The sequence below is a fragment of the Streptomyces sp. NPDC033216 genome, from assembly GCF_055577115.1.
In genome coordinates, this window is the sequence record NZ_JBVIQK010000001.1 from 1 (window position 1) to 101,666 (window position 101,666).

Consider the following 101,666-nt stretch of genomic DNA (forward strand, 5'->3'; position numbering starts at 1 on the left):
CTGCCGGAGGACGAGGTCGTCGAGGCCCAGCTGGCCTCCAACGGCTACACCTCGGCCTCCCTGGACGCGGCGATCAACGGCAGCGAGGACGGCGAGGCCGCGCTGGCGGACTTCATCGGCGACGAGGACGCCGCCCTCGGCCTGATCGAGGACTTCCACGCCCTCGCGCCGATGATCGCCGCACTCGACGAACGAGACCGCAAGATCATCCACTGGCGGTTCGTGGAGGAACTCACCCAGGCCCAGATCGGCGAACGCCTCGGCGTCTCCCAGATGCACGTCTCCCGGCTGATCTCCCGTCTCCTGGCCCACCTGCGCGAAGGCATGCTCAGCACCGCCTGACGGCCCCCACCCGCCCACCGGAGGGCAGCTCGGCGCCCAACGGGGCGGGGAGACGTAGGGCCTGGTCAGCGACATCTGCTTGACGGTCGTGCGTAGTTGCGTAGCGAGGCGCTTCGGTGCTCGGGCTGCTGTTCTCGGGCTGGGCGAAGGACCACATCGACAGGAAGCCGACCGAGGGCGGCCCGTGGTTGCCGCGGCAGGGACAGGGTGCCTTCCGCGTGGCGTGAGGGATGGGACGGAGCCGTCACTCACATCCAGTACGTCGAGCATCCGCGACCTCAACCGACCCCGCCCTGGAGCAAGCGACACCGATCGCGCACGTCAACCTCCGCCGCACCGCAGTGCCCTTGCTGATGTCGATGGGCTGCGGGGCGGTGATCCAGTCGCTGCCGTCCGTGTGACACGGCACCGTGCGTGGCGTTGGCTCCGGACGGCGCCGCACGGCACGGCGTAGGTGGTGGAGTGGTACTGCCTTTCCGCTGGAGGATGTCCACTCCGTGTCCGACGAGAGTGCCGGGCCGGAAGCCGGGGGCGGGCCGGCGCCGGGTGGCGGTCTCAGGGCCGTCTGACGGCGAAACACTTCGGTCTCCTGCCGCGGATCGTCGTAGGGGTGGATCTCGCAGGGGGTCCGGGACCGTGTCCGGGAAGGGGGCGGTGCGCAGCGTTGCACAGCCAGGTAGTGGCTGTTCGACCGGACGGTGGCCGGGTGGCCGCAGGGGCCGTCGACGCAGGTTCCCGCAATGGTCGCGAACCCGAGGCTACGAATGCCCAGCATCGCGGGCGGGGGTGCTTCCCGGCCCGATGCCGGGCTCTGCCCGTGCGGCGTCTTCGGCATGATGATCCCCTGCCGGTCGCGGCGGGCAGCGGTTCCGACCTGTTGTCGGAACCAGAGACTCGGCTCACGCCTTCCGCGCGCAGGTGTCACCACTCGCCCGGCACCTGAGGTCCGCCCGCGTGGGTGAGGGCCGCCGGGAGAGGGCGGCCTACAGAAAGCGCCGGATGGGGAGGACCGCGGCCTCCTTGGCGCGTTGCACCACTGCCCGTCGTCTCCATCGAGTCACGTCGATGTCCACGCTGTTGCGCAGGTCCGCCTCGTAGTCGCGGTCGAGCGAGGCGGTGAACTCCTCGTCCAGGACCGCGAGCATCACCTCTTCGTCGTGGTCCATGGACCGACGGTTGAAGTTGGTGGACCCGATGAGGGAGGCGACCGAGTCCACGGTGATGATCTTGGCGTGCATCATGGTCGGCTGGTACTGGCGGATGTGCACGCCGGCCTGCAACAGGCGCGTGTAGTGATGCTGGCCGGCGAGCTGGCAGGCGCGCTGATCGGTGTGGGGGCCGGGCAGCAGGATCTCGACCCGCACACCGCGACGTGCGGTCTGGCACAGCAGGTCGATGAAGTAGGTGTCAGGGGCGAAGTAGGCGGTGGCCAGCCGGAAGCGTTCCTCCGCGGAGCTGAGCATGACCCGGATGAGGGTCTGCATGTCCTGCCAGCCGATGCTCGCGGAGCCGCGCACGACCTGCACCACGGACGAGCCGGCCTGCGGGTGTTCCGTGAAGCGGTCGCGGTCGTCGAAGAGTTCGTCGTGGCATTCGGCCCAGTTCTGCGCGAACGCGGCGGCGATGCCGTCCACGGCCGGGCCGCGCACCTGGACGTGCGTGTCACGCCACTCGCCAGGGTTGCGGGCGTCGCCACTCCATTCCTCGGCGATGCCGACGCCGCCGGTGAAGGCGGTGTCTTCGTCGACGATGAGGGCCTTGCGATGACAACGGTGGTTCTGCTTGAACGGCGACAGACGCCCGGGCCTGCGGAACCAGGCCACCTGCACGCCCGCGGAGCTCATGAGGTCCAGCAGCCGCCGCTCGATCCTCTTGGCGCCGAAGCCGTCGAGGAGCAGGCGCACGCGCACCCCCGCGCGAGCGCGGTCGGCCAGCGTGGCCGCGAAGTCGTGGGCGATCTGACCCCGCCAGTACACGAACGTCATCATGTCGATGGTGTGCCGAGCCGAACGGATCGCCCCGAGCATCGCTGGGAAGATCTCATCACCGTTGCGCAGGGGCACCAGGTCGTTGCCTTCGGTGGCGGCCACGCCGATCAGTCGCTCCAGGCGACGGCGCAGGCGCTGCTTGCGCGCTGCCACTGCGTCAGGCGCGGTGTCGCCAGGCAGCGGTGCCGCTATGTCGTCGAGTATCACGCCGAATCTCCCACTGAGCCATGATGGCGAACGTCACGGGCTGCTGTGCGAGCCCGAACAACCACCTTCCCGGACGGCACGGCGGCACTCCCGCCATCTGCCCGGACCGGGCCGCCGTACGCGTTCGCCGCCGGAGGGACGCGGCCGCGACCTCGCCGTCATCCGAGAACCCCTGACCGCACGCTCGGCGGCTGGAGCAGCGGACACGAAACGGCGAGCGGGGCGCGCTGGATTGACCCCGGGCCTGGGGGGCACGCGCACCTCACAGGGACGGCCCTGCCGTCCAGGCGAGGTCGGGCGGCAGGGGAAAGGCGAGTTCAGGATGGCTGAGCGACCGACGGGATCTGAACAAGGACCGAAGGGCCGCGGTGACGTCCGGAGGCCGCCGCTGCGGCCCGGAGGCTACGATCCGGCTGACTACGCGGCGTATGTGACGCGCTGTGCCACGGAGGTCGGCGTGTCACCCGTGCTCGTGATGACGGTGCTCCACAACGAGGCGTACAAGCCGCACCATCCGCTGCTGGAGCGGCTGTGGCAGTGGTGGAAGCCCGGGGCGTCCTTCGGAGTGGCCAACATGCACCGAGCGGCGTTCGAGCGGGTGCGACGGACGCACGGCCTGTCGAAGGACTGGAGCGACCTGCGCGACGACCCGGCCTTCGCCATCCATGTGGCGGCCTTGCATCTGAAGGACCTCGACCGGACTCTTCCCGGGCGACACGTGCGCCGTTACACCCGCGACGAACTCCTCGCCCTGGGCTACAACACGGGCGAGCGCAACATGCGCGCCTTCGCCCGGGGGGTCCCGCCCGGCCCCATGGCACGGTCGTACCTGCGCCGTTTCCGCGCCTACCGCAGCCGGGCCACCGCGGTTCTGGCGGACCACGGCAGGCGGCGCGACGCCGCCTCCGGCTGAGCGGCCCGGTCGTCGCCGGTTCGGCCTGACCACGCCTGCGCCGGGAGGCGGTCGATCGGGGCGGAGCACGCACGCTGTGCGCTTCGCCGCGGCGCGTCTGGAAGAACGGGGTGGATCCCCCTGAGGTGCCCGTCCGGTGCCCGCCGCTGACGGTGCATCAGCCGTGAGCCTGATGACAAGCGTCCGACTGCCGTCGATGACGCCCTTCGCGACAGGGACGAGACCACGACGACACCAGAGGGCGCAGGGCCGATCCCGCCCGGGCGGGAGGACGTGCTTCGGCTCAGGTGCCGGCCAGCGACAGTTTGAGGGCGAACCCGAGGAAGAGTGCCCCCGCGGCCGACGTCGCACCCGCCGCCAGCCGCTTGCGCCGCCGGAACGCCGCCGCCAGCCGCGTCCCGCCGAAGATCAACGCGCTGAGGTACAGGACACTCGCCAGCTGCGCGAACAGGCCCAGGACGACGAAGGACAGTGCCGGGTAGGCGTAGCCGGGGTCGACGAACTGCACGAAGAAGGCGACGAAGAAGAGGATCGCCTTGGGGTTGAAGAGGCTGATGACCAAGGCCCGACGGAAGGGCCGCTCGTCGCCGGCGGTGCCGGACCGGAGGCTGGACGTGTCCCGCTCCCGTCGGCTGCGCCACAGCCCCCACGCCGCCCGGAGCATCCCGACGGCCAACCAGGTCAGGTAGCCGGCGCCCGCGTATTTCACGATGCCGAAGAGCACGGCGTTGCCCTGCAACAGCGAGGCGACACCGGCTGCGGAGAGCGTCATCAGCACGGTGTCCCCGCACCACACGCCGGCTGCGGCGGTGTAGCCGGCCCGCACCCCGCGCCGGGCGGCCACGGAGAGGACGTACAACGAGTTGGGGCCGGGCAGCAGGACGATCAGGGCGAGGCCTGCCAGGTAGGTGGGGAGGTCGTTGACACCGAACATGGCAGGAAGTGTCGCACGTCGTAACGATCCTCCCAGGGGCGTTTCGCGAAGCCCCCTTGAACGGGCGGGGAGACGTTCAGGACCCGGAGAAGGCGGGCGTCCAACTGATCGTTCCAGGATGAGTTGAGCGGCAGGACCTGGGTCCGCTGATCTTCGTGGGCAGGGTGTCCGGGTGCGTGCCGATCTTGTTCCGGATGACGCGTGGGAGCACTTTCGCCCGTTCGGCCTGATCGCGTCCGTTTCCGGTTCGCCACCGGAACGCGAGGACTGGCAGCACTGGCCCGATTTCCGCACCGGCCGCTGAATGGGCATGCCTGCCCCGAGGACGCGGAGGCCTTCCGGGAATCGGGGAGCACCTCCCGAACGGGCATTACCGGAGTGACGACGACGCGGACCCGGCCGGGCCGCGCGTCGGCTCATTCCCTACCGCTCCCCTGGACCGAGCTGGACCTTCGCCCCCACCTGGCGCCGACCGGGGTTGACTCTCGTGGCTATGGGTATTAGCTTTTAGCTAGTCGCATTAGCTTATAGCTATTGCGCTTAACGAGAGCAGGGAGATGTCATGGCTGAGTTCGTCTCCGTCCCGGGCGGCACCATCGCCTACGAGGCCGCTGGAGAGGGGCCGCTGGTCGTCCTGGCCCACGGCATGGGGGACAGCCGCACGGCGTACAGGTTCGTCCTGCCGCGCCTGGTGGCGGCGGGGTATCGAGTGGCCGCGGTCGACCTGCGGGGCTGTGGCGAATCGAGCGCGCAATGGCCTTCCTACTCGCGCACCGCCATCGCGGGCGACCTGCTCGCGGTGATCCGCCACCTCGACAGCGGCCCGGCCGTCCTGGTCGGCCACTCGATCTCCGGCGGTGCCGCCACCATCGCGGCCGCCCAGGAGCCCGGCCTGGTCAGGGGCATCGTCGAGCTGGGCCCCTTCACGCGCGCGCAGTCGATCAAACTCGGCGACTTCCGCTCGAAGAGCTACCGCAAGGGTGCCTTCCGGCTGCTCGGCGCCAGCCTGTTCGGCAGCGTGGGACTGTGGTCCCGCTATCTCGACCACGCCTACCCGGGCCGCAAGCCGGCCGACTGGACGGAGCGGCTGGCCCGCATCGAGACCATGCTGGGCGAGCCGGGCCGGATGCGGGCGTTGCAGAAGATGGGGCAGTCGGCCCCGACCGACGCCGGCGCCCAGTTGGGCAACGTACGGTGCCCTGCCCTGATCGTCCAGGGCTCGCTCGACCCCGACTGGGTCGATCCGCACGCCGAGGGCGAGGCGATCGTGGCCGCGATGCCGACCGGTGTCGGACAGCTCGCGGTGGTCGAGGGAGCCGGCCACTACCCGCACGACCAGTACCCCGAGGAGACGGTGTCCCTCATCCTGGCCTTCCTGGAAGCACACGTCCGTGCCTAGGGCGGGCCTCGACACGAGCGCCGTCGTCGCGGCGGGAGCGGCGCTCGCCGACGAGGTCGGATTGGCGGGCCTGACCATGGGTCTGCTGGCCGACAGGCTCGGCGTACGGCCGCCGTCCCTGTACAAGCACGTCGGCTCCCTGCACGAACTGCGGCACGGCATCTCCGTCCAGGCCAAGCGCGAATTCGCCCATCAGCTGGCCCGGGAGTCCGTCGGCCGTTCCGGCCCGGACGCGGTCCGGGCGTTCGCCGACAGCTACCGCCACTGGGCCCTGAAGCATCCCGGCCGCTACGCCGCCACCGTCCCCGCTCCGGCGGCCGGTGACGAGGAGGACCGCCGCGTCAGCGAAGAGGCGTTGCAGGTCCTGCTGGACGTCCTCGCCGGTTTCGGCCTGCCCGACGCGCGCGTGGTCGACTCCGCACGGGCACTGCGATCAGCACTTCACGGGTTCGTCACCCTTGAGGGCGCCAGCGGCTTCCAGATGCCCCGCGAGGTCACGCGGAGTTTCCACTTCCTCATCGACACCCTGATCGCCGGCTTTCAGGCCGATCGCCCTGATCACGCCTCCGAAGAGTGACACGGCCGCCACCGATCCCTCCCCCTCCACCTCACAGACCCCGGTGAACGGGAAGACTCCGGCTGAGCCGTTGCCCGAGGCGCCCTCTGCCGATCGCGGTCAGGAGGCCGCCATAAGCACCGTGAGGACGAAGACGGGCCGGGGGACGACCATGACCGAGGCGGCATGCGCTTCGCCGGCGAGGTGACGCTTGGGTGTGCACCCCTGGGCCCTGTGGTCGCACCCCTTTCGCCGGCGATCGGCGCCGTCCTGCTGCTGATCGGGCTGCCTGCCGTCTTCAGCACCCCGGGCGACCGGCCCGGCGGAGACGCGCCCGTTGCGGTGCCGGAGCCGGACCAAGAGCAGCACGCACACGGACACCCGGCCCACGAAGATCACCGGACGCGAGTCCTGCCACTCACCTCGTCCTGAAACGGTCAGTCAGGGCGTGGAGCGGACCGCGCGGCCTTCTCAGGCGCACGGACCCACCAGTGCGCAAAGGGGATCTCCGCCCTCAGCGGCGCGCCATCACCCTGTTCGGGCCGCCTCTTCGTCGTCGACGGGGATGCCCAGTCGGCCGGTCACGGTGGTGAGGGCCGTGCCGAGCGGGAGCGCGACCCGCGCGGTGGCGTGCCGGTCGCCCCGGGTGGGGGCGAGGTTCACGATGAGCACGGGTTTTCCGGCATGAGCCGCCTGGCGGACGAACCGGAGCCCGGACATCACCGTCAGCGAGGATCCCAGGACGAGCAGTGAGGTCGCTTCACGCACCAGTTCGCGGCAGTGTTCGACGCGCGAAGGTGGAACGGCTTCGCCGAAGAACACCACGTCCGGTTTGAGGATGCCGCCGCAGTCCGCGCAGGGCACCACGCGAAAGTCTCCGACCTGGTCGTCGGTCAGATCGGCGTCGCCGTCCGGATTGATCCCGGATGCCACCGGCGCGTAGCCCGCGTTGGCCTCCTCCAGCCGCCGGGCGAGCTCACGGCGTGGGGTGAGGGCGCCGCAGGACAGGCACACCACCCGCGCCAGGCTTCCGTGGAGTTCGACGACGTCCTCACTGCCGGCGGCCTGGTGCAGGCCGTCGACGTTCTGAGTGATCACGCCCGAGAGCAGTCCGTGTCGGCCGAACGCGGCCACCGCCCGGTGCCCGGCGTTGGGGCGGGCGCGCCCGAAGGTGCGCCAGCCGAGGTGGCTGCGTGCCCAGTAGCGCCGTCGCGCCTGGGCGCCGGCGGTGAAGTCCTGGTAGGTCATCGGGGTGTGCCGGCTCAGGCTTCCGTCCTCGCCCCGGTAGTCGGGGATTCCCGACTCCGTGGAGATGCCCGCGCCGCTGAGGACCAGCACACGGCCGGTGCCGAGCGCGTCGACGACCGGCTCCAGATCCGTGGTGCCCGGCGGCAGGTCCTCGGTGGGGGTCCAGCTCAGAGTGGGACGCATGCGCATGCAGCCAGGGTACGGAACCGGCTGCCGCCACCCCCTTCCGCCCGTGCTCTCCGGCTGGAGCGGGGGAGGAGAGGAAGGGGGTGGCGGGGCAGGCGGCGCGCACAGGGTCGGGAAACGGGGCGCCCTCAGCCGGTTGCGCCGAGGCCGGGGCCGCCCGCCCTGCCGCCGTCGGTTCTGGAGGGCGCGAACGTGCCTTCCCGTCGGGAGACGGTGTCACCGCCGGGACGACGGGGTCTGTCGAAGGCTTCGGCGGCACCGGTCGGAAGAGCTTGCTGCGTGGCTACCACCTCGCTGCCCGGGTCGCGTCTGTACCGGCGCTCACGAGGGCTCGGCCACGTCGGGAGCCACCGGCTGTTCGGTCCGGCCGTGGCGCCCGCCGGCGAGGGGCGACGCGTCTCGCATTCGGCGCCGGACGTGCCTGTCAGCGTCTCCCTCGCTCCCCGGCCTCCCTGCTCGGCCTCGCTCCCCGGCCTCCGTTCCCGGCCTCGCTCCCCGGCCTCCGTTCCCCGCGGCCCTCCTCGGCCGCCCGGCCTGCCGGCGGCCGTCGACTCCGTGCCGTCGACTCCGTGCCGTCGACTCCGTGCCGTCGACTGCCCGGCTGCCGCCTGCCCCGGTTCTGAGATCGCGACGCCCCCTGCTCGCAAGCCACCGCGACCGGCACGCCTGTCAGTGGAAGGCCCGCGGCTCGGGGCGTGCGGCTGCGGGGTCTCGAGAGGGCGGACGCCAACGAGACCCCGGTGCTCGCGGCACGTCACGACGACTCGCGCACCACCAACTCGGTCGCCAGCGTCAACTGCTGTCGGCCCGCGCCGTGTCGCGTGATGTCGGTCAGGATCCGGGCCATCGTCCGGCCCAGTTCCTCGACGGGTTGACGCACCGTGGTCAGCGGCGGGGCGGTGTGGCGGGCGAGGACGGAGTCCTCGAATCCGACGACGGCGACATCGCCCGGTACCTGCCGCTTGTGGCGGCGCAGTTCGGTGAGGGCGCCGACAGCCATGAGGTCCGAGGCGGCGAACACGGCGTCCAGATCCGGCGCTCGTTCAAGAAGGGAACGCATGGCTCGACGGCCCCCCTCTTCGGTGAAGTCGCCTGCCTCCACCAGGCGTTCGTCACCGCACACCCCTGCGTCGCGGTGGGCGTCGCGCCAGCCGGCGAGCCGGCTCCGGCCGACGTCCATGTCGAGTGCCCCGGTGATGGTGGCGATGCGGCGGCGACCCCTGTCCAGCAGATGCCGGACGGCCGCGGCGGCACCCCCGGCGTTGTCGGAGTCGACGTAGCTGAGTCGCTCCCGTTCGTCCCGACGGCCGGCCAGCACGGTGGGGAGCCCCATCTCCTCCAGGATGCCGGGCAGCCGGTCGTTCGCGTGGACCGACACCAGCAGTACGCCGTCGACCCGGCGGGTCGCCACCGACGCGGTCAGCTGGTCCCGCTCGAGCTGGTCGCGGACGAGCGTCAACTGCAACTGGGTGCCGGTGTCGGCGAGCGCCGCGCTCACGCCGCGGATCAGGGCGGCGAAGAACGGCTCCGATCCGAGTCGGCTCTCGGATTCCGGGATCACCAGGGCCACCGAGTCGGTGCGGCTGGTCACCAGGCCACGGGCCACCGAGTTGGGGATGTAGTTCAGCTCCTTGATCGCCGCCAGGACCCGCTCGCGGGCGTCTGTGCTGACGAGGTCCGAGCCGTTGATGACGCGGGACACCGTGGTCCGCCCTACCCCGGCGCGGGCGGCGACGGTTTTGATCGTGGGCTGGCGGTTCCCTGTCATGTGCTCCTCCGGGCGGCTACCGCGGCGGCAGCGCCGCGGACGTGACCAGCGGCAATTGTGGCAGACGCCACCACGGCGGCAGCAGCCTCATGAGGTCATGAAGCGAACGACGGACGCCCGGTTCGGCAACGAATCGTTTTCAAGTCATTGACATAAGCGTTCACGGCCACGAGTCTTCCAACCGCTGGTGGGCACGTTCCCACCCATGGTGGGAACGTGCCCACCAGCTCCGCCGCCCGTCGTCCCGCCGCAACCACCCTCACCCACATCGCCACTCCGGTGCGTCAGCGCCGTCGCTTGGAGGAAGAACATGAGCACTGTCCACACGTCATCGCGCACCAGAGCGGCCGCGGTCGTCGCGGCAGCCGGTGCGCTTGCGCTCGTCGTCGGCTGCGGTGGCAGCGACGACTCCGCCACGGGCGGCGGCAAGAAGGACGGCAAGGTCACCATCACCATGGGCATGTACGGCGTCATGGGCTTCAAGGAGACGGGCCTCCTGGAGCAGTACGAGAAGGAGAACCCGGACGTCGACATCAAGGCCGAGGTGGCCGGTGACGAGCAGACGTACTACACCGCCCTACAGACGCGGTTGGCCGCGGGCAAGGGGTTGAAGGACATCCAGGGCATCGAGATCGGCCGGGCCAAGGAGATCGTCGACACCCAGTCCGGCAAGTTCGCCGACTTCTCCGACGTGACCGGCACCGACCACTTCCTGCCGTGGAAGCAGTCCCAGATCACCACCGAGGACGGCAAGGTCCTCGGTCTGGGCACCGACATCGGCCCGATGGCCGTCTGTTACCGCAAGGACTACTTCGAGAAGGCCGGACTGCCCACCGACCGCGAGAAGGTCGCCGCGCTCTGGGAGGGCGACTGGAAGAAGTACGTGGAGGTCGGGCGCACCTTCAAGAAGGACTTCAAGGGTGACGGAGTGGCGTACATGGACGCGGCCAGCGGCCTGTTCAACGCCATGGTCTACGGCTACCCCGAGCAGTACTACGACGCCAAGGGCGACCTGATCTACGACACCAACCCGGCCGTCAAGGAGGCCTGGAACCTCGCCGCCGACGCCGCCGAGGCCGATCTGACCGCCAAGCTGCGCCAGTTCCAGCCGGGTTGGGATCCCGGTCTGGCCAACGGCACGTTCGCCACGGCCGTATGCCCGGCCTGGATGCTCGGTCACATCGGGGAGAAGGCCGGTGCGGCGAACAAGGGCAAGTGGGACGTCGCCAAGGCGCCCAAGGGTGCCAACTGGGGTGGTTCCTTCCTCGGCGTGGTCGAGCAGAGCCCGGTCAAGGAGGAGGCCAAGAAGCTCGTCGCCTGGCTGACCGCGCCCGAACAGCAGGCCCACATCTTCCAGAAGCAGGGGAGCGTCCCCTCCTCGCAGCAGGCGCTGGAATCCCCCCAGGTACAGGACGTCACCTCCGAGTACTTCAACAACGCCCCGATCGGCCGGATCTTCGGCGCGGCCGCCCGCGAGATCCCGGACAAGCAGGTCCTCGGCCGCAAGGACGGCACGATCAAGGACACCTTCTCCCAGGGCCTGACCCTGATCGAGCAGCAGGGTGCCTCACGCGACAAGGCCTGGAAGACCACCGCGGAGCGCATCGAGAAGGCGGTCGGCTGACCCGTCGCCTCCGGCCGCCCCGGGCCCGCCCGCACGTCACCGGCGGGCCCGGGGGACCGGCTCACACCTCTGCTCACAGGAAGGAACTCCGGTGGCCACCTCCACCAGCAACGCCTCGTCCGGCACGGGGCGTCCACGACCGTCCCCCGAGCCGGACGGCGACGGCCCGGGCCGACGGCTCGGCGCGCTGCTGCACCGGCTGGACGTCAAGGGCGCACCGTACGCGTTCGTCGCACCGTTCTTCGTCGTGTTCGCCGCGTTCAGCTTCTACCCCCTCATCTACACCTCCTGGATCTCCCTGCACCGGGTGGAACTGGCCACCCTCGACGTCATGGAGTGGGTGGGCTTCGACAACTACGTCGAACTCTGGAACGACGCCCGCTTCTGGAACGCCACGGCGAACACCATCACCATCGGTGTCATCTCCACGGTGCCGCAGCTGCTGATGGCGCTCGGCCTGGCCCACCTGCTCAACTACAGGATGCGCGGCTCGCTCTTCTTCCGCATCGCCTCGCTCGTTCCCTACGCCACCTCGGTCGGAGCCGCCGCCCTGGTCTTCACCATGCTGTTCGAACGTGACTTCGGGATGATCAACTGGACGCTCGGTCTGGTCGGTGCGGACCCGGTCGACTGGGAGGCGGACAAGTGGCCGGCCCAGGTCGCGATCTCCACCATCGTCATCTGGCGCTGGACCGGGTACAACGCGCTGCTGTACCTGGCGGCCATGCAGGCCATCCCCGCCGACCGCTACGAGGCCGCCGCCATCGACGGCGCCTCCCGCTGGAAGCAGTTCACGAACGTCACCGTGCCAGGGATCCGCTCCACCATCGTCTTCACCATCGTCCTCTCCACCATCGGCGCGACGCAGCTGTTCGGCGAGCCCCTCATCTTCGGCCAGGGGCCCAACGGCGTGACCGGAGGCGCTGACAACCAGTACCAGACGCTGGGTCTGCTGCTGTACGAGGAGGGCTGGAAGAACTACCAGATGGGCCGCTCGGCGACCGTCGCCTGGGCGATGTTCCTGCTGCTCGTCCTCGTCTTCGCGGCGCAGCGCCTGATCAAGCGCCTGCGCTCCCGCACGCCCTGACCAGGAGTCGTCATGACCACTGAAAGCCTCCCGGTCCGGAGGGACGCCCCGGCCCGGACCGCCCCGAAGGAACCCGCCGTCCGCGGCGGCCGCCGGCTGCTCGGCCCCCGCGCCGGCCGCCAGCACCACGCGGGCCCGCTCGCCTACGCCCTGTTGGCGGTCACGGCCATCCTGTCGATCTTCCCGCTGTACTGGACGATGGTGGCGGCCTCGACCGACAACACCCGCGTCAGCCAGACGCCGCCGCCGTTCCTGCCCGGTCCGAACCTGTTCAGCAACCTCGCCCGCGCCTGGGACGAGGCGGCGATGGGCAAAGCCATGATCAACAGCCTGATCGTGGCCGGTGTCATCGCCCTGTCCACGGTCATGTTCGCGACGCTGGCCGGCTTCGCCTTCGCCAAGCTGCGGTTCACGGGCCGCAACGTGCTGCTCATGCTGGTGATCGGCACCATGATGGTGCCGCCGCAGCTCGGTGTCGTGCCGCTGTTCATGATGATGTCCGAGCTGGGCTGGTCGCAGGAACTGCCCGCCGTCATCTTCCCCACCCTGGTGAGCGCGGTCGGCGTCTTCTTCATGCGGCAGTACCTGTCGGAGGCGCTGCCGGACGAGCTGATCGAGGCAGCGCGCGTGGACGGCGCGCACTCGCTGCGGATCTTCTGGAGCATCGTGCTGCCCGTGGCGCGCCCCGCGATGGCCGTCCTCTTCATGATCACCTTCGTGCACGCCTGGAACGACTTCTTCTGGCCGTTCGTGGTGCTCGACATGACCAACCCGACGGTCCCCGTGGCCCTCACGCAGCTCAGCGCCGGCTACGTCCGGGACCAGTCCCTCATCATGGCGGGCGCGCTCCTCGGCACGCTGCCGCTGCTGGCCATGTTCGTCGTGTTCGGCCGCCAGATCGTCAGCGGCATCATGGCGGGCGCCGTCAAGGGCTGAGCAGCCGCACCGGCCCCGCGGACAGTCACCGGCCCCGTCCGCACCCGGCCCGCACGCACCGCCGGTCACCGAAGAACCCCACTCGAAAGGACTTTCGTGGTCACCGCAGCACAGCAGCAGACCGACTCCGCCCCGGACGCCCCCCGCACCTTCCCGAAGGGCTTCCTCTGGGGCTCCGCGACCGCCTCGTACCAGATCGAGGGGGCCGCCGCGGAGGACGGCCGCACGCCGTCCATCTGGGACACCTACGCGCGCACCCCCGGCAGGGTCCGCAACGGCGACACCGGTGACATCGCCACCGATCACTACCACCGCTGGCGCGAGGACGTCGCCCTCATGGCCGACCTCGGCATCGGCGCCTACCGCTTCTCCCTCGCCTGGCCGCGGATCCAGCCCACGGGCCGCGGCCCCGCCGTGCAGAAAGGCCTCGACTTCTACCGGCGCCTCGTCGACGAACTGCTGGAGAAGGGCATCCAGCCCGTCGCCACCCTCTACCACTGGGACCTGCCGCAGGAACTGGAGGACGCCGGCGGCTGGCCGGAGCGAGCCACCGCCGCGCGGTTCGCCGAGTACGCCGCCCTGGCCGCCGACGCCCTGGGCGACCGGGTCACGACCTGGACCACCCTCAACGAGCCCTGGTGCAGCGCCTTCCTCGGCTACGCCTCCGGCGTGCACGCCCCCGGCCGCACCGACCCGGTCGCGGCCCTGCGCGCCGCCCACCACCTCAACCTCGGCCACGGCCTGGCCGTCCAGGCACTGCGCGACCGCCTCCCCGCCCTGGCGCAGTGCTCGGTCACCCTCAACATCCACCATGTCCGCCCGCTGACCGGCAGCGACGCCGACGCCGACGCGGTCCGCCGCATCGACGCGCTGGCCAACCGGGTCTTCACCGGACCGATGCTGGCGGGCGCCTACCCGGAGGACCTGTTCAAGGACACCGCGGCGCTGACCGACTGGTCGTTCGTCCACGACGGCGACCTCCAGCAGATCCGTCAGCCGCTGGACTTCCTCGGCGTCAACTACTACACGCCCACCCTCGTCTCCCGCGCCGACGGCAGCGGCACCCACACCTCTGACGGGCACGGCAGGAGCGCCCACAGCCCCTGGCCGGCCGCCGACGAGGTCGCCTTCCACCAGCCCCCCGGCGACACCACCGCCATGGGCTGGGCCGTGGACCCCAGCGGACTGTACGACCTGCTGCGCCGCCTGGCGTCCGACTTCCCCGAGCTGCCCCTGGTCATCACCGAGAACGGGGCCGCGTTCGACGACTACGCCGACCCCGACGGCAACGTCAACGACCCCGCCCGCATCGCCTACGTGCGCGGCCACCTGGCCGCGGTCCACCGGGCCATCGCGGACGGCACGGACGTGCGCGGCTACTTCCTGTGGTCGCTGCTGGACAACTTCGAGTGGGCGCACGGCTACAGCAAGCGCTTCGGCGCCGTCTACGTCGACTACCCGACCGGTACCCGCATCCCCAAGGCCAGCGCCCGCTGGTACGCCGAGGTGGCCCGCACCGGCATCCTGCCCGGCGCCTGACCGAGAGCCGGTACGGCACCCCCGTCGCCGCCCCGCACGGTGCCGCACCACCAGCCCGCCCCCGCGTCCCGGTCCACCGGGGGCGGAGGCGGGCTCGTCCCGCTCGCCGCTCACTCGCCGGGGTAGCGCACGCCGATCCGTGCGCGGACCCCGTCCAGGGTGTCCATGACCGCGAGGGTGCCGGTCAGCGGCACCAGCGGTGACTCGGTCAGGCCCGAGCGCAGGCACCGCATCACCTCCCGCGCCTGGTGGCCATAGCCGTTCCCCCGCTGCGACGGCGCCGCGAACGTCTGCGGCTCGTGGCCGTCCCGGTGCAGTACGAAGGAGGACGGGTTGTAGAAGTCGGCCGCTATCTCGACGCGTCCCGCCGTGCCGTACACCGCCGCCCGCCGCTCGTCGCCGGCGAGCAGGGAGCACGACAGTACGGCCATGGCTCCGCCGGAGTGTCCGAGCAGGATGCCGGTCTGCTCGTCTACGCCCTGCGGCGAAAGCCGGGCGTGCGCCGTCACGGCCTCGGGGGCGCCGAGGAGCAGGTGCGCGAAGGAGACCGGGTAGGTGCCGAGATCCAGCAGGGCACCACCGCCGGCCGAGGGGTCCCAGAGCCGGTGCTCCGGCGGAGCCGTCACCCGCCCGCCGAAGTGGGCGTGCAGCGCGCGGATCTCGCCGATGGCGCCGTCGGCCACCAGTTCCGCGACGCGGCGTATCAGTGGATTGACGTACGTCCACATCGCTTCCATGAGGAACAGGTCCTGCTTGGCGGCGAGTTCGGTCATGACGCGGGCCTGGCGGCCGCTCAGTGCGAACGGCTTCTCGCACAGCACCGGCTTGCCCGCTTCCAGACAGGCGGTCGTGGCCGCCATGTGGTGGGCGTGCGGCGTGGCGACGTAGACGACGTCGACCTCCGGGTCCTCCGCGAGATCCTGCCAGCTGCCGTGTGCGCGGGGTATGTCGAACCGCTGCGCGAACCGCCGCGCGCCGGCCTCCGACCGGGATCCGACGGCGGTCACCTGGGCCTCCGGCTCATTCAGCAGGTCTTCGGTGAAGGCGGCGGCCATGCCGCCGGTGGCCAGGATTCCCCAGCGGATGGTCTGCTCGCTCACGTACGGCTCCTGTTCGGCACGAGGACGGACTGCCTCGTACTCTATGGGCACGTTCCCACCCCTGGTGCGGCAGTCCGCCTGGCGGGACCCGGGACCTTCGGCCACCGCTTCGGCGTCAGCGCGACGGCGCTCCGCCTCGGGGGCGTTCAGTGGCGTCGCCGGGTGTTGTCACGTGACGGCCTCTGGCGAACGCGCGTAGACCTCGGGCACTATCGCACTGCACCACCTGCACCACCGCCCCACAGGAAGCACGGTCGTCCGCAGGAAGGGGTTCCCCATGAAGTTCCGCTCCGCACTGACCGCCCTCGCGCTCGTGGTCGCTCCCGGTGTCGCCGTCGTCGGCACCGCCACCGACGCCTTCGCCGTCACCAAGATCAGCCACGCGACGGCGACCTCGATGTTCCGCGAGGTCGGTATCACCTGGTCCTCGTCCGGCAACTGCTCCGACCGCAACAACTCCACCTGTACGTCCTTCGAGCAGCTGAACCTCGCCACCGCCCAGGGCGCGCAGACACTGAAACGGGCCACCGGCTGCGCGCTCAACATCACCGGCGGCACGGAGACCGGCCACGCCGGCGGCACCTACTCGCACTGGAACGGCTACAAGCTCGACTACGGCAAGAGCACCTGCGTCACCAACTACATCAAGAACACCTTCACCTACATCGGCCTGCGCGGCGACGGCGCCCCGCAGTACCGCTCGGGCTCCGGCAACATCTACGCGGACGAGGGCAACCACTGGGACGTCCTGTACTACAACTGCGGCGGCTGCTGACCGCCGCGCCGAAGGATCGCGCGCCGCCCGCCGAACGGGCGGTTCCCGGTGCCTTCGAGGGCGCTGTCGAAATGGCGCTCCGGATGTCCCCACCCGAGCGGACCCGCACGCGCTTCCCCCTCCAGCGGCCCCAGCGTGGACGTGGCGGAGTGCGTGCGGGCGACATTCGGTTCCCCTGTCCGCCGGTTGGGCGCGGCGGGGGAGAGGCCCGAGGAGCGGGTAGCGGCCGCCGGCCGATCGGCGCGGTCGCTGCCTCCCGGGCTGCCCCGCCCTCCGGAGGACACGGACGTCGGGGGCCCACTTCCCGACCGGCGGCGGTTCGAACCTGGGCTGTGCGTCCTGTGAACCATGCGATACCTCCCCCACAGGGCGGGCAGGTGGTCCGGCGGGCGGGGCCGGTGCGCTGCATCCGTTGAACAGCCGGACGCTCCCCGGATCGAGATCAGTCGGTGGAAAGCCGGCCACGGTGGCACCGATCTCACTCTTTTCCCCTCTGTTCAGTTGGCCGAACTCACCTCGCACCGTGAGCCCTTGGCCGTACATCGACCGACTCAGGGGGAAGAGGACCATGACCACTCCACATCACATACCGAGACGCTTCGGGCGCCTCACGGCCGTCGGAGCCGCCCTGACGGCGCTCATGGCCGCCGTCGCGGGGACGACGGCCCAGGCGTCGGCCTCGCCGAAGACTCCTGAGAAGCCGACCGTGCCGTTGCTCGCCTGGGCCGACTGCCAGGGCGGCTTCGAGTGCGCGAACGCCGACGTCCCGCTCGACTACCGCGAGCCGCAGGGCAGGACCATCACCCTCGCGGTGGTCCGGAAGAAGGCCGCCGACCAGACGAAGCGCAAAGGCACGCTCTTCATGCAGCCGGGCGGCCCCGGCAACTCCGGTGTGGACTTCGTGCGGAACAACTACGCGGACCTGCCGGCCGCACTGCGCGACTCGTTCGACGTCTTCGGCTACGACGTCCGCGGCGTCGGCCGCAGTTCGCCGCTGACCTGCTTCGACGACGCGCGGTACACGCGGGCCGTCACGGAGGCGAAGGGCGTGCCCGGGCCGGACGCCTTCGAGCCGGCGCTGCGTGAGGCCGCCGAGTTCAACCAGGCCTGCGTGGACAACGCGGGTGACCTGCTGCCCTACATCGGTACCGAATACGTCGCCCGGGACGTCGACCTGCTGCGGGAGGCGCTCGGGGAGCGACAACTCACGTACTACGGACGGTCGTTCGGTTCGTACATCGGGACCGTGTACGCCGCCATGTTCCCCAAGCGGGTGCGGGCCCTGGCCCTCGACGGCGCGTACGACCCGGTGCACTACGCCAACCGTCCCTACGCCTATGACCGCCCGCAGTACCTGGCACTGGACGGCGCGATGAGCCGCTTCCTGGACTGGTGCGCCGCCGATCAGGCCACCTGCGGCTTCGGCGACGGCGACCCACGGGCGGCGTTCGAGAAGCTGAAGGCCGACCTGGACGCCGACCCCGTTCCGACCGCGAACGGCGGCCGGGCCAACGGCTACACCCTGGCCTACCGGTTGATGTTCAACATCAACCAGGGGAAGGTCATCTGGCCCTCGTTCGGTGCGGCACTGCGCAAGGCCCAGCTGCGGGACAACACCTCCTTCCTGCTGCGGCCGCCGTCCCCGGCCAGCTTCGACTTCCTGGGACCGAACGTGGCCGTCGAGTGCGTCGACCGGGACTACCCGCGCGACCTGCGCCTGCTGAAGCGGAATGTCACGGCCAACGCGAAGGCGGCGCCACTGCTCGGTCCGGCGATGGCGTACGGCCCTCCCACGTACGACCACCAGCACGCCACCGCCTGTGCCCAGTGGCCCGGCGAACACGTCAGCCGCTACGACGGCTCCTACCGGGCGAAGGGCTCGGCGCCGATCCTCGTCCTCGGCACCACCGGTGACCCGGACACCCCGTACCGGGACGCTGTGGCGCTGTCCCGGAGGCTCGACAACGCCTCGCTGCTCACCTTCCAGGCCGAGGGCCACACGGCGTTCGGCCGCAGCGTCTGCGCGACGGACGCGGTCGTCGGCTACCTGCTGGACCTCGAGGTACCGGCCTCGGGCACCACGTGCGCGGACGAGACGCAGCCGCCTTCCTCCACACCGAAGACGGCCCCGCCGGGCACGACGCTCAGCGAACTCCGTAACGGTGTCGACGAGCGCGCCGAGCGGTTGGGCGCCGTGAGCTGACTTCCCGTACCGCCCCGGAGGCGCCGGCCTGTCCCGGCCGGCGTCTCCGGCTTCGCCGTGTTGCCGACCACCCGGTCCCGTAACCTCGTGCGTGGAGGCTTCGGTTGCCGTGTGCGGGTGAGGGGGCGACGGTGTTCGGAAGGGGCACGCCGTTGCTCGTGGGCGCCCTGGCCGTGGCCTGCGTGGTGCTCGTCGGCCCCAGCGTGCCGACCGATGCCCCCTTCGTGAGGTCACGGCCCGCCGATCCCGTCAGGGAGGTCGTACCGAACCGGGTCATGACGTGGAACCTCTGCAACCCCTGCGAGACGAGCGACGTCGACCGGGCAGCGGAGATCGCCGCGTACGCGCCCCAGGTCGTCGGCCTGCAAGAAGCGTGCGTACGTGACGTCGAGAGGATCCGGGATCACCTGGAGAGCCGCCACGGGCTCGTCTACCACGTCGCGTACGGGACGGTCCTGCGGAACTGGGGCCGCTGTGGGGGAGCGCCGTGGAGTCCGGGAGCCTACGGTCAGGCGGTGCTCTCGGCGGCACCGATGACCGGCCGCGTCAGCGTGGAGTATCCCGACGGCGGATCCGAGGACCGTGGGTACATGGCGGTCACGACGATGGTGGGCGGCCGGCCCGTCCGGGTCTTCAACACCCACCTCGCCGAGCGACGTCAAGAAGCGGTCCGGGCGGAGCAGACCGGCATACTCGCCGCAGCGGTCGCCCGGCACGACCGCGCGATCGTTCTCGGCGACTTCAACGCGGTTCCGGACGCTCCCGAACTCACCCACATGTGGGCACTGGCCGCCGATGCGGACCCCCAGTGCCGTCCTTCGCCCGCGGCCGCCTGCGAGCCGACCACCGACTGGCACAGCAAGTTCGACTACGTCTTCTTGCGAGGCATCACCCCGCTCGAGCACCACGTGCGACCCACCCCGTACTCGGACCACCATCCGCTGCACGCCGACCTGGACCCGGCTTGAGGCGCGCTGACGACCCCGCTGCCCTCCCTCGTCGGAAGCGGCGACCTCGCGGGCGCGCACTCGAACAGCCGGGCGGCTCGGCGTCAGGCGGAGGTCGTCAAAGGGGCTGGAGTCGGGTGTGCAGGAGGCAGAACTCGTTGCCTTCCGGGTCGGCCAGGACGTGCCAGTTCTCGGTCCCGGTCTGGCCGACGTCGGCGGGCCTGGCCCCGAGAGCGAGCAGCCGCTCGAGCTCGGCGTCCTGGTCGCGGTCGGTGGCGTTGACGTCGATGTGCAGTCGGAGCTTCGCGGGCCGTGGGTCGCTGCTGGGACTGAGGATGAGGGTGGGCTGCGGACCGCCGAAGCCGGTGTCGGGCGGTCCGATCTCGATGCTCCCGTCGTCCTCCCGGCCGAGTTCGACGTAGCCGAGGACCTCGCTCCAGAATGCGGCCAGCCGGTCGGGGTCGGCGGCGTCCAGGACCAGCTCACTGATGCGGCATGCCATGCGGCCAGTGTACGTGGACGACCCGAGTGTCGGGCACAGACAGTCACTGCCGCGTGCGGTGCGGGTGACGGCGCTGGGATGCGGCGCTTCGGGGAGGCGAACGGTTTGCCGTCCTGCCGTGGCCGGCTTCGACTCCGACCCGGAACTGGTCGTAGAGGCACGGAGCGTCGTGGCTTCGGTGCTGGACGCGGAAGGTCTCCGGGCGGAGTCCAGGGACAAGGTCAGCTCCGCTTCGCGATCCACGGCCTGGGGCCGCAGCGGAAGTATCGTGAGTGCCGTTCCGCGGTCCGGTCCTCGAGCGAGGCGGTTCACAGACCCGCGCGGGTGAACGTCACATGTGTCACGCCGCTGGGCAGGAGGCGGCTTCGACCTCGTAGTTCCTCTCGAGGTTCTCCAGTCCGTCCCAGAGGCGTACGCCCCGGCCGAGAAGGACGGGGACCACCACGATGTGCAGGTGGTCGATGAGCCCGGCGGCGAGGAAGTGGCGGATCGTGGTGGGTCCTCCGCCGATGCGCACGTCCCGGCCACCGGCGGCCTCACGGGCCGTCTCGAGCGCCTCCGAGGGCGAAGCGTCGAGGAAGTGGAACGTCGTGCCGCCCTCCATCAGCAGTGCTACAGCAACTCCAAGCGGGTCAGACCCGCGGGAAGCACGCCCTCGATCCCTGGCGCCAGGAATGTTCGTGACCCACCGCGCGATGCTCCGCTGTCACCCGAGGGACGGTTGCGTCTCGTCCAGCGGTGCCGGAACCGCCTGATCCCCCACATGGCGGCCCACATGGGCATTTCCCGAGCGTGCGCGTCGACATGGGTCAACCGCCGGTCATCCCGGCATGCGACGGTGGGCGGGCCGCCTCGGTGTCCGTCTCCCCGCCTGGGAGGGGAGACGGACACCAGCGTTTCAGGGTCGTCAGGCCGGAGTGATGTTCTCCGCCTGCGGGCCCTTCTGCCCCTGGGTGACGTTGAACGTCACCTTCTGGCCCTCCTGAAGCTCACGGAACCCGTGACCTTCGATGTTGGAGTAGTGGGCGAAGACGTCCGGGCCTCCACCGTCCTGCTCGATGAAGCCGAAGCCCTTCTCGGCGTTGAACCACTTCACGGTTCCACTGGCCATGCGTGTCCTCCACGGGGACTCGTAAGGGGCTCCCGCACGGCGCGGGAGCCAGAGGTGATCGACGGGTCCTCAGCGGCGCTACACAGCAAAACCGCCCGTGCATTGGCTCACGGGCGGAAGGTACTTCGGAACCACGACAGCTGACTGCGACGCTACACGCCTTGCGCGGCCACCACCAGCAGAACTACTCCTTCGGCCGATCCGCAGGCCTGTTCGTGCCCGGCGCGCCGGCGGTCAGCACGAGTTCAGTGGCTCGGGTGCCGACGGAATCGCCAGTTCGGGCCGCCGAGTCGGGCTCCTTGGGCTTCCGGCCCGCAGGATGGCGGGCTCGTGTGCCGAGGCCGCCAGTTCAGCCTTCGAGCCCGCGTCCTGATTACCGATGTGACTGCCGACGGCTGTTCTGCGCGCGGGTGATGTCCGTGTGGGGAGTGGGCCGTCGTCCTGACCTGGTGACTTCCGACAGGGATTGTCTCGTCGGCGGCGACCACCGGCCGTTCACGTGACAGACGTGGAGTCGTCGCCGTCACGCCGCTGACGTTCGCCGGCTCACCCCGGCAACGGGTCCGGCGTCCGGGCAGGCCGCGGCCGCGAACCAGTGCTTGGGAACGCCGACCGCTGATCCCGTGCCGGGACGGTGCCGCCGACCGGTCCGGCGGGATCGGGAACGCGGACCTCGCACGATCCGGCGTAGCCGTTCGCCGCAACCCGACCTGACCGAGGAGCCGCGCGGGACCGCTGTCGGTGGGGACTGCCAAGATGACCGGTATGACGATGAGGGAAGTGACCCGTCACGCGGTCACGGAGCAGCGGATCGAGCAGGCCGTGGAGGACATGTGGGGGCGGGCCCACAGTCAGTGGCACGGAATGCGCTACGGCGACGTGCCGTTGCGCCGTGGGCTCACGGACCTCGGCGCGGAGTTGGCCGACCACGTGGCCGCACGCAGCGTGGCGGACCCCGCCCTGGGTACGCCGGACTCGCGCACCGCTCTGCTCACGGCGGCGGAGTGCGCCCTGGGGGTGCTGGGCCTCGCGTGTTTCCCCGACGGCGACTTCGAGATCCGTCTGCCTCTCGTGAGGGCGGTCCTCAGCAGCGAGGAGCTCCACTACGAGGAGAGGCGGGAGCCGCTCCATCCGACGACCACGGCACGAACCTGGACCGATGCGTTCGCGTGGGCCGTGATCAGCGGCCTGATATGGGATCAGAAGCGAGTCATCGGACCCCTGCTGAGCCAGGACTACGCGCCCGCCATCCGTGACGGCGTGCCGTACTCGGAGCGGGAATCGGTGTCCAGCCCCGCGGACCTCGCCGAGATGGACGCACTGTGCGCCTACCTGACCATCGTGCAGGGACCCTACCCCGGCGCGCTGCCCGGTCCGGTGCCGCTGGCCAAACCGGACGCCGCCGAGCGGGCGCGCACGGCCGGACAGCTCGATGAGGCCGCGCCGCTGACGCCCGATCAGCGGTTGTTGCGCGTCCTGCTCGACGACGACCAGGCGGCGTTCGAGCAGGCCCTTCACGAACGACTCGTCGCGCACCGCGAGAGCGTCGGCCCCGACCCGGCCGCCAGGACCCTGCTGCCCGTGGGAACCGTCACGCTGGCCGCCCTCGCCCGTCTCGCGCACGGCTGGCAACCGGGCGTTCGGTCCGCCTACCTGCCCGGAGCGTCGGTGAGCGCCCCGCAGGGGTGACCGGCCGCCGACCGCACCGATCCCTACCTGGCGCCGGGCACTCAGGAGCGAGACGACCGTGCCGGTCGCCGGGCGACGAGGGGGACTGTGACCAGCGGCCGGGCCGTCCCTCACCGATCCCGGCTGCCGATCAGCATCGCCCGAGCGCTCCGGGATCCGGTGGATCCCAGCCCGTCGGGATCACGGCGATCTTGCACGACCTCGGCGATGTCGACGAGGGCGCCCACCACCTCAGGCCGGTCCGTCCACCGGCAGACGGACGGCGGGCCGCTGCCTGATGGCCGCGGAGTGCTCAGCAGCGGTGCTGGTCGGCTTCAGGCCGGACAGGACCTCCATCGAGGTGTCCCGCAGGCCCCCGTGATGTGGTGTTGTGTCCGGCGGGGCCGTACCGCCACTCGGCTGCGGGGCACGGGTACGCGCCACCGGAGGTGAGCCGCCGCACGTCGCGCAGCCAGAGGTGCCTCGGTACCGGAGCGGGGAACGGCCTTCCCGTGAGCCGTCAGGGCCATGGCACACCACGCGGTACGCCTGTGTGGACGGGCTCAGGCGCGCGCCGGACCCAGGGCCGGTCCAGGCGGTCGGCCACGCCGGCGGCCGTGAAGGCGGCTTCCAGCTCGTCGCGGCCTTCCGTGCCGGGGCCCTGGGGGTAGTGCAGGTGGAGGCTGCCCCGGCGCGGGGTGAGAGGACGCGGTGGTCGGGGCCGAAGTCGCCCGACCACGCGGCCCAGGGACGTCGGTCGGCCGACGGCGGACGCCACGGCCGCCGTTTCCCACTGCGCGGGCAACGGGAAATTTGACCGGTTCCGCCGCCTGACCCTCCACCTCCACCGCTCCGGCACTCGGGCCCAAGGGCCCGCGGTACCGGACGGAGCGGTGTCACGAACCGGACATCGCGCCTCGCACACCGGACGATCGGCCGTCATCATGTGACCTTCGTCACTTTCTGCTGTACCGACACGGCCTGTCCCTGCCCCGTGTTTACCATCCCTCAGATGCACGGTCGCCGACCTGACCAGTCGGCGCCAGAAGACGGCGCTCCGCGCGCCGTGCCTCGGGGGCACACCACTCATGGACCACAGGGACGACGGGTCGGAGCCCACGTCGGGCGCCGCCCGACGGCGGCCACAGCATTCGACTTTCGGCTCGGCGCTTCGCGAGCTGCGCCTGGCGCGCGGCCTGTCGCTGGCCGACATGGCACGGACCACGCACTACAGCAAGGGTTATCTGAGCAAGATCGAGACGGGCAGGAAGCCGGTCAACGGTGACGTCGCACGCCTGTGCGACGAAGCCCTGGAGGCCGGCGGAGCCCTGCTCGCCCTGCTGCCGCCGACCGCGGGGGAGCGACCGTCGGCGCGGGGCGACGACGCGGACTGTCCCTATCCCGGTCTGTCCGCTTTCGGTCCGCATGACGCAGGGCGGTTCTTCGGCCGGGAGCGGGCGGTCGACATGCTCGTCAGGCGCCTCGCCCAGCGGATGGGCACGGGGCCGGTGGCCGTCGTCGCGCTCTCCGGAGCGGGGAAGTCCTCGTTGCTGGGGGCAGGCCTCGTCCCCGCCCTGTCCCACGGCGTCCTCCCTGCCGGTGAGGACGCCGGGCACCACGCCGGCCCCGGCAGCGCCCTCACGATGGACTCCGACGGCACGATCGCCATGTGCACCCCCACGGCCAGGCCGCTGTCCGCTCTCCGGCAGGCGCTGCGTACCGCACTGCCCGCCGGCCTGCTGGACCACCTGCACGACGACGGCCCGCCAGGCGAACGAGCGCAACAGCTGGTGGCGGTCCTGCGTACCTGGGCCGGCACCCGCGACTCCCTGATCCGCGCGGCCCCCACCGCGCGGCCGCGCCCCGGCTGCGTCCTCATCGTCGACCAGTTCGAGGAGGTCTTCACCCTCTGCGACGACGAGGCGGAACGCCGGTCCTACATCGAGGCGCTCACCACGCTGGCCGGCGGCGACGACGAACCGGAGGCGGTTGGGCAGGCGTTCGCCGTGGTGCTGGGGGTGCGTGCCGACGTCACAGGACGCTGCTTGGAGTACCCGCCCCTGGTGCCGGTAGTCAGTGACGGGCTGTTCGCCCTGGGCGCGATGACCACCGACGAGCTGCGAGAGTGCATAGTCCGTCCGGCCTTGGCGGCGGGGACCGCCCTGGAACCGGGGTTGGTCGAGTTGCTGCTGCGTGATCTGGGAGCTGCCGACATCCCCGCCCCCGGCGGGAGCGGCCCCGACACAGCGGTCCCGGGCGGTCGGCCCGGCGTGCTTCCCCTGCTCGGACACGCCCTCCGGGAGACCTGGCAGCGACGCACCGACTCCACCATGACCGTGGCGGGTTACCTGGCGACGGGTGGGATCCACGGCTCGGTAGCCACCGCGGCCGAGAGTCTGTTCGCCGTGCTGTCTCCCACCCGGCAGGACGCTGCCCGCAGACTGCTGCTGCGACTGGTGCGCGTCGGTGAGGACAACGAGGCCTCCCGGCGCCCGCGCACCAGATCCGAACTGCTCGACGGGCTGCCGGATCCGGCGGCCGCGCAGGCCACTCTCGACGCACTGGTGACGGTCCGTCTGCTGACGGTGGACTCCGACCGCGTCGAGATCGTGCACGAGGCGCTGCTGCGGGCGTGGCCAAGGCTGCGCACCTGGATCCGGACGACGCGCGCCGACCTGCTCCTGCACCAGCAGCTGGGGGCCGCCGCCCGGGAATGGGTCCGCGAGAACCGCGACCCGAGTCTGCTCTACCGGGGGGCCAGGCTGACGGCCGTCCGGGAATGGGCGGCCGGTCCCAGCGGCCGGGACAGCGCGCTGGCGCCCGTGGAGGCCGACTTCCTGCGCGCCTCGGAGCGCGAGGAGGACCTGCGGCGGCGCCTCGCGCGGCGCCGGGTGCGCCAGCAGCGCACCGGAGTCGTCGTCCTCACCGTGTTGCTCGCCCTGGCGCTCCTCGCCGGCGGGACCATCCTCCAACAGCGCAACGCCGCCGACGAACAGCGCAGGACGGCTCTCTCGCAGGCCATGGCGGCACGCTCCGCCCAGCTGGCGTCCGGCCAGCCGGAGGCCTCCATGCTCCTGGCGGAGTCCGCCTACCGCACCGCGCCCACCCTCGAGGCGCGCAGCGCGTTGCTCAGCACGCAGGCCAACGCCTTCGCCGGCCGTCTCACCGGACACCGCGGACCGGTGAACGGCGTGGTCTTCGGCCCCGGCCGACGGTTGCTGGCCTCGGCGAGCTCCGATGGCACCGTACGGCTGTGGGACGTCGCCACCCACCGCGGCGCGGGGGAGCTCGCCGGACACCGGGGGCCCGTGCGGTCCGTGGCCTTCTCTCCTGACGGGCGTGCCCTGGCCTCGGCGGGCTCGGATGCGACGATCCGGCTGTGGTCGGTGTCCGGCCGGCGCCAGACCGCCGTCCTGACGGGGCATCGGGGGCCGGTCCGTGCCGTGGCCTTCTCGTCCGACGGACGTACCCTGGCCTCCGCCGGGCGGGACGGCACCGTGCGCCTCTGGGACACGCGGACGCGGCGTCAGACGGCACAGTTGGAAGGGCATTCCGGCGACGTCCTCGCCCTGGCGTACACCCCTGACGGCTCCTCGCTGGCCAGCGCGGGCGTCGATCGCACCGTACGGCTGTGGAACCCGCGGACCCGCCGGAGCACCGCCGTCCTGGGCGGCCACAGAGGCGATGTCCTCGCCGTGGCCTTCAGCCCCGACGGCCGGGTGCTCGCCACCGGCGGCGCGGACCGCGCGGTACGGCTGTGGGACCCGGCGGCCCGCCGTCAGACGGCCGTTCTCGCGGGCCACGACGACGACGTGAACGGGCTGGCCTTCGGACCCGGCGGCCACATGGTGGTCTCCGCGGGCGGCGACGGCACGATCGTCCGCTGGGACGTCCGGACCCGCCGCGCGGTTGACTCCCTCTCCGGTCACACCGACTACGTGATGGCCGTCGCCGTCGCGGCCCACGGCGACGTGCTGGCCACCGCGGGCTTCGACGGGACCGTGGCCCTGTGGGACCTCACCGGTCACACGCTCGGCGCCTACCCGGTCAGCGAGCTGTGGAAGGCCGCCTTCAGTCCTGACGGGCGATTGCTCGCCTCAGCGGCGACGGACGGCGCCGTCCAGCTCTGGGAGGTGGCCCGCCGCACCCGCATCCGCTTGCTGACCGGTCACAGCGGCGCCGCCTACGCCGTGGTGTTCAGTCCGGACGGCCGGTGGCTCGCCTCGGCCGGCGCCGACCGCACGGTACGGCTGTGGCCCGTCGCGGCACGAGAGGGCCGACCCGTCGTGCTCACCGGACATACCGGTGCCGTTTTCGCCGTGGTGTTCAGTCCGGACGGCCGGTGGCTCGCCTCCGCCGGCGCCGACCGCACCGTGCGACTGTGGAGGGTGTCGTCCGCGGGCCGTCCGGCAGCGGCACCCGCCCGGGTGCTCACCGGTCACACCGACTTCGTGAACTGCCTGGCCTTCAGCGCCGACAGCGCCACTGTCGTCAGCGGCAGCGACGACCTCACCCTCCGGCTGTGGAACGTGTCGCTCGGCCGTCCCGCCGCCGTCCTCAACGCGAAAGGCGGCTCGGTACGCGCCGTGGCCTTCGCTCCCGACGGACACACCCTCGCCAGCTCGGGCAACGACGGCGTCGTCCGGATGTGGGACGCGGCGCGGTCCCGTATGACGGGGCTGCTGGGGCAGCACGCCGGGTCGGTGCGGGGCCTGGCCTTCAGTCCGGACGGCCGCTCCCTCGCCAGCAGCGGCAACGACCGCGCCGTACGGTTGTGGGATCCCCTGCGGCGACGGCTTGTCGCCACCCTGACCGGGCACACCCGCGCGGTGTGGAGTGTCACCTACAGCCCGGACGGCAGAACGGTCGCCAGCGCCGGCAACGACGGCACCGTCCGACTGTGGGATCTCGGTATCCCCGACCGCGTCACCGCCCTGTGCCGAGTGGTGGGTCCCGTGGACCGCGCACGGTGGCAACGGCTGTTGCCCGGGTACGACTACACGGATACGTGCGCGGTCTGACCACGGCTGGAGCACCGGCCGCTGCGGGCTCAGCCCCGCGCCCGGCCGGGGGAGCGTCGGCCCGGGCCGTGGGAACCGCCGACACCTCGTTCGGCTGGTGGGCCGGCCGGGCGGCCGGTGGGCCGGTCCGGCTCCTCGTGCCTCGGGGAGCGCGGGACTCCCGGACGCCGAAACATCGGCATCGGCCACCCGCACCCGCTCTTCTGAAGCTGGACCAGGTCCTCCGTGCGCCCGCCCGCACCCGGCCGGCAGGACGCCCCGGCACGCCGCAAGATCACACAGAGGCGGTGGCCCCTCGCCGACCAGGGACGGCGGAGAGCCCGAGGGGCTGACTGCGCGACCCTTCCGCTGCCCATTCCCGCGTCCGCGCTCACATCTGCGCCCGTCCAGGCCGATGACCGCGTCGCGGCGGGAGGTACGAGAGGCCCGGTCGACCCGCCGGCGCTGTCGAGACGTGGGGGTCAGGGCCCGCTCAGGGCCCGCTCAGGGCCTGCTCGAGGGTGGCGTGGCAGGGAATGATCCCGTCGAGTCCGACGAGGCGCAGGACGTGCAGGACGGAGGCCTGCGCGCCGGCGATGCGCAGCCATCCCCCGGTGTCACCGACGGCCCGGCGGGCGGCGACGAGGACGTTGATGCCGCTGGAGTCCATGAAGGTCACGCCGCTGAAGTCCACGACGATCCGCAGCGGTGGCGCCGTCGCGTCGTCCTCGGACAACAGTGCTTCGCTGAGCACGTTCTTGACGTCGTGGTCGATCTCACCGCGTACGGCCACGACACGGATGCCGTCGACCACACGTTGCTCGATGGAGAGCCCGGTCGGCCGGTCTGCTTTCGGAATGTCGGCCACGGTCCCCTCGACTGCGCTCACGCATGCCCCGGATCAGGACTGTGCGCACACGATTCTGCCCCACATCCCCGGTCGCATGCGCCGGAACGGCTGTGCGGAACAGATCCCGTGACCCGTGGCACAGACGGTGGCACGGCGGGACACCCAGGACTGCGAAGGGTGGATGAAAGCCCAGCCGCGACGTGGCCGCGCCCAGCCTGCCCTGACGGCCGGGCGTGACGCTGGCGCCGACCGGGGCCCGGCGGGCAGGTGCCTCGACAGGGCCTCTCCCCGCCGTCTCCTCGACAGGGCTCTCCCCGCCATCTCGGGGTGAGGCCCTGTGAGGAGAGGCCCTGTTCCGTGCCCCGCCTGCGCGGGCGGCACCGTGACGAGGCGGGGACGAACGCGCCAGGCTCGGACCGGCACGAGGGTGGAGGGTGGAGCCGTCCGGTGGGGGGAGGCGCAGGTTCCGCTGCTCCACCAGGCACCGGAGTGGGGCCGGGGACCCGAGCAGGCTGATGGTGACACCGTTTGCCCGAAGACGCGTTCTGGTACGGGAAATGCCGGTGGGCCCCGGGAGGTTCCCGGGGCCCACAGTGGACTGCTGTTCAGCGGGTCACCAGCGGTACCAGCGGCCCTTGCGACCGCCTGTGTCCGCGGAACGCATGACGAAGCCCAGCAGCCAGACGACCAGCACGATGATCGCGATCCACCACAGTGCCTTCAGCGCGAAACCCGCGCCGAAGAGGATCAGAGCCAGCAGGAGAACAAGAAGCAGGGGAACCATAGTTATCAACCTCCGTGACTCCTGATGCCCGGTGAACGACGGAACACACAGCCGATGTACGCGGTTTCTTCACGGCTCTCGGGGGCATCGGAAGCCGTTCGTCCTCCGGCGGTGACCCCACGGGCGAGCCGGGTCATCGGTGCGGAACCGCTGGTCCTGATGCAGCAGTTGTGGTGGACAGGTGGGGCGCGGGGACCCACTGGTGGATCCCGGGGACCCTTTGCCGTGCCGTTGCCGCCCGGTCAGGAGGTCGTGCCCGTCACCGAGCTTCCCGACTTGTTCACCTTGTACGTCACGGTGGCGCCGCTCCAGAAGTGGAAGGTGAGTGTCACCGGCGCGCCGTCCCTGAGCGCATTGAGGAACGCGGGAGCGAGGGTGATGGTGCTGCCGCCGTAGTTCGGCGTGAACGCGGTGTCGAACTGCTGGTAGGAGGTCCAGTCGGCGGGACCGGCGTTGGCGCCGTCGGCGTACTTGGCCTCCATGGTCGCCAGCGTGTCACCCCGGAACCGGGTGGGGAGGGCGAAGAAGCCGGTAGTTCCGGTCGCGTTCGACAGCACCGGCGTGCCGTAGGTGATCACGTCGATCTGCCAGGGGACCCCGGTGGAGAACCTGGCCTGGAGCGTCGCGTTGACCCCGTAGGCGCGGTTGCCGGTCAGCCGGGTGAGTGCGGTCGCCGTCAGTGTGAGCCGAGTGCCCGAGACCGTGTAGTCGCGGCCGGCGACGAGCCGCGTGTCGCCCTGCCACAGCCCCTGGAAGCTGGTGCCGTTCAGGTTGAGCGTGAGGGTCTTGGCCGTGATCGCACCGGCCTTCGGCACGAAGACCCGGTCCGAGGAGGCCGTCCCCGAGCGAGTGGTCCAGCTCGACTTGACCTGGGCGGACAGGGCGGGGTAGCGCCACTGCAACGTGTTGCGGTTCAGGAACGACCCGGCGTCCCACAGGGCGGTGGTGACCCCGTTGACCCGCGCCGCGTATCCGAGCGCCTCGAAGTACTTGAGTGCCTCACCCCGCTCGACGATGTCGGTGGGCTTGGTGTAGTCGGGATAGGCGAGCAGACCGTACTCGCCGAGGTAGACGGGGACGCCCTTGGCCGTGAACGTGTCGTGCATCCGGGCGAAGGTGTCCGTCAGGTACCTCTGCACCTCCGCGTTGAACGTGGTGTAACCGGCGATGTTCACGCTGAACGGCCAAAAGCCGTAGTAGTGCACGGTGGCGACCAGGTTGGGGTCGCGCAACGAGCTGATCGTGGCGGCCAGTTCGTCCATGACCTGCTGGGTGTCCGGTGACGAGCCCTGCGTCGGCAGGACGAGGAGGCGGGTGGCGTTCTGGCCGCCCGTCTGGCGCACGATCCTGTGGAACGAGGTGTTCAACTCGCCCAGCAGCTGTACCTTCTGGGCGTCGGTGGCATGGTCGAAGACCGGTTCGTTGACGCTCTCGAACAGAAGCTTGCGGGGCTCGTCCCGGAACACGGTGGCGATCTGGTCCCAGGTCGCGTTGTAGCGGGCCAGCACCTGGTCGTGGTCCGTGGCCATCCTGTCGATCCACTGCCACGAGTCGTGATGGACGTTGAGCACGACGTGGAGATCGTCGGCCAGCGCCCAGTCGACCACCTGCTTGACCCGGCTCATGAACGCCGGGTCGATGGTGTAAGGCGCCGTCGTGGACTGGTGGTTGCCCCAGGTGACGGGAATGCGGACGCTGCGGAAGCCCTGCGCCTTGACGGTGTCGAACATCGCCTTGCTGGTGGCCGGGTTGCCCCAGGACGTCTCGTCGGGGATGGCGTCGAGGGCGTTGCCCACATTCCAGCCGGGCTGCATCGCGGCCACGGTGGCCATGGCGTTCTCGGGGACCGCGGCTGCCGCGGCCGGGGACGCGCTCTGCGAGCGGGGTGCCGCGATCGCGGTGCCGGCGGTGAGGCCGACCGCGGCGAGGAGGGCGAGCAGGAGGCTCGCGACTCGCCCCGGTCCACGTCCCCGGACCGGTGCGGCAGGCCGTAGGTATGTCATGTCCCGTTTCCTTCCGTCGATCGAATCGGTACTCCGTGAGTCACTGGTCGAGCGGTTCGTAGTCGAACCAGTCGAAGTGGACGGTGCCGGACGCGGCGTACATGCCGATGACCCGGCCGGTGAAGCCGCCGGCCACTTCGGTGGACAGGTACCGGCCGTCGAGGTCGGTGAGCACGGTGAACGTGCCGTCCGGTTCCTCGATGCCGAAGGAAAGGGTGTCGGGACCGGAGCGCGCGTCGCGGGGCGTGCGCGTGGGGGTCACGTCGACGCCGAGGACCACGGGTCCGACGGGCACCGACCGGGCCACCACCACGGAGCGCAGCGGGCCGATACGGGCGATGACCCGCACCTCGGCGGAGCCCACCTCGATCTCGTAGTGGTGCTCCTCGTCGAGCCGGACCGCCAGACCGCCGCGTCCCTCCGCGGGGTCGACCAGCGCGCGCGCCCGGCACGACAGGTGCTGTTGGCGCCGGCCGACGAGAACGATGTCGAGGTCGTCCGGAGAGCTTCCGCGGGCGTGCAGGGTCAGGCACCCCGCGCGCTCCTTCGTCGTGCAGTGCTCGGTGGAGCGATCGCGCGGTGAGATCCACCCCGGCCGTAGATCGTCGAGATCGAAGTCGTCCCGGTGCGGTACGTCAGGGCCCGGGTGGAGCGGCCAGGGCGGCGCGGCCATGGCGGGTGACAGGTCGCCGACCACGGGCCAGTCGTCCACCCACGTCACCGGGGCCAGGAAGGTCTCCCGGCCCAGCACGTGCCAGCCGGGGGTGCCGCCCCCCGGTCGGACGCCGAGCAGCACCATCCACCACGAACCGTCGGGTGCCTGCACCAGGTCGGCGTGGCCGGTGTTCTGGACGGGGTGATCGAGACCGCGGTGTGTCAGGATCGGGTTGGCCGGGCACGGCTCGAAGGGGCCGGCGGGGGTACGGCCGCGGGCGACCGAGACGCCGTGGCCGCGCTCGGTGCCCCCTTCGGCGATGAGCAGGTACCAGTAGTCGCCGATCCGGTACAGGTGCGGTGCCTCCGGGGCTTTGGCGCCGGGTGTACCGGACCAGATCCGGTGAGGCGGGCCGAACGTCTTCCCGGTGTGCGGGTCGATGCGGACCTGCTGGACGCCGGCGACCGTGCACCAGCAGGTGCCTTCCTCGTCCCAGGCGAGATCGGGATCGATGCCGGGGACGCCGGCCAGCCGGACCGGGTCGGACCAGGGCCCGGCCGGGTCGGTGGCGGTGAACAGCTGGTTGCCGCCGCCGTCACTGACGTTGGTGACGATCAGCCAGAACCGGCCGTCGTGGTGGCGCAACGTCGGCGCGTAGATCCCGGCGGACGACGGCGTGTCGGCGGGGAGGCTCAGTTGGCTCGGCCGTTGTAGGGCATTGCCGATCTGCGTCCAGTGCACCAGGTCGCGACTGTGGAAGAGCGGAATGCCGGGGAAGTACTCGAAGCTGGAGCACGCCAGGTAGTAGTCGTCGCCCACGCGGCAGACGCTCGGATCCGGGTGGAAGCCGGGGATGACGGGGTTGGCGACGGTCCTGCCCGCCGGATGTCGGCCTGACATGCATCCATTCCTTTCGTCGGGGACGGACTTCGGCCGGATGGCCGCGGCGGGTCCGGGCCGCGGTGACTGGCCGCCTCGCCGCGGTCGATCGCGGAAGCCACCCTCCCAGGTGCGTCGCAGCCGAGGCGCCGACACCGGCACCACGGTCGCACCCGTTGTCGAAGCGCTTCGACAGCTGTTTGCGGAGACTAATGACGGGTTGTCGGTACGGCAAGAGTCCGGACCGCGGAAATCTCGGCTGCGCGGGGGTCTGGCATCACTCCATCAGGTCACGACAGCTGTTGATGCGCTTCGACGGAAAGTTGTTCTGAGTGGTCGTCAGGCCCTGCGGCGACCGGTCCTCTCGCGTTCCCGTCAGACGCCCTGTGCGCGGCGGGAGCGGTGTCGTCCTGGCGCTGGGGGTCGTTTTCCATGGACGGGCCGATGCTGTCGGGGGCTCGGCGCGTGAAGAGAGGCAAGTCGCGCGGCGAACCCACTCGGTGGGACGCCTCGTGGCCGGGTCGGCGGCTCGTTGACGCGTCATCCAACAGAGAGGACGGTGGATGACATGTCGACCACGTGTGGTCACCGTACGGTGGCGCATCGCGAGTCGGAAGGCCGGGTCGGGCACCGGTGGGCTCTGCTCTCCCCTTCCGTGCGCTGATCGTCGGGGCCGCGAGGGTGGAATGGAACTGCGCCGAAGGGCGCATGGCGACCAGTAGTTGGCGCATCAACCAATGAAGGGCTGAGGGCGGTGCGGTTCGGCATCTTCACCGTCGGCGACGTGGCCACCGACCCGCCCATGGGTCGCACCCCGACCGAGCACGACCGGATGAGGGCGACGGAGAGCGTGCCGACGCCGACCGTGCCGTGGTAGGGAGAGCGTGCCCTCGGCTCAGAGAGAGAACTCAGGACGCGTACCGGGGTGTCCACTGCGCCCCCGTGATCGCGGCACGCAGGTCGGCCTCGGTGGCCTCGGGGGCGACGCCGTCCTCGACCGCGGTCCTGGCCACGGCCAGCGCGATCTCACGGGCCGCGTCCCGCATACCCGCCAGTGGCGGCAGCAGCGGGGTCGCCTCCTCGGAGCCTGCCCGCACCGCGCACTCCCCGACGGCCCGCGCCGCAGCCACCATCATGCGGTCGGTCACCCGCGAGGCCCGGCAGGCGGCCACGGCCAGCCCGACGGCGGGGAAGACGTAGACGTTGTTGGCCTGCGCGACCGGCACCTCGCGCCCGTCCAGCTTCAGCGGCGGGAAGGGCGAACCGGCGGCGATCAGCGCCCTGCCGTCGGTCCAGCGGGCGAGGTCGGCGGGGTCGGCCTCGGCATGCGAGGTGGGGTTGGACAGGGGGAGGATCACCGGCCGGTCACAGGCGCCGGCCATCGTCCGCACGATCTCCTCGGTGAACGCGCCGTGCGCCGTCGACAAACCGATCAGCACCGTCGGCTTCACCTCGCCCACGACCCGCGCCAGACCCGGCGCACCCGCGCCCCACTCCCGTACCTCCGCGTCGTCGCGCGCGTAGACCCGCTGCTCCGATGTGAGGTCGGTGCGGGAGCGCACCAGCAGACCGTCGACGTCGACGAACCAGAAGCGGTCGGCCGCCTGCTGCTCGGAAAGACCCTCGTCGACGAGTGCGGTGCGGATCATGTCGGCGACGCCGATTGCCGCCGATCCCGCGCCGAGAACCACGATGCGGTGGTCGGTCAGCGGGGATCCGGCGACCTTCGTGGCGGTGCTCAGTGCGCCGAGCGCCACCGCCGCGGTGCCCTGGATGTCGTCGTTGAAGGTCAGCAGGCGGTCCTGGTAGCGGCTGAGGATCGGCCGGGCGTGGGCGGTGGCGAAGTCCTCCCACTGCAAGAGGGTCCCGGGCAGTTCGGCCTCCACCGCGGAGACGAACGCCTCCACCGTTTCGTCGTACGCGGCACCGGTGATGCGGTGCTGCCTGCGGCCGAGGTAGTGCTTGCTGGCCAGCAGGTCCTCGTTGTCGGTACCCACGTCGAGCAGGATCGGGAGGGTGCGCGCGGGGTGGATGCCGCCGATGGCGGTGTAAAGGCTGAGCTTGCCGATCGGGATGCCCATGCCGCCCACGCCCTGGTCGCCCAGACCCAGGATGCGCTGACCGTCGGTGACGACGATGACGTCGATCTCGCGGCCCGGGCGGTTGCGCAGGATCTCGCGGAAGCGATGCCGGTCCTCGTACGTCAGGAAGAGGCCGCGCGGCCTGCGGTAGAGCGCGCTGAAACGGCGGCAGGCGTCGCCGACCGTCGGCGTGTAGACGATGGGCAGCATCTCCTCCAGGTGCCGGGTGAGCAGGTGGTAGAAGAGGACCTCGTTGGTGTCCTGGAGCTGCCGCAGGTAGATGTGCCGGTTGAGTGGCTTGTCGTACGCGAGGAACGCCTCGTACGCACGGTCCGCCTGGTCCTCGAGCGTCTCCGTCACCGGCGGCAACAACCCGTCCAGACCGAGTTCGGCCCGCTCCTGCGGACTGAAGGCGGTCCCCTTGTTGAGCAGGGGATCGGCGAGCAGGGCCGTTCCTCGGGCACGGGCTGGGCTGGTCGATGTCACGGCACTCCTTGGATAGATGTGGTGAACGGGGGTGACGGGTATCAGGGGCGCGGGACGCGACGCAGGTGGGCGCGGCAAGGTCGAGCATGTTGTCGACGCCTCCATCGAGCGCGGTCCGACCCGCCGCGAACGCGAACCCCTTCACCTGGCCGGCTGAGATGGCCGGCGGAATCGACAGCGCGTGGGGGCGGTCACCAGATCGACCAGGACCGGTCCGCCGTGGGCGCGAGAGCCTGCTCGAGGCCTTCCGCGGCGCCCTCGGGCAGTGCGACGCGTATCGTCTCCATGCCCGTGCCGCGGGCCACCCCGCGCGTAGTCCACTCGGCGTGCTGGCACGCCCAGGCTGGGAACCTCTGGTGCGGGCGGGCACCCGGCGGAGCAGTCAGATCGGCGGGCTCACTGACTTGCCGGAGGGGCAAACTCGTCGGCTGGTAACCGCAGCACCCACGAGCACACCGACGGTCATGGTCGCCGTTCGGAGGGTCTTCATGCTGACTCCCTTCCCGAGCAGACTCTGGCAGATGCCTTTGTGGTCATAAGTTCAACTGCGCGGCCTGGACGGTGCCGGCCTCGCCGCCGGGTCGTGATGCCGTGAGTGACCCGTGTGCCGTACCCGGTAGAACGCACCGGGGAGAACACGGCCTCAGCTCCGGGACGGTGCGCCGGTGCCGGGGCAGGAGCTGTGGGCGCCGAGTGCGGTCAGCGCCTGCCAGGAAGCGGCGGTCGAGGTGGTGCGACGGCACAGCGACGACGGCTTCGGCGGCGGGAATCGCATCGAGGGGCGGCATCCGCACGCGGGGGCCGAGGGCCACGGCGTCGGCATCGCGGGTGTCGAGGCGGCGTGCGACGCCGCCAGTTGTTGCGGGCCGGGACGTCCGGCCGGCGGCGAGGTCGCCGTACGATTCCGGGCTGATCGCGGATCGCGTTGCGGACCTCGAAGCCTTCGCCTCGATGTGGCCGGCCGCCGGCGCGGTGAGCGGCTTGGGGCAGCGGGTCACGAGCGGGACCTGGCGGGCACCGACGTGAGTTCGCGTGCTGGGTACGGCGCCGGTCGGGCACCGCAGGGATACGAGCGATCAGTGGGGTGATCCGCCTGGGGCGGTGGACGGTGTGGGCACATGGCCGACCGCTTGCTCGAAGGCGTGGCAGTCGACGATCGGCTCATGATCGCAGACGGCCGCGTGCCGAAGGCTGTCGTGGAGGGGTTGAGACGGCCGAACTGCTCATCGAGGTCGCGGGCCTTGGCAGGCATGCGGACGCGCAGGTCCGCGTCGGACGACCGCGCCATGAGGATCTTGCCGACCCGTGCGGTCGTGGTCGCAGCCGCTCGTAGCCGTCCCAGGGGCGATGGACGATGCGGCCCGGTCAGGCCGTGCGCCCCCTAGGTCTCGAGACGATGCCCCTGCACCGGTCCGACCACCGCTGGCTTTCGTGCCCTCTGGCTCCGACGCCTCTGCCGGCGTCAATGAGCCAGCAGGAGGACCGCGCGCACCGTCTTGCCGTCCGGGCGCGTCTCCACGCGTACGGCTTTCGACAGTCGCTGCACGAGCGGCCATCCGAACCCTCCCGGCTCCCAGGGGCGGGAGTGGCGCGTGCGCGGCTGTTCGCGACTCGTGTCGTCGACACAGATCGTCAGGGTCTTCGCGGCTGCCCTCAGTCGAAAGGCGGTGACCCCGCCGGCGTGCTGGATGGCGTTGGTCACCAACTCCGAAACGACGATCAGCGCGGCATCCACCTCGGCGGAATCCTGGGGAGCGATCCCGGACAGAAAGTCGCGTGTCATCTGTCGTGCACGTTCCGCTGATGTCGGCTTGTCTCCACGCACGCTGTGTTCCGCCTCAATGGCACGCACAGTGGTTACCTCCCGTACTGTTCGGTGCCTGTATTTCTCCGCTTGCCCGATTTGTCTCCGATCACACAGTCACCAGCGGTGACCGGTGGTCGGACGGCGCCCATCGCCCGTCGGCGCCCCGGTCCGGGCTCGGACGTCCGGTCCGTTGCGGGCCGCCGATGCGCGCCGTTCCGGCAGGACGTACGCTTCGCCCGGCACCGGCGACCGGCACCGGCACCCGGACGGCTGATGTCCTCCTGATCGCCAGCACGCTGCCGGGGCGAATGACGGTCGAACGCACGCTGCTGCCGTCGCTTGCACTGAGGGCGTGGCGACCGGTTCCGTACGAGGAGGACCGGCACCGAAGCGGCCGTTCCACCTCCTGCACCCGCCCGCCCGGTCTCCGGGTGCCCACCCGCCCCCTCGGTAACCGCACCTGTGGCGCAGGCCGGTCCACGGCCTGCCGTCGGCGGTTGCCCAGCGGTACGCGGGCTAGCGGGATGTGGGGTATCCGGGTTTCGAAGTGGGCCCGCCATGGCAACAGTTGCCCGTGGACAACTATGACGAGGAAGCAAGAAAGGGGAGGTGGCACGTGCATGGGGAGGTATCTGGTGTTCCGGTGGGCGGAGGCCGCCCCCTTCGCTGATCGCGGGCGCCGACCGGGGGCGGCGGATCCGGGGTCGCGGCGGGCCGCCGAGGTGGCCTGGTTGCCGGAGTCCTGTGCGGCGTCGCGCACCCGCGCTGCCACCGTGTCACAGCACGCCTCGAGCCCTTGCCGAAGGGCGGTCCGCTGTGCGAGCGGCATCCGGTCGAGCAGGGCCCGGAGCGCCTTCTCTCCACGCGTCCAGAATGTGGCGGCCGAGTCGCTGCCCGACCCCCTGCCGTACGACTCGGATGGCGCCGGCGGCGCCTGCCCGCTGCCTGCCCCACCATCCCCGAGCTGCCCACGAGCCCGGCACAGGACGTCCAGGCCGGCGTGCCGTACTCGTGCCCATCCCCCCGGAGGGAATGGGCGAATGCGTCCGTCGTTCGTGCCGCGGGTCCAGGAAGCGGATCCCAAGGATGACGTGAAGGCGACAAGGAGAGAGAGTGGGGGCCGTGAACACTTCTGAACCGGTGCCGTCCGCCGAAGGCGAACTTCGCGCCACCGCGCCCCACGAGCTGGTCGCCACCGCCCGCCGCCTCCTGGCCGACCGCGTCGGTGCCGAGGAGGTGACCTTGTTTCTGGCCGACTATGGGCTGAGCGTGCTTCAGCCGGTCACCGACCTGCCGCACACCGGCGACCCGGTACCCGCCCACGACGGACCCGCCGGACAGGCCTTCGTCAGCCAGACTCCGGTCGTCGAAGTCACCGACGGCGCCACACCCGCCAACCTCGTTCACCTGCCCATCACCGTCCGCGGCGACCGGCTGGGCGTACTGTCCGTCCGTCTGCCCGGCAGCGCGACCGACCCCGCCGCCGTGCTCCGGCTCACCGACTTCGCCACCGCCCTGGGCCACGAGGTCACCACCGCCGATCGCGACACCGACCTGTACCTTCAGGCCCGCCGCACCCGGCGCCTCACCCTCGCCGCCGAGATGCAGTGGCAGCTTCTGCCCGGCCGTGGCTGCGCCCGCCAGGAGTACGTCATCGGCGCCCACCTGGAGCCCGCCTACGCGATCGGCGGAGACAACTTCGACTGGTCGACCAACGCCGACCACCTCACCCTCACCGTCACCGACGGTATGGGCCAGGGGGTAGACGCTTCCCTGCTCACCAGCCTCGCCGTCAGCGCCCTTCGCAACGCACGCCGCGCCGGTATCGGGCTCGCCGACCAGGCCTGCCTCGCCGACCAGGCCGTCTTCGCCCAGTACGGCGGCAAGGCGTACGCCTCGACCCTGCTGCTGAGGTTCGACCTGGACTCCGGCGTCGTGCGGGCCGTCGACGCCGGCTCACCCCACCTCTACCGCCAGCGCGGCGACACGATCGAGCAGATCGAACTCGAAGCACAGTTCCCGCTGGGCATGTTCGAGGAAACCCTTTACGAGGAGCAGACGTTCCAGGTCGAACCGGGCGACCGGCTGATCGCGGTCAGCAGCGGCGTGCACAGCGCACGTGCCGCCGACGGTGGATCCTTCGGGGAGCGAGCCCTGCGGCAAACGCTCAGCGCCACACGACTGGAGCCCCCGCACGAGGCGGCACGGGCCATGGTCTCCGGTCTGATGGAGCACTTCGGCAGCAGGGAACTCGCCGCCGACGCCGCCGTTGTCTGTCTGGACTGGAAAGGCCGCAGTGTCGAGACGGCACGGTCCTCGGCACCGGCGCGCTGACCTCCGTCACGGCACTCCGGATCCTCGGACCGTGACAGAGGGGCATTCGGCTCGGTGCGAAAGCCCGCAGCCCGCAGCCCACGGCCCAGGGAGCCCGACCGTCTCGGTCGGTTCCGCCGTCCTCGACGCGCAAGCCGTCCGTGCGCTCGACGCCCGGCCGCCTCCCTGACCGCCTGCCGGCCAGGCGAGGTCTGGCTCAGCCGCGCCTCGCGACGAACAGGCGACCGCTGTGGTGTGTTCGACGCCGCCCGTCCCCACCTGCGCCCAGTTCCGGTGCCGGGGGCCGGGTGCCGGTTGCCGCGCCGGCATCCCCGGGAGCGCTCGTCCGATGCTGACCCAGGGCGGAGCGGCGGGAGCTGCGGCCTACCGCCGGACGCTCAGGCCCCTGCGGAGCCGGGTGAGGGTGCGTGTCAGGATGCGGGAGACGTGCATCTGGGAAAGCCCGAGTTCCTCACCGATGGCGCTCTGGGTCATGTCGGCGGTGTAGCGGAGGGCGAGGATCTCGCGCTCGCGGTCCGGCAGGGCGGCGATGAGGGGCTTGAGCGCCTGTAGGTCCTCGACCATCGCCAGATCCGCGTCCGCGTAGCCGACATGGTCGGCGAGGGTGTCCTCGGGGCTCTCGGTGCCGCTCGGAAAGTCCAGGGAGGACGTGGTGTAGCCGCCGGCGGCGACCAGTCCCTCGACGACCTCGTCCTCGTCCAGGTCCAGGTGCCTGGCGAGTTCGGGCACGGTCGGGGAGCGGCCGTAACTCTGTTCGAGGTGCGCTGTGGCCTTGGTCAGGTCGATGCGCAGTTCCTTCAGCCGGCGCGGGACGTGTACCGCCCACGTGGCGTCACGGAAGTACCGCTTGATCTCGCCGATGACGGTCGGCATGGCGAAGGCGGGGAACTCGACACCGCGGTGTGGGTCGAACCGGTTGATCGCCTTGATCAGCCCGATGGTGCCGACCTGGACGACGTCGTCGTACGACTCGCTGCGCACTCCCGTACGGCCCGCCGCGTGACGCACCAGGGCGAGATTGAGCTCCACCAGGGAGTTGCGCACGTACGAGTGCTCCGGTGTGCCCTCTTCCAGCATCTCGAGCCGCGCGAACAGCGCCTTGGACAGTGCCCGCGCCTCAAACGGGTCCACGTGGCCGGGCTCGGGCAGGGACGGCGGCAGGTCCTCCACACCCGTCACGACCCCACGCGCGGTGCCCGGGCGGGTGGTATGTCGCTCGGCGTGCGAGCTCATGTGGACGGGATTCCTGCTGGTCACGGCCGCCATCGTCGCTCCCGGAACAATAGGGCGCCCCGACGTGGCGCCTGGTGCCCTGGCTGATACCCGCCCGGCGACCGCGACAATCCCACGATTTCACTCTCAGTGAGCAGACCGGCCCATTCTGCTCACCCTGTGTTATTGTGGTCGGTCGCGGGTCCCGTGCTGCGCGCCAGCGCCAGGCCGCCGACGACGCGAGTGGTGCCTTGCGTCAGATGGCCAGGACCGCGCGCACCCTCTTGCCGCCCCCGCTGACGGGGGTGACGTCGAATCGGTCCGCCAGGCACCGCACCATGGCCAGGCCTCGCCCGCTCTCGCCGTCGGGCGTCAACGCCCGTACGAGGGGCCGGTTCGGACAGGCGTCGTAGACCTCCACGGTCACCCGTCCGTCCGACACCTGAAGACGCAGACGGCAGGCGCTGCGGCCGTGCCGGGTGGCATTGGTGACCAGCTCGGACACGATGAGCGTCGCGTCGTCGATGCGCCCGGCGTCCACCTGTGCCGTTCGGTGGCGGGACCGGGCGAGGAACACGGTGGTCAGCCTCCGTGCCCTCCCCGCCGACGCGGCCTCGTCGGGCAGCAGGTACTCCACGCGTACGGAACGCCGATGGGTACGCCGATGCGCACGCATGGCGGATCACATCCCCTCCTGGGACAACCGGCATCCTCGAGGTCTGGCCGGGCCGCGGCACGTCTTGCGCGGCTGGTCCTACCCGGTCGTGATGCCCCGCGCCGGTGATCGCCAACCGCGCAGGCCATCGGGGTGACTTGACGTCGCCCAAGCGCTTCGGCACTGCAACCTCCCTGACCTGGCTTTGTGATGCAAACGGGTCATCAAGGGCATTGCTCACGGATGGATCGGGTAGCGGGAGGCGAACCCACTCCAGGGAGGAGGCGTATCTCATGACACCGCCCCAGGACGTCGTCGGGCTGATCCTCGAGGACCACCGGACGCTGGAAGATCTGCTCCGCCTGATGCGCAGCGTCGAAGCCGACCGGCAGGCCGCGCTGCGGGACTTCGCGCACCTGATGATCGCGCATGGCGAGGCCGAGGAGTCCTCGGTGCACCCGGTGCTCGCTTCCTTCGAGAACACCGACACCGTCGAACACGTGGAGGCAGCACATCGGGAGGCCGTCAAGGTTCTCCTCGCGCTGCTCCAGGTGCGCGAGATCGGCTCCGTCGAATGGGACTGGCGGCTGAAGCAGTTGGCCACGGCCGTCGCCCGTCACACCGACGAAGAAGAACGCACCCTCGTCAACCGGGTGTGCGAAAGCCTCAGCAACCACTGCCGGGCGGAACTCGGAGCCGGGTTCGCGCGGATGCGGGCCGACCTGTTGGAGGCGCGGTGCGGCAGCGTCACCAACGTTCACCGCATGGTTCACGTCGGCGCACCCGCATGAGGGCCGCCGTCGCCGCGCGACACCATGGCGGACAGCCGAACGCGGGCCACACCAGGAACGGACACACGACGGGAGACGTCATGGAAAGGAATCTGGACACCTTCCTTGCCCAGGTGGCGGAACGCGCGGGTTACGCCGGGCCGCAACAGGCGGCCAGGGCCGTCCAGAACGTGCTGGAGGTCCTCGGCGCCCACCTGGTGGGCGCCGACCGCACCGATCTGGCCGGGCTGCTGCCCCATCAGTGCGGACCGCTGCTGACCATGACGGAGCCGGCCACCGAACCACTGACGCCCACGTCATTCGTAGAAGCGGTGGCCGACCGCGGCAACGACGACCTCGCCGAGGCGAAGCAGGCGGTGGGCGCCGTACTCCCCACGCTCGCAGAGATGGCAGACGACGCGCTGTTGCGTCGCATCCTGATCCAACTGCCCCCGGGACACGCGGGCCTGTTCGGTTGCACGGATCCGGGCTGAACGCGCGACCGCCTCGGCTCACGTCGTCGGCCCTCGACGGCCGACCGGCCTGCACCGCCGGTCGGCCGGCGGGCGGCCGGTGCTCGTCGAGAGCTTCCGGGACCGCTCCACCGCGGCGTCGCGCACAGGACCGGCCGGCCCGCGGGTGTGGCAAACGACGGCGGTGATGGCGGCCCTGAGCTGCGTGCGGCGCTGGGCCGCCGTCGCGACGGCGAGGCCGCGAGCCGGGACCGGGGGTGTGGGCTTCGTCGTCCGACGCGATCTCGTCGTCGGGGCTGTGAAACAGGTCGCGGTCGGCGATGACCCGGAGACCCCCCTCCGTCAGGGGTGTCCCGAAGCGGGCGCCCTCCTGACCTATGTGCTCGCACGGCTCATGACGGCCGTGCGAGAGGGGTGACGCGGCACTTTGTTCCCGGGCCGGGCCGGGTGGCGGGCGGGCGGACGCGGGCGACGCGGTGCGGTGCGATGTCGCCAACGCGGTTAGGCCATTTCAGGCAGCAGCTCTGCACATGTCCGAGGCACGGGTCGACGCCCCCTCGCGCGAAGAGAGCCGACGGAGTGCTGTGCTTCCCTGGCCCGCCGGCCAGGGGAGCCAGGAGGAAGCCCGGTGATCCCCACCGCCCCGAGTCCCCCGCTCCGGAGGGCACTTCAGCCGTCGACGGCCTGGAGGATGTCCTGCGGGTCCAGACCGGTGAGTTGCGCGATGCGCGGCGCGGGAATCCCGGAGGTGAGGGCCCGGTGGACCAGGGACTGCCAATCCTGGGTGGTGTCCCGAAAGCTGAGCAGCTCGGACTCGATGTCGGTCACGGACCGGGGCGCACACGCGTGCTCCACCCGCACCATCTCCTCCTCACTCAGGGGGACCGGTAGACGCTCCGCGTCCTGGGGGATGAGCACCTCGGACCCGGACGGGACGATTCTGACGCATTCGGACGAAGCGGGGACTCCGTGCGCGTGCAGCCAGCCCAGGACCGCGGGAGTCTCGGCGCACTCCAACTCGCCGACCGCGGCCAGGGCGGCGCCCAGACGCGGGCAGCGCTCGGGGAGGACGAACAGGAAGGCGTCGTCGGCCATGGTCAGGCACCACTCTCTCGGAAAACGTGAACGCGAACGTGATGCCCATACCCCCGGAGGGCACACCGACCCCACCGGAATCACCAACTCACCCGAGTGGACGGCCACCTCGACCGCTTGTACGCACGCCTCGCGGAAGAGCCCGGCTCAGGTGTTCGTCCCGCCTTCGGTGATCCCGGCGGTGCTTGCTGCGGTGCGGATGCCGCGGTGGTGCCGCTGGCTCCGGTGACCTTCGCCACCGCCACGCGCCCGGGGTACGGCGCAAGCCGCAGGTGCACGCGTAGGCGCACCTGTCGGTCACGGCCGACTGCTGGCGGTGTCCCCACCTGACCACCCTGTCGGCGTTCGCGGTCGGCGGGCTGTCGAAGGCACGTGGCCCGCCTGTGCGGACGCCGCGCCCATCCACGCGCCCGAAGGCGCGGAGATCGTCCTGCCGCTCGTCATCCCGACCGACACCCCCGGCGTCGCGCACGGCACGTTCGCCTGGCTGCCGACCGTGGCCGGCCGGAAGCGATTCCGCCACCCGCCTGGAACAGCTGGCTGTCACCTCCGCCGAACAGCCGCTGTCCGGCGCGGCCGGAGAACGGGACGCCCCCGTGCCCGACCGGAGGGCACCGGCCGCATCGACCCAGGGAGCCGCGTGACCCGGGAGCCGTGAAAACCACGAAGGCGCCGATCTGATCGTCCTGACCCGCGACGGCGACCGCAGCCACCTCGGACCCCGCGGTCGTGGCCCTCGCCGGCCGGTCCGTCGTTCGGCGCGAAGGCGGTGTCGAACTGCCGTCGGCCAGGCCCCCTTCCTGTCCTGCTCGTCCGGCCCGGGATCGCATCCAGCACAGCGACGATCCCGCCCGCGTCGCCCCGACCGCCGCATCACCCGTGGCGCGGCCGACAGGGAACCAGGTAAGTGGCCGTGCTCATCCCGACATAACATCGGACCAGTGGCGGTAACTGTTCGTTCCGCCGATCTGCGAGGCCTGTGGTGATGTTTCAGGGGAAGGTGGGCTGGGAAGCTGGCGCCGGCGATGAGGCGGACTGTATGAACCTGGTCGGGCAGGACGGGGGTCAGCAGCCGCTTGTGGCACATCCGATATCGGTTTCCGCGGCGTTCGAGGGCAGCGAGGAGATCGCCGCTGCCCGTGACATGGCCCGGGACTTCCTCACGTCGTTGCGGACTGGGCACGGTCTGCCCGTGTCGGTGGAGCTGACGGGCATGGTTCAGCTCGTGGTGAGCGAGCTGGTGACCAACGCCCGCAAGTACGCTCCGGGCCCGTGCCTGCTGACGCTGGAGGCCAGGGGGAGGGCCCTCGAGGTGACCGTGTGGGACAGCAACACGACACTGCCGGTGACACCGGCGCCGGATCCTGGACGGGTCGGTCAGCACGGTCTGGAGATTGTCATGGCGGTGTGCCACAGCTTCGAAGTCCACCGCGAACCGGTCGGCAAACGCATCAGCACGGCAATCCTTCTGGCCGACGAGACGGACGCCGATGCGGCCGTACCCCAGGGGATGTGATCAGGCGGCAGAGAGCCGTTCGGTCCGGTGGGGGAGGCCGCCGCGGGTCGCGTAGTGCCGCCGGGACCGGTTCAGGGTGCAAGCCGAAGATGTGACGCCGACCCAGGGCGATGGCGTCGGACTGCGCAGAGTTCCTCGTTGGACCGGCCTTGGAAGACGGCCGGGCCGTGTCCGTCGACCGCCGAACCCGTAGCGACCCGGCTCGACGGTCCGAGGGCCGCCGTGGCCCGAGGACCGCTGCGATACCGAGTTGCGGCTCGGACGCTACGCGCAGGTACTGGCCGACCTGGAAGCGGACGGTGCAGAGGGCGAAATGACGACGACGCGCACGGTGGCTCCGCCGGTCCCGCTGATCAGGTTTCCTGCGTGGCCTCGATCTCGGCGATCAGGGTCTGGATGCGGGTCTTGATCTCGTCGCGGATGGGGCGTACGGACTCGACGTCCTTGCCGGCCGGGTCCTCGAGGGCCCAGTCGAGGTATCTCTTGCCGGGGAAGACGGGGCAGGCGTCGCCGCAGCCCATGGTGATGACGTAGTCGGATGCCTGGACGGCCTCGATGGTGAGGCTCTTCGGCCTGGCGTCGGCGATGTCGATGCCGACTTCCTTCATGGCCGCGACGGCGGCCGGGTTGACCTGGTCGCCGGGGACGGATCCGGCGGAGCGGACCTCGACCCGGTCGCCCGCGAGGTGGTGGAGGAAGCCGGCGGCCATCTGCGAGCGGCCGGCGTTGTGGACGCAGACGAAGAGCACGGAGGCGAGCGGGGCGGTGGACATGGGTTCTTCCTTCAGGGGCATCGGGTGGTTCAGGTGGGCTTGGAGGACAGCGGCCCGGTGATGCGGGCGTTGATCGCGACGCGGATGCCGCGAACGGTGGCCGGCCGCGCCGTCGGCGCCGGGCCGGTCCAGGTGGCGGCGGCCGGGACGACCGGGCGCCGCGTCGCCGCAGCCCGTGGTGACGGAGGTGTCGGCGGCCCTGGGTGACCTGGTCGGTAGGGCCGTGGTGACAAGCGCCGGCGCGGAACCGCGTCGATCTGGGGCGACGAGCTGAGCGTACCCGGCTCGTGGTGGGCGGGAGCGGTGGACGACTCGCCAGTGGCAACCACTCTGCCCACGTCGTCACGGGCAGGCGGGTGGCCGCTCTTTCGAACCGACGTCAGACCTGGTCCAGGCCGGGACGAATGCGGTGCTCCGGCTTGTGAACCGGCCTTCGCATGCGTGCCGTTCCGGGAGAAGCCTCCTGCGGCGGTGTCGGCCGCCACGACTCGCGGTACGAAGACAGGCGGTCGCGGGTTCGGCGGGCGCCCCGCCACCAGGCGCGACGCGCGGAGCCGTCGCATGCCGCTCCCACGTCGAGCACGACCGGAACGTCCGGCGAGACCCGTCGCAGGTGACGGCGCTGCGCCGTGGCGGATCACGGCACCGCAGGAGGTGACCCGCGCCGTCACTCCGGTGTGGCAGGGGGCGTGCGTAGCGCGATCATGGCGACGTCATCGTCGTTGTCGCCGGGGCGGACCTGGTCCAGCAGAGAATCGCAGAAGGAGTCGACGGGGCGGTGGGCGAGCGAGGCCGCGTGTCGGCGTAGCCGGTCCAGCCCGTGGTCGATGGATCTGTGCGGGGATTCGACGAGTCCGTCGGTGTAGAGCAGGAGTGTGGCCTGCGGTGGCAGGACGCTGACGGCGTCGGGGCGAGGTCTGGTGACCCCCGTCCCGAGCAGTATGCCGTGTGCTTCGTCGAGGTAGCGGGCCCGACCGTCGTGGGTGACCAGGAGGGGCGGGGGGTGTCCGGCGTTCGTCCAGCGCAGGCGCCACAGTCCGTCGTCGCCGAGCGTGAGCCTGGCGAGGATCATGGTCGCCATGGGTACCTCGGCGATGTGCATCACGGCCTCGTCCAGCCGTGCGACGACGGCGCTGGGAGCGGCATCGGGTTGGGACCAGGCGAACGCACGCAGCATGTTGCGGAGCTGCGCCATGCCGGCGGCCGCGTCGAGATCGTGCCCGACGACATCACCGATGACCAGTGCGTGGGCCTGAGCGGCCAGAGCGAAGGCGTCATACCAGTCACCGCCCACGGACGAGGCGTCCGGAGCGGGCACGTACCGCGCGGTCATCTCCAGACCTGGCAGGGCGGGGAGCTGTGGCAACAGGTGGCGTTGCATGGTCTCGGCGACTTTGCGCTGGCGCTGGTACAGCCGCGCATTGTCCAGTGCCAGGCCTGCCCGGCGGGTGATGTCCTCCAGCAGCGGCAGGTCGGCGGGGGTAAAGGCGTCATGACGCTGTGCGCGGCCCAGGGTCAGGGCACCGAGTACGTCGCGCAGGCCTCTGATGGGCGCGATGACGGCGGAGTGCATGCCCGTCTCGGTGAACAAGCGCTGCTGCTCGACCGCGATGCCCGAATCGGGCAGACCCTGATAGGTGGCGGGGCCGGCAAGGGAGGAGGAGGCGCCACGCAGGGCCCGCGACAGGGGCATGGGGGACTCTTCCGGTACCGGGGGCATCGGGCCTTGCAGGTCTCCCCGCTCGACCAGAACGCCGTCCTTGTGCTCCATCACCAGCACACGTCGCACTTCGTCGCGCTCGGTGAGGAGGTCGAACACGGCCCAGTCCGCCAGCCGGGGCACGGTCAGGGCCGCCAGTCGGTGCAATGCCTCATCCACGTCGAGGGTGGACGTGAGCCGCGTGGTCGTCTCCGCCAGCAGGGCCAGGCGATCCAGTTCCGTCAGCGGCGCACAGTAGCCGTCATCACTTCGCTGCGACTCCTCCTGTCTCGACGTGTGCAGCAGTACCAGCGCTCCCGTCACTCCCGGCGCCACTGTGTAAGGCGTGACCAGCCAGGACAACTGGATGACGGCACCGTCCCCGCGAACGAACCACTCGGCGTCGCCATGCCTGGTGTCCCTGGTGAGGAGCGCCCTCCTCATCTGGCAACGGCTGCGGGGCATGAGATGCCCGTGGTTGTCCCGGTGCAACAGGTCATGAGAGTCCTGACCGATGAGTTCCGCGTCGTCTCTGCCCAGCAAGCTCCGGGCTGCGCCGTTGGCCGCGACGATCAGGCCATCGTCATCCACCACGAGGGCGGACTCCGCCATGTTCTCCAGAACTTCGGACAGCAGGTTTCCGGAGAGCGCCAACTGCCCAAGCATGGGTATGTCTCCTGCGCCGGGAGCGGCCACGCCGTCCATGTCCCTCCTCTATGTGGACGCGAATCCAGCCGGGTACCCCGGCACGACCACGGCAACCACCTGACCGTGGCCGCCACCGGCCGACATCGTCGACGACACCCGCGCCGACGTCGGCTCCGCCGTGACTGGTTACGCGCAGCTACGCCGTATGAGCCTGGCGCTACGGCCCCGACCGCCACCCGTCGCGACCGGAGGCCGCCCGCCTCGACGGCATGCTCCGGTTGCCGCGGACCGGCGCACGGGAGGGGCTGCCGGGCACAGCCGAGGCGGACGGCTCGTCGGAGCCGAGGTGGACGGCTCGTCGAAGGAGATCCCGTACGCATCAGCGTCGGGCAACTTACCCCGCCTCGCCTCCACGAAGGCGCCGGTTCGTGCGCCCCGACAGGGACCGCGGTCCGACCTTCCTGCTGGGTGGGGCGCCAACCGGTGTACGGAGGGTGAGTAGGGCTTCGGGTCTTCTCCGGATGGCGTGCGCGATGCCGCGTCGGCGCGGAGGACCCGGTCGCTCGGGCCATGTCGGCGATGACCCGGGCCCACTCGGGCCCACCCAGGCCCACCCGGGCCCACCCGGGTTCGTCCTGGCTGGTTCGCTGGAGGCGGAGGCGTTCGAGTGGAGGCTGAGCGCAGATGCTGACGTCGGCCGGGCAGCGGGACCCCGAGGGGTGGGCGAGGGCCGTCGCAGGCGGGGCGGGCCTCAGGCGGGGGCGGGCTTTCCTGGTCGGCCGCCTCGGGGTCGGCCGACGGCGATGATCGTCCGGTTCGTCCAGCCGGTTTGCCCCGTTTCGGCCGACCTCCGCGGCGCGCTGGCGGGCGCGGACGACCGCGCTGTGGATCTGTGTCACCCAAGGTGATCGGCGAGTTCGTCTCCTGGGGATCCGGCCTGCGACCTCGCCGCCGCTTGGACACTGCTGCCGGACGGCGCAGTCGACCGCTTCTCCAACGCCTGTCAGCCCGTCCCGGACCCGGTGACCCTTCGCCGCGCCCGCGGCTGGGCGGTGTGGAAGGCCCTCGCCTGTATCTTTATCGCAGACGCGGGCGTCCAGGGCCGTTCCGGTGGTAAGCGCACCTGGGGTCCACCCGCCCACGCCGCGCTGCGCCGCCTCACCGCGACCCATCACCGGCGCAGTTCTGCCGCGCCACAGAAATGATCTGAGTCATGCAGGCGTCGATCACACCGCTCGTCCTTCGCCGACCCCAGCACAGCCGCCTCGTGACACCGAGTTCGAGCGGCATGCGTGGTGGTGACCAGGAGCGGCGGCTTGGCACTGCCTGCTGTCGTCGGTCGGCGGCACCGCACGCGCCTTCCGCGAGCGGTTGTGGTCGCGGGCCCGGCCGCCTCGAGGCTGCCGGGCCGAGTGCTTCCGCTGCCACGGAAAGCGCCCGCGCTGCGGAGGCCGCCCGGGGCGGGCCGCAGGGAGCCCACCGGACGACCTCCGGAGCGCGGGCCTCCGCCTCACACCGGACGTGCTTCCGGAACGGCCGTCCAGGGGCGGCCGTAGAGGTGTCAGGCGGCTGTGCCGGTGCCGGGGTCATTGGGGTGGGATTGCAGCGGGGTGATGGCCGCGGTCATCCAGGGCCACAGCGGCAGGGTGCCGAGCACCTTCTCCCGTAGCTCGGCTTCGTCGTCGGCGCGCCACAGGCCGATGCTGCGGAGTTCGCCGACCGGGCGCCACAGGCGTACGAGGTGCCCGCCTGCCGCGAGTTCCCTGGCGCGTACGGATTCCGCGGCGCGGATCCGGTCGACCTCGGCCGGGTCGGTGCCTTCGGGGACGGTCGTAGTGAGCTCGACGAGATATTCACGCATGGTCATTCTCCGATTGAGCCAAGGCGGCATGGACGCCGACGATCGAGGGGAGTGCGGCCGGTGGGGGCGTCAGTCCTGGGTGCCGATCCGGGAGACGTGGTACTGGCGGATCTTCCACGCGTCGTCGGCGTGCGCGCGGTGCAGGACGAGGGACATGTGGACCTTGGCCTCCCAACCGTCGGCATCGCTGAAGGTGACGTCGGCGAAGCCGCCGGCGACATGGTCGCCGAGGGTGTAGGTGTGCAGGACCGTCACATCGGCCCGCCGACCGGCGTCGACTGCCTCGTAGTACGCGCGGACCGCGTCCCGGCCGGCCACGACCGTCGGTCCGAAGCCCTGGAAGAGCGCGTCCGTGGTGTACAACTCCGCGATCACGTCCGGCTGGTGGTTGTCGAAGGCCGACTTCCACCGGTCGAGCACGTCGTCCATCGGGTGACTCATGGTCCTGCTCCTCTTGCGTGTTCGGAACGGCTCTCGTTGTCCATGGTCTGCTGCCGGCTCGGGCCCGCATGGCCGGGCGCGCGCATCTGTCGGCGGCCTGCTGCGCGTCGGGCCGGTCGGGCGGTGCAGCGGGGAGCAGCCGAGAGGTGCCGAGGCGCGGTGGGTGTCGGTGACGAGGTTGCGCAGGGCCGGCCCCGCACCGGACGGCCCCTGAAGGCCTGGGTGACCACGGTGGCGCGGTCCGCCGCGTCGGCCCTGGCCGGAGGGGGAGCACGGCTTCGGCTCGTCCGCGTGTGGCGGGAACCGCGCCGCCACGGCGCTCGCGGCGCCGGCCTTCCGCCATCCGGGCGACCTGCGGGGCGTCGTCGGCCCGCTCGCGGCGATGACGGGCAGGGACACCGTCTGCCGCACTTCCCCGAGGCGTCGGGGAGGGCACCTCGGCCGGAGTCCGCCGCGGGTGAACGGAGCGGAATGGTCCCCGGCCGCCGAGGCCCGGACGGTCAGCACGTGGCGTGGTCAGTGCCCGGCGGTCTGGCCGCCGTCGACGGGCAGGATCACACCGGTGACGAAGGGGGCGTTCTCCAGGTAGACCACCGCGTCGGTGATGTCGCTGATCTCGCCCATGCGGCCCACGGGGTGCAGCTCGGCGAGCGCGGCGTGGTACTGCTCCGGGTGCATGGGGGTCTTGATCGTGCCCAGGGCGACCGCGTTCGAGCGGATTCCACGGGAGGCGTACTCGATGGCCAGGGCCTTGGTGGCGGCCTGGAGCCCGCCCTTGGACAGGGAGGCGAGCACGGAGGGCACGCCGGAGTTGGGGTGCTCGACGAGGCTCGTCGTGATCTGCACGATGTGTCCGCCGCCCTGCTTGAGCATCTGCTCGATCGCGAGCTGGCTGATGCGGAAGAAGCCGTTGACATTCACTCCCATCACCGCGGCGTAGTCGTCCTCGGTGAACTCGGTGAACGGCTTGGAGATGAAGATCCCGGCGTTGTTGACGAGCGTGTCGATGCGGCCGAACCGCTCCAGGCCCGCCGCGATGACGCGCTCGGCGGTTGCGCGATCGCCGATGTCCCCCTGGACGGTGACGACATCGGCGTCCCTCGACCCCTCGATGCCGCGCGAGGTGGCGACGACGGCGTAGCCCAGCTTGCGGTAAGCGGCGACGAGCCCGGCGCCGATGCCCTGCGACGCGCCGGTGATGACGGCGACCTTCTGGTCCTGAGTGTTCATGACGACCTCTCGTGGATGACTGAAGCGGTACTAGCCGACCGGTCACCTAAAAGTAGAGGACCGGTCGGCGACCGTCAACGGTGCGCGGTTGTCAATTGGTGTGTCGTGAGGGATGCGTGGGACGCTCCTGCTGTTTATGGACCGGTCGTCTACCTTAGGGCGCTAGACCGGTCGGCTACCTTCCGGCCACTTCCGCTCACCTCTAGAATGGAGACCGCGACCGTGACCACTCCCGTGAACGTCGCCATCGTCTACTACTCCTCCACCGGAACCATCACCGAGATCGCCAAGGAACTGCGCGATGCCGCGGTGAAGGCCGGCGCCGAAGTCCGCCTGGTCAGGCAGCGGAACTCGCTCCCTGGGAGGCCATCCAGTCGAACCCGGCGTGGGCCGCCAACCACGCCGCCACGGCCGACATCCCCGAGGCGTCCGCGGAGGACATCGAGTGGGCCGACGCGGTTCTGTTCGGTACCGCGACGCGTTTCGGTCACCCCTCCGCCCAGCTCAAGCAGTTCATGGACACGCTCGGAGGTCTCTGGGCGCAGGGCAAGCTGGCTGACAAGGTCTACAGCGGCTTCACGTCGTCCGCCACCGCCCACGCGGGGCAGGAGACGACGCTCCAGGCGCTGTACACCTCGGACCACTTCGGCGGCATCGTCGTCGCTCCCGGCTTCACCGACCCGCTCAAGTTCGCGGACGGCAACCCTTACGGCACCTCGCACGTGGACGGACAGGGCACCCTGCCCGTCGACGACACCACGCGCGCTGCCGCACGTCACCAGGCGGAGCGGGTCGTGAAGATCACCGCGAAGCTGAAGGCCGCCGCGTAGCGGGAAGAGTTCTCCGGACAAGCAGGTCGGGGGGGGGGGGGGGGGGGGGGGGGGAGGGGGGGGGGTGGTGTGGGGGGGGGGGGGGGGGGGGGGGGGGGGGGGGGGGGGGGGGGGGGGGGGGGGGTTGGTTTTCGTCGGGTTCTGCTATTTTTTTTTCCTTCCTTCTCCCCTCCCCCCCCCCCCCCCCCCCCCCCCCCCCCCCACGTCCGCCCGCCCGCATGCCCACCCGCCCCGCGCTCGGCCGCGCTCGCGCCGAGGCACCCCGCTCCCGACTCGGCGGGCCGAGAAGGCCGACCGCGCGCCCGCCCTACCCCAGCGCCGCCACGCGGTCCCGGTACACCCTGGCCGGGGCCGCGTCGCGGTACGGCTCCAGGCGGCGTTCGAAGTCGCGGACGTACTCCACCGCCCGCACCGACCGCATCTCCGCCGCCTGCCCCGCTGCCTCCGCGGCGATCTGGCAGGCCTGGTCGAGTTCGCCGAGGCCGAGGCGGGCGGTGGCGAGGACGATCCGGCAGAACAGGCGGCTGCGCGCATACGCGGCGGACCGCAGTTGCAGGGAGCGTTCGGCGTGCTGCGCGGCGGCGCGGAACTGCTGGAGATCGCGATGGCAGTGCCCGAACTCGTCGGCCAGCTGCGCCTCGTCGAAGAACCGCGCCCAGAACGGCACCTCGTCCCCCGGTTTGGCCGCCTCCAGCGCCCGTTCGGCCCGGACGAGGGACGCGGTGCAGGCCCGTACCTCCCCGAGCACCCCGTGCCCGCGCGCCTCGGCCGCGTGCAGCAGCGCCTGCACGACGGGCGGCGAGCCGGTGCCGACGCCCTGCTGTGCCACCCGCGCGAGCTGCACGGCCTCCCGTCCGTGCCCGAGGTACACGGCCTGGCGGCTCATGGTGACCAGGACGTAGGAGCCGTACGCCCGGTCCGCGGCCGCCTGGGAGAGGCGCAGGGCCTGGACGAAGTACCGCTGGGCGAGGCCGTGCGCGGCGATGTCGAAGGAGGTCCAGCCCGCGAGGTGGGTGAGGTCGGCGGCGGCGCCGAACAGCCGGCGGCCGGTCTGCTCGCCGTAGGTGCCGCGCAGCATGGGCTCGCACTCGTGCTCCAGGTAGCGCACGAGGGCCTGACGGGCGTGGCCGCCGCCGTACATGTTGTCCAGGGTCCGGAAGAGTTCGCCGACCGAGCGGAGCGCGGAGATGTCCCCGCCGGTGACCCGCTGGCCGGGGCCGCGCTCGGCCGTGCCGCGCTGCCGGGGCACCACGGGCGGGCCTCCGGGCGGACCCGCCGCGGGTCCGGTCCTGGGCAGGGCGGGCCTCGGCTGGACCGGCCGGGTGGACTGCGGCCTGCCCTGAACCGGTACGCGGGCGGGCGGATCACCGTGGCTCACCTTCTCGTCGGCCCGGCCGATCAGCCAGTCCCGGCTGGGCACGACCAGCCCGGCGGCGGTGAAGGCGATCTTGCGCAGTTCGGCGTGGCTGCCCGAGTCCTTGCGCCAGAGCCCACTGACGATCTCGACCGCCTCCTCGGGTGTGCCGGCGAACTCCAGGCCGGCGTACACGGGGGCGCAGGCGTCCAGGCCGAGGTCCTGGGCGGTCAGTCTGCGGCCGAGGCGGCGGGTGAAGACCTCGGCGATGAGGGCGGGGGTGGTGCCGCGGGGCTGCTGGCCGCGCAGCCATCGGGTGACGGACGTCTTGTCGTATCTGAGGTCCAGGCCGTGCTCGAGGCCGAGCTGATCGACGCGTCGGGCCAGACCCGCGTTGGAGAAGCCCGCTTCTGCGATGAGCGCGGCGAGCTGACGGTTGGGAGTGCGCTGCGCGGGTCGTTCCGTCATCGGCGGTGCGGTCTCCTGCCTTCCGGGCCTGTGACGTGCCCGGACCAAGTGCCCTGATGGCTGTGAGCAGGCCTGATGGCCTCGTGAACGGCGCGAATGTAGCGGAGCGTGAGCAAGCCATCGCACAGCTCGAGGTTCATTCATCCGATCGTGTGAGGATTGTCCGCGGGGCTGACGCGCGACGGGCGGACGTACAGTGGCGTGGGGCGCGGTAGGGCCTGACAGGCAGGCCCGGATGGCCGACGTCGCGCCGGCGACCGCCGGAGCAGCGTCGGCGCGACCGGCGCCGCGACGCTGTAGCGCTTTATCGCCGTATCGCCTAGGGAGGCGCTTGCCGTGAGTGAGTTGCGGTTCGTTCGCATGGGCTTCGGAGCGGACGCCGTGGAGTACCAGGAGGCGTGGGACGAGCAGCGCCGGGTGCACGCGGCGCGGTTCGCGGACGAGGTTCCCGACACCGTGCTGCTGCTGGAACACCCGCCGGTGTACACGGCGGGCCGGCGCACGGTCGACAGCGAGCGCCCCCTGGACGGCACCCCGGTGGTGGACGTGGACCGGGGCGGCAAGATCACCTGGCACGGCCCCGGCCAGTTGGTGGGCTACCCCATCCAGAAGCTCCCGCGCCCGGTGGACGTGGTGGCGCACGTGCGGCGACTGGAGGAGGCCCTGATCCGCGTGTGCACGGAGTTCGGCGTAGAGACCTCGCGGGTCGAGGGCCGCAGCGGGGTGTGGGTGCTGGGCGACCCGGTCGAGCAGCGCCCCACGCTCGGCGGTCTCTCCCTGGACTTCGACCCCCGGCTGCACGACGAGGAGTTCGACCCGCGGCTGAACGGCCCGGAGTACGCGCCCTCCAACGCCGGCCAGCGCCGTGAGGACCGCAAGATCGCGGCGATCGGCATCCGGGTCGCCAAGGGCGTCACGATGCACGGCTTCGCGCTGAACGTGAACCCGGACAACGCCTGGTTCGACCGCATCATCCCGTGCGGGATCCGCGACGCGGGCGTCACGTCCCTGGCCAACGAGCTGGGCCGGGACGTCACGATCGACGAGGTGCTGCCGGTCGTCGAACGGCACCTGCGGGACGTACTGGAGAACGCGGAGCTGAGGCCGCGGGAGATCGAGAAGGCGACCGCCTAGTCAGGCGGTTTCCGGCCACGGCGGGAATGGTCCCCCCGGTCTCCGGGTTGGCCTCACCGGTAGGGCTCAACAAACACGGGCGTACCCTGGTGTACGCCGAAGAATCGAAGCTACAGGGAGCCGGTCGTGTCCGCAGTCGCACCCGACGGACGCAAGATGCTGCGCCTGGAGGTCCGCAACAGCCAGACCCCCATCGAGCGCAAGCCCGAGTGGATCAAGACCCGGGCGAAAATGGGTCCCGAGTACACGAAGATGCAGAACCTCGTCAAGAGCGAGGGCCTGCACACGGTCTGCCAGGAAGCCGGTTGTCCGAACATCTACGAGTGCTGGGAGGACCGCGAGGCGACCTTCCTCATCGGCGGTGACCAGTGCACGCGGCGTTGTGACTTCTGCCAGATCGACACCGGCAAGCCCGAGGCGCTGGACCGCGACGAGCCCCGCCGGGTGGGCGAGTCCGTGGTCACCATGGACCTGAACTACGCCACCATCACCGGCGTCGCCCGCGACGACCTGGAGGACGGCGGCGCCTGGCTGTACGCCGAGACGGTCCGCCAGATCCACGCCCAGACCGCGAACCGAGAGGCCGGCCGCACCAAGGTCGAACTCCTCGCCCCCGACTTCAACGCCGAGCCGGACCAGCTGGCCGAGGTCTTCTCCTCGCGTCCCGAGGTCTTCGCGCACAACGTCGAGACGGTTCCGCGGATCTTCAAGCGCATTCGTCCTGGCTTCCGTTACGAGCGCTCACTGAAGGTCATCACCGAGGCCCGCGACTTCGGCCTGGTCACCAAGTCCAACCTGATCCTCGGCATGGGCGAGACGCGCGAGGAGGTCAGCGAGGCGCTCCAGCAGCTGCACGAGGCGGGCTGCGAGCTGGTCACCATCACGCAGTACCTGCGCCCGTCGGTGCGCCACCACCCGGTGGAGCGCTGGGTGAAGCCGCACGAGTTCGTGGAGCTGAAGGAGGAGGCCGAGCAGATCGGCTTCTCGGGCGTGATGTCCGGTCCGCTGGTACGGTCCTCCTACCGCGCCGGCCGCCTGTACCAGATGGCCGTCGAGAAGCGCGGCTCCTTCGTGGCCGTCCAGGCCGTCTGACACTCCGTCAAGCATCCCTGGCCCCCTGCGGCAGCGCTGCGTGTGAATTCGCGCACAAGGGATTACCTGCCAGTAACGGCCGATACGACGCGGTCCTGGCCGTCCTCGCAGATGAGGACGTACGCCAGGGCCGCGTCAGCCTTTCGGCCCCCCGCATCAAGGTTTCATCGGTGTTTGACCGGCCGGTCACGCCCTGGTAACACCAATCAGTGACGCTGGTGTCACACCATGTAGATCCCTGCCGAGCCGCTCCCTGAGGGGGACCCCCGTCATGCAGGCCGCGCCCGTTCGCGCCACCGCGATCCCGTCCTTCACCCATGCCCTGCGCGCCGTCGAGTCCCTGCTCATGAGCAGTGGCCAGCGCACCGCCCGGCGCAACGCCTGGACCTCCGTCCTGGAGGACCGCCGTCGTGCCAAGGACCGGTTCGAGGCGCAGCGCGTCCTCGAAGAGGTCACCTCCGCCCGTCTCTGACCGCCGCCCCGACCTTCTCTCGGGGCATGTCCGGGCCGTCCCCCGGGCCGCTTCCAGGACACTGCCGTCGTCGTCGCTCCCCGGGCCACGTAGACTGCGTGGCATGGCGAGGAAGGACACGGCGGCGGACGCCGCTAACACCGGGCGACTGAAGCAGATCGCCCTGACCTACAAGATGACCCGCAAGGCCGACAAGAAGATCGGTCTTGTACTCGCGGCTGTCGGAATCGTCACCTTCGGTGTCTTCCTCGCGATCGGTTTCCTGATCGGTCACCCCATCTATCTCGGCATCCTGGGCTTCCTGCTCGCCTTCCTCGCGACGGCGATCGTGTTCGGGCGCCGGGCCGAGCGGGCGGCCTTCGGGCAGATGGAGGGCCAGCCGGGCGCTGCCGCGGCCGTGCTCGACAACATCGGCCGAGGCTGGACGACGACCCCCGCGGTGGCGATGAACCGCAGCCAGGACGTGGTGCACCGCGCGGTCGGCAAGGCCGGCATCGTGCTGGTGGCCGAGGGGAACCCGAACCGGGTCAAGGGCCTCCTGGCCGCGGAGAAGAAGAAGATGAACCGCATCGTCGCCGACGTCCCGGTGCACGACCTGCTCGTCGGCACGGGCGAGGGCCAGGTCCAGCTGAAGAAGCTGCGGACCACCATGCTGAAGCTGCCGCGGGTGCTGACCGGCCCCCAGGTGACCACCACCAACGACCGGCTGCGCGCCATGGGCGACCTGATGAGCAACATGCCGCTGCCGAAGGGGCCGATGCCCAAGGGCATGCGCGTGCCGAAGGGCGGACAGCGGCCCCGCTGATCCCTGTCACACGACGAAGGGGGCGCCCGGATCATCCGGGCGCCCCCTTCGTCGTGTCGTCACACGCTTCGTGATGCCGTCACGCGTTCGTCGCGTCGCACGGCCCGCCGGGTCGTCACGCGTTCGTCGCGCCACATGCGCCGGTCGGCGCCCCGCGCCTCGTCGTAGCCTCTCTCGCGCTCGCCGTGCCGTCCGGCGTGCCTCAGATCCGGACCTCGACCGTGCGGGCCACCCGGTCGTGGAGGCCGCGGCCGTCGCGGTCCCAGACCAGGGCGGGGACCGCGAGGCAGAGCAGCACCGTGCGGACGGCCGAGCGCAGGGGGTCGACCGTGCCGGTGCCGAGAGCCACCACACGCAGACGGAAGAGGCGCTTACCGGGGGTGAAGCCCAGCGTGCCGACCGTGAGGAGGCTCATCACGAGGAAGATCAGCAGGGCCCAGTTGCCGGTAGCCGGGCCGTAGCCGCGCGTGATCAGGCTGTATGCGATCAGGACACACAGTCCCCAGTCCACGGCCAGCGCTCCCAGCCGGCGACCCGGTCGGGCGATCGAGCCCGGCCCCTCCTCCGGCAGGCCCAGCTGCTCGCCCCGGTACCCGAAGTCGGCACCGGCGTCCTCCATGGCCGCGCGGGGCCCGGACAGCCACGATCCGATTGCTTGCCTGTTGTCCACCCGTCCACGGTACTGCGCACCCTTTTGCCCGAGGGACGGTGGGGTACGTCAGAGTTACGGTGGAACCGGGCTGGTTAACTTCTGCGAAACAAACGAGTCACGCCCGAGAAACCACCCGTCCCTAGGGTCGACGACAGCGTGTGCCACCGCACTGGCCGCACGAACGAACTACCACCCCGGCTCGACGGTCGGGAGCAGGAGGAGCTGGATGTTCCAGAACGCCGACGAGGCCAAGAAGTTCATCGCGGACAAGGACGTCAAGTTCGTCGACGTCCGCTTCTGCGACCTGCCGGGCGTCATGCAGCACTTCACGCTGCCCGTCGAGGCGTTCGACCCGGACGAGGAGCTGGCGTTCGACGGTTCGTCGATCCGCGGCTTCCAGGCCATCCACGAGTCCGACATGGCGCTGCGCGCAGACCTGTCGACGGCGCGCGTGGACCCGTTCCGCCGCGACAAGACGCTGAACATCAACTTCTTCATCCACGACCCGATCACGGGCGAGCAGTACTCCCGTGACCCGCGGAACGTCGCGAAGAAGGCCGAGGCGTACCTGGCGTCGACCGGTATCGCCGACACCGCCTACTTCGGCCCCGAGGCCGAGTTCTACGTCTTCGACTCCGTGCGCTTCAAGACGTCGGAGAACGAGTCCTTCTACCACATCGACTCCGAGGCAGGCGCCTGGAACACCGGTGCGGTGGAGGACAACCGCGGTTACAAGGTCCGTTACAAGGGCGGCTACTTCCCGACCCCGCCGGTCGACCACTTCGCCGACCTGCGTGCGGAGATCTCCCTGGAGCTGGCCGCGTCCGGCCTCCAGGTCGAACGCCAGCACCACGAGGTGGGCACCGCCGGCCAGGCCGAGATCAACTACAAGTTCAACACGCTGCTCGCCGCGGCCGACGACCTTCAGCTGTTCAAGTACATCGTGAAGAACGTCGCCTGGCGCAACGGCAAGACCGCGACCTTCATGCCGAAGCCGATCTTCGGTGACAACGGCTCCGGCATGCACGTCCACCAGTCGCTGTGGAGCGGCGGCTCCCCGCTGTTCTACGACGAGGCCGGCTACGCGGGTCTGTCGGACATGGCCCGCTACTACATCGGCGGCATCCTCAAGCACGCCCCGTCGCTGCTGGCCTTCACCAACCCGACGGTGAACTCGTACCACCGTCTGGTCCCCGGCTTCGAGGCCCCGGTCAACCTGGTCTACTCGCAGCGCAACCGCTCCGCCGCGATGCGTATCCCGATCACGGGTTCCAACCCGAAGGCCAAGCGCGTCGAGTTCCGCGCGCCCGACTCCTCCGGCAACCCGTACCTGGCCTTCTCCGCCCTCCTCATGGCCGGCCTGGACGGCATCAAGAACAAGATCGAGCCGGCCGAGCCGATCGACAAGGACCTCTACGAACTGGCTCCCGAGGAGCACGCGGGTGTCGCGCAGGTCCCGACCTCGCTGCCGGCCGTCCTGGACCGTCTCGAGTCCGACCACGAGTTCCTGCTCGCCGGCGACGTCTTCACGTCCGACCTGATCGAGACGTGGATCGACTACAAGCGCACGAACGAGATCGCGCCGCTCCAGCTGCGTCCGCACCCGCACGAGTTCGAGCTGTACTTCGACGTGTGATCGACCCGCACAGGCCGTCGGCCTGTCGGACTTCGCCCCCGTCCTGGTTTCTCAGGGCGGGGGCGCCGTCGTATGGTTTCCGGCACTGCTGTTCGACAAGGGTGACGGGGAGAGACGGAGATGTCCCAACAGGACGATGCCGAGTGGGAGTTCGACATCAAGTGGGCTGACAGCGCGGAGCACAAGGAGCCCTCGGCTCGGGCCCGCATGCTGGCCGCCCGCTGGAAGGAGAACCCGCCCGAGCCACAGCCCTTCCGTGCCGACCCCGGCCCGCGAACCCCCCGCCGGTCGTCCTGGACGTCGACGGCGATCGTCCTGGGCTGCGTGGCCGCGGTGATCCTGCTGCTGGGGTACACGCGGTTCCAGGCGCCGTACTAGGGGAGCGCGCGTGCACGTGGACCACGGCCGGGGGCCATGACGGCCCGCCGGCTGGCGGAGGGCGCGGCGCTGTGGGAGGTCGTCGACGCCGACGACGCGGATGCCTGGATCGAGCTGGACGCCGGAGTGCGGTGGGACCAGTGGTTCGACCCGTCCTACGGCTGGGCCGCCTGGGAAGAGGGCGACGGCGGGCGGGCGTTGTCCGCGGCCGTGCGGTCCGGCGACCTGCTCACCGAGGCGCAGCTCGCCCTCGCCCTGTGCCACCGGGACGGCCGGATCCGCGAGGCCGTGCTGGCGCGGGTCGCGGACCACCCCGCGCTGCTGCCGCTCCTGGTCCTGCGGTGTGCCGACTGGGCGGAGCCGGTACGAGTGACGGCGCGCCGCCGGCTGGCCGATTCGCTCGACGCCGGACGGGCCGTGAAACTGCTTCCGCTGATCCTGCGTGTCGATCGCCGGCGGCACGGGGGCTTCGCGGTCGAGCTGGCCGACGGGCTGCTGCGCGGGGCCCCTGGTGAGCTGCTCGACCCGCTGTACACCACCGCCGACCGTCTCACCCGCCGGTACGCGTACCGGCGGGCCGCCGAAGGAGGGCTCCTCTCCCCCGCGGAGCTGGCGCGCGTCGCCGCCCGGGACGCCGACGCGGTCGTGCAGAGCCTGTGCGCCGACGCCGCCCTGGCCGCCGTACGGGAGAGCGGCGCCTACGCCGACGTGCTCGGGCCCCTGCTCGCGGCGCGCGGTCCGCGAGTCCGCTCCACCGGGGTCACGGCGCTGCGGCCGGCCGGGCGGCCGGGGCAGGCCATGGAATTCCTGGCCGACCGGTCGGGGCTGGTGCGGGCCTGTGCACGGTACGTGGTGCGGCAGGGCGGTATCGATCCGCTGGCCTGGTACCGGGACCGGTGTGCGGATCCGGGCCACCCCGCGCTGCGGCCGGGCGCCGCGGTCGGGCTGGCGGAGTGCGGGGAGCGGGTGGACGCCGCACTGTTGTGGCCGTTGCTGGGGCATCCCCTCGCGGCGGTCCGGGCGCAGGCGGTGGCCGGGTTGCGGGTGCTGGACGCGGCCGACGTACGGCGGTTGTGGCCGATGCTGGACGATCCGGCGGCGTGCGTGGTGCGTGAGGTGACCCTCGCGGTGCTGCCGTCGGCGGGGCTGCTGCCCGAGGAGTGGCTGGTGGAGCGGCTCGGCACCGGACGGCGGGCGCATGTGCGGCGGGCCGCGTTCCGGCTGGCGCTGGAGCGCGGCGGTGACGTACGGCGGCGCGCGCTGGTCGCGGTGCGGGACGACGCGGACCAGCGGCTGAGGGAGCGGGCGGCGCGGCTCGCCGCCCCGTCGGTCCCGCGCTGACGGGGCTGCCGGCGCTCCCGCGGGCCACCGGTGTCTTCTCCCCCGACGGGACTTCCGCTCCTGGCCACCGATCCGCGCAGGCGGTGAAGCGCTGGCGAGGGTCAACGGTTTCGGCCCGCAGTCGCTGTGCTCGCTCGCGGGGTTCGAGGACGGGGGCGGGCGCGGCCGGCGCCGGTGTATCCGGACAAGCGGGTTCCTTCCACGCCGTCGCGCCGCTGCCCGGTGCGGGGCAGCGGCGTGACGGCTCGCTGGAACTCCAGGTGAAGGCGGGCCTCGCGGACGACCCGCGGACCGATCAGGACCTCGGCCGGCGGGCTCCCACCCTGGGGCGCCCCGGCCCGTGAGGGGCCGGAGGCCGCCTACTTGGTGCCGCGTTCGCGGGCGTAACGGCGCTCCCACTTGGCCTGCTGGTCACGGCGGGCCCGGTAGGCCTTGTAGGTCGTCGGCGCGGACGCGGGAGCGGTGCCCTGCGTGGGGCCGGCGACCGGGCCGGTCGCCGACGGTGCCGAAGACGTCGCGGACGAGCCGCGGCCGTACCGGGCGTACAGGTAGAGGACGGCGACCGCGGCGAGCCAGTAGAGGTGGTCGCCGAATCCCAGGACCACCAGGACGACGGTCCCGGAGAGAACGACGGTGCCCATGGTGCCTCCTTCCTGGGCAGGGACGGACGGGTGTGCTGTGCGGTGGGGGTGGGGTGGGGGGGTTGGTTTCTCCAGAGTAGGGAGACCGTCACTCAATGTGCATCTCCTTTTCCCGGCATCTGAAGTCCGGGCAAAGAGTACACCGGTGATCAAAAGGGGTGTCCTCACGTGCGATCCCCTCTCGAACGGAGGCTGGGGCTCGCGCATGCGTCGACTCGCCCCTCGCCGACCGCCTGCGCCGGCGGCCGCCGGACGGCCCCGGTCTGCTCCCCCGACGCGGCGAAGCACGCGGGACCGTGGCGCGAGCCGGGCAGGACCGGTCCGACGCCGGACGTGCTGGGGGTTCGGCTCCAGACGCGGGCCGGCGCCGTCCCCCAGCAACTCGAAGCCCTGGAGCAGTGTCATGTGCCGGGGAGACGTATGGGCGGGGCCGTCGGAAGAGGTACGCGGGAGCGGGGCGACGGCCGGCGTAGTCGTGACCACCCGTCAGGCGCCTGGCACGGCGGTCGAGCCCCGTCGCGATCGCCGCACCCCGGGGGGGGTCGGGGAGGATGGCGGCAGGCACGCGGAGCGAGGGACGGAGAGCGGTATGGGCGGCGCGGGCGACGGGGTGCGGCACATCGACGGGGCGGAGCGGCGGGCCCGGCTGGCCCTGCGGCACCGGCTGACGCCGGCTACGCGGGCCCGGACGCCGGAGGAGGTCGCCGAGGCGCTCGTCGCCGTGCACGGGAGCGACCCGGCGACGGTGTATCTGGCGGTCGGCGCACGGCTCGCGGACGCGTCGACGACGGTGCGGGAGACGGAGCGGGCGCTGTACCGGGACCGGACGTTGGTGCGGATGCACGGTATGCGGCACACGGTGTTCGTGTTCCCCACCGGATGCACGGCGGTCGTGCACGCCTCGACCGGTCTCACGGTCGCCGCGCGGGAGCGGGCCCTGCTGCTGAAGGACATGGCCAAGGCCGGGGCGCCGGACGCCGCTTGGCTGAAGGAGGTCGAGGAGTCGACGCTGGCCGCGCTCGGACGGCTGGGCCAGGCGACGGCGACGGAGCTGACGCGCGAGGAGCCGCGGTTGGGGCGGCAGTTCGTGTACGCGGCCGGCAAGAGCTACGAAGGACTCCACTCGGTGTCCACCCGGCTGCTGAAGGTGCTGGGGGTCGAAGGCAAGGTGGTGCGGGGCCGTCCGCTGGGTTCCTGGACGTCGTCGCAGTTCCGCTGGGCGCCGGCGCCCGCGCATCCCGAACTGGACGGGGCCGCGGCCCAGGCCGAGCTGCTGCGCCGCTGGCTCACCACGTGCGGGCCCGCGACCGAGGCGGACCTGAAGTGGTGGACGGGGTGGCGGGTGACGGAGGTGCGCCGGGCGCTAACGGCGATCGGGGCGCGGACGGTGTCGCTGGACGAGGGCACGGGGTACGTCGTCCAGGACGACGTCGATCCGGTCGCCGCGCCGTCGGAGCCGTGGGCGGCACTGCTGCCGGCCCTCGATCCCACGACGATGGGGTGGCAGGCGCGGGACTGGTATCTCGGCCCGGAACTACGGCCCGCACTGATCGACCGGAGCGGGAACGTGGGGCCGACGGTGTGGTGGGACGGGCGGGTCGTCGGGACGTGGGCGCAGCGGGGGGACGGGGAGGTCGTCTGGCGGGTGTGGGACCGGGCGGGGCGGGAGGCGGAGGCCCTGATCGCGGAGGAGGCGGAGCGGTTGCGGGGGTGGTTGGGCGAGACGAGGGTGACACCGCGGTTTCGGACGGCGGGCGAGAAGGAGTTGGTACGGGCAGGGTGATTCGGTCCGTGCCGGAGGGCTGGGAACGAGGCCCGGCCACGGCCGAGAGGGGGCGGGGTGGAGCCCCCGGAGGGGTGGTCACGGCGGCGCCGGGTGCCGCCCTCAGGGGAACGAACGGCACCCGGCGTCGCACTCACCTGCTGTATCGCATCAACGCCCGCACCATGTGGCACGTCGTGTCCGACGGCGGGTGCACGCCGATGAGTCGAGCCGTGCTGCGGATCTTCTCGTTGCGGGCTTGGGCGGGCAGGTACACGCCCAGGTCCAGGAGGGCTATCGCGAGGCGCATGGCCTTGAGGCGGCGGTTGTGCGTGACGTACCAGTCGCGGGGCCGTCCGGGCGGCAGCGGCCGCTTCTCCACGGGCACGTAGGGCAGGTCGAGTTGGACGGGTCGCTTCGTCTTGAGTGCGGCAGCGGGCACAGGCATCCTCCTGTCGCGGTCAGGGCCCCGGCCGGCATCTCCGGCGGAACCCTCGAACACTGCTTCTATTCTACTGCTCCCCACTGACAATCGCCCCTGGCCAGAGGGGCTTTCAGGCCCTTTTCGAGCTACCGTGACCCGTATGGAGATCTGGATCAACCCCGCCTGTTCCAAGTGCCGCAGCGCCCTCGCCCTTCTCGACGCCGAGGGCGCCGACTACACCGTTCGCCGCTACCTGGAGGACGTACCGAGCGAGGCCGAGATCAACGCCGTACTCGACCGTCTCGGGCTGGAGCCGTGGGACATCACGCGTACGCAGGAGGTGGAGGCCGAGGAGCTGGGGCTGAAGGAGTGGCCGCGGGACGCCTCCGCGCGCGGGCGCTGGATCGCGGCGCTCGCCGAGCGTCCCCGGCTGATCCAGCGCCCGATCATCACCGCCGAGGACGGCACTGCGGTCGTGGCCCGCACGGACGAGGCCGTACGGGACGCCCTGTCCCGTTAGCCGGCCGTGAATCGCCGGTCGGGCGGCGGGAGTTGGGCGGTCGCCCTGCCGCCCTGCATCACCCCGGCACCCGAGTGTGACGCACGCCACCTCCACTGACTCCTGTCACCGCTGAGCAGCTTTGTTCGGTATCTCGTACATAGCGGCGTACGCTCCCCTACCTCTCAGGAGGCGCGGATGTCGCGCAGGAGAACTCTCGGCACGAAGAAGAAGATCGCGCTGCTGGTGGGCGCCGCGACGGTGGCGGGAGGCGGTGCCTTCGTCATGGCGACCACCTCCAACGCCGCGCAGAGCCCGCAGACGGCCGCCGAGTCGACCGTCTGCCAAGGGCTCGCGACCGCCCTAGGCAACAACCAGCGGTTCATCGAGGACCAGCGGGCGAATCCGGACGCACAGTCCGCGGCCCGGATCACCAACCGTGAAGCGGTCATCGAGCAGATCAAGGTGCAGCAGAAGGCGTCGGGTTGTGTCGTCGGGGAGTCGGCTCAGGGCTCCCAGGCGACGCAGCCGACGCAGAACGGCCAGCAGGGCGGCGGGCAGCAGAACGGGCAAGGTGGCGGGCAGCAGGCCACCCAGCCCGCACCGCCACCGCAGAGCGGCCCGGCCGGGAACGCGGGAGACTCCGGCGGTGGTGCGGCGTCCGGTCAGCAGGTCTGCAACGGCTCGACCGTCACCCTCTCCGGCGAGGCGGGTGCCCCGGCCGCGTCCAGCAACCAGTTCCCGGTGGGCACGAAGCTGAAGGTGACCAACCTCGACAACAACAAGTCCACGACCGTCGAGGTGACCTCGGTCTCCGGCAGTTGCGCGCTGCTGAACAACGCCGCTTTCGAACAGGTCCGTGAACCCGGCAAGTTCCTCATCCGCCGGGCCCTGATCGAGAAGGTGGGGTAACGCTCCGGAAGGCAACTGCGTGAGCTGCGGCCCAGTTCAAAGGATGCGGCGGGCGGCAGCGATGGGGTCCCCCCGCTCGAGCGAGGCCGAGCGGGGGTCCTGCTGCTCGGGGACCGCAAAGGGCAGGCTCGGCACCTCGAGGCCGCACGGTCGCCCTGGTGACGGCCGCGGCCCGGAGGGGCGGCCCGCGACCGGCTTCGCGGCCGGGAATCCGGCGGCCGCCTCCCGGAGACGCGTCCGGTCCGGAGTCAGGGCCGCTCCCCCGGTCCCTCACATGCGGAAGGCACCCGCCCGGCGCGAGCCGGGCCGGGGCGGCCTCACGCCCCGTGCCCCGTCGCACGGCGATCCGGCGGCCTCACCCCCCGTGCCCCGGCGCACGGCGATCCGGGGCAGGGCGGACCGACCACCGGCATGCCCCGCGGCGGCGCCGTTCATCCCCATCGCATACGAGTCCCGGCGCGGCCCCGGCGCCCGCACGGGCGCACCCACGTCCGCGAGCGCGAACGGCGATCACCGGCCGGGCCGTCGGGCTCACACCGTGAGTCGCACCACAGAACCACCAGGTAACACGGGATTCACATTCGAGCAATGACCGGGAAATCGCCTGTTGACAGGCTGCCGGGCATCGAGAGCGGCGCCCCAGTGCCGCAGCGCCGCAGCACCCGCAAGTGCGTCTGACCCACCCCCGAAGGAAGTGGCCCGTGACCTTCAAGGCTGAGTACATCTGGATCGACGGCACCCAGCCGACGGCCAAGCTCCGTTCCAAGACCAAGATCATCGCGGGCACGCCCGAGGGTCTGGACGCGCTGCCGATCTGGGGCTTCGACGGGTCGTCGACGAGCCAGGCCGAGGGCCACGCCTCGGACCGTGTCCTCAAGCCGGTCTTCACCTGCCCCGACCCGATCCGCGGCGGCGACGACGTCCTCGTGCTGTGCGAGGTCCTCGACATCGACATGACGCCGCACGAGTCCAACACCCGTGCCGCGCTGGCCGAGGTCGCCGAGAGGTTCGCCGCGCAGGAGCCGATCTTCGGCATCGAGCAGGAGTACACCTTCTTCAAGGACGGTTACCCGCTCGGCTTCCCCAAGGGCGGCTTCCCGGCCCCGCAGGGCGGCTACTACTGCGGTGTCGGCGCCGACGAGATCTTCGGCCGTGACGTCGTCGAGGCGCACCTGGACAACTGCCTGAAGGCGGGTCTGGGCATCTCCGGCATCAACGCCGAGGTCATGCCCGGCCAGTGGGAGTTCCAGGTCGGCCCGCTCGCCCCGCTGGAGGTCTCCGACCAGTTGTGGGTGGCCCGCTGGCTGCTTTACCGCACCGCCGAGGACTTCGACATCGCCGCCACCCTCGACCCCAAGCCGGTCAAGGGCGACTGGAACGGCGCCGGCGCGCACACCAACTTCTCCACCAAGGCGATGCGCGAGACGTACGAGGCGATCATCACCGCGTGCGAGTCGCTGGGTGAGGGATCCAAGCCGCTGGACCACGTCAAGAACTACGGCGCCGGCATCGACGACCGCCTGACCGGTCTGCACGAGACCGCCCCGTGGAACGAGTACTCCTACGGCGTCTCCAACCGTGGCGCCTCGGTCCGTATCCCGTGGCAGGTCGAGAAGGACGGCAAGGGTTACATCGAGGACCGCCGCCCGAACGCCAACGTGGACCCGTACCTGGTCACCCGTCTGATCGTGGACACCTGTTGCTCCGCGCTGGAGAAGGCCGGCCAGGTCTGATCTCGCGCTGCACCGGCACCTGATCTCGGAACCGATCCCGGAGCCGACCGGGATGTGATCCCGGAGTCTTCCCGGAAGGGGCGCCCGCCGACTCGGCGGGCGCCCCTTCACGCTCACCGAGAGGGGGCTCCTCCCCGCTTCGCCCTGGAGCCGCTGCGCCGTGGCGTCGCTGCGCCGTGGCGTCGCGTCACGGCGGCGTGTCCTGTACGACTTCATGACCGGGCCCGAACCCCACGCGGACCACGTCTCGCGAACCGCCGTCCGGAACTGCCGGAGTCGGCCCGCACCGTGGACCGACGTTTCCTCTCACGCCAGGGACGTGTCCGGGAAACGTCCGCGGGACGTCCAAGCAGTGAGAGGAGTCTGCTGTCCGGGGCGGGTGTCTGCTTCAATGGGCCCATGGCCGGCTTCCAGCAGCACACCGCGACGGGTCGCCATGACCTCGAGCCCTTCTGGCCTTCCCGTCAGCACCACGACTTCGACCGGGTGTGTCGCCGCGCGACGAACGCGCCGGCCCTCTAAAGCCGTACACCCCGGTCTTCGGCCGGCGCGAACGACGTACGTCCCCCCGACGAGCCCGACCCGCATCGCGGCCGTCGCCTCCTGACGAACCTCTCGCGCGAAAGAGCTGACCTCTCATGGCGACCACTCGTTCCCTCTCCAACGCCTCCACCCTCCCCGCCCCGGCCCGGCACCGTCTTCGCGCGGTGGACCGGGACGAGGTCGTGGGCGTCACCGACTTCCTGCCGCCGGGCGCCACCTGGCTGCCCGCTCCCCAGCACTCCCTGCCCACCCTGCCGGGCCAGCCGCCGATGATCGGCTATCTGGTGCTCGTCCCGGCCGACCAGCAGCCGCCGTTCCCGCCGGTGGCGGTGCCCGGCCGGCCGGAGGCCGACGCGGCCCCCGCCTCGGCCGAGGCGCTCGTGCGGATCGACCCGGTGCAGCGCACCGCGTGGGTCAGTGGGCGCGAACTCGACCTGACCTACCTGGAGTTCGAGCTGCTCGCGCATCTCGTCACGCACCCGAACCGGGTGCACACCCGCGACCAGCTCGTCACCACCGTGTGGGGCTACGGGCATGTGGGCGACGGCCGTACCGTCGACGTCCACATCGCCCGGCTGCGCCGCAAGCTGGGCGCGGAGCACCGCGGGGCGATCCAGACGGTGCGCCGGGTGGGCTACAAGTACGCCCCGCCGGCCGGCCGCTGATCCTTCTGCCGGTGGCAGAGCACGGTTCCCTCCCGCCGACGGAGCGGGCAGAGTCACCGGCATGAGACTTCTGGTTCTGGGTGGTACGGAGTTCGCGGGACGGGCCGTCGTCGAGGCGGCCCTCGGGCGTGGCTGGGAGGTGACCGTCCTCAACCGGGGCCGGCACGCCTGCGTGGCCGGTGCGCGGACCCTGGTCGGCGACCGGACCGCACCCGGTGGCCTCGACGCGCTGAGGGGCGGCGAGTGGGACGCCGTCGTCGACACCTGGTCGGCGGCGCCCCGCGCGGTGCACGAGGCGGCGCGGCTGCTGCGGGGCCGGGCCCGCCGGTACGTGTACGTGTCGAGCTGCTCGGTGTACGCCTGGGCCCCGCCCGCCGGTTACGCCGAGGACGCGCCACTGGTCGAGGGCGCCGAGCCTGACGCGGAGCGGACCGACTACGCCCGCGACAAGCGGGGCGGCGAGCTGGCCGCCGTCGACGCGTTCGGGGCGGAGGACTCCGTGCTGGTCCGGGCGGGGCTGATCCTCGGGCCGTACGAGAACGTGGGCCGGCTGCCCTGGTGGCTGACCCGGATCGCCCGCGGCGGCCCGGTCCTGGCGCCGGGACCGCGTGATCTGCCCCTCCAGTACGTCGATGTCCGCGACCTCGCCGAGTGGATCCTCGGGGCGGTGGAGCGGGAGCTGAGCGGGCCGTTCAATCTGATCAGCCCGCAGGGACACGCCACGATGGGCGGGCTGCTGGAGGCCTGCGTGCGGGTCACCGGCGGCCCTGCCGAACTGTGCTGGACCGCACCGGAGGTCATCCTCGACGCGGGCGTCGAGCCGTGGACGCAACTGCCCGTCTGGGTGCCGCCGGCCAGCGACATGCACGACGCCCTGCACTCGGCGGACGTGTCACGGGCACTGGCCACCGGACTGGTATGCCGGCCGGTCGGGGAGACCGTCGCCGACACCTGGCGGTGGCTCCAGGAGATCGGCGGCGAGGCACCCCTGCGCCCCGACCGGCCGCAGAAGGGCCTGGCCCCGGAGACGGAGGCGAAGGTGTTGGCGGCGGGTCGGGAGTAGCGAGGTGCGGAGCAGCGGCACGGCTTCCCGTGGTGGTCGGCACCCGAGGGGGGCGTGCCTGACACCACTGGCCGACCGGGGGCTTCGACCCCGTGCCGTCGGTCCGCCACGGCCCGACGGCACGATCACCAACACGAGCGACGACGGCGTTCGAAAGCTCGTGGCGTGCTGCGCACCGCCGAGCGGGGCGGGCCGCGCGTCCCGTCGGCGTACCGGTCGGCACCGGCCTGTCCGGACGGTGCCGGTGGCCGTCCCAACACCCGCTCACTGTAGGACTGTTGAGGAGGAATTGTCCCAGGGGCCTGTCATCAATCTGCGAGACGGCTGAACACCTCCGGGGCGGAGTGCGTATGGAGAGTCGCCGCTTCACTCCTGTCGGGCGCCTCGATGCTGCCCCGCAAGGAAGTCAGAGGAGTTCCATGGGACGCAACACACGTAAACGCCGTTCGTCGATGGCCAACAAGGCCATAGCCGCGTCGGCGGCCCTAGCGCTCGGTGGGGGCGGGCTGATCTGGGCGAACTTCTACGCTTCGGCGCACGAGTCGAAGACCTCGTCGCAGAACCAGACCAAGGCCGCCGCCGCGCAGGTGGCCACCATCTCCTGCCCGGATGTGGGGCAGAAGCTGACGAACGTGCCGAGGGGGGCACGCTCAGGGGTCGACAGGGAGCTGGCGAACCTCGACAAGCAGATCACCGAGGCCTACGCCCGGCTCGCCTCCACGCGCCAGGCACAGACCAACGACACCGGGTTCGTCCAGAACGCGATCGTCGGCCCGCTCAAGGACAAGCGGACCGCCACGATCGACCGGATCCGCATCAACATCCAGCGCGCGGGCGGACAGGTCCAGGACCTGAGCGGGCTCGCCGCCTGCATCACGCAGGGCGCGCAGACCAATGCGGGCGGGGCCGGTGGCCAGAACGGCGGCCAGCAGAACGGCGGCCCGCAGAACGGCGGCCAGCAGAACAACGGCGGTCAGAACAACGGCGGCCAGCAGGGCAACGGCGGCCAGGGCGGCAACGGCCCGGTGGCGGCGGACTTCGTCGACATCACCAAGGTCCGGCAGAACCGCCAGCTCGGCGTGGGCGCCAACGGTCTCGCCGCGAACGGCAACAGCGGATCGCGCGGCACCTTCACCACCGTCTGCGGCACCAACGGCAACGACAACCACAACACGGACAACGTGATCGTGGCGCCCGGTGTCACCAACGGCGCGCACCACCTGCACGACTACGTCGGCAACCAGAACAACGACGCGTTCGCCAGCGACCAGGAACTGGCGGCGGCCGAGACCAGCTGCCAGAACCAGGGCGACAAGTCGTCGTACTTCTGGCCGGTGCTGCGCCTCCAGAACGGCTCGCAGGACTTCGACCAGAACAACGACGGCGGCGGCAAGGAGGGCAACGTCGGCAAGATCCTCCAGCCGGCCCAGGCCCAGCTGAAGTTCGTCGGCAACAAGCGGGGCAAGGTCGTCGCGATGCCGACGGCGCTGCGCATCATCACCGGTGACGCCAAGGCCTTCGTCAACGGCCTCGGCAACGCCAACGTCAACTGGAGCTGCACCGGCTTCGAGAACAAGGTGCAGCTGGAGGACAAGTACCCGATCTGCCCGCAGGGCAGCCAGGTCGTGCGTACGACCAACTTCCAGAGCTGCTGGGACGGTCAGAACATCGACAGCGCCAACCACCGCACGCACGTGGCGTTCGTCCAGGCCAACGGCGCCTGCGCGAACGGCTTCAAGGCGATCCCCCAGCTCCAGGTCCGTCTGGTCTACAACGTCCCGGCGCCCAGGATCCAGAACGGTCAGGTCGTGAACCCGTACGCGGTCGACTCCTTCCCGGAGAACCTGCACAAGCCGATCACCGACCACAACGACTTCATCAACTTCTTCTCCAAGAACACGATGAACAAGATGGTCAACTGCATCAACACCGGCAAGAAGTGCAAGTAGGTGTCGGTCTGACCGCACACTGAAAGGCCGGCGGTGAGAATTCCTCACCGCCGGCCTTCGCGCTGCCCGCGTCCGGTGCGGGGACGTTCAGTGGCCCGAGTGCGTCGCGCCCTCGGACGCCTCGTGCGCGGAGTGGTCCGTGCCCTCCTCGATGTCACCGCCGAGCGTGTCCCGCAGCGCCGTCACGGTGCTGGTCTCCTCGCCCACGGCCACCCACTTGCGGCCGACCAGGTAGTGACCGCCGTAGTCCTTGGCGCCGTTGATCCACTCGCGCTGACCGCGGTCGGTCGCGAAGGTCAGCAGGATGAACTTGCCGTCGGTGTTCTTGCAGAGCGCCTGCCGGAGTTCGTCGGCGTCGGTCTGTATGTCGGGCGTGCACTTCACCTCGGCCGCCAGGTGCTCCAGGCTGCCGGTCGCGGTCACCGGCACGTCGCTCTCGGTGCCTGCGTCGGAACCACAGCCCGTCAGCACCAGCGCCGCCGCGACGGCCGCCGCCGCGAGCATCGGTCGGGTCACCTTCATCTGTTCCTCCCTGCGAGAGCCTCGCTCTGGATACGGCTCCCGCGCGCGGTCCGCTCAACTTACCCGCGCCCCGGTCCGGGCTGCCGTGCGCCGTCACCCGTGGAAGCCCCGAGGAACCCCGGATCGGCGCCCCCGGCGGTGACCATCCCCCGGCTCGCTCGTTCTGCTGGGCGTGCAGTCACAGGATGTCGCCTCGCGCCCCGCGTCCCGTTCCCCCGCCGACCTGATCGTCGACGTCGAGCAGGCCGAGGCCGCCCTCGTCGAGCACTACCCGCGTCTGGTCCGGCTCGCCTACCTGGTGCTGCCACTCGGCCTCGGCCGTGGCCGGCGCGTGCTCAGCGCCCACGCCCTCACCCAGCGCGCCCTGCCCCGGCGCCGCACCTCGGCCCCGAACATCCCGTCCCAGTCCGCCGCCCGCGACGGCGACCCCGGCTACGCCTACGTCCGCCTCCAGGTCCTCCGTACGGCGTTGGAGGCGGGCCTGCCGCTGCGGCGCCGGGCCCTGCCGCGGCGCGCCCAACTGCCGCCGCTGTGGCCCCAGGTGTGGGGGCTGCGCCTGTTCCCGCGTTCCGGCGGGGCCGACGAACTCGCCCTGGACCAGCGGCTGTCCACGCTGTCGGGCCCGGCCCGCGCCGCCTACGTCCTGCGCGGCCTGGAGAAACTCCCCGACGGGGATGTGCGCGAGGTACTGACCCAGGCCGGCGTCGGCGACGTGGACGCCGCCCTCCGGGAGGCCGACACGGTCCCCGCCCGGTACGCGCTGCTCGACTCCGTCGAGTTCGACCCGTGTTCGCTCCAAGCCCGCCCCACCGACCTGATGCGGCGGCGCCAGCACGCCAAGGCGGCGATCGCCGCCGCGGCCGCGATCGCCGTGTGCGGCGCCCTGATCGCCCTGCCCGGCGACGGCTGGGGGCCCGACGGTGCGGCCGCTCCGGCGTACGCCCGCAACCCGGCGGCCGAGGCCGCCCTGGACCCCGGGCGGCTGGTGAGGATCTCCCCCGCCGCCTGGAAGACCTCGGCGCGCACCGACTTCTCGGTCTGGCCCGCGCGCGGTGACCTCACGGGTGACGACGCGCTGCTGCGCCGCGCCCTCGCCGTCTGGGCCCGGCCGGGCGAGCGGGTCCACGTCTCGTCGACACCCGGCACCCCGTCCGGCGGCCCCGCCGGCCCGCCCCAGCTGCTGTACGCGGGCGATGCCGACACGGCCCGCGTGGTCATCCTGTACGACGGTCTGCGCATCGCCCGCTACGCCGAGCCGAAGGACGGCTCGGCGGGGGCGGCACTGGACTTCGCGCGGGTGGACGGCGCCACCGGCGCCGAGGCGGCGGCGGTGGTCCTGGACCGGGCCGACGGCAACGTCCGCTATCTGACGGCCCCCTGGGTGTCGGAGGCGGCCGAGCGGGACCTGTCGAAGCCGGGCGCCGGGCTGATGGACCTCACCCTCGCGGAGGGCATCACCTCACCGCTGTCCAGCCCCGCCACCCGTACCGGCGTCTGCACCACGTGGAACGTGCTCGAGGTGACCGACGCCTCCGGGTCGTATCTGCTGAGCGATCTCGGTGAGCTGGTGCCCGCCCGGCTGACCGCGGGCCGGCCCACCGCGCCGAAGGAGGCGACGGGCGCGGAGGCGCTGCGCACCTGGGCGCCGTTCGCCTGTTCGCTGGGCGAGGTGCGCGCGCAGGGCGTGCGGTCGGTGAACGCCTGGGCGTACGCGCGCCAGCCGCTGCCCGGCGCGAGCGGGCAGGCGGGGTGGGTGTGCACGCGCGCCGACACCTGGCGGGGCGGCGGGAGCCGGGTGCTGGCCCAGTTCCACACGCCGGGCGGGCTGTTCGGAGCGGTCACGGCGCGGGCCGGGGATGTTCCGGCCTGCGGTCCGCGGGACCCGCATGTGCTGGCCGGGGTGCTGTGGAAGTCGGGGGCGGGCGCCTGGTACCTGCTCGCCGCCGGCGACAAGGACACCGTGTCGGTGCGGACGTCGGGCGGGGTGAGCGGGTCCGGCAAGGGCAACCTGCTGGCCGTACCGGCGAAGCAGGGCGCGCGGGCCGAACTGGAGGGGACGCTGGAGGGCGGGCGGTCGATCCACGGGCTGGGCTGAGGAGTCGCGCGCGGCGGTGAGGGAGGTCGTGGCCGTGGCGGAGCGGGTGCCGTGGCACTGCCGGGCCCCTCGGACTCGTGCGCCGGGGTCGCTGCGCCACCTGCCGGCAGCGGCTGCCCGCGGGCGAGGTGGGGCACCGGGACGAGTCGCTGACCGACGCGGCCGTGGCGACTCGATGGCGCTCTGTGTGTCCGGGCCCCGGACTCACCGTCTGGTCCCCGGCATGTGAGAGATCCCGTACGAACACCGTGGCCGGTCCGTTCCGTTCGCGTCCGGATTCGATCGGTAAGGTGTTCGTATGACTACCGGGGTTCGTCGAAGAATGGGCGTGGAGGAGCGGCGGCAGCAGTTGATCGGCGTCGCTCTCGAACTGTTCGCCCGCCGTTCCCCCGACGAGGTCTCCATCGACGAGATAGCCGTGGCCGCGGGCATCTCGCGGCCGCTCGTCTATCACTACTTCCCCGGAAAACTCAGCCTGTACGAGGCCGCGTTGAAGCGGGCCTCGGATGATCTGGCGAGCCGGTTCGTCGAGCCGCGCGAGGGGCCGCTGGGAGCCCGGCTGCTGCGGGTGATGCGCCGGTACTTCGATTTCGTCGACGCGCACGGCCCCGGCTTCTCGGCCCTGATGCGCGGCGGCCCGGCGGTCGGCTCCTCCACCACGAACGCGCTCATCGACTCCGTGCGCCAGGCCGCCTACGAGCAGATCCTCTCGCATCTGGAGGTCGCCGAGGCGCCCGCGCGGCTCGAACTGATCGTCCGCTCCTGGATCTCGCTCGCCGAGGCGACCGCGCTGATCTGGCTGGACGGGCGGCGCATCCCGCGCGAGGAGCTGGAGGTCAAGCTCGTGCGCGACTTCGCCGCCCTCACCGCCGTCACCGCCGCCTACGACGAGGAACTGCGCGCCCTGCTGCGGCCGGTCCTGGGCGAGGAACCGGCCGACGGCCCGTTCGGCGACCTGATGACCCGGCTGATCGCGCTGGCCTCGCAGGACGGGCCGGACCCGGCCTAGAGCGTGTCCTCGTACTTGCGGTACGACGGGTCGAGGTCGCGCACCTCGGCCGAGGCGTGCAGGGCCAGTTCCGGCACGGGCTTCACGTGCTGCCGGAGCAGTTCCAGGACCGTCTCGGTGAGCTTGGCCTTGGTCTCCTCGGTGCGGCCGGCCAGCAGTGCGATGTGGACGTGCACGATGGCGTGGCCCTCGGTGTCGGGGCCGACGGTGGCGTCCTCGGTGCGGCGGAAGCGCGTCTTGCAGGCCGGCGGCTTCGCGGCCGCGATCTCGACCACGGCCTGGTGCAGCGCGGTGGCGAAGCCGGGCCGGTCGAAGTCCCCGGCGAGCCGGTCGGAGTAGTCGACGGTGATCTGCGGCATGGGCACCCTTTCTGCACGGCCCGGTGGTGGGCGTCGGAGGCCAGCCTATTGCGCGAGCCGCGGCGCCGGCACGGCGATGTCGTCCTCACGGTCGTGGCCGAAGCGGGCTCCTCGGTCGTGACCGAAGCAGTCGAGCGGGGTGTCGCGCAGGGCGTCCCTGCCGGGCAGCGCGCGGGTGGGGGGCGCGGTGTTCCCTCGACCCGGCGAGGTGGTGCCGGAGGATCCGGTCCAGCCGTTCGGCGAGCACGGGCGGGTCGTTCTCGTCGGCACGGCGGGCGCGCGGCGCCTGCCGGATCCCGCCCGTGACGGCGGCCGCCTCCGGCGAGTGCCCGGACGTGCCGCCACCGGCGGCCGCCCGCCCCCGTAGCCTCCCGCGCACACCGGTGGAGCAGACCCCGTTCGGGGCTGCTCCACCGAGGTCATGCGTCGGTCAGGGGGTGCGGGTGAACACGGCGACGGTGCGCGCGGGAACGGTGAAGGTGCCGGTCCGTGCCGCGTAGGCCGCGGTCCTGACGGTGGTGTCGGTACCGGCGGCCTGCACCGGGTGCAGGCGGTAGCCGGTCCCGGCGAGCGCGTCGACCCGCTGCTCCTGTGCGTCGGGCGTCGCGTTGAACACGACGACCAGGTCACCGAGTTCCATGGTGATCACGCCGGGGGTCTCGTCCTTGCCGGACAGCGGGAAGGAAAGCGCCGACTGCACCCGTGCGGCCGTGCCGAGGGAGAACGCCTTCTCCGTCGTACGGATCCTCAGCAGGTCCCGGTACGCGGCGGAGGCGCCGTCGATCTGGGCGCAGCCGACACCGACCTTGGTCAACAGCGGCTTGGCGTAAGCCCACTTGGCGGCGTTGTCGGCGGCCGGGGGCAGTCCGCGGGCGAAGCCGTTGCCGTCGGCGCAGTTCCAGTGGATCGCGTTGAACCAGTCGCCGCTGTCGAAGGAGTTGCGGTCCAGGGATTTGGAGCGCAGCAGGTCGGTGCCGGCCTGGGAGAGCGCCGGGCCCTGCGAGAGGGTGGCCGTCGCCATCGCCAGGACCTGCATGCGGGCCCGGTCGGAGGCGGAGGTGTCCGCCGGGAGCTTGAAGGCGAGGGCGTCGAACAGCGACTCGTTGTCGTGGGCGTCGGCGTAGGCGAGGGCGTCGCCGGGGGCGTCCGCGTAGCCGGCCGGGGCGCCGTTGTAGTCGACCTGGGCCCCGGTGACCTCTTCACCGCCGGTGTCGGTGAACCGGTAGGCGGCGAGGTTGCCGCTCAGTCCCACCTTGATCAGGTCCTGGTAGTGCAGCAGGCGGGCCTTCTGCTCGGCCGGGGTGCCGTTGGCCGTGGAGGAGTTGGGGTCGGTGTAGAGGCCGGACGCGAAGCCCTGGACGCCCGGGTCCTCGTCGAAGGGACCGCCGCCGCGGACGGCGTCACGGGCGCGGTCGGAGAAGGTGGCGATGCCCGTCCCGGCCATGTTCTTCTGCGTGGCCTGGACGAAGCGGGCGTCGTCGGCGACCTCGCCGAAGTTCCAGCCCTCGCCGTACAGGATGATCTTCTTGCCGTCGACGCCGTCCTCGGCGAGGGTCAGCGCGTCCAGCGCCTTCCTGACGGCGAGGATGTTGGCCTTGGGGTGGTGGCCCATGAGGTCGAAGCGGAAGCCGTCGACCTTGTACTCCCTGGCCCAGGTGACGATGGAGTCGACGACGAGTTTGCCCATCATGGCGTTCTCGGTGGCCGTGTTGGCGCAGCAGGTGCTGGTGGCGACCGAGCCGTCGGCCAGCAGCCGCTGGTAGTAGCCGGGCACCACCTTGTCGAGCACGCTGGTGGACGCCTGTCCGGCGGCGGCGGTGTGGTTGTAGACGACGTCCATGACGACCCGCAGGCCGTCCTGGTTCAGTGCCTTGACCATCTCGCGGAACTCGACGGTACGGGCCGTGCCGTCGGGGTCGGTGGCGTAGGAGCCCTCGGGGACCGTGTAGTGGTAGGGGTCGTACCCCCAGTTGTAGGCGTCCTTGGCGGCGGCCTCGGCGACGCACTCCTGCTGCTTGTCGGAGTCGGCCGGGTAGGAGGCGAGGTCGCAGTCGGCGCTCTCCTGGTCGGCCCTCTTCTCGGGGATGGTGGCGATGTCGAAGGCGGGCAGGAGGTGGACGTAGGACGTGCCCGACCTCGCCAGCTCACGCAGGTGCTTCGTGCCGTCGCTGTCCTGGTCGGTGAAGGCGAGGTAGGTGCCGGGGCCGGCGGCCGTGCGGTCGGCGACGGAGAAGTCCCGCACGTGCAGTTCCTGGATCTGGGCGTCCTGGAGGGGGACGGCCGCGGGCTTCGTCAGCTTCGCCCAGCCCTTGGGCGCGAGGGCTCTGTCGTCCAGGTCGACGACCAGGCTGCGCTCGGAGTCCGCGGTCAGGGCGACCGAGTAGGGATCGGTGACCTTGTTGGTGACGACCTGGCGGACGCTGGGCGCCCACACCGTGACGGCGTACCGGTAGGGCTTGTTCTTCCAGGATCTGGGGCCGGTGACGGACCAGACGCCGGTGGAGTCGTTCCGCCTCATCCTGACGGTGGAGCCGTCGAGTTCCAGGGACACGTTCTGCGCGGTCGGCGCCCAGACCGCCAGGGTGGGACGGCCGTCGCGGAACGTCGGGCCGAGGTCGGCCCGCAGGGCGCTCGCGTGGAGGTCGTCGAGGACGCCCGCCATCTGCACGCCGGTGGCCGCGAGCACGGCTCCGTTCGCGGCCCGCTGGGAGGCGACGACCTGGCCCCGCAGGGCATCACGTACGCGGTCGCGGTCACGTGGGTCGACGGTCCACGCGGTGGAGTTCCCCAGGTGCGGGAACTTCGCCTTCTGGGCGTCGGTGAGCGTGCTCCTGGCCAGCCGCAGCCAGCGCTGGTCGGCGCCAGTGAGCGTGCCGTCCTTCGCCGTGATCGAGCCGGTGCGGGAGTACGGCAGCTGGGTGGAGGCGGCCGCGTCGGAGCCGTTCCAGACGAGGGTGTTCCGGTCGATCCAGACCGCCTTGGAGGTGGTCAGGTCCAGGGCGGCGGCGGAACCGGCCGGTTGCGGCAGGAGGTACTTCTCCTGGCCGTCGAGGAGCCACACCTCGTGGCCGTTCGCCGTGAGGTCCAGCGACTGGTCGGTGGGGAGGTCCTTCTCGTCACCGTTGTGGAGGATGTAGCCGAGGCTCGTGGCGCCCTCGGTGAGCGGTACCTCGAAGACCGCGCCGTAGCTGTCGGTCCGCGCCGGCTTCAGCGGGTTGGACCACTCGGTGGGGTGCGCGGCGCCCGTCCAGGTGTGCAGACCCCAGCCGTCGTAGTCGCCGTCGGCGCGGTGGTAGTGCAGGACGGCCTTGGTCCTGTCCTGCGCCGGGTGGGCGGGCCGTTCGGTGAGGACGGTCTCCTTGCCCTGTTCGATCCAGATCTCGCCGGTCTGCGTGACGTCGATCGTGCGGTCGGCGGAGACGTCCTTCTCGCCCTGCCCGTCGATCACCAGGAAGCCCACTGCGGACGCGCCCGGCTTCAGCTTGACGTAGGCGAAGGCGCCGTACGCGTCGCGTCCGGTGAAGGGGTGGCTGTCCGGCCAGTTCGTCGACTCCCCGTCGGCGAGGTCGCCCCAGGCGTACAGGCCCCAGTTCGCGTAGTCGCCGTCGGTGCGCTTGTAGTGGACGATCGCGTGGTCGCGGGAGGAGGCGGTGGGGGTCTCGGGCGCGGGCGGGGTGCCGGTGGTGGACTCGGCGGTCGTGCTCGCCGTGCGCCCGGCCGAGTCGATCACGACGGCCTTGTAGCGCAGGGCGGTGCCGGGGGGCACGTCCTCGCCGATGACCTGCGTGACCTTGTAGGGGGCGTGGTCGGCGGAGCCCAGTGTCCGCCATCTCCCGTTGCCGACCTGGGCGGCGAAGACGACCCTGTCGAGCGGTCCGCCTCCCCCGACCTCGGCGCTCGGCTCGACGGTGCCGGTGGCGCCCGCGGCCGGGGCCTCGAGGGTGACGGTCGGCTCGGTGGCCGGTGCGGCGAGCTTGCCGGCCGCCTTGAGGACGACGGTCGCGCCCGCCGGAACGGTCAGGGTGATCTTCTTGCCGGTGTCGGAGGTGATGGTCCGGGAGGTGCCGTAGACGCCGTCGAAGCGCATGCTCGCCGAAGCGGTCGGGAAGGTCGCCGACTTCGCCTCGCTCGCGTTGTTGAAGGCGACGACGTACTCGGTGCCGGTCTTCGCGTCCGTGCGGGAGAAGGCGTAGACGCCCGCGCCGTCCGCCGCGTACCGCTCGGTCTGGATGCCGTCGGTGAGGGCCGGGTGGGCCTTGCGGAGCCGGGAGAGGGCGCTGATCTGCCGGTAGAGCGGGGCGCCGGTGTCGTAGGCGTCGCTCGCGTGGGTGCGGTCGGTGCCGATCTCGTCGTCGTCGAGGTAGTCGGCGGTCTTGGAGGCGAACATCGTCTGGCGGGCGTCCTTGTCGCCGCCCGCGCCGGTGAAGCCCTGTTCGTCGCCGTAGTAGACGACGGGGTTGCCGCGGCTGAGGAACATCAGCTCGTTGGCGAGCCGGCCCTTGGCGAGGAGTTCGGCGTCCGTGGCCTTCGGGTTGTCCTGGGTGAGGAAGTGGCCGACCCGCCCCATGTCGTGGTTGCCGAGGAAGGTGACCTGCTCGTACGCGTTGGCCTTGTCGGTGGTGTACCGGTAGTCGTCACCGAAGACGGAGGCCAGCTTCCTGGCGCTGCCGCCCTGGGAGGCGTAGTGGCGGGCCGCCTCCTGGAAGGGGAAGTCGAGGGTGGCGTCGAGCCGGCCCTGGGTGACGTACGGGGAGGTGACGGCGGTGTCGGCGGAGTAGACCTCGCCGAACATGAAGAAGTCGTCGCGGCCCCGCTTCGCCGCGTAGGCGTCGAGGGCCGTCGCCCACCGGGTCCAGAACTCCATGTCGACGTGCTTGACGGTGTCGATGCGGAAGCCGTCGACGTCGAAGTCCCGCACCCAGCGCTGGTAGATCCTCTCCATGCCGCGGACGACCTCGGGTCGCTCGGTCCACAGGTCGTCGAGACCGGAGAAGTCGCCGTACGTCGAGCTCTCGCCGGCGAAGGTGGAGTCGCCCCGGTTGTGGTACATCGTGGGGTCGTTGAGCCAGGAGGGAACCTTGAGGTTCCTGTTCGCCGCCGCCACCGTGGGCGTGCGCGGGAACGAGTCGGTGTCCACCTCGGGGAAGTCCTCCGTGCCCGCGTGGTCGGCGTCGTCGAAGGGCTCGCCGTCCTCGGTCAGGTACGGGAAGGCGCCCTTGGCGAGGTAGCCGTAGGACTTCTCCTCGTAGTCGACGACGTCGGCGGTGTGATTGGTGATGACGTCGAAGAAGACCTTCATCCCCTTGGCGTGCGCCTTGTCGATGAGGGTTTCGAGGTCCTCGTTGGTGCCGAAGTGCGGATCGACCTGGGTGAAGTCGGTGATCCAGTAACCGTGGTAACCGGCTGAGGCGTCGTTTCCGGTGCCCTGGACGGGCTGGTTCTTGAAGAGGGGCGCCATCCACAGGGCGGTGGTGCCGAGGCCCTTGATGTAGTCGAGGCGCCGGGTCAGGCCCTTGAGGTCACCGCCCTGGTAGAAGCCCTTGTCGGTGGGGTCGTAGCCGGTCGCGAGGCGGGAACCGGTGAGGCCGCCCCTGTCGTTGGCGGTGTCGCCGTTGGCGAAGCGGTCCGGCAGGACGAAGTAGAACTGCTCGCGGGTGAGGTCGTGCCGGGCGGCGGTCTTCGCCAGCGCCGCGTCGGAGGGTGGCGGGGGCGGGGTGGCGGCACGGGCCGCGAGGGGCTGCACGAGGGCTGCCGCGAGGGCGGCCGCGGTGACCGCGGCGACCCGTCCGGCACGGGCGGTGCGGCGCGTCCCGGGCGCCGGCCATCTCGGTGTCACAGGTGTGAACTCCTTGCGATTACGGCTCATTGGGTCCGACCCCTGCGCCGGGGACGACTGCGTCGCCGGGCGCCGGCGCGACCGTATCCCCGAGGAAAGGCTTACAGCAAGGGTCATGAAAGAGCTGGTAAGAAATTTCATGACCCTTGCTGCCGCGAGGTCAGCAGCTCGACTTGCCCGCGTAGATCGCCAGCGCGGTGTGCGCGCCGAGGGTCGCGGTGAACCGGCCGCTCGAATCGACCGTCACCGCGGTGTTGTTCTGCACGTTGCAGTACGTCCCGGCGGACAGCGAGGTCTGGAAGGTCCGGCTCAGGGAACCGCTCTCGTGGTTGATCACGACATAGCCCTTGGAGCCCCTGCCGAAGGCGATCGCGTCACCGCCGTTGTCCCACCAGCCGGTCACCGACTGGCCTCGGGTGGCGTTGCGGAAGGCGACCATGCGCTGGATCTCGGGCCAGGCGTGCTGGCACTTCCAGCCGTTCTGCCAGCAGGCGTTCACCGAGCCGCCGTTGGGCGGACCGGCGTCCACGTCCGACCACTCGTAGCCGGAGTTGATGTCCGGGGCGCCGTAGGGCCAGGCCAGCATGAAGACGTTGGCCATCGTGTAGGTGGCGCCGTCCTTGTAGCTGAGCGTGGAGCCGTTGCGCTCGGTGTCGTGGTTGTCGACGAAGACCCCGGCGACGGAACCGTTCAGGTAGCCCCAGCTCTCGCCGTAGTTCTTCAGGTACGCGAGGTTCTCGTTGTTGAAGACCCGCTTGAGGTCGTAGGCGTACCGGAACTCCTGGACGTCGCCGTTGGCCGTGTACTCGGCGGGCTGGACGGCCTCGCCGCTGCCGTGGATGACCTCCTGCTTCCAGTAGGCGTTCGGGTTGGTCAGCCGGGACTTGATGTCGGCGAGGTCGGCGGTGTCGATGTGCTTGGCCGCGTCGACGCGGAAGCCGTCGACGCCGAGGGTCAGCAGGTCGTTGAGGTACCCGGCGATCGTCTTGCGGACGTGGTCCTCGCCGGTGTCCAGGTCGGCGAGGCCGACCAGTTCGCACCGCTGGACGTTCCAGCGGTTGGTGTAGTCGGTGATCTGGGAGGTGCAGTCGTCGAAGTCGTACGAGGAGTAGAGGCCGGGGTAGTTGTACTTCGTGTACGACGAGCCGCCGGTGCCGGTGCCGCCGCCCGCGGACATGTGGTTGATGACGGTGTCCACGACGACCTTCACACCCGCCGCGTGGCAGGTGTTCACCATGTTCCGGAAGGCCGTGCGGTCGCCCAGACGCCCCGCGATCCTGTAGCTGACCGGCTGGTACGACGTCCACCACTGCGCGCCTTGTATGTGCTCGGCGGGCGGGGAGACCTGCACGTATCCGTAGCCGGCGGGGCCGAGGGCGGTGGTGCACTCCTTGGCCACGGAGGCGAAGTTCCACTCGAAGAGGACGGCGGTGACGTCCTTGGTGCCGGGCGGGGACGCCTGCGCCAGCGTCGGGGTCATGACAAGGACGGCGGCCGCGAGGGCGAGTGCCCCGGAGAGGGTTCTGCGTGCCATGTGGGGTTCCTTCGACGTTGAAGGTTCTTGCTGCAAGATTCCAGCAACCTTGCGGTGACGCAGATGTTAAAGGCCCGCCACCTGAAAAGGCAGCGGGCCGGATGAAGTTGATGCAAGAAGTTTCGCGGCCGTCAGGCCGTGGTGAACCACACCGTCGTGTCCGCGGGCACCTTCGCCTCGCCGTCCACCTCGGTCAGCTCATCACTGGCGAGCAGGACACGGCCGTACGCCGGGGTCGTCACCGACTCGCCGGTGGTGTTGGCGACGCACACGAACGCGCCGCGCCGGAAGGCCAGGACGCCCTCGGGGGCGCGCAGCCACTCCACCGAGTCGCCGGCGCCGAGGTCCGGCCGGGACCGGCGCAGCGCCAGCGCCGAGCGGTACAGCTCCAGCGTCGAGCCGACTACGCCCTGCTGTGCCTGGACGCTCAGCTCGCCCCATCCCGCGGGCTGCGGCAGCCAGCTCCCGCCGTCGCCGAAGCCGTACGACGAGCCCTCGCGAGTCCACGGGATCGGCACCCGGCAGCCGTCGCGGAAGCCGTCCTGGCCGGCGCCCCGGAAGTACGCCGGGTCCTGGCGCACCTCGTCGGGCAGGTCGACGACGTCCGGCAGCCCCAGCTCCTCGCCCTGGTAGACGTACGCCGAGCCGGGCAGCGCCAGCATCAACAGGCTGGCCGCGCGGGCGCGCCTGAGCCCCAGCGCGCGGTCGCCCGCCGTGCGGATCTGCGTGCCGAGACCGGGCGGGTTGGCGAAGCGGGTGGCGTGCCGGGTGACGTCGTGGTTGGACAGGACCCAGGTGGCGGGGGCGCCCACCGGGCGCATGGCCTCCAGGGTGCGGTCGACGACCCGGCGCAGCTCCTCGGCGTCCCACTCCGTGGCCAGGTACTGGAAGTTGAAGGCCTGGTGCAGCTCGTCGGGACGGACGTAGTTGGCGGTCCGCTCGACGGTCGGGGTCCACGCCTCGGCCACGAAGATGCGCTCGCCCGCGTACTCGTCCAGGACCAGCCGCCACTGCCGGTAGACCTCGTGCACGCCGTCCTGGTCGAAGAACGGCATGACATCGTTGCCCAGCAGCTTGAGCTGGTCGCGGGAACCCAGGTCGGGCAGGCCCTCCGCCTTCACCAGGCCGTGCGCCACGTCGATGCGGAAGCCGTCGACGCCCATGTCGAGCCAGAACCGCAGGATGGAGCGGAACTCGTCGCCGACCGCCGGGTGTTCCCAGTTGAAGTCGGGCTGCTCGGGCGCGAAGAGGTGCAGGTACCACTCGCCGGGCGTGCCGTCGGGCTCGGTGATCCGGGTCCAGGCCGGGCCGCCGAAGATGGACTCCCAGTCGTTGGGCGGCAGTTCGCCGTCCGCGCCCTTGCCGGGGCGGAAGTGGTAGCGGTCGCGCAGCGGGGAGCCGGGGCCCTCGGCGAGCGCCCGCTTGAACCACTCGTGCTGGTCGGAGGAGTGGTTGGGGACCAGGTCGACGATGATCCTGAGGCCCAGTCCGTGGGCGTCGCGGATCAGGGCGTCGGCGTCCAGCAGGTTGCCGAACATCGGGTCGACGGCCCGGTAGTCGGCGACGTCGTAGCCGGCGTCGGCCTGGGGCGAGGCGTAGAAGGGGCTGAGCCACACGGCGTCCACGCCGAGGTCGCGCAGGTAGGGGAGACGGGAGCGTACGCCCTCCAGGTCACCCATGCCGTCGCCGTTGCTGTCGGCGAAACTGCGCGGGTACACCTGGTAGATGACCGCGTCCCGCCACCAGTCGCCGCGGTGCGCGACGGTGGCGACGGCCGGGGCGGGTCGGGTGGTCGGGGCCGGGGCGGCGGTGTGCTGCTGACTCATGGCTTCCTTGATGCGGTGGGGGTCCCCCGCTCGAGCGAGGTCGGGAGGGGGAGGAGTCATCGGGTTCGGGCGGGTGCGGCGGTGGATGACGAGGCGGCCGCGGTCACAGCGGGGTCGGATGGTGACCGCGGCCGCCTCGGGTCTTCGAGGGGCGGCGTCCCGAAGGGGGCGCCGGGCTGCGTCGGCCTGCGGCCTCCGCCGCGTGGCAGCGGCCGGCCACGGCGGGTCCGCGGCCGGTCGGCGACGGTCGCGCTCCCGGCGGAGCCTCACCCCTTCGTGCCGCCCGCGGTGAGGCCGGCCACCAGGTTCTTCTGCACGAGGTAGAAGAACGCGGAAACCGGTATCGCGATCAGCACGGCGGTGGCGGCCATCAGGTTGCGCTGGGCGTCGTGCTCGCTGACGAAGCTCTGGAGTCCGACGGCGAGGGTGTACTTCTCGTCGTCCAGCAGGAACGTGGTGGCGAAGGCGACCTCGCCGAAGGCGGTGATGAAGCTGTAGAACGCGGCCACCGCGAGGCCCGGCTTGGCGAGCGGAAGGATCAGCCGCGCGAAGGTGCCGAAGGGGGTCAGCCCGTCGACCCGGCCGGCCTCGTCGATCTCGAACGGAATGGTGTCGAAGTACCCCTTGAGCAGCCAGGCGCAGTACGGCACCGCGGTCGAGCAGTAGACCAGGATGAGGCCCAGGTAGGTGTCGATGAGCTGGAGGTCCGACAGGATCTGGTACATCGGCACCATCAGCACGGCCACCGGGAACATCTGGGTCACCAGCAGCACCCACATGAACTTCCGGTAGCCGGGGAAGCGCATGCGGGACACCGCGTAACCGGTGGTGGCGGCGATCAGCACGCCGATCACCGTGGTGCCCAGCGACACGATCAGCGAGCTCTTGAGCCAGTCGAAGAAGTTCGTGTTCTGGAGGACGAACGAGTAGTTGTCGAAGGTCATCTTCGACCAGATGCGCCCGGGGTGGAGGTAGTCGTCCTTGTCCGGTCCCAGGGAGAGGTAGACCAGCCAGGCGATGGGGAACAGCGCGATCAGGCAGGCGGCGGTCAGCACGCCGTGCGAGGCGAGCGAGGTGACGACTCCCCGCCTGCCGCGCCCCCGGCCCTTGCCGGGGCCGGCCGCGGGCCGCTGCTCGGTCACGTCGGCGGAGGTCTCGACGGTGGTGGTACTCATGGGGACTCCTGCCTCAGATCGCGAGCTGCTGCTCGTCGCGGTTCAGCCAGCGGCGGTAGAACGAGGTGAAGACGATCAGGATGGCCAGCAGCAGGATGCCGTAGGCGGCCGACTGGGCGAAGTCACGCGGCTGCTGTCCGAAGCCGAGGTAGTACGCCCAGGTGACGAGGATCTGGGCGTCCGGCGCGGTGGTGCCGAACAGCAGGAAGATCACGGCGAACTGGTTGAAGGTCCAGATGATGCCGAGGAGCACGACGGTCGAGCTGACCGACCGCAGGCCGGGCAGGGTGACGTAGCGGAACCGCTGCCAGGCGTTGGCGCCGTCCATCTCGGCGGCCTCGTAGAGGGAGGAGTCGATGGACTGGAGGCCGCCGAGCAGGGAGACCATCATGAACGGCACACCGCACCAGGTGTTGACCATGATCGCGGCGAAGCGCTGCCAGAACGTGTCCTCCAGCCACAGCGGCGTCGGCAGGTGCAGGCTCTCCAGAGCGGAGTTGATGATGCCGCCGTCGGAGAGCATGAACCGCCAGCCGAAGACGGTGACGAAGGTCGGCACCGCCCAGGGCAGGACCAGGATCAGCCGGTAGAAGGTGCGGCCGCGCAGCTTCTGGTTGAGCAGGAGGGCCAGGCCGAGACCGATGGTGTAGTGCAGCGTCACACAGGCGGCGGTCCAGACGATCGTCCAGATGAAGTGGGACCAGAAGCGGTCGTAGGCGGTTTCGCCCCACAGGATGTCGGCGTAGTTGTCCAGGCCGATGAACCTGTAGGTGGCCTCGATCTCGTTGACGCCGATGGTGCGGGCCGTGTTGAGGCTGTTGGCGTCGGTGAGGGTGAGGTACATGCCGTACCCGAGGGGGTACAGCACGAGGACGCCGAGGACGACCACCACGGGGGCGATCATGACGTAGGCGTACCAGTGCTTCTGGTGACCGTGCTTCAGGCGCTGACCCAGCCCGCGGCGCGGGGCGTCACCGCGGCGCTTGCCGGTCGCGCGGTCGATGGCGACTGTCATGGTTCGACACCTTCTGGAAATTCGAAGATCTGGGGCGGGCTGGGGTACAGGCCGGTGGCCGCCGGATCACTCCCCCCCTGTGCGCAGGGTGATCCGACGGCCTCCCGGGGCTCACTTGCTGAAGTCGGGCACCAGCTTGGCGATGGCGGTCTCGGCGTTGCTCAGGCCCTTGTCGAGGGACTCCTTGCCGCCCGCGATCTTGGGCAGTTCGGTGTCCAGGGGGCCCCACAGGGAGCTGTACTCCGGCAGTGCCGGACGCGGCTGGGCGGCGGACAGCACGGTCTGGTAGCCGGCGATGCCCGGGTCGGCCTTGACCTCGGCGGTGTAGGCGTCGTCGCGCGTCGGCAGCGTGGAGTTCTTCTGCGCGATGGTCGCCTGGGCCTTCGCGGAGGTCATGAAGTTGACGAACTTCAGCGCGGCCTTCTGGTGGGCGGCGTCCGAGCCGGCGTAGACCGAGAGGTTGTGGCCGCCCGTCGGGGCGCCCGCCTTGCCGGTGGAGCCGGCCGGGACGGTGGCGATGCCCAGGTTGTTCTTGTCCGTGAAGGCCGAACCCTTGTAGAAGTTCGTGATCTCCCAGGGGCCCTGGACGATCGCGGCGACCTTGCCGTTGACGAACGCGTCCTGGATGTGGGCGTAGGCGTCGGCGGTGGTGTCCGCCTTGTGCAGGCCCTTGCCGTCGAACAGGCCGAGCCAGGTGCCGTACGCCTTCTTCGCCTCCGCCGAGTTGACGGTGATCTTCTTGCCCTCGGCGTCGACGGTGTCGGTGCCCTCGCCGTAGAGGAAGGACTGGGCGTAGTAGGCCTGGGTGGAGCCCCAGTAACCGTCGACGCCGGTCTTGTCCTTGATCGTGGCGGCGGCCTTCTTCAGGTCGTCCCAGCTCTTGGGCGCCTCGGTGATGCCGGCCTTGGCGAAGAGGGCCTTGTTGTAGACGAGCGCGAGGGTGTCGGTGACGATCGGCACGCCGTACGTCTTGCCCTCGTACTTCGCCTGCTCGATCAGGTTCGGCTTGAACTTGGCCTGGTCGGCGAGGGCCTCGGTGCCGTCCAGCGGCAGGAAGAAGCCCTTCTTGGCGAAGGCGGGGGTCCAGCCGACCTCCGAGCGCAGCACGTCCGGGGCGCCCTTGGAACCGGCGGCGGTGTCGAACTTGTTCTGCGCCTGGTCGAACTGGACGTTGACGTACTTGACCTTGACGTCCTTGTTGGCGGCCTCGAACTCCTTGACGAGGGCCTGGTACGTCGGCGCCTCGTTGGTGCCGTTGGAGGTGTCCCACCAGGTGATGGTGACCGGACCGTCGGCCGAGTCGCCGCCGTCGTCACTGCCGCCGCAGGCCGTCGCCGCGAGGGCGAGGGACGCCACCAGCGCGGTGGCCGCTATGCCACGCCGCATTGAGTTCTCCTTGAGGGTGAAAGCCCGTGTAGCTCAGGGAGCGGCCCCGTCCGCCGCCCCTGACGACTTGCCGACCGCGCCGTTGCCGCCGTCGGGCGTCCAGAACGTAACAGCGATGTAAGCGTTGCGAAAGACCTTGCAGAAAAGATGTGCAAGAGATCTCCGAAGTTATTCGGGCGTGATCTCACAGCGACCGTCATGAGACGCTTCTTTTCAACGGTGGAGCGGCCAGGGGCTGGTTGTGCAAGACTCTGCAAGCTCTTGCCATCACTTTCACGAGGGAGCGCGATGACGCAGCAGCCCGGCCGGAGCCGGCCAACAGGTCGCCCGCGGCGCCCGTTCGGTGTGCAAGGGGACACCTGGCCGGTACAGTCCACCCCTGTGACCACACGGCTTGCCGACATCGCCGCGCAGGCGGGGGTGAGCGAAGCGACCGTCAGCCGCGTCCTCAACGGGAAGCCCGGCGTCGCCGCCACCACCCGCCAGTCCGTGCTCGCCGCTCTGGACGTCCTGGGCTACGAGCGCCCCGTCCGCCTGCGCCAGCGCAGCGCCGGCCTGGTCGGCCTGATCACCCCCGAGCTGGAGAACCCCATATTCCCGGCCCTGGCCCAGGTCATCGGCCAGGCGCTGACCCGTCAGGGCTACACCCCGGTCCTCGCCACCCAGACCCCGGGCGGCTCCACCGAGGACGAGCTGACCGAGATGCTGGTGGACCGCGGGGTCGCCGGCATCATCTACGTCTCCGGGCTGCACGCGGACACCACCGCCGACATGCAGCGCTACGAGCAGCTGCGCGCGCAGGGCGTCCCCTTCGTCCTCGTCGACGGCTTCTCCCCCAAGGTGCAGGCGCCGTTCATCTCCCCCGACGACCGGGCGGCGATGATCCTGGCGGTCACCCACCTCGCGTCGCTCGGCCACGCCCGGATCGGCCTGGCGCTCGGTCCGAAGCGCTTCGTCCCGGTGCAGCGCAAGATCGAGGGCTTCGTCCGCGCCATGCAGGACACCCTCGGACTGGACGCGGAGACGGTCGAGCGGGACCTGGTCCAGCACTCCCTCTACACGCTGGAGGGCGGCCAGGCCGCCACCATGGCCCTCATCGACCGGGGCTGCACGGCGGTGGTCTGCGCCAGCGACATGATGGCCCTGGGCGCGATACGGGCGGCCCGGCAGAGCGGTCTGTCCGTCCCCCACGACATCTCCGTCGTCGGCTTCGACGACTCCCCGTTGATCGCCTTCACCGACCCGCCCCTGACGACGGTCCGCAAGCCGGTCCCCGCGATGGGCCAGGCCGCGGTGCGCACACTGCTGGAGGAGATCGGCGGTACGCCCGCCCCCCACAGCGAGTTCGTGTTCATGCCGGAGCTGGTGGTCCGCGGCTCGACGGCCTCGGCGCCCGGAGAGCGGAAGCGGCCGTAGGGCGTGCGAGCCCGCGCGGGGCAGTACCTGCGCGGCATCCCCGGGGGTCCCCCGGTGGCCGAACATGCGGGCCCTGTCGGACCAGGGGATGATCGGAGGAGAAGGCTTCTCTGGCAGACTCTGTGTCCATGGGTGAACCGACCGTGACGTCAGTGGAAGGCCGTGAACAGGCCGTTCCGGCGCCTGTCACGGCCGTACAAGACCCGGGTCCGATGCGGCGCCTGCGCACTCCGCGCCGCCCGCGCCTCTGGTTCGAGATGCTCCTGATCGCGGTGAGCTACTGGACGTACTCGCTCATCCGCAACGCGGTCCCGGAGCAGCGGGCCCAGGCCCTTCGCAACGCCGACTGGATCTGGCGGACGGAGCACCATCTCGGCCTCGCCTTCGAGGAGTCCGTCAACCACGCCGTGAACTCGGTGACCTGGCTCATCGTCGGCATGAACTACTACTACGCCACGCTGCACTTCGTGCTGACCCTGGGCGTCCTGGTCTGGCTCTACCGCGCCCACCCCGGCCGGTACTCGGGCGCGCGCCTGACCCTGTTCGCCACCACGGCCGTGGCGCTGGTCGGTTACTACCTGTATCCACTCGCCCCGCCACGTCTGATGAACGGCAACGCCTTCGTCGACACGGTGGTCGTCCACCAGACCTGGGGCTCGATGGCCTCAGGCGACCTCAAGAGCATGTCGAACCAGTACGCCGCGATGCCCTCCATGCACATCGGCTGGTCCCTGTGGTGCGGCGTGACGATCTTCGCCCTGGCCAGGGTCCCCTGGGTGCGCGTCCTGGGCCTGCTCTACCCGGCGGCCACCCTGATCGTCATCGTCGCCACGGCCAACCACTTCTGGCTGGACGCGGTGGGCGGCATCATCTGCCTGGGCTTCGGCTACGCGGTCGCCCGACTCTGGTACGGCGCCCTGCCGTACGCCCTGCCGCGACAGCCGCCGCCGAGACCGTAGCCACCACGCGGCAGCCGCCGAAGACCGTACGGAACGGCCGCGGAACCACGGGAGGGGCCGTGGCGGTGCGTGCAGGGTCCGTCGCGCGGCCCGTCTCCGCCAGGTACGACGGTGCGGCACCCCGACCGGCGACGGGCTGGACGCACCGCCAGGGCCCCGACCCACGACGCACCGCACGCGCACCACCACGCCCGACCCGCGACGCACCGCACGCGCACCACCACGCCCGACCCGCGACGCACCGCACGCGCACCACCACGCCCGACCCGCGACGCTCCGCACGCGCGACCCACGACGCACCACCGCATGTGGACCGCAGGCGCGACCCACGCACCGCATGTGGACCGCCGGGGCCCCCGCCCGCCCCACGACGCGCCGCGCGCACCACGCACCGCACCGCACCCCGACCGCCCGCACCACCGCACCGCACCGCACGCACCGCATCCGCAGAAGACGTCACGCTCCGTAGAACAGCGAGTCCACGACCACCCGGGCCCGCCGCGCGGTGCGCCGGTAGTCGTCGAGCATGTCGCCCACATGACCGGGCCCGTACCCCAGATACCGTCCCACGGCGGCCAGCTCGCGAGGATCCGTCGGGAACGTGTCCCCGGCCCGCCCCCGCACCAGCATCACCGCGTTCCGCACCCGGGTGGCCAGCACCCAGGCCTCGTCCAGCGTCGCCGTGTCCTCCTGCGACAACAGCCCGCAGTCCCGGGCCGCGGCCAGCGCCGCGCGCGTGCGCGTGGTCCGCAGTCCCGCCTCCTGCGCCCCGTACCGCAGCTGTAGCAACTGCACGGTCCACTCGACGTCCGACAACCCGCCCGGCCCGAGCTTGGTGTGCAGCTTGGGATCGGCGCCGCGAGGCATCCGCTCCGACTCCATCCGCGCCTTCAGCCGCCGGATCTCCCGTACGGCGTCGTCGCCGAGCCCGGCCCGCGGATACCGCAGCGGGTCGATCAGCTCGACGAACCGCCGCCCCAGCTCCTCGTCGCCGGCGACCGGCTCGGCCCGCAGCAGCGCCTGCGACTCCCACCCCAGCGACCAGCGCCGGTAGTACGCCGCGTACGACTTCAGCGTGCGCACGAGCGGCCCGGACTTCCCCTCCGGCCGCAGGTCGGCGTCGACGAGCAGCGGCGGATCGGCGCTCGGCACCTGCAACAGCCGCCGCATCTCGGCGACGACCGCGTTGGCGGCCCGCCCGGCCTCGTGCTCGTCGACCCCGTCGCGGGGGTCGTGCACGAACAGCACGTCCGCGTCGGACCCGTAACCCAGCTCGTGCCCCCCGAACCGCCCCATCCCGATGATCGCGAACCGGGTGGGCAGCGTGTCGCCCCAGCCTTCCCGTACGACGGCCCGCAGGGTGCCGGCCAGGGTGGCCGCGGTGATGTCGGAGACGGCCCCGCCGACCAGGTCGACGAGGGCGCCCTGGTCGGCCTCGACGGGCTGCGCCTCCGTGCCGTAGGACGCGACGATGTCCGCGGCGGCCGTGCGGAACAGCTCCCGCCGCCGTACCCCGCGCGCCGCGGTCACCCCCTGCACGGCACCGTCGGCGCGACGGACCGCGGCGAGGATCTCCTGCTCCAGATGGGCCCGCCCGCGCGGCGCCAGCCCGCCCGCGTCGCCGTCCCCGAGCAGCGCGACGGCCTCGGGCGCCCGCATCAGCAGGTCGGGGGCGAGCCGCCCGGCCGACAGGACGCGGGCCAGGTTCTCCGCGGCGGCCCCCTCGTCGCGCAGCAACCGCAGATACCACGGGGTCTTCCCCAGGGCGTCCGACACCTTGCGGAAGTTGAGCAGTCCGGCGTCCGGATCGGCGGAGTCGGCGAACCAGCCGAGCAGCACGGGCAGCAGCGTCCGCTGGATCGCCGCCTTGCGGGTCACCCCGGACGCCAGCGCCTCCAGGTGCCGCAGCGCCGCGGCCGGGTCCGCGTATCCGAGCGCGACGAGCCGTTCCCGCGCGGCCGCGGTGCTCAACCGGACCTCGCCGGAGGGGAGTTGGGCCACCGCGTCCAGCAGCGGCCGGTAGAAGAGCTTCTCGTGCAGCCGCCGTACCACGGCTGCGTGCCGCTTCCACTCGCGGTTCAGCTCGGCCACCGGGTCGGTCCGCAGCCCGAGGGACCGTCCGAGGCGCCGCTGATCGCCCTCGTCCTCGGGGACGAGGTGGGTCCGCCGCAGCCGGTACAGCTGGATGCGGTGTTCCATGGACCGCAGGAAGCGGTACGCGGCGTCGAGTTGGACGGCGTCGATGCGCCCGACGTAACCGCCGGTGGCGAGCGCCTGAAGGGCGTCGAGGGTGGTGCCGCTGCGCAGCGACGCGTCGGCCCGCCCGTGCACCAGCTGGAGCAGCTGTACGGCGAACTCGACGTCCCGCAACCCGCCCGGACCGAGCTTGAGTTCACGGTCGACCTCGGCGACAGGGATGTTCTCGACGACCCGCCGCCGCATCTTCTGCACGTCGGCGACGAAGTTCTCCCGCTCGGCGGCCTGCCACACCAGCGGCTCGACGGCGGCGACGTACTCCGCGCCCAGCGCGAGATCCCCGGCGACCGGCCGGGCCTTCAACAGGGCCTGGAACTCCCAGGTCTTGGCCCAGCGCTGGTAGTAGGCGAGGTGGCTGCTGAGCGTCCGCACCAGCGGGCCGTTGCGGCCCTCGGGCCGCAGGTTGGCGTCGACGGGCCAGATGGATCCCTCGACGGTGGTCTCCGAGCAGATCCGCATCATGTGCGAGGCCAGCTTGGTGGCGGCGCGCAGCGCCTTGTCCTCGTCGGCCCCGTCGACCGCCTCGCCGACGAAGATGACGTCGACGTCGGAGACGTAGTTCAGCTCGTGCCCGCCGCACTTGCCCATCGCGATCACCGCGAGCCGGCACAGCGCGGCGTCGTCGGGGGCGGCGGCGCGGGCGAGCGCGAGGGCGGCCCGCAGGGTGGCGGTGGCCAGATCGGCCAGTTCGGCGGCGGTCTCGGCGAGATCGGTGGTCCCGCACACGTCGCGGGCGGCGATGGACAGCAGGCAGCGCCGGTAGGCGACCCGCAGCGACACCGGGTCGTCGGCCTCGGCCAGCCCGCCTTCGAACTCCTCGACCCCGGGGTGCAGGTCGCGCGGCTCGTAGGTGACCAGGGCCTCCCAGTCCCGGGGGTGCCGGGCGAGGTGGTCGGCGAGGGCGGAGGACGCCCCGAGCACCCCGAGCAGCCGGTCACGCAACGGCTTGGCGGCTATGACGGTGTCGATCAGCTCGCGCCGGGCGCTCGCGCCGGGCTGCGCCTCCAGCAGCCGGACGAGTCCCTGGAGGGCGAGGTCGGGGTCGGCGGTGCGGCCGAGGGCCTCCAGCAGCACGGGGTCGTCGCGCACCGGGTTCAGGTCGACGCCGTCCAGCAGGCGTTCGGCGGCGGAGGCATCGGTGAACCCGTGCCGCAGCAGTCGCGTGAAGGTGCTGCTTCTGCGCCCCGGCCCCGTCATCCCCGGCCTCCTCGACTCCGAATCCCGATCAAGGTCGTACGGCCCGAGCGTAACCCGCGGCGGCACGGTGGCGCCCCGGCCGGCTTTCGGGTTGTCTGGAGGGCAGCCAGGTGCCCAGGGCTGCCCCGAGGGGGCCGTACGGCATCCATGACGGCCGCGACATAGGAGTCACCCCATGGACATGACGCTCGAAGTCATCCTGCTGCCGGTGTCCGACGTGGACCGGGCCAAGGAGTTCTACCGGGACAAGGTCGGCTTCCACGTGGACCTGGACGGCGAGGTGATGGAAGGCGTACGGATCGTGCAGCTCACGCCGCCCGGCTCGGGCTGTTCGATCGCTCTGGTGGACGGCCTCCAGGTGCCGACGGGCACCCCGGCCCCGGGGACGTACCACGGCATGCAGCTGTGCGTGACGGATGCGAAGGCTGCCTACGAGGAGCTGACCGCCCGCGGGCTGGAGGTCAGCGAGCCGCAGCAGTTCGCCCCGCAGGACGGCGCGACGTTCATGTACTTCAAGGACCCCGACGGCAACGGCTGGGCGATCCAGGAGTACCGCCGCCGCGCGACGGAACCGCTGCACCAGGTCCTCGCCGCCCTCGCCGGGCAGCGGGGGGCGTAGGCCCGACGCCGCTCACGGCCGCCCGGCCACGGCGATCAGCAACCGGTGAGGGGCCGACGGCTCGTTCGTCAGCCGCCGGCCCCTCACCGTACGACGCGCCACGCGCCGACGCGGCGGGTCACAGCACCGGCAGGTTCTTCCGCAGCTCGAAGGCGGTGACCTCGGAGCGGTACTCCTCCCACTCGCTCTTCTTGTTGCGCAGGAAGAAGTCGAAGACGTGCTCGCCGAGCGTCTCGGCGACGAGGTCGCTGCGCTCCATCAGCGTCAGGGCCTCGCCAAGGTTCTGCGGGAGGGGCTCGATGCCCATCGCGCGGCGCTCGGCGTCGGAGAGGGCCCACACGTCGTCCTCGGCGCCCGGCGGCAGCTCGTAGCCCTCCTCGACGCCCTTGAGGCCGGCGGCGAGCAGCATGGCGTACGACAGGTAGGGGTTGGCGCCGGAGTCGAGGGAGCGGACCTCGATGCGGGCCGAGCCGGTCTTGCCGGGCTTGTACATCGGGACGCGCACCAGGGCCGAGCGGTTGTTGTGGCCCCAGCAGATGTAAGACGGGGCCTCGCCGCCGGCGCCGGCGGTGCGCTCGGAACCGCCCCAGATGCGCTTGTAGGAGTTGACCCACTGGTTGGTGACGGCCGAGATCTCCGCCGCGTGCTTCAGGAGGCCCGCGATGAAGGATCGGCCGACCTTGGAGAGCTGGTACTCGGAGCCCGACTCGTAGAACGCGTTGCGGTCTCCCTCGAACAGGGAGAGGTGGGTGTGCATGCCGGAACCGGGGTGCTCGGAGAACGGCTTCGGCATGAAGGTCGCCTGGACGCCCTGCTCCAGCGCGACCTGCTTCATGACCAGGCGGAACGTCATGATGTTGTCGGCGGTGGAGAGCGCGTCGGCGTACCGGAGGTCGATCTCCTGCTGACCGGGGGCGCCCTCGTGGTGGGAGAACTCGACCGAGATGCCCATCGACTCGAGCATGGTGATCGCCTGGCGGCGGAAGTCCATGCCGATGTTCTGCGGGGTGTGGTCGAAGTAGCCGGAGTTGTCGGCGGGGGTGGGGCGCGAGCCGTCGAGGGGGCGGTCCTTCAGCAGGAAGAACTCGATCTCGGGGTGGGTGTAGAAGGTGAAGCCCAGGTCGGAGGCGCGGGCGAGGGCGCGCTTGAGGACGTACCTCGGGTCGGCGAAGGACGGGGAGCCGTCCGGCATGAGGATGTCGCAGAACATCCGGGCGGTGCCGGGGGCCTCCGCGCGCCAGGGGAGGACCTGGAAGGTGGACGGGTCCGGCTTGGCGATCATGTCGGATTCGTACACACGAGCGAAACCTTCGATGGCCGAGCCGTCGAAGCCGATCCCCTCGTCAAACGCCTGTTCGAGTTCCGCCGGGGCCACGGCGACGGACTTGAGGAAGCCCAGCACGTCCGTGAACCACAGGCGTACGAACCGGATGTCGCGCTCCTCCAACGTCCGGAGCACGAACTCCTGCTGCTTGTCCATCTTCCGCTTCCCCATCCTTGCTGGTCAGGCCGCCTGTCCCCCGCATCGCGGGAGGCGGTCGCGCACCTGAGCATCCCACCACAACACCATTTCACGCGCGTTGCGCACCTTGATCGTCCGACCGACCCCGGGGTGAACGCCTCGCGTACGGCAGGTGTACCGCTCCCCGCCCATCTTGCCTGCTCGGGCCGACATCCGTAATGCCCGGCTCCCTCCACCCTCCCGGGCGCTCGATCGGCTCCGCCCCACCCCCGTCCGCCCTTGGCTGTCACCTGCCTACGGGTTCGCCCGGTTCCCCCATTACGATCAGCGGAACCGAACGACTCGAACAACCGCGGGTGACCACGCGAGCACCGCACGTCCCGCGAACCGCACCACCAGCACGCCCCGCACGCCCCGACCGTTCCGGCCCCTTTCCCCAGAAGGACAGGTCCCATGGGTTCCGCCAAGAAGAACACCAGCGCGGCGCGCAAGGCGCGCATAGAGGAGATGCGCCGTGCCGAGCATTCGCGCGAGCGGCGCAACCGGATCCTGACGATCACGGCGAGCGCCGTCGTGGTGGCCGCCCTGGTCGCCGGCACGGTGTTCCTCGTGCGGTCGCAGTCGGACGACGACTCCTCCACCGACGCCAAGACCTCGGGCAGCTTCGTCACCGGCTCGGACGGCGTGAAGACGTGGAAGGGCACGCTGGGGCGCACCCACGTCACCAAGCCGGTCAGCTATCCGGTGGAGCCGCCGGTCGGCGGTGACCACAACCGGGCGTGGATGAACTGCAACGGCGACGTCTACACCAAGGCCCTCGACAACGTGCACGCGGTGCACTCGCTGGAGCACGGCGCCGTCTGGGTGACGTACAACAGCAAGGCCCCGAAGGCCGACGTGGACGCGCTGGCGGCGAAGGTGAAGAAGACGCCGTACACGCTGATGAGCCCGGACGACAAGCAGGCGGACCCGATCATGCTGACCGCGTGGGGACACCAGCGGACGGTGACCGGGGCGAGCGACCCGAACGTGGACACGTTCTTCGAGAAGTACGTGCAGGGCGAGCAGACGCCGGAGCCGGGCGCCGCGTGCACGGGTGGTCTGTCGAAGTGAGGTACGCGGGTGTCGCCGTGGCCGTGGCCGGGGTGCTGGTCGCGGCCGGGGCGATCAGCTACTCCGTCGCCGGGGACAACGGCCCCGAAGCGCCCTCCGCGAAGTCCGCGGACGCCGGTTTCGCCCGGGACATGGCCGTGCACCACCAGCAGGCCGTCGAGATGTCCTACATCGTGCGCGACCGCACGAAGGACGAGGAAGTACGGCGGCTCGCCTACGACATCGCGCAGACGCAGGCCAACCAGCGCGGCATGCTGATCGGCTGGCTCGATCTGTGGCGGCTGCCCAAGGTTTCCTCGGACGGACCGATGGCGTGGATGGACATGGCCGGCATGGCCCCCGGCGAGGACGGGGCGCTGATGCCGGGCATGGCCACCGACGCCGAGATGAGGAGACTCGGCACCCTGAACGGCAGGCAGGCCGAGATCTTCTACCTCCAGCTGATGACGGACCATCACAAGGGCGGCGTCCACATGGCCGAGGGCTGTGCCGACAGGTGCACGGTGGGCGTGGAGAAGCGGCTCGCGCAGGGCATGGTCGAGGCGCAGCAGTCGGAGATCCAACTGATGACCGACCTGCTCGAGGAGCGGGGCGCCGCGCCGCGTTCGTAGCGGCCGGGGCCGCCCGGTGGCGGACGCACCGCGCGGATCGCCCTGGCGCACGGCCCCACGGACTCCGGCCCCGCCGTGTGGCCCGCGTCGGCTTCGCCCCCTCGCACGACGCGACGGGCGGCCTGCTGCCTCCGTCCGCGGCCTGTGCAAGGACAGCTCGCCGGCCGCGGTGAACGGTGACGACGACGTCACCGGCGTGGGAGCGCCCGCACGTGGTCACGTCGAGTCGCACGGCGGCGGGGCCTGAGGCGCGGCCTTCGACGGCGTCCAGGCGGCGCGGTAACGATCGCCCCCTCGCGACCCGCGCCGGGCATGGGATGAACCGGTCATCTCCCCACCCCCCATCGCGTCGCTCTGACGATTACACTGCCCGTGTGAACTTCTCGTCGATCTATCAGCACGGCTTCGCACGTGTCGCCGCGTGCACGGGCCACACCGTCATCGCGGACCCGCACGCCAACGCCGAAGCGGTCCTGCGCCACGCCCGCCGGTGCGCCGACGAGGGTGTCGCCGTCGCCGTGTTCCCGGAGATGGTGCTGTGCGGCTACTCCATCGAGGACCTGCTGCTCCAGGACGCGCTGCTCGACCAGGTCGAGGCGGCGCTCCGGGAGGTGGTGGCGGGATCGGCCGAGCTGCTGCCGGTCCTGGTCGTCGGTGCCCCGCTGCGCCACCGCAACCGGGTCTACAACTGCGCGGTGATCGTGCACCGCGGTCGCGTCCTCGGTGTCGTGCCCAAGTCGTACCCGCCGAACTACCGCGAGTTCTACGAGCGTCGGCAGATCGCCGGGGGCGACGACGAGCGCGGCGGGACGATCACGGTCGGCGGGGAGGCCGTACCGTTCGGAGTGGACCTGCTCTTCGAGGCGGCCGACGTCCCCGGACTGGTGCTGCACGCCGAGGTCTGCGAGGACATGTGGGTCCCGGTGCCGCCGAGCGCCGAGGCCGCCCTGGCGGGTGCGACCGTCCTCGTCAATCTCTCGGGCAGCCCGATCACGGTCGGCAGGGCCGAGGACCGCAAGCTGCTGTGCCGCTCCGCGTCCTCCCGCTGCCTCGCCGCGTACGTCTACGCGGCGGCCGGCCTCGGCGAGTCGACCACCGACCTGTCCTGGGACGGGCAGACCCTGATCTACGAGAACGGGGTGCTGCTGGCGGAGTCCGACCGCTTCCCGCTCGACGAGCAGTACGCGGTGGCCGACGTGGACCTCGACCTGCTGCGGCAGGAGCGGATGCGGATGGGCACGTTCGACGACAACCGCCGTACGCACTCCGCGCGGACCGGTGACTTCCGGACGGTGTCCTTCGAACTCGCCCCGCCGGTCACCGACCTGGGGCTGCGCCGTCGCGTCGAGCGGTTCCCGTTCGTGCCCGCCGACGCCGACCGGCTCGCCCAGGACTGCTACGAGGCGTACAACATCCAGGTCGCCGGGTTGCAGCAGCGGCTGGCCTCGATCGGCGGCCCGAAGGTCGTCATCGGGGTGTCCGGCGGCCTCGACTCCACACACGCGCTGATCGTCGCGGCGCGCGCGATGGACCGCGCGGGGCGGCCGCGCAGCGACATCCTGGCCTGGACCCTGCCCGGCTTCGCCACCAGCGACCACACCAAGGACAACGCGCACAAGCTGATGCGCGCCCTCGGCGTCACCGCGGCCGAGCTGGACATCACGCCGACCGCACGGCTGATGCTGAAGGAGATGGGCCATCCCTTCGCCTCCGGTGAGCCCGTGTACGACGTGACCTTCGAGAACGTGCAGGCGGGCCTGCGCACCGACTACCTGTTCCGGCTCGCCAATCAGCGCGGCGGCATCGTGCTGGGGACCGGTGACCTGTCGGAACTGGCGCTCGGCTGGTCCACGTACGGCGTGGGCGACCAGATGAGCCACTACAACGTCAACTCCGGTGTGCCGAAGACGCTGATGCAGCACCTGATCCGCTGGATCGTCACCAGCGGTCAGTTCGACGAGGAGACCGGCAGGATCCTCACCGCGATCCTCGACACCGAGATCAGCCCCGAACTCGTACCGGGCGAGGAGATGCAGTCCACCGAGTCGAAGATCGGCCCGTACGCGCTGCACGACTTCACCCTGTTCCACGTACTGCGCTACGGCTTCCGGCCGTCGAAGATCGCCTTCCTGGCCTGGCACGCCTGGCACGACGCGCAGGCCGGCGCCTGGCCGCCCAACTTCCCGGTGGCCAAGCGGGTGGCGTACGACCTGCCGGAGATCCGGAGCTGGCTGGAGGTGTTCTGCCGTCGCTTCTTCGCGTTCGCGCAGTTCAAGCGATCGGCCATGCCGAACGGGCCGAAGGTCTCGGCGGGGGGTTCGCTCTCCCCGCGCGGGGACTGGCGCGCACCCTCCGACAGCACGGCCGAGGCCTGGCTGCGTGACCTCGCCCGCCTCGACACCCCCGAGACGGACGCCTGACCCCTCAAGGGCACAGCGCGGCCGACCGGCCGGGGACGGCGACCCCGGCCGGGGCGGCCACCGGGCGCCGGTGGGTGCGCGACGCGCCCCACCGGCCGGGGACCGCGGGAAACGCCGCGCACGCCCTCGGCCACGGGCGCGGCGACCATCCCCTCGCCCCGACAGCGGCGGCGCTCCCGTCCGGCGCCGGCCCACCGCGGCCCGCGCGGCACGGGCTC

Annotated in this window: 78 protein-coding genes and 2 pseudogenes; 43 read left to right on the plus strand and 37 right to left on the minus strand. The window is 71.2% G+C overall.

From position 1 onward, the window contains the following. Window positions 1–342: sigma-70 family RNA polymerase sigma factor (locus tag ACZ5Y0_RS00005; RefSeq protein ID WP_469126346.1), on the plus strand; the 342-nt coding region annotated here is incomplete at its 5' end. Window positions 343–1,325: 983 nt separating this feature from the next. On the opposite strand, the gene ACZ5Y0_RS00010 is transcribed toward ACZ5Y0_RS00005, so the two are convergent. Continuing rightward, window positions 1,326–2,537, minus strand: coding sequence for a phospholipase D-like domain-containing protein (locus ACZ5Y0_RS00010; RefSeq protein WP_469126347.1), 1,212 nt, complete (start codon window positions 2,535–2,537; stop codon window positions 1,326–1,328). Between the two features lie 457 nt (window positions 2,538–2,994). Between ACZ5Y0_RS00010 and ACZ5Y0_RS00015 the strand changes: the two genes are divergently transcribed. Continuing rightward, window positions 2,995–3,450: a lysozyme family protein gene (locus tag ACZ5Y0_RS00015; protein ID WP_469126348.1), complete on the plus strand. Its 456-nt coding sequence runs from the start codon at window positions 2,995–2,997 to the stop codon at window positions 3,448–3,450. Between the two features lie 283 nt (window positions 3,451–3,733). Here ACZ5Y0_RS00015 and leuE read toward each other — a convergent pair whose 3' ends face one another. Beyond that, window positions 3,734–4,384 (minus strand): leucine efflux protein LeuE, encoded by a 651-nt coding sequence (gene leuE, locus ACZ5Y0_RS00020; protein WP_469126349.1) that lies wholly within the window; start codon window positions 4,382–4,384, stop codon window positions 3,734–3,736. 172 nt (window positions 4,385–4,556) lie between these two features. On the opposite strand from leuE, the gene ACZ5Y0_RS00025 reads away from it, so the two are divergent. The 3 genes from ACZ5Y0_RS00025 (at window position 4,557) to ACZ5Y0_RS00035 (ending at window position 6,360) form a co-directional block, all read left to right on the plus strand. Further along, window positions 4,557–4,688: a hypothetical protein gene (locus tag ACZ5Y0_RS00025; protein ID WP_469126350.1), complete on the plus strand. Its 132-nt coding sequence runs from the start codon at window positions 4,557–4,559 to the stop codon at window positions 4,686–4,688. A 258-nt stretch (window positions 4,689–4,946) separates the two neighbouring features. Next, entirely contained in the window at window positions 4,947–5,783 is an 837-nt protein-coding gene (locus ACZ5Y0_RS00030; RefSeq protein ID WP_469126351.1) for an alpha/beta fold hydrolase, read from the plus strand. After that, a complete protein-coding gene (locus ACZ5Y0_RS00035) occupies window positions 5,776–6,360 on the plus strand; it encodes a TetR/AcrR family transcriptional regulator (protein ID WP_469126352.1) in 585 nt (194 codons plus the stop codon). Before ACZ5Y0_RS00030 ends, ACZ5Y0_RS00035 begins: the two co-directional genes overlap by 8 nt. A gap of 507 nt (window positions 6,361–6,867) precedes the next feature. On the opposite strand, the gene ACZ5Y0_RS00040 is transcribed toward ACZ5Y0_RS00035, so the two are convergent. Together ACZ5Y0_RS00040 and ACZ5Y0_RS00045 are read right to left on the minus strand one after the other, a co-directional pair. Then, a complete protein-coding gene (locus ACZ5Y0_RS00040; RefSeq protein ID WP_469126353.1) occupies window positions 6,868–7,776 on the minus strand; it encodes an NAD-dependent protein deacetylase in 909 nt (302 codons plus the stop codon). A 751-nt stretch (window positions 7,777–8,527) separates the two neighbouring features. Next, window positions 8,528–9,541, minus strand: coding sequence for a LacI family DNA-binding transcriptional regulator (locus tag ACZ5Y0_RS00045; protein WP_469126354.1), 1,014 nt, complete (start codon window positions 9,539–9,541; stop codon window positions 8,528–8,530). Window positions 9,542–9,851: 310 nt separating this feature from the next. On the opposite strand from ACZ5Y0_RS00045, the gene ACZ5Y0_RS00050 reads away from it, so the two are divergent. The 4 genes from ACZ5Y0_RS00050 (at window position 9,852) to ACZ5Y0_RS00065 (ending at window position 14,727) form a co-directional block, all read left to right on the plus strand. After that, window positions 9,852–11,165, plus strand: a complete 1,314-nt coding sequence (locus ACZ5Y0_RS00050) for an ABC transporter substrate-binding protein (protein ID WP_469126355.1) — start codon at window positions 9,852–9,854, stop codon at window positions 11,163–11,165. Between the two features lie 91 nt (window positions 11,166–11,256). Beyond that, on the plus strand, window positions 11,257–12,252 hold the full coding sequence (locus ACZ5Y0_RS00055) for a carbohydrate ABC transporter permease (RefSeq protein WP_469126356.1): 996 nt from the start codon (window positions 11,257–11,259) through the stop codon (window positions 12,250–12,252). 12 nt (window positions 12,253–12,264) lie between these two features. After that, a complete protein-coding gene (locus ACZ5Y0_RS00060; protein ID WP_469126357.1) occupies window positions 12,265–13,188 on the plus strand; it encodes a carbohydrate ABC transporter permease in 924 nt (307 codons plus the stop codon). 96 nt (window positions 13,189–13,284) lie between these two features. Continuing rightward, window positions 13,285–14,727 (plus strand): GH1 family beta-glucosidase, encoded by a 1,443-nt coding sequence (locus ACZ5Y0_RS00065; protein WP_469126358.1) that lies wholly within the window; start codon window positions 13,285–13,287, stop codon window positions 14,725–14,727. A gap of 110 nt (window positions 14,728–14,837) precedes the next feature. On the opposite strand, the gene ACZ5Y0_RS00070 is transcribed toward ACZ5Y0_RS00065, so the two are convergent. Next, on the minus strand, window positions 14,838–15,827 hold the full coding sequence (locus tag ACZ5Y0_RS00070; RefSeq protein ID WP_469126359.1) for a Gfo/Idh/MocA family protein: 990 nt from the start codon (window positions 15,825–15,827) through the stop codon (window positions 14,838–14,840). A gap of 277 nt (window positions 15,828–16,104) precedes the next feature. On the opposite strand from ACZ5Y0_RS00070, the gene ACZ5Y0_RS00075 reads away from it, so the two are divergent. The 3 genes from ACZ5Y0_RS00075 to ACZ5Y0_RS00085 all read left to right on the plus strand — a co-directional run bounded on the left by ACZ5Y0_RS00075 (window position 16,105) and on the right by ACZ5Y0_RS00085 (window position 19,773). Continuing rightward, window positions 16,105–16,602 (plus strand): hypothetical protein, encoded by a 498-nt coding sequence (locus tag ACZ5Y0_RS00075; protein WP_469126360.1) that lies wholly within the window; start codon window positions 16,105–16,107, stop codon window positions 16,600–16,602. A 568-nt stretch (window positions 16,603–17,170) separates the two neighbouring features. Continuing rightward, a complete protein-coding gene (locus ACZ5Y0_RS00080; RefSeq protein WP_469126361.1) occupies window positions 17,171–18,805 on the plus strand; it encodes an alpha/beta hydrolase in 1,635 nt (544 codons plus the stop codon). 131 nt (window positions 18,806–18,936) lie between these two features. Continuing rightward, window positions 18,937–19,773 carry an endonuclease/exonuclease/phosphatase family protein gene (locus ACZ5Y0_RS00085; protein ID WP_469126362.1) on the plus strand — a complete coding sequence of 279 codons (837 nt, stop codon included), beginning with the start codon at window positions 18,937–18,939 and terminating at the stop codon, window positions 19,771–19,773. 97 nt (window positions 19,774–19,870) lie between these two features. On the opposite strand, the gene ACZ5Y0_RS00090 is transcribed toward ACZ5Y0_RS00085, so the two are convergent. From ACZ5Y0_RS00090 to ACZ5Y0_RS00100, 3 genes are all read right to left on the minus strand, one after another. Then, a complete protein-coding gene (locus ACZ5Y0_RS00090; protein WP_469126363.1) occupies window positions 19,871–20,254 on the minus strand; it encodes a VOC family protein in 384 nt (127 codons plus the stop codon). A gap of 340 nt (window positions 20,255–20,594) precedes the next feature. Further along, window positions 20,595–20,858, minus strand: coding sequence for a dihydrofolate reductase family protein (locus tag ACZ5Y0_RS00095; protein WP_469126364.1), 264 nt, complete (start codon window positions 20,856–20,858; stop codon window positions 20,595–20,597). Window positions 20,859–21,161: 303 nt separating this feature from the next. Next, window positions 21,162–21,365: a cold-shock protein gene (locus ACZ5Y0_RS00100; RefSeq protein ID WP_356568314.1), complete on the minus strand. Its 204-nt coding sequence runs from the start codon at window positions 21,363–21,365 to the stop codon at window positions 21,162–21,164. 765 nt (window positions 21,366–22,130) lie between these two features. Between ACZ5Y0_RS00100 and ACZ5Y0_RS00105 the strand changes: the two genes are divergently transcribed. Next, window positions 22,131–23,054 carry an immunity 49 family protein gene (locus ACZ5Y0_RS00105; protein ID WP_469126365.1) on the plus strand — a complete coding sequence of 308 codons (924 nt, stop codon included), beginning with the start codon at window positions 22,131–22,133 and terminating at the stop codon, window positions 23,052–23,054. Window positions 23,055–24,121: 1,067 nt separating this feature from the next. Then, entirely contained in the window at window positions 24,122–28,054 is a 3,933-nt protein-coding gene (locus ACZ5Y0_RS00110) for an nSTAND1 domain-containing NTPase (RefSeq protein ID WP_469126366.1), read from the plus strand. 472 nt (window positions 28,055–28,526) lie between these two features. On the opposite strand, the gene ACZ5Y0_RS00115 is transcribed toward ACZ5Y0_RS00110, so the two are convergent. From ACZ5Y0_RS00115 to ACZ5Y0_RS00130, 4 genes are all read right to left on the minus strand, one after another. Next, window positions 28,527–28,922: an STAS domain-containing protein gene (locus tag ACZ5Y0_RS00115; protein ID WP_469126367.1), complete on the minus strand. Its 396-nt coding sequence runs from the start codon at window positions 28,920–28,922 to the stop codon at window positions 28,527–28,529. A 574-nt stretch (window positions 28,923–29,496) separates the two neighbouring features. Then, complete coding sequence (locus tag ACZ5Y0_RS00120) at window positions 29,497–29,667, minus strand: DUF5670 family protein (RefSeq protein ID WP_469126368.1); 171 nt, start codon at window positions 29,665–29,667, stop codon at window positions 29,497–29,499. Window positions 29,668–29,909: 242 nt separating this feature from the next. Further along, window positions 29,910–31,670 carry a cellulase family glycosylhydrolase gene (locus tag ACZ5Y0_RS00125; RefSeq protein ID WP_469126369.1) on the minus strand — a complete coding sequence of 587 codons (1,761 nt, stop codon included), beginning with the start codon at window positions 31,668–31,670 and terminating at the stop codon, window positions 29,910–29,912. A gap of 40 nt (window positions 31,671–31,710) precedes the next feature. After that, window positions 31,711–33,225, minus strand: a complete 1,515-nt coding sequence (locus tag ACZ5Y0_RS00130) for a glycoside hydrolase family 43 protein (RefSeq protein WP_469126370.1) — start codon at window positions 33,223–33,225, stop codon at window positions 31,711–31,713. 733 nt (window positions 33,226–33,958) lie between these two features. Here ACZ5Y0_RS00130 and ACZ5Y0_RS00135 point away from each other — a divergent pair. Further along, window positions 33,959–34,081, plus strand: coding sequence for a hypothetical protein (locus tag ACZ5Y0_RS00135; protein ID WP_469126371.1), 123 nt, complete (start codon window positions 33,959–33,961; stop codon window positions 34,079–34,081). A gap of 31 nt (window positions 34,082–34,112) precedes the next feature. On the opposite strand, the gene ACZ5Y0_RS00140 is transcribed toward ACZ5Y0_RS00135, so the two are convergent. Beyond that, the gene (locus ACZ5Y0_RS00140; RefSeq protein WP_469126372.1) at window positions 34,113–35,771 is read right to left on the minus strand and encodes an NAD-dependent malic enzyme; all 1,659 of its coding nucleotides are present in this window, start codon (window positions 35,769–35,771) and stop codon (window positions 34,113–34,115) included. 1,462 nt (window positions 35,772–37,233) lie between these two features. Continuing rightward, a complete protein-coding gene (locus tag ACZ5Y0_RS00145) occupies window positions 37,234–37,623 on the minus strand; it encodes an ATP-binding protein (RefSeq protein ID WP_469126373.1) in 390 nt (129 codons plus the stop codon). Window positions 37,624–38,691: 1,068 nt separating this feature from the next. Between ACZ5Y0_RS00145 and ACZ5Y0_RS00150 the strand changes: the two genes are divergently transcribed. Then, window positions 38,692–39,912 (plus strand): PP2C family protein-serine/threonine phosphatase, encoded by a 1,221-nt coding sequence (locus tag ACZ5Y0_RS00150; RefSeq protein ID WP_469126374.1) that lies wholly within the window; start codon window positions 38,692–38,694, stop codon window positions 39,910–39,912. Window positions 39,913–40,275: 363 nt separating this feature from the next. Here the strand turns inward: ACZ5Y0_RS00150 and ACZ5Y0_RS00155 are convergent, their stop codons facing one another. Further along, window positions 40,276–41,145 (minus strand): SigB/SigF/SigG family RNA polymerase sigma factor, encoded by an 870-nt coding sequence (locus ACZ5Y0_RS00155; protein WP_469126375.1) that lies wholly within the window; start codon window positions 41,143–41,145, stop codon window positions 40,276–40,278. A 235-nt stretch (window positions 41,146–41,380) separates the two neighbouring features. Beyond that, window positions 41,381–41,800, minus strand: a complete 420-nt coding sequence (locus ACZ5Y0_RS00160) for an ATP-binding protein (protein WP_469126376.1) — start codon at window positions 41,798–41,800, stop codon at window positions 41,381–41,383. Window positions 41,801–42,072: 272 nt separating this feature from the next. Here ACZ5Y0_RS00160 and ACZ5Y0_RS00165 point away from each other — a divergent pair, with 272 nt between their 5' ends. Beyond that, window positions 42,073–42,570: a hemerythrin domain-containing protein gene (locus ACZ5Y0_RS00165; protein WP_469126377.1), complete on the plus strand. Its 498-nt coding sequence runs from the start codon at window positions 42,073–42,075 to the stop codon at window positions 42,568–42,570. 80 nt (window positions 42,571–42,650) lie between these two features. Next, window positions 42,651–43,043 carry a DUF2267 domain-containing protein gene (locus ACZ5Y0_RS00170; protein ID WP_469126378.1) on the plus strand — a complete coding sequence of 131 codons (393 nt, stop codon included), beginning with the start codon at window positions 42,651–42,653 and terminating at the stop codon, window positions 43,041–43,043. Window positions 43,044–43,691: 648 nt separating this feature from the next. Here ACZ5Y0_RS00170 and ACZ5Y0_RS00175 read toward each other — a convergent pair. Continuing rightward, window positions 43,692–44,117, minus strand: a complete 426-nt coding sequence (locus ACZ5Y0_RS00175) for a DUF6003 family protein (RefSeq protein WP_469126379.1) — start codon at window positions 44,115–44,117, stop codon at window positions 43,692–43,694. 1,039 nt (window positions 44,118–45,156) lie between these two features. Between ACZ5Y0_RS00175 and ACZ5Y0_RS00180 the strand changes: the two genes are divergently transcribed. Next, window positions 45,157–45,633 (plus strand): ATP-binding protein, encoded by a 477-nt coding sequence (locus ACZ5Y0_RS00180; RefSeq protein ID WP_469126380.1) that lies wholly within the window; start codon window positions 45,157–45,159, stop codon window positions 45,631–45,633. Between the two features lie 353 nt (window positions 45,634–45,986). On the opposite strand, the gene ACZ5Y0_RS00185 is transcribed toward ACZ5Y0_RS00180, so the two are convergent. Together ACZ5Y0_RS00185 and ACZ5Y0_RS00190 are read right to left on the minus strand one after the other, a co-directional pair. Next, window positions 45,987–46,406, minus strand: a complete 420-nt coding sequence (locus ACZ5Y0_RS00185) for an arsenate reductase ArsC (protein WP_469126381.1) — start codon at window positions 46,404–46,406, stop codon at window positions 45,987–45,989. 667 nt (window positions 46,407–47,073) lie between these two features. Further along, window positions 47,074–48,771 (minus strand): SpoIIE family protein phosphatase, encoded by a 1,698-nt coding sequence (locus tag ACZ5Y0_RS00190; protein WP_469126382.1) that lies wholly within the window; start codon window positions 48,769–48,771, stop codon window positions 47,074–47,076. A 908-nt stretch (window positions 48,772–49,679) separates the two neighbouring features. Between ACZ5Y0_RS00190 and ACZ5Y0_RS00195 the strand changes: the two are divergent. Next, window positions 49,680–49,958: pseudogene (locus ACZ5Y0_RS00195) on the plus strand (aminoglycoside phosphotransferase); the annotation flags it as partial. A 356-nt stretch (window positions 49,959–50,314) separates the two neighbouring features. On the opposite strand, the gene ACZ5Y0_RS00200 reads toward ACZ5Y0_RS00195, so the two are convergent. The 3 genes from ACZ5Y0_RS00200 to ACZ5Y0_RS00210 form a co-directional block, all read right to left on the minus strand. Continuing rightward, complete coding sequence (locus ACZ5Y0_RS00200) at window positions 50,315–50,614, minus strand: muconolactone Delta-isomerase family protein (protein ID WP_469126943.1); 300 nt, start codon at window positions 50,612–50,614, stop codon at window positions 50,315–50,317. A 69-nt stretch (window positions 50,615–50,683) separates the two neighbouring features. Continuing rightward, window positions 50,684–51,055, minus strand: a complete 372-nt coding sequence (locus ACZ5Y0_RS00205; RefSeq protein WP_469126383.1) for a YybH family protein — start codon at window positions 51,053–51,055, stop codon at window positions 50,684–50,686. A 516-nt stretch (window positions 51,056–51,571) separates the two neighbouring features. Then, window positions 51,572–52,285, minus strand: a complete 714-nt coding sequence (locus ACZ5Y0_RS00210) for an SDR family NAD(P)-dependent oxidoreductase (protein ID WP_469126384.1) — start codon at window positions 52,283–52,285, stop codon at window positions 51,572–51,574. A 207-nt stretch (window positions 52,286–52,492) separates the two neighbouring features. On the opposite strand from ACZ5Y0_RS00210, the pseudogene ACZ5Y0_RS00215 reads away from it, so the two are divergent. Then, window positions 52,493–53,115, plus strand: a pseudogene (locus ACZ5Y0_RS00215) (NAD(P)H-dependent oxidoreductase). 307 nt (window positions 53,116–53,422) lie between these two features. Here ACZ5Y0_RS00215 and ACZ5Y0_RS00220 read toward each other — a convergent pair. Beyond that, window positions 53,423–54,937, minus strand: a complete 1,515-nt coding sequence (locus ACZ5Y0_RS00220; RefSeq protein WP_469126385.1) for a regulator — start codon at window positions 54,935–54,937, stop codon at window positions 53,423–53,425. Between the two features lie 336 nt (window positions 54,938–55,273). Here ACZ5Y0_RS00220 and lipB point away from each other — a divergent pair, with 336 nt between their 5' ends. The 4 genes from lipB to ACZ5Y0_RS00240 all read left to right on the plus strand — a co-directional run bounded on the left by lipB (window position 55,274) and on the right by ACZ5Y0_RS00240 (window position 58,440). After that, window positions 55,274–56,071 carry a lipoyl(octanoyl) transferase LipB gene (gene lipB, locus ACZ5Y0_RS00225; protein WP_469126386.1) on the plus strand — a complete coding sequence of 266 codons (798 nt, stop codon included), beginning with the start codon at window positions 55,274–55,276 and terminating at the stop codon, window positions 56,069–56,071. Between the two features lie 126 nt (window positions 56,072–56,197). Next, window positions 56,198–57,163: a lipoyl synthase gene (lipA, locus tag ACZ5Y0_RS00230; RefSeq protein ID WP_469126387.1), complete on the plus strand. Its 966-nt coding sequence runs from the start codon at window positions 56,198–56,200 to the stop codon at window positions 57,161–57,163. A gap of 271 nt (window positions 57,164–57,434) precedes the next feature. Further along, on the plus strand, window positions 57,435–57,635 hold the full coding sequence (locus ACZ5Y0_RS00235) for an SCO2195 family GlnR-regulated protein (RefSeq protein WP_469126388.1): 201 nt from the start codon (window positions 57,435–57,437) through the stop codon (window positions 57,633–57,635). A 103-nt stretch (window positions 57,636–57,738) separates the two neighbouring features. Beyond that, on the plus strand, window positions 57,739–58,440 hold the full coding sequence (locus ACZ5Y0_RS00240) for a DUF4191 domain-containing protein (RefSeq protein WP_469126389.1): 702 nt from the start codon (window positions 57,739–57,741) through the stop codon (window positions 58,438–58,440). A 202-nt stretch (window positions 58,441–58,642) separates the two neighbouring features. On the opposite strand, the gene ACZ5Y0_RS00245 is transcribed toward ACZ5Y0_RS00240, so the two are convergent. Then, window positions 58,643–59,110: an RDD family protein gene (locus tag ACZ5Y0_RS00245; protein ID WP_469126390.1), complete on the minus strand. Its 468-nt coding sequence runs from the start codon at window positions 59,108–59,110 to the stop codon at window positions 58,643–58,645. A 208-nt stretch (window positions 59,111–59,318) separates the two neighbouring features. Between ACZ5Y0_RS00245 and glnA (ACZ5Y0_RS00250) the strand changes: the two genes are divergently transcribed. The 3 genes from glnA (ACZ5Y0_RS00250) (at window position 59,319) to ACZ5Y0_RS00260 (ending at window position 62,447) form a co-directional block, all read left to right on the plus strand. Continuing rightward, a complete protein-coding gene (gene glnA, locus ACZ5Y0_RS00250) occupies window positions 59,319–60,728 on the plus strand; it encodes a type I glutamate--ammonia ligase (RefSeq protein ID WP_469126391.1) in 1,410 nt (469 codons plus the stop codon). A 120-nt stretch (window positions 60,729–60,848) separates the two neighbouring features. Further along, window positions 60,849–61,106 (plus strand): SCO2583/SCO2584 N-terminal domain-containing protein, encoded by a 258-nt coding sequence (locus ACZ5Y0_RS00255; protein WP_469126392.1) that lies wholly within the window; start codon window positions 60,849–60,851, stop codon window positions 61,104–61,106. 36 nt (window positions 61,107–61,142) lie between these two features. Beyond that, window positions 61,143–62,447 carry a hypothetical protein gene (locus ACZ5Y0_RS00260; protein WP_469126393.1) on the plus strand — a complete coding sequence of 435 codons (1,305 nt, stop codon included), beginning with the start codon at window positions 61,143–61,145 and terminating at the stop codon, window positions 62,445–62,447. Window positions 62,448–62,806: 359 nt separating this feature from the next. On the opposite strand, the gene ACZ5Y0_RS00265 is transcribed toward ACZ5Y0_RS00260, so the two are convergent. Next, on the minus strand, window positions 62,807–63,088 hold the full coding sequence (locus ACZ5Y0_RS00265) for a hypothetical protein (RefSeq protein WP_469126394.1): 282 nt from the start codon (window positions 63,086–63,088) through the stop codon (window positions 62,807–62,809). Between the two features lie 589 nt (window positions 63,089–63,677). Between ACZ5Y0_RS00265 and ACZ5Y0_RS00270 the strand changes: the two genes are divergently transcribed. After that, window positions 63,678–64,871 (plus strand): winged helix DNA-binding domain-containing protein, encoded by a 1,194-nt coding sequence (locus ACZ5Y0_RS00270; RefSeq protein ID WP_469126395.1) that lies wholly within the window; start codon window positions 63,678–63,680, stop codon window positions 64,869–64,871. A gap of 133 nt (window positions 64,872–65,004) precedes the next feature. Here ACZ5Y0_RS00270 and ACZ5Y0_RS00275 read toward each other — a convergent pair whose 3' ends face one another. After that, window positions 65,005–65,292, minus strand: coding sequence for a hypothetical protein (locus ACZ5Y0_RS00275; RefSeq protein WP_469126396.1), 288 nt, complete (start codon window positions 65,290–65,292; stop codon window positions 65,005–65,007). 142 nt (window positions 65,293–65,434) lie between these two features. Here ACZ5Y0_RS00275 and ACZ5Y0_RS00280 point away from each other — a divergent pair, with 142 nt between their 5' ends. The 6 genes from ACZ5Y0_RS00280 (at window position 65,435) to ACZ5Y0_RS00305 (ending at window position 72,638) form a co-directional block, all read left to right on the plus strand. Beyond that, window positions 65,435–65,794, plus strand: coding sequence for an ArsC/Spx/MgsR family protein (locus ACZ5Y0_RS00280; RefSeq protein WP_469126397.1), 360 nt, complete (start codon window positions 65,435–65,437; stop codon window positions 65,792–65,794). Between the two features lie 177 nt (window positions 65,795–65,971). Continuing rightward, window positions 65,972–66,685, plus strand: a complete 714-nt coding sequence (locus tag ACZ5Y0_RS00285) for an RlpA-like double-psi beta-barrel domain-containing protein (protein ID WP_469126398.1) — start codon at window positions 65,972–65,974, stop codon at window positions 66,683–66,685. A 701-nt stretch (window positions 66,686–67,386) separates the two neighbouring features. Further along, a complete protein-coding gene (glnII, locus tag ACZ5Y0_RS00290) occupies window positions 67,387–68,418 on the plus strand; it encodes a glutamine synthetase (RefSeq protein WP_469126399.1) in 1,032 nt (343 codons plus the stop codon). A gap of 638 nt (window positions 68,419–69,056) precedes the next feature. Beyond that, window positions 69,057–69,626 (plus strand): winged helix-turn-helix domain-containing protein, encoded by a 570-nt coding sequence (locus ACZ5Y0_RS00295; protein WP_469126400.1) that lies wholly within the window; start codon window positions 69,057–69,059, stop codon window positions 69,624–69,626. A 61-nt stretch (window positions 69,627–69,687) separates the two neighbouring features. Continuing rightward, window positions 69,688–70,689 (plus strand): NAD-dependent epimerase/dehydratase family protein, encoded by a 1,002-nt coding sequence (locus ACZ5Y0_RS00300; RefSeq protein WP_469126401.1) that lies wholly within the window; start codon window positions 69,688–69,690, stop codon window positions 70,687–70,689. A gap of 419 nt (window positions 70,690–71,108) precedes the next feature. Then, a complete protein-coding gene (locus tag ACZ5Y0_RS00305; RefSeq protein WP_469126402.1) occupies window positions 71,109–72,638 on the plus strand; it encodes a DUF1996 domain-containing protein in 1,530 nt (509 codons plus the stop codon). Between the two features lie 87 nt (window positions 72,639–72,725). Here ACZ5Y0_RS00305 and ACZ5Y0_RS00310 read toward each other — a convergent pair whose 3' ends face one another. Beyond that, complete coding sequence (locus ACZ5Y0_RS00310) at window positions 72,726–73,160, minus strand: hypothetical protein (RefSeq protein ID WP_469126403.1); 435 nt, start codon at window positions 73,158–73,160, stop codon at window positions 72,726–72,728. A 172-nt stretch (window positions 73,161–73,332) separates the two neighbouring features. Between ACZ5Y0_RS00310 and ACZ5Y0_RS00315 the strand changes: the two genes are divergently transcribed. Together ACZ5Y0_RS00315 and ACZ5Y0_RS00320 are read left to right on the plus strand one after the other, a co-directional pair. After that, window positions 73,333–75,255, plus strand: coding sequence for a hypothetical protein (locus ACZ5Y0_RS00315; protein WP_469126404.1), 1,923 nt, complete (start codon window positions 73,333–73,335; stop codon window positions 75,253–75,255). 298 nt (window positions 75,256–75,553) lie between these two features. Next, window positions 75,554–76,264, plus strand: a complete 711-nt coding sequence (locus ACZ5Y0_RS00320; protein ID WP_469126405.1) for a TetR/AcrR family transcriptional regulator — start codon at window positions 75,554–75,556, stop codon at window positions 76,262–76,264. Here the strand turns inward: ACZ5Y0_RS00320 and ACZ5Y0_RS00325 are convergent. The 8 genes from ACZ5Y0_RS00325 to ACZ5Y0_RS00360 form a co-directional block, all read right to left on the minus strand. Continuing rightward, entirely contained in the window at window positions 76,261–76,623 is a 363-nt protein-coding gene (locus ACZ5Y0_RS00325) for a 5-carboxymethyl-2-hydroxymuconate Delta-isomerase (protein WP_469126406.1), read from the minus strand. The two genes, ACZ5Y0_RS00320 and ACZ5Y0_RS00325, sit on opposite strands and share 4 nt — an antisense overlap. Window positions 76,624–76,668: 45 nt before the next feature. Then, window positions 76,669–76,893, minus strand: a complete 225-nt coding sequence (locus ACZ5Y0_RS00330; RefSeq protein ID WP_469126407.1) for a hypothetical protein — start codon at window positions 76,891–76,893, stop codon at window positions 76,669–76,671. Between the two features lie 160 nt (window positions 76,894–77,053). Further along, window positions 77,054–82,459, minus strand: a complete 5,406-nt coding sequence (pulA, locus tag ACZ5Y0_RS00335) for a pullulanase-type alpha-1,6-glucosidase (RefSeq protein ID WP_469126408.1) — start codon at window positions 82,457–82,459, stop codon at window positions 77,054–77,056. Between the two features lie 160 nt (window positions 82,460–82,619). Next, window positions 82,620–83,993, minus strand: a complete 1,374-nt coding sequence (locus ACZ5Y0_RS00340; RefSeq protein WP_469126409.1) for an alpha-amylase — start codon at window positions 83,991–83,993, stop codon at window positions 82,620–82,622. Between the two features lie 131 nt (window positions 83,994–84,124). Next, a complete protein-coding gene (locus tag ACZ5Y0_RS00345; RefSeq protein WP_469126410.1) occupies window positions 84,125–85,819 on the minus strand; it encodes a glycoside hydrolase family 13 protein in 1,695 nt (564 codons plus the stop codon). A 266-nt stretch (window positions 85,820–86,085) separates the two neighbouring features. Continuing rightward, window positions 86,086–86,994, minus strand: coding sequence for a sugar ABC transporter permease (locus ACZ5Y0_RS00350; RefSeq protein WP_469126411.1), 909 nt, complete (start codon window positions 86,992–86,994; stop codon window positions 86,086–86,088). A gap of 13 nt (window positions 86,995–87,007) precedes the next feature. Continuing rightward, complete coding sequence (locus tag ACZ5Y0_RS00355; RefSeq protein ID WP_469126412.1) at window positions 87,008–88,009, minus strand: carbohydrate ABC transporter permease; 1,002 nt, start codon at window positions 88,007–88,009, stop codon at window positions 87,008–87,010. Between the two features lie 111 nt (window positions 88,010–88,120). Next, window positions 88,121–89,395 (minus strand): extracellular solute-binding protein, encoded by a 1,275-nt coding sequence (locus tag ACZ5Y0_RS00360; protein WP_469126413.1) that lies wholly within the window; start codon window positions 89,393–89,395, stop codon window positions 88,121–88,123. Window positions 89,396–89,776: 381 nt separating this feature from the next. Between ACZ5Y0_RS00360 and ACZ5Y0_RS00365 the strand changes: the two genes are divergently transcribed. Continuing rightward, window positions 89,777–90,811, plus strand: a complete 1,035-nt coding sequence (locus ACZ5Y0_RS00365) for a LacI family DNA-binding transcriptional regulator (protein ID WP_469126414.1) — start codon at window positions 89,777–89,779, stop codon at window positions 90,809–90,811. A gap of 128 nt (window positions 90,812–90,939) precedes the next feature. Then, on the plus strand, window positions 90,940–91,770 hold the full coding sequence (locus ACZ5Y0_RS00370; protein ID WP_469126415.1) for a phosphatase PAP2 family protein: 831 nt from the start codon (window positions 90,940–90,942) through the stop codon (window positions 91,768–91,770). Between the two features lie 456 nt (window positions 91,771–92,226). Here ACZ5Y0_RS00370 and ACZ5Y0_RS00375 read toward each other — a convergent pair whose 3' ends face one another. After that, a complete protein-coding gene (locus tag ACZ5Y0_RS00375) occupies window positions 92,227–95,223 on the minus strand; it encodes a bifunctional [glutamine synthetase] adenylyltransferase/[glutamine synthetase]-adenylyl-L-tyrosine phosphorylase (RefSeq protein ID WP_469126416.1) in 2,997 nt (998 codons plus the stop codon). Window positions 95,224–95,398: 175 nt separating this feature from the next. Here ACZ5Y0_RS00375 and ACZ5Y0_RS00380 point away from each other — a divergent pair, with 175 nt between their 5' ends. Continuing rightward, entirely contained in the window at window positions 95,399–95,842 is a 444-nt protein-coding gene (locus ACZ5Y0_RS00380) for a VOC family protein (protein WP_469126417.1), read from the plus strand. A gap of 118 nt (window positions 95,843–95,960) precedes the next feature. Here ACZ5Y0_RS00380 and glnA (ACZ5Y0_RS00385) read toward each other — a convergent pair whose 3' ends face one another. After that, window positions 95,961–97,322 carry a type I glutamate--ammonia ligase gene (glnA, locus tag ACZ5Y0_RS00385; RefSeq protein ID WP_467513758.1) on the minus strand — a complete coding sequence of 454 codons (1,362 nt, stop codon included), beginning with the start codon at window positions 97,320–97,322 and terminating at the stop codon, window positions 95,961–95,963. Between the two features lie 435 nt (window positions 97,323–97,757). Here glnA (ACZ5Y0_RS00385) and ACZ5Y0_RS00390 point away from each other — a divergent pair, with 435 nt between their 5' ends. The 3 genes from ACZ5Y0_RS00390 (at window position 97,758) to ACZ5Y0_RS00400 (ending at window position 101,448) form a co-directional block, all read left to right on the plus strand. Continuing rightward, window positions 97,758–98,417 carry a DUF3105 domain-containing protein gene (locus tag ACZ5Y0_RS00390; RefSeq protein WP_469126418.1) on the plus strand — a complete coding sequence of 220 codons (660 nt, stop codon included), beginning with the start codon at window positions 97,758–97,760 and terminating at the stop codon, window positions 98,415–98,417. Next, the gene (locus ACZ5Y0_RS00395) at window positions 98,414–99,028 is read left to right on the plus strand and encodes a DUF305 domain-containing protein (RefSeq protein ID WP_469126419.1); all 615 of its coding nucleotides are present in this window, start codon (window positions 98,414–98,416) and stop codon (window positions 99,026–99,028) included. The genes ACZ5Y0_RS00390 and ACZ5Y0_RS00395 overlap by 4 nt, the downstream gene beginning before the upstream one ends. A 374-nt stretch (window positions 99,029–99,402) precedes the next feature. Further along, window positions 99,403–101,448 carry an NAD(+) synthase gene (locus ACZ5Y0_RS00400; protein WP_469126420.1) on the plus strand — a complete coding sequence of 682 codons (2,046 nt, stop codon included), beginning with the start codon at window positions 99,403–99,405 and terminating at the stop codon, window positions 101,446–101,448. Window positions 101,449–101,666: the final 218 nt, after the last annotated feature.

What these genes read in the sequence shown, in the direction of transcription:
- ACZ5Y0_RS00160 (WP_469126376.1), bottom strand. Translation starts at nt 41,800, where the DNA reads ATGCGTGCGCATCGGCGTACCCATCGGCGTTCCGTACGCGTGGAGTAC.
- ACZ5Y0_RS00310 (WP_469126403.1), bottom strand. Translation starts at nt 73,160, where the DNA reads ATGAAGGTGACCCGACCGATGCTCGCGGCGGCGGCCGTCGCGGCGGCG.
- ACZ5Y0_RS00075 (WP_469126360.1), top strand. Translation starts at nt 16,105, where the DNA reads ATGAAGTTCCGCTCCGCACTGACCGCCCTCGCGCTCGTGGTCGCTCCC.
- ACZ5Y0_RS00320 (WP_469126405.1), top strand. Translation starts at nt 75,554, where the DNA reads ATGACTACCGGGGTTCGTCGAAGAATGGGCGTGGAGGAGCGGCGGCAG.
- ACZ5Y0_RS00235 (WP_469126388.1), top strand. Translation starts at nt 57,435, where the DNA reads ATGCAGGCCGCGCCCGTTCGCGCCACCGCGATCCCGTCCTTCACCCAT.
- ACZ5Y0_RS00030 (WP_469126351.1), top strand. Translation starts at nt 4,947, where the DNA reads ATGGCTGAGTTCGTCTCCGTCCCGGGCGGCACCATCGCCTACGAGGCC.
- ACZ5Y0_RS00105 (WP_469126365.1), top strand. Translation starts at nt 22,131, where the DNA reads ATGACGATGAGGGAAGTGACCCGTCACGCGGTCACGGAGCAGCGGATC.
- ACZ5Y0_RS00200 (WP_469126943.1), bottom strand. Translation starts at nt 50,614, where the DNA reads ATGCGTGAATATCTCGTCGAGCTCACTACGACCGTCCCCGAAGGCACC.
- ACZ5Y0_RS00110 (WP_469126366.1), top strand. Translation starts at nt 24,122, where the DNA reads ATGGACCACAGGGACGACGGGTCGGAGCCCACGTCGGGCGCCGCCCGA.
- ACZ5Y0_RS00340 (WP_469126409.1), bottom strand. Translation starts at nt 83,993, where the DNA reads ATGGCACGCAGAACCCTCTCCGGGGCACTCGCCCTCGCGGCCGCCGTC.
- ACZ5Y0_RS00190 (WP_469126382.1), bottom strand. Translation starts at nt 48,771, where the DNA reads ATGCTTGGGCAGTTGGCGCTCTCCGGAAACCTGCTGTCCGAAGTTCTG.
- ACZ5Y0_RS00355 (WP_469126412.1), bottom strand. Translation starts at nt 88,009, where the DNA reads ATGACAGTCGCCATCGACCGCGCGACCGGCAAGCGCCGCGGTGACGCC.
- ACZ5Y0_RS00305 (WP_469126402.1), top strand. Translation starts at nt 71,109, where the DNA reads ATGGGACGCAACACACGTAAACGCCGTTCGTCGATGGCCAACAAGGCC.
- ACZ5Y0_RS00095 (WP_469126364.1), bottom strand. Translation starts at nt 20,858, where the DNA reads ATGGAGGGCGGCACGACGTTCCACTTCCTCGACGCTTCGCCCTCGGAG.
- ACZ5Y0_RS00185 (WP_469126381.1), bottom strand. Translation starts at nt 46,406, where the DNA reads ATGTCCACCGCCCCGCTCGCCTCCGTGCTCTTCGTCTGCGTCCACAAC.
- ACZ5Y0_RS00125 (WP_469126369.1), bottom strand. Translation starts at nt 31,670, where the DNA reads ATGACATACCTACGGCCTGCCGCACCGGTCCGGGGACGTGGACCGGGG.
- ACZ5Y0_RS00205 (WP_469126383.1), bottom strand. Translation starts at nt 51,055, where the DNA reads ATGAGTCACCCGATGGACGACGTGCTCGACCGGTGGAAGTCGGCCTTC.
- ACZ5Y0_RS00350 (WP_469126411.1), bottom strand. Translation starts at nt 86,994, where the DNA reads ATGAGTACCACCACCGTCGAGACCTCCGCCGACGTGACCGAGCAGCGG.
- glnA (WP_469126391.1), top strand. Translation starts at nt 59,319, where the DNA reads ATGTTCCAGAACGCCGACGAGGCCAAGAAGTTCATCGCGGACAAGGAC.
- ACZ5Y0_RS00130 (WP_469126370.1), bottom strand. Translation starts at nt 33,225, where the DNA reads ATGTCAGGCCGACATCCGGCGGGCAGGACCGTCGCCAACCCCGTCATC.
- ACZ5Y0_RS00285 (WP_469126398.1), top strand. Translation starts at nt 65,972, where the DNA reads ATGTCGCGCAGGAGAACTCTCGGCACGAAGAAGAAGATCGCGCTGCTG.
- ACZ5Y0_RS00040 (WP_469126353.1), bottom strand. Translation starts at nt 7,776, where the DNA reads ATGCGCATGCGTCCCACTCTGAGCTGGACCCCCACCGAGGACCTGCCG.
- ACZ5Y0_RS00100 (WP_356568314.1), bottom strand. Translation starts at nt 21,365, where the DNA reads ATGGCCAGTGGAACCGTGAAGTGGTTCAACGCCGAGAAGGGCTTCGGC.
- ACZ5Y0_RS00240 (WP_469126389.1), top strand. Translation starts at nt 57,739, where the DNA reads ATGGCGAGGAAGGACACGGCGGCGGACGCCGCTAACACCGGGCGACTG.
- ACZ5Y0_RS00120 (WP_469126368.1), bottom strand. Translation starts at nt 29,667, where the DNA reads ATGGTTCCCCTGCTTCTTGTTCTCCTGCTGGCTCTGATCCTCTTCGGC.
- ACZ5Y0_RS00390 (WP_469126418.1), top strand. Translation starts at nt 97,758, where the DNA reads ATGGGTTCCGCCAAGAAGAACACCAGCGCGGCGCGCAAGGCGCGCATA.
- ACZ5Y0_RS00370 (WP_469126415.1), top strand. Translation starts at nt 90,940, where the DNA reads ATGGGTGAACCGACCGTGACGTCAGTGGAAGGCCGTGAACAGGCCGTT.
- leuE (WP_469126349.1), bottom strand. Translation starts at nt 4,384, where the DNA reads ATGTTCGGTGTCAACGACCTCCCCACCTACCTGGCAGGCCTCGCCCTG.
- ACZ5Y0_RS00345 (WP_469126410.1), bottom strand. Translation starts at nt 85,819, where the DNA reads ATGAGTCAGCAGCACACCGCCGCCCCGGCCCCGACCACCCGACCCGCC.
- ACZ5Y0_RS00170 (WP_469126378.1), top strand. Translation starts at nt 42,651, where the DNA reads ATGGAAAGGAATCTGGACACCTTCCTTGCCCAGGTGGCGGAACGCGCG.
- ACZ5Y0_RS00360 (WP_469126413.1), bottom strand. Translation starts at nt 89,395, where the DNA reads ATGCGGCGTGGCATAGCGGCCACCGCGCTGGTGGCGTCCCTCGCCCTC.
- ACZ5Y0_RS00175 (WP_469126379.1), bottom strand. Translation starts at nt 44,117, where the DNA reads ATGGCCGACGACGCCTTCCTGTTCGTCCTCCCCGAGCGCTGCCCGCGT.
- ACZ5Y0_RS00090 (WP_469126363.1), bottom strand. Translation starts at nt 20,254, where the DNA reads ATGGCATGCCGCATCAGTGAGCTGGTCCTGGACGCCGCCGACCCCGAC.
- ACZ5Y0_RS00060 (WP_469126357.1), top strand. Translation starts at nt 12,265, where the DNA reads ATGACCACTGAAAGCCTCCCGGTCCGGAGGGACGCCCCGGCCCGGACC.
- glnA (WP_467513758.1), bottom strand. Translation starts at nt 97,322, where the DNA reads ATGGACAAGCAGCAGGAGTTCGTGCTCCGGACGTTGGAGGAGCGCGAC.
- ACZ5Y0_RS00220 (WP_469126385.1), bottom strand. Translation starts at nt 54,937, where the DNA reads ATGACGGAACGACCCGCGCAGCGCACTCCCAACCGTCAGCTCGCCGCG.
- ACZ5Y0_RS00300 (WP_469126401.1), top strand. Translation starts at nt 69,688, where the DNA reads ATGAGACTTCTGGTTCTGGGTGGTACGGAGTTCGCGGGACGGGCCGTC.
- ACZ5Y0_RS00210 (WP_469126384.1), bottom strand. Translation starts at nt 52,285, where the DNA reads ATGAACACTCAGGACCAGAAGGTCGCCGTCATCACCGGCGCGTCGCAG.
- ACZ5Y0_RS00270 (WP_469126395.1), top strand. Translation starts at nt 63,678, where the DNA reads ATGGGCGGCGCGGGCGACGGGGTGCGGCACATCGACGGGGCGGAGCGG.
- ACZ5Y0_RS00180 (WP_469126380.1), top strand. Translation starts at nt 45,157, where the DNA reads ATGAACCTGGTCGGGCAGGACGGGGGTCAGCAGCCGCTTGTGGCACAT.
- ACZ5Y0_RS00255 (WP_469126392.1), top strand. Translation starts at nt 60,849, where the DNA reads ATGTCCCAACAGGACGATGCCGAGTGGGAGTTCGACATCAAGTGGGCT.
- ACZ5Y0_RS00155 (WP_469126375.1), bottom strand. Translation starts at nt 41,145, where the DNA reads ATGAGCTCGCACGCCGAGCGACATACCACCCGCCCGGGCACCGCGCGT.
- ACZ5Y0_RS00265 (WP_469126394.1), bottom strand. Translation starts at nt 63,088, where the DNA reads ATGGGCACCGTCGTTCTCTCCGGGACCGTCGTCCTGGTGGTCCTGGGA.
- ACZ5Y0_RS00080 (WP_469126361.1), top strand. Translation starts at nt 17,171, where the DNA reads ATGACCACTCCACATCACATACCGAGACGCTTCGGGCGCCTCACGGCC.
- ACZ5Y0_RS00380 (WP_469126417.1), top strand. Translation starts at nt 95,399, where the DNA reads ATGGACATGACGCTCGAAGTCATCCTGCTGCCGGTGTCCGACGTGGAC.
- ACZ5Y0_RS00165 (WP_469126377.1), top strand. Translation starts at nt 42,073, where the DNA reads ATGACACCGCCCCAGGACGTCGTCGGGCTGATCCTCGAGGACCACCGG.
- ACZ5Y0_RS00325 (WP_469126406.1), bottom strand. Translation starts at nt 76,623, where the DNA reads ATGCCGCAGATCACCGTCGACTACTCCGACCGGCTCGCCGGGGACTTC.
- ACZ5Y0_RS00045 (WP_469126354.1), bottom strand. Translation starts at nt 9,541, where the DNA reads ATGACAGGGAACCGCCAGCCCACGATCAAAACCGTCGCCGCCCGCGCC.
- ACZ5Y0_RS00050 (WP_469126355.1), top strand. Translation starts at nt 9,852, where the DNA reads ATGAGCACTGTCCACACGTCATCGCGCACCAGAGCGGCCGCGGTCGTC.
- ACZ5Y0_RS00260 (WP_469126393.1), top strand. Translation starts at nt 61,143, where the DNA reads ATGACGGCCCGCCGGCTGGCGGAGGGCGCGGCGCTGTGGGAGGTCGTC.
- ACZ5Y0_RS00375 (WP_469126416.1), bottom strand. Translation starts at nt 95,223, where the DNA reads ATGACGGGGCCGGGGCGCAGAAGCAGCACCTTCACGCGACTGCTGCGG.
- ACZ5Y0_RS00295 (WP_469126400.1), top strand. Translation starts at nt 69,057, where the DNA reads ATGGCGACCACTCGTTCCCTCTCCAACGCCTCCACCCTCCCCGCCCCG.
- ACZ5Y0_RS00280 (WP_469126397.1), top strand. Translation starts at nt 65,435, where the DNA reads ATGGAGATCTGGATCAACCCCGCCTGTTCCAAGTGCCGCAGCGCCCTC.